Genomic DNA, 109,337 nt, shown 5'->3' on the forward strand with positions numbered 1-109,337 from the left:
TAAACCGTTTAAGGAAAGAGGCAGTACATATGGCACCGGCACTCACCACGATCGGCTTCGATGCGGATGACACATTGTGGCATAATGAACGCTACTTTGCACTGTCACATGATCGTTTTGCCGCGTTATTAGCAGAACATAGTGAACGCGGCCATTTAATGGCGCGTTTGCTAGAGGCTGAGCGGCGCAATTTGCCGCATTATGGCTATGGCATTAAAGGGTTCACCCTTTCCATGATCGAAACCGCAATTGAAGTGACTGAGGGCGAGGTTCCAGCTTCTGTCATTGCGGAGTTATTGGCAGCGGGCCGCGATATGTTGGCTCATCCTATTGAGTTGCTACCGCATGTTGAGGATGTGTTGGACGCTTTGGCAGGGCGTTTCCGTTTGTTGGTCGTCACCAAGGGCGATCTGCTGGATCAGGAGCGCAAGCTGGCGCAATCGGGGCTGCGGGGGCGTTTCGACGCGGTCGAAATCGTATCTCACAAAACCGAAGCAGCCTACCGCGAGATATTTGCCCGCCATGGTGACGGTGCGGCGCGCGGACTGATGGTGGGCAATTCCATGGCCTCGGACGTGCGTCCAATGATCAAGGCGGGGGGCTGGGGCGTTTATGTACCGCATGATCTGACCTGGGCGATGGAACAGGCAGAGCCGCCTGAAAACGCAGAGCGATTCGCTGAAATTAGCGATCTTTCGGACTTGCCGGCCTTAATCCGCGATATTGACGTGGAGTGACTCGCGCTGAAAAAACCAATTGCGGCGAAAACGCCCAGTTGTCGCCCAGCTCTTGCCACATTTACCGTCGATAGTGGGTAAGCGCGGATTAACCTCTACATATGGGAGGAGAATTTCGCCCCTTTTACCCTCCTCGTTAGATTCGCAGCCTTCCGCGATCCCCCTGATTGTGTTAGCCTATAACCAATCAACAAATGGTCAGCCGAAGAAATCGGCGATCCCGAGGCAGTAAAAGGCAGGACACTATGAAGGCTTGGCGCCATCAGCCGGCCCATTACGGGCTATCTTTCTTCGCAGCACTCTGGCTTTTGATGATTGTACCGCTCAGCGCGGTTGCAGCGCCCTATGCGGCCTATGTCATTGATGCGCGCACGGGCAAAGAGTTGCATTCCGAAAATGCCGACACCCGTTTGCATCCCGCCTCGCTGACCAAAATGATGACCCTTTATATTGCGTTTCAGGCCGTAGAGCGCGGTGAAATTTCCCTCGATACGCAGGTCACTATTTCCAAGAACGCCGCCTCTGAACCGCCAAGCAAACTCGGCATGCGCCCGGGTCAGAAAATCGCCCTGCGCTACCTCATTCGTGCCGCTGCGGTGAAGTCTGCCAATGATGCCGCCACGGCCATTGGGGAGGCCATTGAGGGTTCTGAAGCCGCTTTTGCCCGCCGGATGAACCGCACGGCCCAGCAGTTGGGCATGACGCGCACGACCTTCAAGAACATGCACGGTCTGACGGAAAACGGTCACCTGTCCACGGCGCGGGACATGACCCGTATGGGGCGGCATCTGCTCTATGATTATCCGCAGTATTACAACCTGTTCTCCCGGATTACCGCCGATGCCGGCGTGCGCAAGGTCTCCCATACCAACCGCCGCTTTCTGGGGTCCTACAAAGGTGCCGACGGGATTAAGACAGGCTACACCCGCGCGGCTGGTTTTAACCTTACGGCATCCGCCGAACGCGGTAACGAGCGTATTATCGTAACAGTCTTCGGCGGCAAATCCACCGCGTCGCGCAACGCGAAGGTTGCTGAACTAATGGATCTCGGCTTCCGCCGGGCGCCTTCGAGCGCCCCGCTGTTGAAACCCGCACCCCCGGTCTATGCTGATGTGGAAAGCACCCCCGGCACGACAGCAGGCGCGGCTGGCAAGACCATCCGCCTCGTGGGTGCCGTCACCACGTCAAAACGCCCAAATCTTCGCCCGCGGAGCGAAGAGGTTCTGGTCGCCACCGCAGTCGCACCTGAAGCAACCAGCGTCGTGTCCAACAGCGATATCACTGCCGCCCTGCGCGAAGCGGTCGCGACGGTGCCTGTCGCACCTGAAGTGAGCGCACCTGAGGTTCAAGAGCAGGAAACAATGACGCTCGCCTCGGCCAATGTATCTGTCCGCCCCGAGCCACGACCAGAGGAGGTCGAAGTGGCTGTGGCACAGGCTGTGGAACAGGAAATCGTCACCCGGATCTCCACTTCTGGCAGCCGCCATTGGGGGGTCAACGTGGGCCGCTACCCCAGCCGCTATGCCGCCGAGAAGGTGCTTTTGAAGACAGCCTTGGCCGAAATGTCGACGCTGGACGGCACATTGCGCAAAGTCGTGCGTCGCCCTCAGGGGTTTGAGGCGAACTTCCTTGGCATGTCGCGCGAGAGCGCTGATCTGGCCTGCCGCCGCCTCGCCGCGCGCAATGTCAGCTGCTTTATGATCGGGCCGAGCGAAGGCTAAAGCGCCGCGCCCCCGCGCGCCGCTCACCCTTCTTCATCCTTTAAAAATACCCGCGGGGGAATCGCGCCCTTGGCGCGATGGGGGCAGCGCCCCCGCCGTCCCCTCCCCCAATCGCGAAGCCAGCCTATCCAGCTGCCTGCAACAACGTCCGCGTGTACTCGGTCTGCGGGTTGTCATAAAGCGCATCAACATCGCCATATTCCACCACATCACCGCGTTTCATCACCATCACCTTATGCGACATCGCCCGCACGACCTTCAGGTCATGGCTGATGAAGAGATAGGCCAGCCCGTACTTCACCTGCAAACGCCGCAGCAGATCGACGATTTGCACCTGCACGGTCATATCCAGTGCCGAGGTGGGCTCGTCCAACACCAGCAGCTTAGGCCGCAGCACCATGGCGCGGGCAATTGCAATTCGCTGGCGCTGGCCGCCTGAGAACTCATGCGGGTAGCGGTCCATCGTCGCCGGGTCGAGACCAACCTCCTGCATGACTTCTGCCACCACTTCGCGCCGGTCGCGCCCCTTGTCCACCTTATGGATCGCCAGCCCTTCGGAGATGATCTGAAAGCAAGTCATACGCGGGCTGAGCGAGCCGAAGGGATCTTGGAACACAATCTGCATATCGGCGCGTAGCTTGCGCAACTGCCGGGTGGACCACTTCCGCACATCCTCGCCACGAAAGATCACCTGCCCTTCCGAGGCGATGAGCCGCATGATCGCCAGCGCCGCGGTGGTCTTCCCAGAGCCGCTTTCGCCTACGATGCCGAGCGTCTCTCCCGCGCGGATTGAAAGGCTCGTGTCATTGACAGCTTTCACATGGCCCACCGTACGGCGCAGCAGACCTTTTTGGATCGGAAACCAGACCTTAAGGTTATCGGTGCGCAACACTTCGAGCGCATCGTCGGCCACAGGCGCGGGCGCGCCGGTAGGTTCGGCGCCCAGAAGCTTTTGCGTGTAGGGATGCTGGGGATTGTCGAAAATCTCGCCCGTTGGCCCCTCTTCGACGACCACGCCCTTTTGCATCACGAAGACCCGGTCAGCGATGCGCCGGACGATCCCGAGGTCATGGGTAATGAATAGAAGCCCCATGCCCATCTCGTCCTTGAGGTCTTTGAGCAGGTCAAGGATCTGCGCCTGAATGGTCACGTCGAGCGCAGTGGTCGGCTCATCCGCGATTAGGATGTCAGGCTTGTTCGCCAGCGCCATGGCGATCATCACACGCTGCCGTTGCCCGCCTGAAAGCTGGTGCGGATAGGCACCCATGCGGCTTTCTGCTTCATTGATGCCGACCTGCTCCAACAGGCTCAACACACGGGCGCGGGCCTCGGCGCCCTGCAAACCTTGGTGAAGGGCCAGCGACTCGGCCAGCTGCTTTTCAATCGTGTGCAGCGGGTTAAGCGAGGTCATCGGCTCTTGGAAAATGAAGGAGATGTCATTGCCGCGCACCTTGTGCAGCAGTTTATCATCCGCGCCGATCATCTGCTGCCCATCATAGGTGACCGAACCGCTGACCTGCGCAGAGTCGCCCAGCAGCGACACGGTGGAGAGCGCCGAAACCGACTTGCCTGAACCGCTTTCGCCCACCAGCGCCACGGTCTCACCCCGGTTCACCGCAAAGCTCACCCCGCGCACAGCGGGGATTAACTGCCCGTCCTGCCGAAAGGAAACTTGCAGGTCTTTAACGTCCAAAAGCGCAGTCACGAAAAGGTCTTTCTAGGGTCGAATGCATCGCGGATGCCTTCAAAGATGAAGACGAGCAGCGACAGCATGATGGCAAAGGTAAAGAAGGCCGAGAAGGCCAGCCAAGGCGCTTGCAGGTTCTGTTTGGCTTGCAGCGTCAACTCCCCCAGAGACGGGGCCGAGGACGGCAGGCCGAAACCGAGGAAGTCGAGCGTCGCCAGCGTGGAGATCGTGCCAGTGATGATAAACGGCAGCATGGTGAGCGTCGCCACCATCGCATTGGGCAGCATGTGACGCAGCATGATCGTGCCGTTGCCCACACCGAGCGCACGGGCGGCGCGGACGTATTCGAGGTTACGCGCCCGCAGGAACTCGGCACGGACCACCCCCACCAGCGCGGTCCAAGAGAAGAGAACGAGTAGGATTACCAAGAGCCAGAAACTTCGCCCCAAAATGGCGAACATGATGATGATGACATAGAGCGACGGGGTTGAGGACCATATCTCAATAATCCGTTGAAAGATCAGGTCGAGCCACCCGCCAAAGAAACCCTGCACGGCGCCCGCCAGAATGCCGATAATCGACGCCGCGCCGGTGACGATCAGGGTAAAGACCACCGACAAACGGAAACCGTGGATCACCCGCGCCATGACATCGCGTTTGGTGCCATCGGTGCCGAGCCAGTTCTGTCCGTTGGGCGGCAGCGGAGCAGCACCCGGGCGGTCCACTGCGGTGTTAAAGGAATAGGGAATGACCGGCCAGATCGCCCATCCCTTGTCGATCGCTTCGCCCGCAATCTCACCATCCTCCGCATCAAGGATATAGCCTTCGGGATCGTCGAAACAGGCCTCCAGCCCGCCGGTGGCGATGAGACATTGCACCTCCGGATCACGGTAGGCGGCTTCGGTCTGGAAATCGCCACCAAAGGCGGTCTCTGGGTAGAAGTTAAAGATCGGCGTAAAATACTCACCCCGATAATTCACCAAGATCGGTTTGTCGTTGGCGACAAACTCAGCAAAGAGCGAAATGCCAAACAGGATCGCGAAAATCCACAGCGACCAATAGGCGCGGCGGTTCGCGGTGAAATTGCGCCAACGGCGTTGGTTCAGCGGGGACAGCGCCATCAGCCTTCCCTTTTCTCAAAGTCGATGCGGGGATCGACGAGCACGTACATCAGGTCCGACAGGATGCCGACGACAAGGCCGATGAGACCGAAGATAAAAAGCGTGCCGAAGACGATGGGGTAGTCCCGCGCCACAGCGGCTTCAAAGCCCAAACGCCCCAGCCCATCGAGGCTAAAGATCGTCTCGATGATGATCGACCCGCCGAAAAAGACCGAGATGAACACCGCCGGGAAGCTGGCGATCACGATTAGCATCGCGTTGCGGAAGACGTGGCCGTAAAGCACCTTCCGCTCGGACAACCCCTTGGCGCGGGCGGTGATGACGTACTGCTTTTTGATTTCGTCCAGAAAGCTGTTCTTGGTCAGCAGCGTGAGCGTGGCAAAGGCCGAAATGGTTGAGGCCAGCACCGGCAGGGTGATGTGCCAGAAGTAATCGGCCACCTTGGCCAAGGGGCTGAGGCTGTCGAAATTGTCGGACGTCAGGCCGCGCAGGGGGAATATCTGCCAGTAAGACCCACCCGCGAACAAGACCAGCAGCAGGATCGCGAAGAGAAAGCCGGGGATCGCATAGGCCGCGATGATCGCGCCGGAGGTCCAAGTGTCAAACCGGCTGCCATCCCGCACCGCTTTGCGGATACCGAGCGGGATGGAGATCAGATGGGCGATTAATGTCGACCATAACCCCAGCGTTATAGACACCGGCAGCTTTTCCTTAATCAGATCAATCACCCCGATCGAGCGGAAGTAACTCTCGCCAAAATCAAGCCGCATATAATTCCACAGCATATGAAAGAAACGCTCGACCGGCGGCTTGTCGAAGCCGAACTCCTTCTCCAACTCTTCGATCAACTCAGGCGGCAGCCCACGCGCGCCCACATAGGTGCTGTCGGACCCTCGTGCCATCGTGTCGACGCCCGCATCGTTATTGCCCCCAGCAAAGCCGCCAAAGACATCGCCACCGCCCTGAATACGCGCGATAGCCTGCTCCACCGGGCCACCGGGGACGAATTGAACCAAGGCAAAGTTCACCAGCATGATCCCGAACAAGGTCGGGATAACCAGCAACAGCCGTCTGAGAATATAGGAACCCATTTGGTCGCTTTACCGCAAGGCACCGGAGGCACGCAATTGCTCTGCGGCCTCTTCGTCGTACCACCAAAAATCGAGGTAGCCCAAGGCATAGGGCGGGATGGTCTCGGGGTGGTCGTATTGGTTGTAATAGGCAACCCAATAGCTGTCGTTGTACCACGTCGGGATCATGAAGAACTCATGCCGCAGGGCCCGGTCGAGCGCCATGAGAGCGGCGTCTTCTTCCTCGGCGGTTTCAGCGTTAAGCGATGCGTCGATGATTGCGTCGACCAGCGGGCTGGCGAGACCTGCGGGGTTGAAAAGCGAAAACTCAGCCGCCTCCGACCCGTAGCGCTGTGTCAAGCCGGTGCCGGTGCCAAGGAATGCGGCGTAGGCGTCATAGATCATGTCATAGTCGCGGTCCCGCTCGCGGGCGGTATATTGCGAACTGTCCACCTTCTCCAACCGCGCATCGATCCCGATGGCGGTCAAATTGTTCACGAAGTTCTCGATCACCGCCGAAATCGTGGGGGAGCCCGAAGAGTTCATCAGGAAGTTCAAGCGCAGCGGCTCACCCGCTTCATTGACCCGCATACCGTTTTGCACGGTCCAGCCTGCTTCTTCGAGCAGCTTGGATGCGCGGCGTGCATTGCGGCGATCGAGCAAGCGGCTCGGGTCAGAAGTATGCGGCACAACAGCAGGCGCGTTCAGCATCTCGGCAGGGACCAGATCACCAAGGCTTTCCAGCAGAGCAAGCTCCGCCCCTTCGGGCGCACCCTGCGCCATCAGCGGCGTGTCTTGAGTAAAGGAGGCGCGGTGGTTGAACAGCCCGTATTGCAGCGACTCGTTCGTCCACTCGAAATTGAACATCAGCGCCACGGCCTCGCGCACCCGGCGGTCTTGCAGCGCTTCGCGACCAAGGTTGAAGATGATACCGGAGGGTGTCGGGGGCGATCCGTCGGGCAGTTCGGCCTTTACGATATTGCCGTCGGTCACCTTGGAAAAGTCATAACCTGTCGCCCATTTCTTTGAATCGCCTTCGGCGCGGAACGTGTATTCGCCCGCTTTGAACGCCTCAAAGGCCGAGGTGTCATCGCTAAAGATCTCCAACCGGATGCGGTCAAAGTTCATGCGACCTCGGTTGATCGGCAGATCTTTACCCCAATAGTCCGGATTGCGTTTCAACACGATCCGCTTGGTCAGATCGATGCTATCGATCATATAGGCACCCGAACCGGGAGGCGGGTCCATCCAGCTGTCTTTCAACCCATTGCCGGTTTCCTCGAACCACTTCTTTGGCCAAGCGGGCACGCCACCCACGGTCTCAATCAGGCTACGGCGCGAGATCCCGTCGGCGAAGGTGAATTTGACGGTGTGATCGTCCAGCGCCTCGACTTTAGGAATACGTTTGCGCACCGCATCGGCGTAGGATTTCAGCCCCTCGTCCAGCAGCAGATTGTGCGAGAAAACAATGTCATGCGCTGTCACCGGCGTGCCATCGGAAAACCGTGCCTCAGGACGCATGTTAAAGATCACCCATGATTTGTCCTCTGGGTACTCAAGGCTTTCACAAAGCAGACAATAGCTTTCGCCATAGGCATCTGCGGGAAGCGGCTCGCCACTTGGCGCTTCGCCCAGCAGGCTCTCAAACCCAAAGATCGAAAACAGATGCGCCCGGCCCTTGCCCGAATAGGGGTTCATCGAATCGAGCGTGCCGACAAAGGGCAGCGAAATCTCACCGCCTTTGGGGGCGTCCGGGTTAACGTAATCAAAATGCTCGAAATCCGCCGGATAGGTCAGATCGCCGTAGAAGGAATAGCCATGGCTCTTGATGATTTTTTGCTCCTGAGCGGAGGCCGCCCCCGCAAGCAGAACAAGCACCGTCAGCATCATCGTCGCCATCCAAAGCGGCATGCTATGGTCCGACTGACGGGTCGCGACGCGGGTCTGGGCTCTGGGCATAGGTCACTCCTTGGCGGGGCATAGTCCGGATCATTGCGTCATGTAGGCTAACGCTGTGAAGCGCCAAGATACAAGTTGCGAATATGTTATCTAAGCAGCCTGGGCGGTGGATTGCGAAAGCGAGGTCAATGCGAAGCCGTTGACCGTTCCGATCAAGGTATTGCGCCGCCCCACAAACGCAAAAGCCGCCCCAAAGGGCGGCCTCACATACGCAATATCGCGTTCTATCAGTTCGAAACGCTTTGCAGATAAGCGATCACGTCCGCCCGGTCTTCAACCTTGCGCAGACCCGCGAAGCCCATTGTGGTGCCGGGGGCGTAGCCTTTGGGGCTTTCGAGGAAAGCGCTCAGTTCTTCCGGGGTCCAGTCGCCTTCAAGCGAGGTCAGCGCGCCGGAGTAGCCAAAGCCATCCACCGCTGCAATGTCGCGGCCAACCACACCGTCCAGATGAGGGCCGGTGGCGTCGGTGCCGTCAACTTTGTGGCAGGCGGCGCATTTGCGGAAGACTTTGGAGCCGCTGTCGGCATCGGCTTCGGCCATAATGGCAGAGAAATCCACCTCTTCAGCGGCTTCGTCACCGCCGGCATCAGCCACTTCGATCACATAGGATGGCTCGCCATGCGCGTCGGCGTGGTAAATCTCTTCACCCGCCCATTTGCCCAGCAGAAGTACCAACCAGGCGCCAAACACGCCGGCTGCGATTTTGGTCAGGGTCATTGTATCGAACATGCGTCAGGGTCCATCACTTGGTATTGGCACCATGGCCGGGCCACGGTTCTTGGCGTCGTTGCAGGCGTATCTATTGCTTTCCCTTGGCGCAGGCAAGGTGTAGTTACCGCGACCAATTGACCAATCCCGCACCGTTGCTATCAGGATGCTGCCCATGACCCGCCAGACCACCCCGCGCATCGCCTTTCAAGGAGCGCTTGGCGCCTATAGTCACGAGGCTTGCTTGCAGGCTGCGCCCGACATGGAACCGGTGCCGTGTCAGTCGTTCGAAGGGGTCATCCGCGCTGTCCGCGAAGGCCGCGCTGATCTGGCGATGCTGCCGGTAGAGAACACAACCTATGGCCGCGTGGCCGACATCCACCGGCTTTTGCCCGAAAGCGGGCTGCATATAATTGGTGAGGCTTTCGTGCGGGTCCGCATTGCCCTTATGGCGCGTCCTGGCGTTGCCCTGTCTGACATTCAGCATGTGCGCGCTCATCTGGTGTTGCTCCCACAGGCACGTAGCTTCTTGCAAAAACATGGCATTACCTCTGAACCGGCGGCTGATTCTGCGGGCGCGGCGGCGGAACTGGCTGTCTCGGACAGCCTGACAGATGGGGTCTTGGCCAGTGAGGTCGCCGCTGAGATCCATGGGCTGGACGTGTTGGCGCGCGATATCGAAGACCTTGACCACAACACCACCCGCTTTTTGTTAATGGCGCCCGAGATCGACCTGAGCCGCCGCGCAGAGCGAATGCTGACCACCTTCGTATTCGAAGTGCGTAACATTCCAGCAGCGCTTTACAAAGCGATGGGCGGCTTTGCCACGAACGGCGTAAACATGACCAAGCTGGAAAGCTACATGGTCGGCGGATCGTTCACCGCCACGCAGTTCTACGCAGATATCGAAGGCCATCCCGATGACCCGGCGGTGAAACGCGCGCTCGATGAACTGGGGTATTTCACCAATATGCTTGAGATCCTCGGCGTCTATCCCGCTCACCCTGATCGGGGGGCGTCCGGGGGGATGTAACCCGCGGGCGGAAATTCCGCCCCGCAGCGCGTTTAGGCCTGAAGCCTGCGGGCGTGGCGCTCTTCCATGCTGCGGGCATATTCCGCGACGCGCTGCTTGTATTTCTTGGTCAGATTGGTCTTGGCCAGCTTCAGCGATTGCACCCAAAGCCGCGCGGACAGGGTCAGCGGTTTGACCTCAAGCGCCACCAGAATCCGCGTACGGTTGCGCGAAAGAGCCATCAACTCAAACGACATCTGCGCCGCCATCCCGGCAGAGATACTGTCGAGCGCCATTTCATCTGGGCGGTCAAAGGTGACCATCTCGACCGTCATTTCGCGTTTCTTGCCACGCAGGGGGAAAACGGCTTTCCACGTCATGCCCACACCAGGCGTGTGCAAGCTGTCTACCCGTTGCACCTCGGCACCGCGGCGCATGGCAGAACGCTCAAAGCTCTCAAAGTCGCACAACATGGCGAAAACCGCCTCAATAGGCGCTTCGATGTCTTCCTTGGTGGAAAATTTCATGCCGCTCGGTCCAATTCTTCTGCTCTCAATCAACGATTTTCTATCGTTATGTCACGCTATGTTAAAGCAATGTATCCGCAAGCCAGTTTTCCAGCAAGAAATGTGCAATCGCGCCACTTCGGGCCGGCAGCAGGCGCGGATGCGCGCCGGCAAAGACCTCCATCATCTCTTCACGGCTGACCCAAAGCGCATCTTCGATTTCCACCGGGTCGATGGTGATCTCGTGGCTCAGCGCTTCGCCTGCGCAGCCCAACATCAGTGAGGACGGGAAGGGCCAAGGTTGGCTTGCGAGATACTGCACGGCGCCCACCTGCACCCCGGCTTCTTCAAAGACTTCGCGGCGTACGGCAGCTTCCATGGTTTCACCGGGTTCGACAAAACCGGCAAGGAGGGAATACATGCCCTCCGGCCAACCGGGAGAGCGCCCCATCAACACCGAATTGCGATGGGTGATCAGCATAATAACAACCGGATCAGTGCGCGGAAAATGGGCACCGCCGCAGGCGGGACATTGGCGCTGCCAGCCGCCTTGGGTCACGTCGGTTGCCGCCCCGCAGCGGGCGCAATGGCCGTGGGTTTCATGCCAGCCAAGGATCGCCTTGCCGCTGGCCGCCAATTCTGCATCGCGCGGCGACAGCCATGTCATCACGCGCCGCAATTCAGCAAAGACCATGTCATCGCCCAACAACGGATGCCGCTGCTCGCTCGGGTCGAGAAAAGCGCCAAGCTGACCTTGGTCCAGATGTTCGGGCGCCCAGTTGGACAGATCAACGGCAAAGCGTCCGGCCCCATCCTCCCGACCCAGCAAGATCGGCGCGGCGCGCGCCTCGGCAAGAGCGGGGTGGTCCATCGGCAGCCGCACCAGCGCCGCAGGGCGTTCGGGCTGGATGAGGGGCTTGCCGCGCCAAAAGACAATCGCCCGCGCTGCAGGATCAGCCGCAAGTGCGGCCATTGCCGCAGGATCGCCACGCAATTCTCCGGCGCGGTCCAACGCCGATCCTCCAAAGGTGACCGTTTCCGCGTGACGCATGTTTCACCGCCCTCCCGCCGTTATTTGGCTTTAGAATGAAGGCTTGTCACGACCGCTGACCCATAGCAACGCAACGCGGACGCAAATTTCTGATGGTTGCACATCGGTCAGAGGCGTCCTATATGGGGCTTGAGAGGTTGGTGCGGGCAGGCGCCTCGCCAACCCGGTCAGATCCGGAAGGAAGCAGCCGTAACGAGCCCCGCTTGGGTCGTTATCAGCCTCTCACCAACGTCGTATCGCGCAGCGATGCGACGCCCCCGGCAGTCGTTTCGAAGAAACGATGAGAGGGGCGCCCTCCAATTATTCACATAACTTTCCCCGAGATGCCCGCCCGCGGGAACCACGGGCAACGTGCTCCCTCCCCCCTGAGGCGATTTTGCAACGCTTAAGGTAAATGCATCGCTTGCTTATCCTGGGACGCAATGGCGGCTATCGACGGCAGCCTCGCCCCCCAGGGAGGGCGCCCACCTCATCCATTCATTACTCTGCCTTACAACCGATCCGCCTCAAACGTATCGCAAGCGGCGACCTGCCCTGTGTCAAACCCGCGCTCAAACCAACGCGCGCGCTGCTCGGACGTCCCATGGGTGAAAGTATGCGGCTGCGGTACCTGCCCTGCTTGACGCTGTAGATGATCATCGCCAATCATCCGCGCCGCGTTCAGCGCTTCTTGCAGATCGCCCTTCTCCATCAAGCCTTCGACATTCGACGCCCAGATTCCGGAAAAACAATCGGCCATCAACTCCAGCCGCACCGTCAGAGCGTTGGCCTCAACTTCCGACGACTGCTGCCGCATTTGGCTTACCTGCGGCAGCACGCCGATCTCATTCTGTACATGATGCGCAACTTCGTGTGCGATCACATAGGCCGCCGCGAAATCGCCCCCGGCCCCCAGCCGCTGCTCCATCGTGCGAAAGAAGGCAACGTCGAGATAGGCCATCCGGTCCGCCGGGCAGTAGAACGGCCCGGTCGCGCCAGAGGCACCGCCACAGGCGCTTTGGGTCACGCTGTCGAACACCACCAGTTTCGGCGGGGTGTAGGTCTCGCCCAATTGCTCTTGGAAAATGCGGCTCCAAACCTGCTCAGTCGTGGTCAAGACGCGAGCGGCAAAATCAACCTGCGGATCTTCATTCTCGGACAGCGGGCGCGACTGCTGAACCTGTCCGCCGCCCTGCCCGGTCAGCAGCGGGCTCACATCAATCCCGGTGAAATAACCGATCGCCATGACCGCCAGCACGCCAACAAGCCCAAGCCCCCCGGCCTTGCCCGCCCCCCCGCTGCGCCGAATGATATTCTTGCTTCGTCCGATCCCCCGCAAGCGCATGGGCAGCCTCCCGCTATGTCATAGTTTGTTGCCATATGAACGCGCAGGCCGCTAAATGGTTCAATGAGCGATAAAAATGATCTTGCCAAAGACCGCACCGATTGGGCCGAGGACCGCACGATCCTCGCCAATGAGCGCACTTTTGCAGGCTGGATGCGCACCGGCATGGCAGCCGTCGCTGTGGCAATCGGCCTGCGCGCCGTGTTTCGCGAGTTCGAACCGACATGGGTGGCCAAAGCGGTCTCGTCGGTTTTCATCGCCGCTGCGCTCTATGTCTATTGGGCCGCGCAGGCCTCCGCCGCAGAGACCCAAAAGCGGTTGAGCGACCATCATGCCAATGCCCAGCCCAACGGGCGGCTGAAGATCTTGGCCATCATCCTCGCCGTCGCCTCTGCCGGGACCGGAGTGATCCTCTGGATGCTCTGACCTCGGCAAGCCCGGTGGACGCCACGAGCCGGAACGCCTAGTTTGCAGCCTTAACCGAATCCGATCTGGGGCATCATGACAGATACATCCGCCTACCGCGTGCTGGCCCGTAAATACCGGCCCGAGACCTTTGCCGATCTTGTCGGGCAGGACGCCATGGTGCGCACGCTGAAAAACGCATTCGCTGCCGACCGGATCGCGCAGGCTTTCGTGATGACCGGCATTCGTGGCACTGGCAAGACAACCACGGCGCGGATCATCGCTAAAGGGATGAACTGTATCGGACCAGACGGCAACGGCGGGCCGACGACCGATCCCTGCGGCGTGTGTGAGCATTGCACCGCCATCATGGAAGGCCGCCATGTCGACGTGATGGAGATGGACGCCGCGTCAAACACCGGGGTCGCCAACATTCGAGAGATCATCGATTCGGTGCACTACCGTGCGGCTTCGGCCCGCTACAAAGTCTATATCATCGACGAAGTGCACATGCTCTCGACTGGCGCTTTCAACGCGCTGTTGAAAACATTGGAAGAGCCGCCGGAGCACGTCAAATTCATCTTTGCCACCACCGAGATCCGCAAAGTGCCGGTGACGGTGCTTTCGCGCTGCCAGCGCTTTGACCTGCGCCGGATCGAGCCGGAGGTGATGATCGCCTTGCTGCGCAAGATCGCCACCGCCGAGGGGGCCGAGATTACCGATGACGCGCTGGCATTGATCACCCGCGCCGCCGAAGGCTCGGCCCGTGATGCGACCTCGTTGTTGGATCAGGCGATCAGCCACGGCGCGGGCGAGACCGGGGCCGAACAGGTCCGCGCGATGCTGGGTCTGGCCGACCGGGGCAGGGTGCTGGACCTCTTCGACATGGTGCTGCGCGGCGATGCGGGGGCCGCGCTGACCGAGCTTTCGGCGCAATACGCCGACGGGGCAGACCCGATGGCGGTGCTGCGCGATTTGGCTGAGATCACGCATTGGGTCTCAGTCGTGAAAATCACGCCCGACGCCGCCGAAGACCCCACCATCGCCCCCGAAGAACGCGCCCGTGGCCAGCAAATGGCAGAGACCATCCCGATGCGCGTGCTGACCCGCCTGTGGCAGATGCTACTTAAAGCCCTGGATGAGGTCGCCGCCGCGCCCAATGCGATGATGGCAGCCGAAATGGCCGTGATCCGCCTCACGCATGTGGCCGACCTGCCCTCTCCCGAGGAACTGGTACGCAAGCTGCAAAACAGCAGCCCGCCCTCTACTCCAATCGGTGGCGGCGGCGGCAATGGAGCCGCGCAGGGCAACCCCGGCGCACAGGCGGTGCATCAGGCCCAACAGCGCATGGCGTCCAACCCCGGCCCGCAGGGGCAGACCACAGCGCTGGCGCAAGACCTCGACGCCGCCCTGGCCCGTTTCCCGACCTTCGAACATGTGGTCGAGCTGATCCGCGTGAACCGCGATGTGAAACTGCTGGTCGAGGTCGAGACCTGCGTGCAACTCGCCGCCTATCAACCGGGCCGTATCGAATTTGTCCCCACCGACGACGCGCCCCGCGATCTTGCGCAGCGGCTGGGACAAAAGCTGCAACTCTGGACCGGCAACCGCTGGGCGGTGTCGCTGGTCAACGAAGGCGGTGCGCAAACCATCGCGCAAATCCGTGATGCCCGCGAATTAGCGCTGAAAGCCAAGGCCGAAGACCACCCGATGATGCAGGCCGTGCTGGCGCAATTCCCTAAGGCCCGGATCACCGCGATCCGCACGCCCGAAGACCTCGCCGCCGCCGCCACCGCCGAAGCGCTGCCGGAGGTCGAAGACGAATGGGATCCGTTCGAGGACGGTTGATCCCTACCCCCTCACGCCACATATAAACGACAATGCAACAAGGAGACCCCAGATGCTCAAGGGATTAGGCGGCCTCGGCGATATGGCCGGGATGATGAAAAAAGCGCAGGAAATGCAGGGCAAAATGGCCGAACTGCAAGAGGAGATGCACAACATCACCGTCGAAGGTGAATCCGGTGCGGGCCTCGTCAAAGCGACCTGTAGCGCCAAGGGTGAGTTGAAGGGCCTCGATATCGACCCATCGATCTTTAACAAGGACGAGAAAGAAGTCGTCGAAGACTTGATCCTCGCCGCGATCAAAGACGCCCAGAGCAAAGCTTCGGAGCGTGCGCAGGCCGAGATGAGTAAGCTGACCGAAGGCATGGGTCTGCCCGCAGGTATGAAACTGCCTTTCTAAACGGTTGGGGCGGAAACGCCCCTTCCCCTTTCCCGAATAGGTGCCATCCTTGAGCTCTACCCGCGACATTGACGCCCTGATCGAGCTTATGGCGAAACTGCCCGGCCTCGGCCCTCGTTCGGCCCGGCGCGCGGTGCTGCACCTGATCCGCAAGCGCGCGCTGCTGCTGACGCCTTTGTCCGACCTGATGCAGACCGTCGCTGCCACGGCGCGGGAATGTCTCAACTGCGGCAATGTCGGTACCGCTGATATTTGCGACATCTGCACATCGGAAAAACGTGCCAATGGCGAGCTTTGCGTGGTTGAAGACGTCGCCGACCTCTGGGCGATGGAACGTTCGGGTGTGTTTAAGGGACGGTATCATGTGCTCGGCGGCACGCTCTCGGCGCTTGATGCGATTGGCCCGCAAGAATTGCGTATTCCGCGACTGGTGGACCGGATCGATACCGAAGGGGTGACCGAAGTGATCCTCGCTTTGAACGCCACCATCGACGGACAAACCACGGCGCATTACATCGCGGATCAGTTGGAGGGCCGGGTGCGGCTCACGTCGCTCGCGCAGGGCGTTCCGATTGGCGGTGAGTTGGACTACCTCGACGACGGCACAATCACTGCCGCTATGCAGGCCCGCAAGTCGCTTTGACCCCCTGGAATCAAAGCGGGCCGCCTGCCCCTCCCAAAGCTGGCGGCCCTTTTCCCGGCGACGCTAATCGGCTTTCAGAGCACGATCACATCAAGCGGCGGAAATCCGTTAAATCCAACCGAACTGTACGAGCTTGTGTAGGCACCGCAAGCGCGAATCATCACTTTATCGCCATCTTTTAGCGCCAAAGGCAGGTGGATCGGGCGTTTTTCATAAAGAATATCCGCTGAATCGCAGGAGGGGCCGGCCAAAACGCAGGGTCCGGTCTCTTCGCCGTCATGCGGCGTGACGATCTGATAACGAATCGCCTCGCCTTCAGTCTCAGCCAGACCCGAAAAACGCCCGATATCAAGATAGACCCAGCGGTGCAGATCATCGGCGGATTTGCGGCTGACCAGCATGACTTCGGCGGCGATATGCCCCGCCTCGGCCACCAGCCCCCGGCCCGGCTCTGCCATCACTTGCGGCACATCGCCAAAGCGAGCTTTGACGGCATCCATCACAGCCTCCGCATAAGCGCGGGGTGCCTCGATGCTTTCGCCATAGAAAGCCGGGAAGCCACCACCGAGGTTCAGCAATTGCAGGTCATGCCCATCCGCACGGGCGGCGTGCCAAAGCGGCGCCACCTGATCTAATACGGGGTTCCAGAACTCGGCCTTGCGGGTTTGCGAGCCGACGTGAAAGGACAGGCCATATGGCACGAGGCCCACCGCAACCGCATGGTTCAGCAGCGCAGGCAGCGCCGAACCGGCACAGCCGAACTTCCGGCTAAGCGGCCAGTCAGCCATGGAATTTTCGACGATCAGACGCAGGTAGACCCGCGCCCCCGGCGCATGGGTGGCGATCTTGTCCAACTCGGCTTCGCTGTCAGCCGCGAACAGGGTCACGCCTGCCGAATGGGCAAAGGCGATGTCGGAGGCGCGTTTGATGGTGTTGCCGAAAGAGATGTTCTCAGGCTTAGCCCCTTGGCTAAGGCAAAGCTCAATCTCGGCACGCGATGCCGCGTCAAAGCCGGAGCCTTTTTTGACCAGCAGACGAATGATCTCCGGGGCCGGGTTCGCCTTCACCGCATAGTGGATATGAGCCGCGCCCAGACCCTTGTGCAACGCGTTATATTGCGCGGCGACACGATCACGGCTGATGACCAGCGTGGGTTTGTCAAAGCTGTTGGCAGCGATATAGGCCGCGGCCGGATCGGAAAAGGCGGGGGATGCGGCGCGCAAGGCGCCGGGGACGGTAGCGTTCATGGTCATCTCCAAAGAGCAGGTGGGGCTGGTTCCCCGCGTGTCGTTTCAAGAGACGTTACCGTCGCTACATAAACGCGGGTCAGTCAGGGTAGGAACTGACCGGCCAGAGGCGCGTGCGTTGGCGTCTGTAAGGCGCCATGTACGCCGTTCTAGGATTCGTACAAGGGGTAAAATCGGGCTTTGCGGAAATAGTTAGTCATCTTTGTCTTCCCAGTCTTCGCCGATGGGGTCGCGATCTCTTTTGCGTTCCTCTTTGATCATATCTTTGGTCTCTTGTTCCTCTTCTGGATCGCTCTCCTCAGGGTCGCTTTCAGCGGCTTCGGTCTTGGCCAAGGCCAGCACGAACCACATGGGGAAGTGATCCGATCCAATCTTATCCAGCCGGTCCATTTCCAGCAGGCGGAACTGCGGGTCGTGGAACAGGTGGTCCAGCGGCCAGCGCATCCATGGCATTGTCGCGCTGAACGTGTTGTACATGCCGCGCCCCACGCGCGGGTCCAACAGGCCAGAGAGCCGCTGAAAACGCCGGGTCGTGGTTGACCAAGCCACATCGTTCAAATCGCCCGACACCACGGCAGGCAGCGGATCCTTTTCAGCCTCTATGCCGACCAAGGCGATCTCGCTGTCGCGTCCCTTTGTATCATGTTCGATAACAGGCGGTTCGGGATGGACCACATACAAGCGGAAATCCTCGCCCACTGGCAGATGCACCCGTGCGCGGATCGAAGGCACCTCGCGGGTCACGAGTTCGCGCACCTCCACCTCCGACAGCGGCAGTTTGGACATGACGCAAAGCCCATAGCCGTTATCAAGCGGCACATCGATGCGCTGCGCGTAATTCTTGCCCAAGCTCTCATCCAGCGCGTCGATCCAATCCTGATCCACCTCAATCGCCATGAAAATATCCGGCACCCGCGCCTCCACGAGGGCGATGAGCTTGCCGTAGTCGCGGTTGGACTTTTTCACGTTCGCGGCCAGCAGGCTAAAGTGACGGTCTGTCTCTCGACGTAGGTCTGGCGAGGCGGCGAGCGATTGCTTGCGCCAGAGCGGGGTGAATTTGGTGATATAAAGCGCCTGAAGTGCTGCAACGCCAAGCATCAGCGCGATGCCGATCATCCCAGAGGTCGTCGTCGGTCCCTGTATTGACGCAAAGGCCACGGCCAACAGCAGAGCCAGACCGAGGAATTGCTCACGTGGGAAAGCCAGCCCCCGGATCGCGCCGAAAGGCACTTTGCTCAGCGGCAGCAGGGTGCAAAGTATCAGCACCCCCGCCACTCCCCAGATCATCCAGCTCAATGCCGTTTCCAAACCATCCCCCGATGCGACACAGCTTTTCATCAAAACAAAACAGGGCGCCGGAAAAACCGACGCCCTGTCACTTTAACACATCCTTGTGGCGAAAGTTCCTTTCGCCGTAATGCCTGAAGCGGCTTAGCCTTTGTCCTTATCCTCAGCGTCGTCATCTTCATCAGAGCTGTCGGGCAGCGAGAAGAAGCTGTCGGCGTCAGAGTAATCGCCTTTTGCGTGGTCGTCTTCGTCCTCATCATCCGCGCTGTTGCCGGAGAGGGTGAAGGTTTCCAGCCCTTCGATGGCCGTGGGTATTTTCGGCTCATTATCCATGCCAAGGCTCTGCTCGGTCGACACCAGCTTGCGGCGCTCGTCGTCGTTCATCACTTCGCCCGCAGCGGCCTTTTTCGCGGCAGCCTTTTGCACGGCGGCGTCAAGCTCGGACTGTTTGCACAGGCCCAAAGCAACCGGATCAATCGGCTGGATATTGGCGATGTTCCAATGCGTGCGCTCGCGAATCGCTTGAATCGTTGGCTTGGTGGTGCCCACCAGTTTGCTGATCTGACCATCGCTGAGTTCGGGGTGGAATTTGACCAACCACAGGATCGAGGCCGGACGGTCCTGACGTTTGCTGAGCGGTGTATAGCGCGGGCCACGGCGTTTCTCTTCGCCCTCGGCGGCAGCGTTGAACTTAAGCTTCAGCTTGTGCAGCGGATTGTTTTGCGCCGCGTCAATTTCTTCTTGCGTCAACTGGTTGTTGGCAACCGGATCAAAACCCTTCACGCCCTGCGCCACATCACCATCGGCGATGCCCTGCACTTCCAACTCATGCATGCCGACGAAATCGGCGATCTGCTTGAAGCTGATGGTGGTGTTGTCCACGAGCCAGACGGCGGTGGCTTTGGCCATAATCGGTTTTGCCATGTCACTCTCCTAAAAACGCAATTTTCCCGTCGCCTGAAAGGCTGTCCTGCTTGGCAGAACGGTCTTCATTGTCGGGGAAGTTGGCGGCTGTATACTGGCTCAAACATCATAAGGAAAGACAAAATGCAGTTCCTGCGCGCCTGCCTGCTGATCCTCGGGCTGCTTGCCCCGACTGCCGCACTGACTGACGGGGAGCGCGCAGGCGTGTTTGACTACTACGTTATGTCGCTGTCGTGGTCACCCAATTGGTGCGAATTGACAGGCGATGCACGCCAATCCCCGCAATGCGATGCGGACAAAAATCACGGTTGGACCCTGCACGGCCTCTGGCCGCAGTTCACGCGTGGCTACCCGTCATACTGTCAAAGCGGACAGCGCCCGCCCAGCCGCAGCCAGACCAGCGCAATGGCTGATATCATGGGCACCGGCGGCTTGGCGTGGCACCAATGGAAGAAACACGGCTCTTGCAGCGGTCTGAACCCGGCGGACTATTTCGCCCTGTCGCGAAAGGCTTATGCTCGCATCAACCGGCCCGAGGTTTTTCGCAAACTAGACCGCACGGTTAGCCTACCGGCTTCCGTGGTCGAGGATGCGTTCTTGAAAGCGAACCCTGACCTGACTGCCCAAGGCATTACGATCACCTGCAAGCAAGGCCATATTCAAGAGACGCGTATCTGCCTGTCACGTGACCTCAATTTCATTCCCTGTGGCCCGGACGTGCAGCGCGATTGCAGCCTTGATGACGCTCTGCTCACGCCGCTGCGCTAAAGCGTTCGTGTGAAAACGGGAGAGGCGTAATTTCCTCTCCCGCAATCAATGCCTTTCGGCTCTCCAGCACGGCGACCGGCGTCCCGTTCGACCGCGCCTTAAGTTAACAAAGTGTTGGTTAACAATTCGTTACTGTCAAATTTTTATTGATCGCCCCCAGCGCCCGGCTCGCCGCCAACCTTCAACACGATTTTGCCGATATGGCCGCTGGCCTCCATCCGGCGATGCGCATCATTCGCTTGCTCATAATCATAGGTGCTGTCCATCACCGGGGCGATACGGCCAGAATCCAGCAGCGGCCAAACGTTTTGCAGCAGTTCCTCGGCGATCCGCGCTTTGGCGAGGTCGCTCTGGGGCCGCAGGGTTGAGCCTGTCATGGTCAGACGGCGGGTCATCAACGTGGCGAAATTCACCTCTTTCTTGGCTCCTTGCAGGAACGCGATTTGCACCAGCCTGCCGTCCTCGGCCAAGGCCTTGAAGTTCCGGTCAATATAGCTGCCGCCGACCATATCAAGGACGACATCCGCCCCGCCTTCGGCCTGCATGACATCCACGAAATCCGTATCCCGGTAATTGATCGCCACCTCGGCTCCGAGCTTCATACAGGCCGCGCATTTGCTGTCTGTCCCGGCGGTCACAAAGACCCGCGCGCCCAAAACGCGGGCCAGTTGGATCGCGGTTGTCCCGATGCCGGAAGAGCCGCCATGGATCAGCACCTTTTCCCCGGCCTTAAGCCCGCCTCGCATAAATAGGTTGGACCATACGGTGAAGAATGTCTCAGGCAGACAGGCCGCCTCTTTCAGCCCCATCCCACTGGGGATCGGCAGGCAATGTGCCGCGGGCGTGGCCACATATTCTGCATAGCCACCACCGGGCAGCAATGCGCAGACCAGATCACCCGGTGCGAGTGTGGTCACCCCCGGTCCGACCTCAACCACTTCGCCCGACGCCTCCAACCCAGGCAGATCGCTGGCCGTAGCGGGCGGCGCATATTTGCCGGCACGTTGCAGTGCGTCGGGACGGTTCACCCCGGCGTAGGCGACCTTGATAACGATTTGTCCGTGTTTCGCTTGGGGACGCGGGCGAGTGGTGCTTTGAAGAACATCTGGCCCGCCGGGTTCCGTGATTTCGATTGCGCGCATGGTCTCTGTCATGTCTGAAGTATCCTCGGGTCTGGTTTTGCCGCAGCCTAACGGCGCGTCTCAGAGCATGCACCCGGAATTTCCACACCCGCGACAAAGGGAGGGGCGGATGGGCGTGCAGGATAGGTTTGTATGGCACGACGCGGCGCGGCTTTTTCACGGCACGCAGGAAGTGCCTCGTGCACCAATGTCGCATGGCACGCTGTTCCGCCCCCTGCCCGCGACCCCCGCGGCTGAGGCTTTGCCAGCCCTGACTGCCGCCCTTGCGGCATGTGCGCCCTTCTGCCTGAGCGACCACGCCCTGCCCGCCAACCTCACCTGTCCCCTGGGGGGTTTCCTGACCCTCACCGGCGGCGCATCAGGCCAGCCCAAAGCGGTGCGGCGCAGTCAATCGTCGTGGATCGCCAGTTTCGACGTCAACGCCGCCCGGTTCTCCCTCCGCCCCGCTGACAGCGTTGCTGTGTTAGGTCAGCTTAGTCACTCGCTATCGCTCTATGCTGTGTTAGAGGCGCTGCACCTTGGGCTTGATGCGCATTTCTTAGCCGATCAATCCCCCCGCAGCCAGGCAGCACTTATTGCGCAAGCGGGCGCCACGATCCTCTACGCCACGCCGACGCAGTTGCGTTTGCTGGCACGCGGGGCGCGGGGGCCGCTTTCTTCGTTGCGGCTGGTGCTTTGTGGTGGCGGCGCATTGGATCCGGCGACGCGCACGGCGGTTGAAGCGCTTTGTCCGAATGCCGCACTGCATGTGTTCTATGGCGCGGCAGAGACAAGCTTTATCACCTTGGCCGATGCGCAGACCCCCGCCGGATCGGTGGGCCGCCCCTACCCCGGCGTTGCGCTGCGTCTTCTGGATGAGGCCGGAGACCCCACTTCAGGTGTCGGCGAAATTTGGGTCCGCAGCCCCTACCTTTTCAAAGGATACGCGATGGGGAGCAGCGCCGACACCCGCTGGCGCGATGGTTTTGTCAGCGTGGGTGAGATGGGCAAACTGGACGCCGAAGGCAATTTGTGGATCAGCGGGCGCCGGCAGCGCATGGTACAAATCGCCGATCAACTGGTCTTTCCCGAGGTGATTGAGGCGCTGATCGCTTCAAAGGCAAGCGTTGCCTGTGCCGTCCTACCGCGCGAGGATGCCCTGCGCGGGCATCATCTTGTGGGCGTGGTCGAAGGCACAGAAAGCGCGGCGCTCGCAGACCGGATTATCGCAGACTGTCGCGCCGCGGTTGGCAGGCTCGTCGCGCCACGGCGCGTCTATTTCACCCAAAGCCTGCCGCTGCTTCCCTCGGGCAAGATCGACCTACGCGCCCTGTCCGACTGGTTGGAGGCGCAGCCGTGAGCGGTGCTTTTGTCATCTCAGCCTGTCGCAGCGCGGTTGCCCCACGCGGGGGCGCCTTGGCGCATTTGGCGCTGCCAGACCTCGCCGCCCCCGTGCTGCGTGGTGCATTGACCCGCGCCGGTCTTGCGGTTGAGCAGGTGGACGAAGTGATCTGTAGCACCGCCATTGGCCCCGGTGGCAACCCGGCGCGGAGCATCGCCCTCGCGGCGGGACTGCCGGAACATATCGCGGGGCTCAGCATCGATCGGCAATGCGCGGGGGGCTTGGATGCGCTGGCGCTGGCCGGGCAGATGATCCTAAGCGGCGCGGCGGATGTTGTCGTGGCAGGCGGCGCTGAAAGCTATTCGCGCCAACCTTTGCGCTATAAAACCTTTGCCGATGGCCGACCGCCCGAACCCTATCGGCAAGCCCCCTTCACCCCTTGGCCCGACCGCGACCCAGATATGACCGAAGCCGCAGCGGCGCTTGCTCAGTCATTGGGGATCGACCGCGCGGCGCAGGACGCATGGGCGGTGGAGAGCCACGCAAAAGCCCGTGCACATCCGCCGCGGGACGCGGAAATCCTGCCCCTTGCGGGGCTGACGCAAGATGCATTTACACGCCGATTGACGCCCGCGCTGTGCCAACGCGCCAAGGTGCTCGCCGGAGACATCACCGCTGCCAATGCCGCTGTCGCAGCGGACGCTGCGGCCTTTTGCGTGGTGGTCTCAGAGCGTGTCGCCGCGTCCCTCCCGACGCCCAAAGTTGCCCTTTTGGCGACGGCCACGAAAGGCGGCAGACCAGAAGAGCCGGGGCTGGCGCCGCTGGTGGCAATTGAAGACGTGTTGCGGCGCGGCGCATTAACAGCGTCTGACCTCGACCTTGCAGAGATTATGGAAGCCTATGCCGTACAGGCCATCGCCTGTGTCACCGGAGCCGGGATCGTGCCGGAGATCGTGAACCTCGGTGGCGGGGCGCTGGCACGGGGGCATCCGATCGGCGCTTCGGGGGCGATCAATGCGGTCCGGCTGTGGCATGAATTGGTCGCGCGGGGCGCTGGCACCGGGCTGGCGGCAATCGCGGCAGCGGGAGGGATCGGCTCGGCCGCGTTGATGCGATTGTGAGGGCCCGCCCCGAAACAGGGCGGGCCGATAGGGTCAGGCGCGCGACAGCAGGCTCGCCGGGCGTGCCTTTGCCAAGCCGGAGGTGATGAAACCTGCCAGAACGGCTTTGATCAGATCGCCGGGGATGAAGGCCTGTACCAGCAGCGTTGCTTCGACCACGGTCTTATTCAAGGTCATCATCATCCCGAAAATGCCAAAGATATAGACCACCAGCGTGCCGCCGATCACCGAAGCGACCCCAGCGGCGAGGCCAACTGGTGCGCTGCGCCACTGGTCCATGATGAAACCGGTCACAAAAGCGCCGATTGGAAAGCCGACAAGGAAGCCCACTGTGGGCGAGGCAAAGACGCCCAAACCACCACGACCCCCGGCCAGAAGCGGCAAGCCAAGGGCCACCAGCCCAACAAACAGCAGAGCCGCCAGCCCGCCGCGCCATGCGCCCAGCACGGTGCCGCAGAGCATAACGCCCAGCGTCTGTGCGGTGATGGGTACGCCAAAGCCAAGCGTGAATTTCGGGATCAGGCCCAGAGCCGCGATAAGAGCGGCGAAAAGGGCGATCATGGTCAGGTTGCGTTCCATGGGGGGTGTCCTCGGTTTGATTTTAGCATTTGGGTAAGCCAGCCCCTCGCCCCGGTCAAGCGCTCAGAGGCCACCGCGCGCCCGCAGGGCTTCGGCCACATGTTCGGCGTCATCGATGGCCAAGACGGTGAAGGGCATGATGATCCGCCACCCCGCCCGCCGACGCGACCGCGCCCGCCACGCGAGGGACAGCATCTGCCCCTTTGACGCTAAAACCGGCGTGAAACGCACCACCAGTGCCACGGCGAGCTCAAGGCTACGGGTGCGCACGCCAAACCGGCGGAGCGGCGCTGCAAGCCAGCGCACTACACCCATCATATCGCTGAGCTTGGTCGTCATGGTAACGAGGTTCGCCAAGCCCACGGCGGTCCCCATACGCAATGCGATGACCATCCCCACCCCGAAATCGTCGGTCAGCAGGTGCCATAGCAGAATAAGCGCGACAAAGGGCCAAAGCATCCGCAGCCGCCCCAAACCGACCCGCAGAAAGGCCCGCCCCGGCAAGGCATAGAGCAGCAACATTCCGGCGCAGAAAGCGAACTGCCATGCTGGGTCCTCCACCGCGAAAAGCACAAGTGTCGCGGCACAAAGCGCGGCGAGCTTGGCACCCGCCGGCCAGTGATGGGCGCGGGTCTCAACCGGCGAGGTCAGAGAGATCATCTCGCGCCCCCAATTCCCGCATCCGCGTTTCAAAGTTGCGCAACACCGGACGGGCGGCGCCTTGTTCTGCGACCTCGCCCTGCTCCAACCACAGGATATGATCGTAATCGGCCACCGCTGCCGGATCATGGGTGATATGAACCAGCGTAAGGACCAGCCCAGCCAACACCCGCTCCAGATGCAGCCGCGTTGGAATGTCGAGCCCGGCAAAGGGCTCATCCAGCACCAGCACCCGAGGTTGCATCGCCAGTACCGCCATCAGACAGACCAACTGCCGCTGCCCTTGGGAAAGCTGGTGGATCGAAGCCTGCGCCCAATGCCGCCGGTCAAACTGATTAAGGATCGCGGTGACACCCCGCGCCGCTTCAGCCTTGGACTGGCCCATTTGGTGCAACCCAAAGGCGAGCTCCTCTTCCACAGTCGGAAAGATGATCTGATGGTCCGGGTTCTGAAATAGGATGCCAATGGCCCCAAGTGCGCGGCGGCGGTCACGCGCCACATCGACGCCGTTGATCCGCACTTGCCCTTGATCGGCAGTCACAAGCCCCGACAACACCCGCGCAAAAGAGGTCTTGCCAGAACCATTGCGCCCGACAATCCCAACCCGCGCCGCGTCGGATTGCAGGCTCACATCTCTCAGCACCGGCACGCCGCCGGGGGTGTAACTGATTTTATCAATGTCGATGAGCGGAAGGGTCGGGCTGGTCATCGCGCGCCTGTGTGAAACCAAGTGCCCTGCCCTAACATCTGCTGCGCGGACGGGAAAGCCCACCGTGTCTTTTGCTTAGCGCGGTGGGGTCCAGCGGCCCGGCAGGTCTGCATCACGCGTGGAGCGTGGTGCCTTGATATGACTCAAGAACCAATTCGGCCCTGCCATCAAACGGCTGAGCGTCGGGCTTTCGCGGACCTGCGCTTTGAGCTTTTCGATCTGCATCACATCGTCGATCCGGCGATCAAGGAAGGACCATGTGGCACCATGCCCCTCGCTGCTGTCGCCCAGCCAATAAAGCAATGTCGCGGAATAGACGCCAGCCAGTGTGGCCCGTTTGCTGTACCAATTCACATCATCCGAAGTGTCGCCCAAGGCGGTCCAAATCGCGTCACAGGTCTCCCAGATCAGCCGCGCCCCTTCGGGTGCGTGATGTGGCAGCGCAAAAAGCGTGCTGCCCCGGCGAATGATCTCGCGGTCACCCGCCTCTAGCCGCAGGCGTAGCGCTTTGGCGATCCGGTCGCGAAACCGCAAGTTAGACAGGTCTGCATCGGCCAAACCTTTTAGCATCTGGGCGTCGCCGCGCTTGTGATAGGCCACGGCAAGATCCACCGCACCGCGCGGGCAGATTGCGCGGGCCACAGCAGGGTCCAGCCCGCTGTCTTTTACCGCAGCGTTGAACGTAGCGGACGACCAGCCGTCAAACGGCACATGCATCAACGCGGCATCAAGCAATTGGTCTTTGGGGTCTGCTTTCGGCGGGGTCATGAGACGCTCCTTTCGGGGCCGTATGGGGTGGACAAACAGGATATAGCTTGCTATAGGCCCATTTCCTGCAATTCCTTGCAACTTTATCCTAGAAAGGTGGTGACAACCACATGCAGGTTAGTGTTCGCGACAACAACGTCGATCAGGCCCTTCGGGCTCTGAAGAAAAAGCTACAGCGCGAAGGCGTTTTCCGTGAAATGAAGCTCAAGCAACATTTCGAGAAACCGTCCGAGAAAAAAGCGCGCGAGAAAGCTGAAGCGATCCGCCGTGCCCGTAAGCTGGCACGCAAAAAAGCGCAACGCGAAGGTATGATGTAAATCATTCCCGCGACACGCGACAGATATAGAACCCCCGGTGCCTGACGGCAGCGGGGGTTTTGTTTATGGGGGAGAGCAGTTGGAGCCGGGCAGCGCCAGACCGCGGGGTGGCGCTCGAAACTTCAGCAATTGGGCAGTTTATGGCAGCGGCAATAGCCCTGAGACCGCGGGACGGCACTACCCTAGCAAAAGCGCCAGCTCCCCGCACCAGAGATGCGCATTCGAATGATGGCACGCCTCTGGCGTGACGGGCGGTCTGGCGCTGCCCAGCGGGCATACGCCCTTGATTCCGGGCTGATGTGCTACGGTCGGCCGATGTGCCTTCTAGCTACACCGGCAGCGCCGTGGTCTTACACACTGTCCTAAGCGCGAAACTCGATTGCATCTGCGCTACCCCTGGCAGCCGCGCCAGATGCTGACGGTGTATCCGCGCAAAATCTTCGGTGTTCTCGGCCACAATCTTCAACAGATAATCCGCTGTCCCCGCCATCAGATGGCACTCCAATACATCGGGAATCCGCGACACAGACTTCTCGAAGGCCTCCAACACCTCCTCGGCCTGCGCCTGCAGGGTAATCTCGACAAAGACCGTCGTCGGCATATCCAGCTTGCGCGGGTCCAGCAGGGCGACATAGTCACGGATATAGCCCTCCTTCTCCAACCGTTGCACACGTCGGTGGCAGGCAGAGGGCGACAAATGCACCACGTCTGACAGGTCGGAATTGGACATCCGTCCATCGCGCTGTAAGGCGCGCAAGACACGTCGATCGATCTCATCCAAGGGCATATCCGCAATACTTTCGCGTCAGACTTCAGTAATACGAAATACTATTCGAAGATAGCGCAGATTGGCGACCCTAATTTCGCAGGGATATGCAGAGATATTGTGATATTTCTGTTCCCCTACGGAGGAGGAGGAACCCCCAATGAAAATCGGATGCCCGACAGAAATCAAACCGCAGGAATTCCGCGTCGGCCTCACGCCAAACGCCGCACAGGAGGCTATCGCCCACGGGCATGACGTCTATGTGCAGGCGGGCGCCGGGGTCGGCGCGGGATTTGAAGATGCGGATTATACCGCCGCTGGCGCGACCATCATCGACACGGCAGAGGAAATCTTTGCCAAAGCCGATATGATCGTGAAGGTCAAAGAACCGCAGGCCGGAGAGCGCAAGATGCTGCGCGAAGGGCAGTTGCTCTTTACCTACCTGCACCTTGCGCCAGACCCGGACCAGACCCATGATCTGCTGGCTTCCGGCTGTACGGCCATCGCCTATGAAACTGTGACCGACCGCAATGGCGGTCTGCCTCTGCTGGCCCCGATGTCCGAAGTCGCGGGCCGCTTGGCGCCTCAGATGGGTGCCTGGACCTTACAAAAGGCCAATGGTGGCCGGGGTGTGCTGATGGGCGGTGTTCCCGGTGTTGGTCCGGCCCGCGTTATGGTGATCGGTGGCGGCGTTGTGGGCATCAACGCGGCACGTGTGGCGGCTGGCATGGGTGCTGATGTTACGGTTCTGGACCGCTCCCTGCCCCGCCTCAGCCTGCTGGACGATCTGTTTCAGGGGCGGCTCAAAACGGGCTATTCCTCTACCGGCTTGGTGGAACAACTGCTGCCAGAAGTCGATATGGTGGTCGGCGCAGTGTTGATCCCCGGAGCCGCGGCGCCCAAGCTGGTCAGCCGCAAGCAGATGGCGATGATGAAACCGGGCGCGGTGCTGGTGGACGTCGCCATTGATCAGGGCGGCTGCTTTGAGACCTCCAAAGCCACGACCCACCAAGACCCGATTTATGAGGTCGACGGCATCATGCACTATTGCGTTGCCAATATGCCCGGCGCCGTTGCCCGCACCGCCACCATGGCGCTGAGCAACGCCACCATGCCCTTCATGCTGGCGCTGGCCAACAAAGGCTGGAAACAAGCTTGCGCCGATGATCCGCATCTGAAAGCGGGCTTGAACGTCCACGCGGGCAAGCTCACCTATGCCGCCGTGGGTGAAGCGCTCAGCATCGACAGTATTTCTGCGGATGACGCCATCGCGGCCTAATACCGTCTGCGCCTAAAACCAAAAGGCCCGCCGCGAGGACGGGCCTTTTCCAGGGGTCTTTGGTGTCTGTCACCGGTTTTTCAGCGCGTCTCTGATTTCGAGCAAAACATCGACTTGCGAAGGGGCGGTTTGCACTTCGGGTGCGACCTCATCCGGCTTTTCCGCCGCAGATTTCACCTTGTTGACCATCTTGACCAAGATAAAAACGACAAAGGCGATGATGAAGAAATTGATCACCGCCATAAGAAATGAGCCATAGGCAAAGACCGATGCCCCCGCCTCCCGCGCCTGTTCGAGCGAGGCATTTGGCGGCACGTCACCCGAGAGCACTGCGTAGTTATTGGTGAAATCCACCCCGCCGGTGAACAGCCCGATGATGGGGTTAATCAAATCCGCCACAAGCGACGACACAATGGCCGTAAAGGCCGCACCGACGATAATCCCCACAGCCATGTCCATGACATTGCCCTTGGCGATGAAGTCCTTAAATTCCTGAATCATTGCTTCGTCCCTCCGATATGACGCGGACCTTTTTGGTCTTTCCGGGAAATAGTGGAGAGCGAAAGCCGTTCGGGTCAATCTTTGTTTACGCTGTGCCGCGCATTTAGGCGGGCGAACCCAGCGGTTTAGCGGGAGAAGGACACCTTCATCACCGCCCCGCCAGCCCCAAAATCGGCCTCCAACCGGCCATTCAATTGCTCAGCAGCGGAGGTCATTAGCATTTTGCCAAGACCGGTGCTGTCAGCGCCCGATACCTGCCCGCAATGACCGCCGCCGCTGTCGCGACATTCAAGCAGCCAGCAGTCTTCGCCCCGGGCACGGAGCGAGAGCGTGATCTCCCCCGCTTGATCATTGGGGAACGCATGTTTGATTGAATTGGCGACGAATTCACTGACGATCATACCGATGGCCGAAGCCTGCATGACGTCCAGTTCCCCCTCATCCGCGCTGGTCATGATAGCGACGCTCTCCGGCGCACCCGCCGCCAACAGCTTGCCCAATTGCGTGAGAAATGAAACCGTCTGCACCGTGCCTTCGCCATCGCGGGTCATCAATTCGCTGTGCAGGGAAGCCACCGCGCCGAAGCGCCGTTCAACCAGCGCCAAGACATCCTTGGCATCAGGATCGTCCACCTTGCGCGTGGCCATGCGCAGCAAAGACGCGATGGTTTGAAAGGAGTTTTTAACCCGGTGGTCCATCTCGGCCCGCAGAGCGGCTTCAAGCCGGATTTTCTTGCGCAACTCCAGTTGCATCATCACATGCCGCGAAAGAGTCTGAAGCGCCTGTTTCTGAAAATCGTTGAGATGGCGCGGCTTGGTGTCCAGCACACAGAGTGTCCCGATCACCTGCCCATTGGGCGCGACAAGGTTTGCCCCGGCATAAAACTGAACTTTGGGATCGCCAACAAAAAGCGGATTATCGACGGTGCGAGGGTCCGCGCCCATATCAGAAATTTCCGTGAATTCCGTGCTCAGGATCGCATGGGAGCAGACCGATTGATCCAAGGTCGTCTCCTGAGGCTCAAACCCGACCCGCGCCTTGAACCACTGCCGCCCCTCATCAACCAAGCTGATCAGCGAGACCGGCGTATCGCAGATTTTCGAAGCAAGCTCGACAATATCGTCGAAATCAGCCTCCGCTTCGGTGTCCAGAACATTATAGGAATGCAACGTCTTAAGACGCTCATCCTGTTTGGGGGGCGTGTCGGCTAAAATGAACCTTGTCCTTTTCGTCTTGGCGCGCTGCAATCCGCGCGCAATCGAGTGACGTCTGTAGCCGCTGATCCGACAGAGGCTCGCATAGGCATTATTTTAGTCTGCGCCTTCGCAGCGTCCAGCCCGGGATCGAGGCGATTCGCTCTGGGGGACTTGATTAATGTTAACAACCGCCCTTTTGCCAGATCATCACCCCGGCAAAGCACCAGTCAACACATAGCGCAGAATTTCTACCACCTGTGCTGGCTCGGAGGCAACAGCCAGAGCTGCCGCATCTACTTCCTTAAGCGCATGGGCGTGATCGGCGCCGTGCAGGACGATCAGCGACTTGCCAAGCGCCGCCGCATAGCCCGCGTCAAAGGCTGCGTTCCATTGCTTGTATTCATCGCCAAAGCGCACCACGACCACATCTGCCTCGGCGATCGCCTTGCGGGTGCGGATCGCATTGATTTGTGCGCCCTTGCGGTCGTGCCAGAACTTGTCATCCTCGGCCCCAAGGATCGCCACGCCGCAATCATCGCTGGCGGCGTGGTCGGTGACCGGCGCGGTGAAGGTCACGTCGAGCCCTTCGGCTCCTGTGATAATCTGTTCGCGCCAGTCGGTATGAATTTCACCAGAGAGATAGACTTTCATCGTTCCGCCCTTTCGTTCAGCCGCGCAGCACGCCGCCTGTGGCTTTGGTGACTTTTTCGACAACCTTAGCGCCAACCGCTTCGATATCGACATCTTTCAGCGTCTTGTCAGAGGGCTGCAAGCGCACTGTGATGGCAAGGGATTTCTTACCTTCGCCAAGGCTGCCGCCGATGAATTCGTCAAACACGCGGACATCTTCGATGAGATTTTTATCCGCGCCCTTGGCCGCGTTCACCAGCGTCAGTGCCTCGACATCAGCATCGACGACAAAGGCAAAGTCACGCTCGACCGCCTGAAAATCGCTGATCTGCAGGGCCGGGCGCGTGGCACCGGATTTGCGGGGCAGCGGCACTTCGGCGGGGTAAATGGTGAAAGCCATCGCCGGGCCTTTGACATCCATCGCGGCGAGCACGCGCGGGTGCACTTCGCCAAAGACACCGAGCACCTTTTTCGGGCCGAGGCAGATTTTGCCATGACGGCCCGGATGCCACCACTCCGCCGCGCCGCGCAGGATTTGCACCTTGGCGGGCGCACCGATGGCCGCAAGCACGGCTTCGGCGTCGGCTTTGGCGTCAAACACATCCACTGCCCGCGCAGCACCATGCACGTCACGTGGCCCAGTGCGGCCTACGAGCAGGCCGCTCACCATCATCTGCTCTTCGCCCGGCTCACCACCGGAGAAGGCCGGACCCACCTCAAACAGCGCCATATCGGCAAAGCCGCGTGCCCGATTGCGGGCGGCGGCCTGCAACAGGCCGGGCAGCAGATCGGGGCGCATGTGGCTCATGTCCGACGAGATCGGGTTTTCGAGGCGAGTCTCCTCTGTGCCGCCGCCAAAGAGCGCGGCAGAGGCTTGGTCGATGAAGCTGTAGGTTACACATTCGTTGTAGCCGAGCGCCGCCGCCGTGCGCCGTGCGGTCACCACGCGGCGTTGCATGGGCGAGAGTACAGGGCGCGGCACGCCTGCGGTCAGACGCGGCAGCGGCTTGCCTTCCAGCTTGGTGAGCGAGGCGATCCGCGCCACTTCCTCAACCAGATCAGCTTCACCCTGCACATCGGGCCGCCAGCTTGGCACCTGCGCCATGTCGCCGTCGAGTTGGAAACCAAGCGCGGTCAGCGTCTGGCGCTGGTCGCTTTCGGGGATCGTCATGCCGACGAGCGATTGCACCTTTGCCGCGTCCAGCTTGTAAGCGCGGCGGGTGTCCGGCACTTGGCCGGCAACCACAACCTCAGACGCCTCACCGCCCGCGTGATCCAAGATCATCCGCGTCGCGTGTTCGATGCCATAAGGCGTCCACGCCGGGTCCACACCGCGCTCGAAACGGTAACGCGCGTCCGAGTTGATCTTGAGCGCACGGCCTGCATAGGCGATCTGCACCGGGTCCCAGTAAGCGCTTTCGACAAAGACGTTCACCGTGTCTTCGGTCACGCCTGTCGCTTCGCCGCCCATGATGCCCGCGATGCTTTCGACACCATTATCATCGGAAATGACCATCTGCCCCGCTTGCAGGGTGTAGGTCTTTTCATCCAGCGCCGCGATCTCTTCGCCGCCCTTGGCACGGTGAACGCGCAGGTTGCCCTTGACCTTATCAGCGTCAAAGACATGCAGCGGGCGGTTGCGGTCAAAGGTGAAGAAGTTGGTCACATCGACGAGGAAGGAGATCGGACGCAGCCCAATCGCACGCAGACAATCCTGCAACCACTGCGGGCTGGGGCCGTTCTTCACGCCCCGGATCACGCGGCCATAGAAGACCGGGCAGCCGTCCAGCGTGTCTTCGTCAATGCTGACGTTAATGGGCGAGGCAAAGCTGCCTTCGACCGCATCACAATCACGCGGTTTCAACTTGCCCAAGCCCCGCGCCGCGAGGTCCCGCGCAATGCCCCGCACGCCGAGCGCATCGGGGCGGTTGGGGGTGATGGCGATCTCGATCACCGGGTCGACCTTCGCGGGGTCATTCTCGGCCAGCCAATCAATGAAACGGTCGCCGGGCTTGCCCGAGGGCAATTCGATGATGCCGTCGTGCTCTTCGCTGAGCTCCATCTCGCGTTCGGAGGCCATCATGCCGAAGCTCTCCACGCCGCGAATTTTGCCGACGCCGATGGTCGTGTCGATCCCCGACACATAGACGCCCGGCTTGGCCACGACGACGGTGATCCCCGCCCGCGCGTTCGGCGCGCCGCAGATGATCTGCATGACGCCTTCGTCGGTTTCCACCTGACAGACGTTCAGCCGGTCGGCATCGGGGTGTTTCTCGGCCGATTGCACATAGCCGAGGGTAAAGTCAGCCAGCTTCGCCGCCGGGTTCTCGACGCCTTCAACTTCGAGGCCGAGGTCGGTCAGGGCATAGGTGATCTCATCAATCGACGCCGTGGTGTCGAGATGGTCCTTGAGCCAGGAGAGAGTGAATTTCATGTTATCTCTTTCTTCGTCATTCGCCTTCTCGGCATTGTCTCATTTTAGTGCCTGGACGATAATATCGGATGTCAGGCCACTAATTAGGTATGGTACCGAGACCGCGCAAAAACCGGTTACTAAGCGAAAGACAACCCGCACTAGTTTTCTATCATTCCGCCAATTGTAACGATCAAACAGCATCGCGATCACGTAGTTACTTCCAGTCAAAATATACACGCCCAAGGCTATGAAGCCCGAAAGCCAAAGGAGGAGTAATAAATCTGATTCGAATTTGAACATCCCCGCTTTCAGCAAACCGAGGACAAGACCTGCTTGAATGACTGAGAACACGAAACCGAAAATCGTAGACGCTCTTTTCCACGCAATTTCGTTTGATTCTACATCTAGATTATCAGAACCAAACAACGGCCCCATTGTTCTCTTCATTTCACCTCCGCTGGGATAGGTTTGCTTACCTACTCAACCCACCATGCAAATTCGGCTGATCCAAGCTCGCGAACCCATAATGCCGCAGCCAGCGCAGGTCTGAGTCAAAGAACGCCCGCAGATCCGGAATCCCGTATTTCAGCATCGCGATCCGGTCGATCCCCATGCCGAAGGCAAAACCCTGCCACTCATTCGGGTCGATCCCGCCCGCGGCCAGCACCTTGGGATGCACCATGCCGGAGCCCAAGACTTCCAACCAGCCATCACCCTCGCCAATGCGCAACTGCCCGTCGACCCAAGAACACTGGATGTCGACTTCTGCCGAAGGCTCGGTGAAGGGGAAGTGCGACGCGCGGAAGCGGGTTTTGATACCGTCGATCTCGAAAAATGCGGCAAAGAATTCCTCAAGCGTCCACTTGAGGTTCGCCATGGAGATATCCTTGTCGATCGCCAGCCCTTCGACCTGATGGAACATCGGCGTGTGCGTCTGGTCGTAGTCGGCGCGATACACACCGCCGGGGCAGATGATGCGCAAAGGCGCGCCTTCGGCCTCCATCGTGCGGATCTGTACCGGGGAGGTGTGGGTGCGCAGCACATGCGGCGGGCGCTCGTCGCCCTCGGCGCGGTGCATGTAGAAGGTGTCCATCTCGGCCCGCGCGGGGTGGTGGCCGGGGATGTTCAGCGCATCAAAGTTGTACCAATCCGTGTCGATGCGCGGGCCTTCGGCGACGGAAAAACCCATCTCGGCAAAGATCGCGGTCAACTCCTCGGTCACTTGGCTGACCGGGTGGATGCTGCCCTGACGCTGGTGCCGGGTTGGCAAGGTCACGTCGAGCCATTCGCTGCGCAGGCGCTCGTCCAACGCAGCATCGCCCAAAGCGGCCTTCTTGGCAGCAAGGGCGGAGTTGATTTCATCCTTCAGCGCGTTCAGCGCGGGGCCAGCGACCTGCCGCTCTTCGGGGGTCATCTTGCCCAGCTCGCGCATTTTCAGCGCGACTTCGCCCTTTTTGCCCACGGCGGCCAGCCGGATGTCTTCCAGCGCGGATTCGTCGCCAGCATCGGCGATTTGGCTCAGGTACTTTTGCTTCAGATCGTCCATGACAGGCCCTTGGAATAATACCCCGTCCTGCTAGCCCCCCCGCCCCGTGAATGCAAGCCGTAGGGGTTGCGGCACTATGGCGGAACTACCACCTCTGCGAAGCGTTAGCCCGCATCCCCTGGCGCGCCCTCATTGCAGCGGCGCGCCCAAACTCCCCCGAAAGGAGAGACCTATGAAAATCCTGATGGTTCTGACGTCCCATGATGAACTGGGCGACACCGGCAACAAGACCGGCTTCTGGCTCGAAGAATTCGCGGCCCCCTATTACGTCTTCAAAGACGCCGGCGCAGATGTGACCCTCGCCTCGCCCAAAGGCGGGCAGCCGCCGCTTGACCCCAACAGCGACAGCGACGACGCGCAGACCGACGCCACGCGCCGCTTCAAAGGCGACGATGCCGCGCAGAAAGACCTCGCCTCGACCAAAGTGCTGGGCGAAGTGGATGCTGACGATTTCGATGCGATCTTCTACCCCGGCGGCCACGGCCCGCTGTGGGACTTGGCCACCGACCCCGACAGCAAGCGCCTGATTGAGACCTTCTGGGCCTCCGACCGCCCTGTCGGTGCCGTCTGTCACGCCCCGGCGGTGCTCAAAAACACGCAACACGACGGCAAGCCGCTGGTCTCCGGCAAACGCGTCACTGGCTTTACCAACACCGAGGAAGAGGGCGTTGGCCTCACCGATGTGGTGCCCTTCCTGGTTGAGGACATGCTGAAGGAAAACGGCGGCGACTACAGCAAAGGCGACGACTGGGCGTCTTATGTGCTGGTCGACGGCAAGCTGGTCACCGGCCAGAACCCCGCCTCTTCCGAGGAAGCAGCCAAAGAATTGCTGGCGCTGTTGAAATAACCGGCATGGGGCGCAATCAGCGCCCCCTTTCCCTTTTGGAACTGCGGGGCCAATCGGATCGTTTTGCTCCTGAAAGGAACCCCGATATGACTGAATATGATCGCACCACTGGCGAGCCGTGGAATGACGCTGACCTCGACCAGCTTCGCATTCTGGCAGCTGAGGATAAGGCGCTCGGCGTTATTGCTGTGCAACTGGGCCGAACTGAACGAGCCGTTTTGCACAAGGCCAAGGCGGAGGGGATCAGCCTGATGGGCGCCTAGCCCATTAGAAGCCGCGCCCCACGATCCAAATGTCGGTCGATGAGTTTCTTTTGACGGGCAAGCGGCGGGATTTCATGCACCGGAACCTCGATATCTCGGTCTCTCATCGCGGCGGGGAACAGGGTCTCAAGTTCGTCGCGCTGCGCCTTGCTCAGGCTGCGCTGTGCAGCGCTGTTGAGCAAAAAGCTCTCTGTCGGCGCGCCTTCGGCAAAGATCACCTCATGCCGCGCAAAAACGAGGTGGTAATATGTCACCTGTTCGACCCCCCGTTCGACATAGATCCCCGGCATTTCCGTCAGCCGGGCTGCGGCGACCAAGACCGACGCCGTGCCGAGCATCCTGCGCACAACGTTGGACTGGGCAACCATCCGGTGTTGGCGCGACACGCAAAGATCGCGTTTCGGCAGCCCCGCCCCCAAAGCCCCGGCGATAATCCGAACCGGATAGAGCCTCGGGTTCTTGCGCAACTCTCTCGCCCCCACGCGACGGCAGAGTACGGTGACAAGCCGTTGGTAGCCTCCGTCCTGGGTTAGCACCTGATCGCCGGGCTGCAACGCCTCTACCGGGACCTCTCCGCGCACGGTCGCGATCAGGGTGCCGCGCGTGAAACAGGTAACGCTGGCAGGCTTCAAGTCGCTCTCTTCCCGCATTGTATCAATGTCAGAATTCCACCGCAGGTCACCCAAAAGCCCGCCTTCTGGCAGGCCAGAGAAATCGATCCGCATCGTGGTATAGAGATCGCCAACCGCAGGGCTTTCCGCGAGGTTAACGACCCCCGAATAGGTGGCGGTCAGTTCGCCGGGCTTGTCCGCGTGTTCAGGCGCGACCCTGAAGGGGAACCCTTGCAAGGAGCCCGGCGTCGATGCGCCGCCGTGGTACTCGTGCGCTGTGGTCGTATCGAAAACCGAACTCGCAGGCTGGAGGTCAAGCTCCAACGAGGTCAGCAGTTTGGTCGTTTTCAGGTCATGCCACTCATAGCCATAAAACATCTCAATGTTTTCGCCCGCAGCTCCGCCGTTGGTATAGGGATCAAGCGCTTTCCAGACGAGCGTTTCTGTCGTGCCGTCGGCATAGGTGGCGGTCACAACCGCGCCTTCCAGATCGACACCCCGAGAGCTCGTGTCCTCTCGGATGCCATGCATGGACTCGTGCGGGTCTTCGTCCAGCCGGACGACGTCAATGGTGGGCATTGCGCAGACCACCAATTCCAAAAATCACTGCGTTATAAATCCGTCTCACCTGCGAATCCTGCCTGAAATGCACCCTGTTTTTCCGGCGCGTGTTCAGGCTCCATTATGCGCAGTGCTGTGCAAAGCGCGTGACCAAAACAAGGGATTGTTAAGGCAACTTCGAGACCGCAGCAGTCCGCCGTGAAAAGCAAAAAGCCCCGCCAAATGGCAGGGCTTTCGCAAATTCAAAGCAATGTCAGCTTAGGCTGCCAGTGCGTCCTGCGCCTGCTTGACGATCGCGCCAAAGGCTTCGGGCTCATGCACGGCCAGATCGGCCAGAACCTTACGGTCCACTTCGACGCCGGCCAGTGTCAGACCGTTGATGAAGCGGCTGTATGTCAGCGCTTCGTCGTGGCTGCGCACGGCGGCGTTGATCCGCTGGATCCACAGGGCGCGGAAGTTGCGCTTGCGGTTCTTACGGTCACGCGTTGCATATTGGTTGGCCTTGTCGACCGCCTGCGTGGCGACCTTGAAGACGTTCTTGCGCCGACCATAGTAGCCTTTTGCGGCTTTGATGATCTTCTTGTGACGCGCGTGGGTGACTGTACCACCTTTTACTCGGGACATCTCGGTACTCCTATATCAGCGGGCGTAGGGCATGAAGCCCTTGATGATCTTTGCATCGGGCTCGGACAAAGCTGTCGTGCCGCGTGCGTTACGGATGAACTTGTTGGTCCGCTTGATCATACCGTGCTGTTTACCAGCTTGGCTGCCGATGACCTTACCAGTCGCCGAGACCTTGAAGCGCTTTTTGGCGCTCGATTTCGTCTTCATCTTGGGCATTTCCGTCTCCGTCTTTTGAGTTCGGTATAAACACGACTCGGCATGCCACTTGAGGCCGGTCGTGCAGGCTAAGATGCGCCGTATAGGCGGGCGCGGGTGCGGATGCAAGAGGTTTCGATGCAGTTTAGGGCAGGATGTCAGCCGCCACGGAAACAAAGACATTCGGCAACTTAGCAAAGCTGTAGCCGCCCGGATTTTTCTGCAGGGCATAGAGGATCAGCCCCCCGGAGATTAGCACCGTCAATGCCGAGGCGCGCGGGGAACGCCGGTCACTCACAGCCGATAGGATAGAGGGGACGGACAGAACCGCCAAAAGGCAACCTATGACCAAGGCCAGATCGGTATCCATATCGCCCCTTCTTTCGCGTTCGGCTCAGGCTACTCCGGATCAGAGGCGTAAATCAAACGTTCATCGCAGGGGGCCACACGTAGGATATTGGTGCTGCCCGGCACGTTGAACGGCACGCCCGCCGTTACCACCACATGATCCTCCGGCCCGGCATAGCCTTCGGCCAAGGCCGCTTTGGCTGCGCTAATCACAGCGAGTTTGAACCGGTCATGCCCATCGGTGATGATGCAATTCGTCCCCCAGCTGAGCGCAAGGCGACGGGCTGTCCCCACCAGGGGCGAGAGCGCAATGATCGGCACGCGGGGCCGTTCGCGGGCGGTCAGCAGCGCGGTGGTGCCGGATTGGGTGAAACAACAGATCGCCTTGATGTCCGTCGTCTCGGCAATCTCCCGTGCGGCGGCGACGATACCATCAGCGACAGTCATCCGGTCCGCCTTGCGCGAGGATTCGATGATCTGTGTATAGGTCGGATCGGCCTCCACCTCTTGGGCGACATTGTCCATCGTGGTGACGGCTTCGATCGGATAATCCCCAGCGGCGGATTCAGCGCTGAGCATCACGGCGTCTGCCCCCTCATAGATCGCGGTGGCGACATCCGACACTTCGGCGCGGGTGGGCATCGGGCTTTCGATCATCGATTCCAGCATCTGTGTCGCCACGATCACCGGCTTCGCCGCTGCGCGGCATTTGCGCACCAGACGTTTCTGGATCGGCGGCACGTTCTGCACTGGCAGTTCGACGCCCAGATCGCCCCGCGCTACCATAATGCCATCGCTGACCTCCAGAATATCCTCAAAGCGCTTTACCGCGGCGGGCTTTTCGATCTTTGACAGGATCGCGGCTCGGCCTTTGACCAACTCACGCGCTTCCGTCACATCCTCCGCCCGCTGCACAAAGCTCAGCGCCAGCCAATCAACGCCCAACTCGCAGACGAACTCCAGATCAGCGCGGTCTTTGTCGGACAGCGCCGCCAGCGGCAGCAGCACATCTGGCACGTTCACGCCCTTGCGGTTGGAAATCACCCCGCCGGTGATCACTTCGCAATTGGCGTAATCAGCGCCGCAGTCGCGCACCTTGAGCCGGATTTTCCCATCGTTGACCAGCAGGCTCGCCCCCGGCTCCAAGGCCGCGAAAATCTCGGGATGTGGCAGGCAGACGCGGCTTGCATCGCCGGGGGTCTCATCCAAATCGAGCCGGAAATCCGCGCCTTCTTCGAGCGCTGGCCCCTCGCCCTCAAACACACCCACGCGCAGCTTCGGCCCTTGCAGGTCGGCCAAGATGCCAATCGCCCCACCGGTCTCCTCCTCTACCTCTCGGATGATCCGGTGCTTTTTGCGGATCTCCTCATGGCTGCCGTGGCTCATGTTCAGCCGAAAGACATCCGCGCCCGCTTTATGCAAAGCACCGATCATCTCGCGGGTCTCAGAGGCAGGCCCCAGCGTGGCCACGATCTTTACATTGCGCAAACGTCTCATAACTCTTCCTTCGTATCCCAAGTCGCCCTCCGGGCGATGTTACCGGTAACATCGGTTGCCTTGCGGGGTATCGACCCTATGCTTGCCTGTCAAAGGTTTCATTAGAATGACGGGCCACAGCGGCGCCGTCCAGCGCTATGAAAAGGAAAGCCCATGCCCAGCCAACAAGAGATTGAACTTCAGGCCGCCGCCTTTCGCCGGTTGCAGAAACATCTGATGGAAGATCGGACCGATGTGCAGAACATCGATTTGATGAACCTCGCCGGCTTTTGCCGCAACTGCCTGTCGCGCTGGTATCAAGAGGCCGCTAATGAGCGCGGGATTGAGATGGATAAGTCGGAAGCGCGGGAGTTGTTCTACGGGATGACGATGGATGAGTGGAAAGCCAACTATCAGACCGAGGCGAACGACAATCAGAAAGAGGCATTCAAAACCGCTTTTGCTGAAAATGTGGGGAAAGACTGACATTGCCCACCGACGGGCGGCAATGCGCCCTTTGATGGCGCAACCCCCCAAGGCAATCACAACGATGACCCCCGCGGCGGGGCGGGGGCGATCCGATCGGCAGGCGCGGCTGGCGCGGACAGCGCCCCATCCTCATCGGTCTCAACCCCGCTACCGCCGCCTGTCGTCTAAAAAAGGTAAAGCACGAGCCAATCGGCCTTCAATGCAGGACGCGGGCCGCCTTCGATCTCGACCGTGGCGGCAAAGGTGGTCATCAGATCGCCCCGCCCGCGCAGCTTGGCTTCGGTCAAGGTGAACCGGCCCCGAATTCGCTTGCCCGCATGCACCGGCGCGATAAAGCGCACCCCGTCAAACCCATAGTTCACCGAGGCCTTTGCCTCTGCCACCTTGGGCAGCGCGCCATAGGCCATGCCTGACATCATCGAAAGCGTCAGCATCCCATGCGCCACCGTGCCGCCAAAGTCGGTCTGGGCTGCGCGGATGGGGTCGACGTGGATAAACTGATGGTCCTCGGTCACATCGGCAAAAGCATCGATCCGCGCCTGATCCATCCTGAACCACGGCGAGACGCCCAGCTCACGCCACACGGCCTGTTGCATCTGCTCTTTGCTGATCTCGCTTTGCATCGCCCCTCCTGCCTAGGCCCAGCTTAGCGGGATTTACCTCTTGGCCGAAAGGGCTTTGCATCCGTCACGGCTTCTCGCATCCTGTCCCAAACAGGAACGGAGCCTTTATGAACACCCCCCTTCTCGCCCTAGTGGTAGTGGCAATCGCAGGTGGCGCAGTCGCATTGCAAACCCCGATCAATGCCGCCTTGGGCCGCAACATAGGCAGCGGCGTGGCAGCTGCGGCGGTGTCCTTTGGCGTTGGGTTTGCCATTTTGCTGGCGGTGTTGCTGTTGCGCGGCGAATTGAGCGCCTTGCCCCGTATTATCGCGACGCCACCGGTCTTGCTTTTGGGCGGCGTGCTGGGGGCGTTCTATGTCTGGGCTGTGCTCTGGGCGATTCCGACGTTGGGGGCGTTGACGGTGATTTCAGCGCTGATCCTTGGCCAGTTGAGCGCGGCACTGGTGATCGATGCGACGGGGCTTTTGGGCCTGACGGTGCAGGCGATCACCCCTACCCGCATTGCCGCCGCCGCGCTGGTGGCGGCGGGGCTGGTGTTGTCGCGGTTCTGAGGGTCAGATCGCAGTTTTGCGCATTTCCGCGATGTAAATTTCACGCAAGCGCGGCGCCAGTTTACCCGGCGTGCCGCTGCCGATCTTGGCGCCGTCAATCTCAACCACTGGCGTCACGAAAGCACTGGCGGAGGTCACAAACGCCTCATCTGCCTGCTGCGCCTCTTCAATGGTGAAGTTGCGCTCTTCCACCTGCATCTGCGCCTCACGAGCCAGTTCCAACACCGCCTTGCGGGTGATGCCGTGCAGGATGTCGTTAGAGGTTTCGCGCGTGATGATCTTGCCGTCTTTCACGATATAAGCGTTGTTCGACGTGCCTTCGGTGACGAAACCATCCTCGACCATCCAAGCGTCTTCGACACCGGCTTTCTTGGCCATCATCTTGCCCATCGAGGGGTAGAGCAGCTGCACTGTTTTGATATCGCGGCGGCCCCAGCGGATGTCTTCGATGCTGATCACACGGATACCGTCACGGGCGGCAGGGTTGTCGGCCAGCCCCGGTTTGGATTGGGTGAACAGCACCAGCGATGGCGCGGTGGTGTCGGGGTTAGGGAAAGCAAAATCGCGGTCGCCATCCGACCCACGCGTGACCTGAAGGTAAATGAGACCATCCTTGATGTCGTTCAACCGCACCAACTCGCGGTGAATTTCCAACAACTCTTCGGTGGTGGCAGGCGCGCGCATATCCAACTCGTTCATCGAGCGGGTTAGCCGTTCGGCATGGCCGTCGAAAGCGATGAGCTTGCCATCCAACACGCTCGTCACCTCATAGACCCCATCGGCCATCAGAAAACCCCGGTCAAAAATCGAGACCTTGGCCTGATCCTCGGGCAGATATTCGCCGTTTACATAGACAGTTCGCATGGTCACCCCCAAAGCGCAGCAACGGGGGGATGCACGCCCGCGCCGTCGAATTTCAAAGCATTGTCGCGGTCTTCTGCCAGAAGCAGCGGGCCGTCAAGGTCCACGACCTTTGCCCCTTGCGCGACCAGCGTCGCCGGAGCCATGGCCAACGATGAGCCGACCATGCAGCCGACCATGACGTCAAACCCTTCGGCCCGCGCCGCATCGCGCAACGCCAGCGCTTCGGTCAGCCCGCCGGTTTTGTCGAGCTTGATGTTCACCACATCGTATTTGCCCTTGAGGCCCGGCAGACTGGCCCGGTCATGGCAGCTCTCATCCGCACAGACGGGCACCGGGCGCTCCATGCCCAGCAGCGCCTCATCTTCACCTGCGGGTAGAGGTTGTTCGACCAGCGCCACACCAAGACGAACCAGATGTGGCGCAAGGTCGGCGTAGACCTCTGCCGACCAACCTTCATTGGCGTCGATGATGATGGTGGCGTCGGGCGCTCCGGCGCGGACCGCTTCAAGACGCGGCATGTCGTCGGGCGTGCCGAGCTTGATTTTCAGCAGCGGCCGCTGCGCATGTTTCGCCGCCTGTGCGCGCATTGCTTCGGGGTCGTCTAACGAGAGGGTATAGGCCGTCACCTCCGGCCCCGGCGCGGTCAACCCGGCCAGTTCCCATACCCGCTTGCCTGCGCGTTTGGCTTCCAGATCCCAAAGGGCGCAATCGACCGCATTGCGCGCGGCTCCGGCGGGCAGCAGATCGTAGAGCGCTTGCCGCGTGATATCACCGGGCAAGCCGTTGATCTCTGCCGTGACCGATTCGAGGGTTTCGTCGTAGCGAGCGTAAGGCACACACTCGCCCCAGCCGGTCACGCCGCCCTCCGTCACGCGGACGGTGAGCACCTTGGCCTCGGTCCGCGAACCGCGACTGATGGTAAAGACCTGCGCCAGTTTGAAGGTATCTGCGGTAACGTCGATCTGCATGGTCACAGCGCCGCCAATGCGTCAGCCAGTCGGGCGCCACCTTGGCGGAAGGGATCGACTGCGGGCAGGCCAAGCCGCTCTTCGACCTCGGCCAGATAGGCCTCAGCCTCGGCTTCGGACATGTGGTAGGTGTTGACCGAAATACCGACGACCTTGCAGTTGGGGTTCGGCACCTGCGCCAGCGTCAGCGCCATGTCACGCACCGCTTCCAAACTGGGCAAGGAGTATTCTGGCAGCCCGCGCATATGGGTCCGGGTCGGCTCGTGGCAGAGGATCAGCGCATCGGGCTGGCCGCCGTGGATCAGCGCCATGGTCACGCCGGAGTAGGAGACGTGGAACAGGCTGCCCTGCCCTTCGATAATGTCCCAGTGATCATCGTCATTGTCGGGCGTCAGATATTCCACCGCGCCCGCCATAAAGTCCGCAATCACCGCATCCAGCGGCACACCGTCACCAGTGATCAGAATGCCGGTCTGGCCGGTGGCGCGGAAGGTGCTCTTCATGCCCTTTTCGCGCATCGCCTCATCTAGCGCGAGCGCCGTGTACATCTTGCCGACCGAGCAATCGGTGCCTACAGCCAAGACCCGCTTGCCGCTGCGCTTCTTGCCATCGGCAATCGGGTATTCAACACTGGGCACGCGCACGTCATGTAGGGTGGTGCCATTGGCTTTGGCAGCGGCCACCAGATCGGCCTCATCACGCAGCAGGTTGTGCAGGCCAGAGGCGATGTCGAAACCCATGTTCAGCGCCTCGATCAGCACCTCTTTCCACGCCGCGCTGATCTTGCCGCCCCGATTGGCCACGCCGATGACCAATGTCTCTGCTCCGGCCTCGCGCGCTTCGGCCAATGTCATGTCCTTCAGACCGAGGTCGGCCTTGCAGCCCTCCATGCGGAACTGGCCGACGGCATTGTCAGGCCGCCAGTCTTTGATGCCTTGGGCAACCTTGGCAGAAAGGGAGTCGGGCGCGTCACCCAGAAAGAGCAGATAGGGGGTTTTGATCATGGCAGGCCTCCGGCGTTAAATTTGTGCGCATATTGCGCGTGAGAATACGCAAGTGCGTGGCGTTGTCGACGCATCAACAGGTAAATGCGCTGCAATTTTCGCGGAAAGTTACCGTCTGCGCAAAAATCGTGCGTTGGCCTTGCTCAGATCCCTCAGCGTGAAAATGCTGCAACTGCGAAATCCGCTTGCGATTGGGGACGCAATTTCCTACCAGAAAGCAGAACCCATATGAAACAATATTACCTATAGGTGCCCTATGAGCTTCCGCATTCAGCCCGCCGCCCCTGCCCGCCCGAACCGCTGCCAATTGTTCGGCCCCGGCTCCCGCCCGGCGATTTTCGAGAAGATGGCAGCCTCGGATGCCGATGTGATTAACCTTGACCTTGAGGACAGCGTTGCACCGTCCGACAAAGACAGCGCGCGTGCCAATATTATCAAGGCGATTTCGGACATCGACTGGGGCAACAAGACTCTTTCGGTGCGGATCAACGGGTTGGACACGCCCTACTGGTACCGTGATGTGGTGGAATTGCTGGAACAGGCCGGACCGCGGCTCGATCAGATTATGATTCCCAAAGTTGGCTGCGCCGCAGATGTCTATGCCGTGGATGCGCTGGTGACTGCCGTGGAGACCGCCAAGGGCCGCGAGAAGAAGATCAGCTTTGAAGTCATCATCGAATCCGCCGCCGGTATCGCCCATGTGGAAGAAATCGCCGCCTCCTCGCCGCGCTTGCAGGCGATGTCGCTCGGGGCTGCCGATTTTGCTGCGTCGATGGGCATGCAGACCACCGGCATCGGCGGCACGCAGGAAAACTATTACATGCAGCGCGGCGATCAGAAGCACTGGTCCGACCCCTGGCACTGGGCGCAGGCGGCAATCGTAGCGGCCTGCCGGACGCATGGGGTGCTGCCGGTTGACGGGCCATTCGGTGACTTCTCTGACGACGAAGGCTTCCGCGCGCAGGCGCGGCGCTCGGCGACACTGGGGATGGTAGGCAAGTGGGCGATCCACCCCAAACAGGTGGCGCTGAGCAATGAGGTATTCACCCCCTCTGAAGAAGCCGTGGCCGAAGCGCGTGAGATTCTGGCAGCGATGGAAGAGGCCAAGGCAAAGGGCGAGGGCGCGACCGTTTATAAGGGGCGTTTGGTGGATATTGCCAGTATTAAACAGGCTGAGGTGATTGTGCGGCAGTCTGAGATGATTGCCCAACGCTGAGCGCTTTTGGCAAGCCGCCGGGGGCGCTGCCCCCGGACCCCCGCGGGTATTTAAAAAAGGATGAAGGTGAAGAGGTGCTACGCGCCTTGGCCAAACCCGCGTTGCAAACCGGCGCGTTGCGCTCCATATACACAGGCAACAAGCCGGAGCATGCAATGACCCAATATCTGGATTTCGAAAAACCACTGGCCGAGATCGAAGGCAAGGCGGAAGAGCTGCGGGCGCTGGCCCGGTCCAACGAAGAGATGGACATCACCGCCGAGGCTCAGGCGCTGGACAAGAAAGCCGCCGTGATGCTGGAGGACCTTTATGGGTCGCTCACGCCTTGGCGCAAATGTCAGGTGGCGCGTCATCCGGAACGGCCGCATTGCAAAGACTATATCGAGGCGCTGTTTACCGAGTTCACGCCACTGGCGGGAGACCGGAACTTTGCCGACGACCATGCTGTTATGGGCGGCTTGGCGCGGTTCAATGACACGCCGGTGGTGGTGATTGGCCATGAGAAAGGCAATGACACCAAGAGCCGGATTGAGCGCAATTTTGGCATGGCGCGGCCTGAAGGTTATCGTAAGGCGGTGCGGTTGATGGAACTGGCGGATAAGTTCAATCTGCCGGTGGTGACCATTGTTGACACGCCCGGCGCCTACCCCGGCAAGGGGGCCGAAGAGCGCGGACAGTCCGAGGCGATTGCGCGTTCGACGGAGAAATGTTTGCAGATCGGTGTGCCGCTTATCAGCGTAATCGTTGGCGAAGGCGGGTCTGGCGGGGCGGTGGCTTTTGCCACGGCGAACCGTGTCGCGATGCTGGAACATTCGGTTTATTCGGTCATCACACCCGAGGGCTGCGCGTCGATCCTGTGGAAAGACAGCGAGAAAATGCGCGAAGCTGCTGAGCAGATGCGTTTGACGGCGGATGAGCTTAAGACGCTTGGGGTGATTGATCAGATTATTCCGGAGCCCATGGGCGGCGCGCACCGTCATGCCGATGAGACGATCAAGGCCGTAGGCAAAGCGCTTGCCGACATGCTGAAAGAGCTGGACGGCAAAGGCGGCGAAGCGCTGATCAAAGACCGTCGCACCAAGTTTCTTGAAATGGGCCGCAAGGGGCTGGCGGCTTAAGCCAGCTTTGCCTTGAAGCGCGGATCGGGTGTGATCTGATCAAAGCCAGCGCGGCGGTAAAACGTCTGCACGCGCTGGTTGCGTGGATCTGTGCCGACCGTGACATAGGTACAGCCCCGCTGCTGTGCGTGATCCAGCGCGGCCTGCACCAATGCGCGCCCCAGACCTTTGCCTCGCGCTGTGTCGCAGACGAACAAATGGTGTAGATCCATCCCGCGTGCGCCGAATTGCAATTGCATTTGCGGGGTGAGTGCCGCATAGCCGCGCAGCCCTGTAGTGCCTTCGGCCACCAGCAATGTAATCCATGGGGCGGGGCCGAGGCTGTCGCGTTCGAGTGCTGCAAGCGTGAGCGTGGCCGTGTCGCCATGGTAGGCGGCCAGCGCATGGGCGAGGTCGAGAACCATTGGTAGGTCAGATTTTTCAGCAGGGCGAATTACAGGCATGTCGTCTCTTTCTGTGATCACCACAGGGAGACAAGCAAAGCCGCGCTGTGGCGGCTTGTGGATATGGAAATGGTGCCGCGCCGGTTAGGAGCGGGGGTAATAGACTGTTGTGAAGCAGATCATTTCCATGAAGCGTAGATGCGCCTCTGCCGCGCGCCTGTCAAGCGCCGCTTTCGTGAGCGGCTGTGATTTGCAAACGGCCCCCACGGACCCGATATTTGTAGTACAGGGCGTCTGCGACACCCCTGTGCCGCCCGACTGCCCTTTTTCGTCACCGTACAAGGGAGTCTGTCATGTATAAACGTATCCTCACTGCCGCCCTGCTCTTTGGCATGGCCTGCACCGGGCCACCGGCTTGGGCACAAGCCTGCGCCCCGCGCGCGGCGCTCACCGCAAAATTGGAAGCCGCCTATGGCGAGACCCTTTCGGCGCGGGGGCTTCAAAACCCGACCGCGCTGATCGAAGTCTTTGCTTCTGCTGAAAGCGGCAGCTTCACCGTCTTGATGAGCCGGCCCGATGGCATCAGTTGCATCCTATCCACTGGCACGCATTGGATGGTCGAACCGGCCCCACCGCGCAAGAAGGGCGCGGCAAGTTGAGCTTGGGATCGGCTGTTAACTCGCCAGCATCCGCAGGCCTTGGGTGACATCGGAGCGCACGGCCAGCCGCAGACCGGGCTCGTCCCCGGCGCGGAGGGCCGCGATAATCAGCCGGTGGAAATGCGGTGGCTCCGTCCGCCGCAGGCGACCATAGAGCGCGCGCATCGTTGGCCCCATCTGAAGCCAAACTGTTTCAGCCATAGCCAGCATCGCGGGTGCCTGAGCGCGCAGGTAGAGCGTGCGGTGAAATTCGAGGTTGGTGCGGATGTAGCTAACCGCATCGCGATGTGCGACCGCTTCGGCGATATTGGTGTTGATTGTCTGCATCCGTTCGATCAGCGCCATATGGGCGCGCGGCAGGGCGCGTGAGGCCAATTCGACTTCTAACAGAGCCCGCAGCGCCGCCAATTCCTCAATCCGTTCGTTGCTTAACTCAGGCGTGGAGATGCGGCCTGAGGTCGACATGGTCAGCGCGCCTTCGGCTGCCAGACGCCGCACCGCTTCGCGGGCGGGGGTCATCGACACGTCGTATTCTCGCCCCACGCCGCGCAGGGTAAGCGCGTGGCCGGGGGGCAGATCGCCGTGCATGATACGCGAGCGCAACCCGCGATAAACGCGGTCATGGGCCAGCGGCGTGGCCTCAACGGGGCGGGGGCTTAGGTTCATAGGAGGGTTGTGATCACAAGCCGCTCCAAGGTCAAGCGCGGGGTTTTAGGCGACGGGCGAAACAGCCGTTGCCCTACGCCGCGCTGCGCTCTATCGGGGGGCCAAATCGTTATAGGAGCCGCACCGTGAGCCAACGAAACTTCATTCGCCATGTGGTCTTTTTCTCTGCCAAGGACCCGAAAGACATTCCTGCGATCGTAGCGGGGCTTTGGAAACTCGCCGATATCCCTTATTCGACGACCTTCGAGATTTGCGAAAACACCCGCGTCGACGCGCTTTCAGGCGATGTGGATGTGGTGGTCTATGCCGAGTTCCCCGATGCCGAGGCGCTCGCCGCATATAAGGCGCATCCGATTTACCAAGAGGCCATCGATATCGTGCGGCCTTTGCGCGATATGCGTGTGCCTGCGGATTTTTAAGTCGCGCTATGGCTGGCCATTGCGTTCTTTTTGACACTGGCCCGCTGGGGCGTGGCACGGGATTTCGCGCGCCACAGCGGATCATCAGCGCAGCAACCCCGGCGGAGGTGCCGGCAGCCTTTGCGGCGCTTGAGGCGGCGCAGGCGAGTGGTGCTTGGCTGGCGGGGTATGCGAGTTATGAGTTGGGCTACCTCGGCTCTCGTAAGCTGTGCGATCTAATGCCTGCTGAACGTGGCCTACCCTTGCTGCATTTCGGGGTGTTTGATGCCCCTCAAGCGCATCGTTTCGAGGACGCAGCGGGGGATGCAAGCCTGTCTGACCTTACCCCGGATTGGGATTTCGCCCAATATGAAGCCGCCTTTGCGCAGGTGCAGGATTTCATCACGGCCGGTGACATTTATCAGGCCAATCTGACCTTTGGGATGGAGGGCCGCCATACCGGCACGCCCGCCGCGCTTTACGCCCGGTTGCGCCAGCGTCAGAAGGTGGAACATGGCGCCTTTGTTGATTTGGGCGGCCCAGTGCTACTCTCGCGCTCGCCTGAGTTGTTCTTTGCGCTGTCGGCCGACGGACATCTAACCGCGCGCCCGATGAAAGGCACGGCACGGCGCGGGCTGGATGCTGTCGAAGATGCCGAACTGCGTGCCGAACTCGCTGCCTCGGAAAAGAACATGGCCGAGAACCTGATGATCGTGGATCTGCTGCGCAACGACATCAGCCGGATCGCTGAACTTGGCAGTGTTAAAGTGCCGGAGCTTTTCGAGATCGAAACCTATGAGACGCTGCATCAAATGACCTCGCGCGTCACGGCGCAGATCTTGCCGGGCAAGCGTCTGGCCGACATCTTTCATGCGCTTTTCCCCTGTGGGTCGATCACCGGTGCGCCCAAAATCCGCGCCATGCAGATTCTGCGCGCGCTAGAGCTCGCCCCACGCGATGCCTATTGCGGCGCGGTGGGCTGGATTGCGCCCTCTGGTGCGATGCAGTTCAACGTGGCGATCCGCACGGCGACCTGCCATGCCGATGGGCGGCTGCGGCTAAATGTTGGTGGTGGCGTGGTGCATGACAGCACAGCTGAGGATGAATATGCTGAAGCGCTGCTGAAAGCACGTTTCGCAACCCTGCCTCAAAACCGATAGCGGTGCAGCCCGCCACCGTGGTCACGCAGCCATTGGCGGGGGGCTTGATAATCACCGTAAATCCGCGTGACTTCGGCCCAGAAGGCAGGCGAGTGGTTCATCTGCGCCAGATGCGCGACCTCATGTGCGGCAACGTAATTGAGCACCTCCGGTGGGGTCATGATCAGCCGCCAAGAGAACATCAGCCCGCCGTCGCTGGTGCAAGACCCCCAGCGAGACCGCGTGTCGCGCAGGGTGAGGCGGTGGTAGGGGCGGCCCAGCCGTTCGGCATAGTCATCACAAGCCCCCGCGAGCCTGTCTCGGGCCACTTCCCGCAGATGCGCGGCCAAACGTTTGCCGATGCTCTCTTCAGCCCCCGGCACAGTGATTTCGGCCTCCCCGATCCGCACGCCGCGCCCCTGCCCTGCGGTAACACGCAGCATCTTACCGCCGACCGGAATCTCCGCACCGGGGGCGACGACGACATCCGCGCCGCGGGCGGCAAGATGCTGGCGAATCCAGTCTTCCTTAGCTTCGGCAAAGTCCAAAGCCTCGCGCTTGGCCAGCCGTTTGGGCATGGTCAGCGTGACCCGTCCGTCCAACTGCGAGATTCGCAACGAGATGCGCCGCGCACGCGCTGAACGGCGCAGAGTGAGGGGAATCGGCGGGTTGCCGGGCAGCACATGGTCTTTCATTACCGGGGCAACGTCCCTAGATAGAGGCCAAAGCCTTTGACAGTGCCCCCCTCATATGGCACTTGGCCGGAATCATCTACACGCAACAGCAATATTATAAAGGGGTGTTTCATGCCCAACGAAGAATGGGGAACCAAGCGCCTGTGCCCCACTACGGGCAAGCGCTTCTATGACCTCAACAAAAATCCGATCATCAGCCCCTACACGGGCGAAGAGGTCGAGGTCGACAACGCCAAGTCGCGCATGATTGCGGCGGATGCCGAGGATGCGGTCACAGCAAAAGCCAAGAAGGGCGACAAAGTTGACGACGAGTCGCTCGTCGATGACGATGATGCCGTAGACGTTGATCTGGACGATGATCTGCTGGACGACGATGACGACGACACGGATACTGTCCCGCTCGACGATCTGGCCGAAGTCGCCACAGACGACGAAGATTAATTAATCGGCGGCGGGGTCAATTTTCCGCTTGATCCCGCCTCCACCAGCGCCTAGACAGCGGCGCATGACGACCCGGATCGCACGATCCACGATGGGGCCTTAGCTCAGCTGGGAGAGCGCCTGCATGGCATGCAGGAGGTCAGCGGTTCGATCCCGCTAGGCTCCACCATCACCACTCCTTCGCAAATTCAGATATGGCTCGCCCGTTAATGGGGCTGACTGACGCGCATCCGCTTCGCGGCTACTCTGAGTCAGCGGTTCGATCCCGCTAGGCTCCACCCAACGCCTTACTAGCTTTAACGGTCGGCAACCGCGTTGAAAAAGCGGTGAGGGAGGCAGCGCCCCACAATCGGCTCAACGCTATCTGGTGGCTACAAAGACGCCTTGCGCCTGCAATCAAGGTCCGGTGCCTAAGGCCTGATTCCCGATCTTTAAAACACCGCCCGGCGAATCAAGTTCAGTCCCGCGACCAGCAGCACCACCAAGGTCATCTTTCGAAACAGCACCGGATCGACCCGGTCCATCACCTTGCCGCCGAGCCACACCCCAAGCATCACCGGGGCGAGCAGCAGCGCAGAGAACGGCCATGTTTGCGCATTGAGCACCCCCGACCCCACATGCGCGCCGAGCAGCGCCACAGCACCCAACCCGTAGATCACCCCCTGTATGCGCATTTGGTCGTGCTTATCTGTGCCGAGCGCGGTCAGATAGGCCACTGTTGGCGGCCCCCAGACACCCGACATACCGCCAATCGCTCCGGCAAAACTGCCCACTGCGGCCTCCACCCGCGCGGAGCGGCGGGGCAGGTGGAATTTGTATTTCGACAGTTGCAGCAAGGTGAAAAACACCACCGGGCCACCGATCAGCAAGAGCAGGGTCGATTGCGGCACTGATTGCACCAGCTGCGCTGTGATCGTCATAGCGACCGCGCCGAACAGCAGGAAAATCCAGAACAAGCGAATGGTCCGCAGCGCCGCCTTTGGCCCCTGCCGCAACGCTTGAAACGCATTTGCCAAGACAGTGGGCAGGATCAAACCAGCAAGCGCCAGTTCCGGCGCCATAAAGGTGGTCAGCCCGGAAATTAAGATAAGCGGCAACGCAAAGCCGACCACGCCTTTAACGAATCCGGCACAGAGCCCAATGACCAATGCGGCGTAAAACTCGAACGGGGTGAGAAAGGGGAAAATACTGTCCATGCCGCTACATAGCAGGCTATTTCGCCGCTGCACGACGAAAATCACCACGCAAGAATAGAACAAAACGCCGCAGCGAAACGTATCTTTGTTGTGCTGCAACTGCGAAGGCGCTATGTCTGCCTGCAAGCAAGAAAGGACAGCCCATGGCACATGACGGTCAGGACATGATGATGCAAAGCGTAATTCTCGACGATCTGACGGGGCTGACCGGCGCAGCCCTTCCGCCGCTAGACCGGCTGCTCGATACCGCCATCGCCGCCGTGCGCGCTCAGGTGAGCGATGGCGACCGCGTATCGGCCAAGTTAATTGAGGCTAACCAAACAGCAGCGCATGGCCTTGCCTGGCTCGCCACCTATGTGCAGGCGCTGCGCCAGATGCAGCTTTGGGCCGAACGCTTGCAGGAGGACGGACGCTTTGGCGAAGTGGAGCAATTGCTGCACCAGATCGCTTTTGGCGAATACCTCTGCCAGATCAGCGGCGGCATTCAGATGAACCAAGGCGAAATGCTGCGCCTGCAAGATTTGGGGTTGAGCGCCGAAGATAGCGCTGCGCTGGATAACCCAGCCATCACTACCCTGACCCGCTCTGGCAACACGCAGGCCGCGCGCAGCCGTTTGGTCGAACTGATGCAGGAACGCAATGCCGACGTCACCTTTGGCGTCAGTGGTCTGGATGAAGAGCTTGAGATGATCCGCGACCAATTCCGCCGCTACGCGGTGGAGAAGGTCGAACCCTACGCCCATGACTGGCACCTTAAGGATGAATTGATCCCGATGGAGGTGATCGAGGAACTGGCCGAAATGGGTGTCTTCGGCCTGACCATCCCCGAGGAATACGGCGGGCTGGGCCTGACCAAAGCCTCAATGTGCGTGGTCAGCGAGGAACTGTCGCGCGGCTATATCGGGGTCGGCTCGCTCGGCACCCGGTCTGAGATCGCGGCGGAACTGATCCTCTGTGGCGGCACCGACGCCCAGAAAGAGAAATGGCTCCCCCGCATCGCCAGCGCCGAAACCTTGCCCACGGCGGTCTTTACCGAGCCGAACACTGGCTCTGACCTTGGCAGCCTGCGCACACGCGCGGTGAAGGACGGGGACGATTACAAGGTGACTGGCAACAAGACATGGATCACCCATGCCGCCCGCACCCATGTGATGACCCTGCTGGCGCGCACCGACCCTGAGACCACCGACCACCGGGGCCTGTCGATGTTTCTGGCCGAAAAGACCCCCGGCGACAACGCCACCCCCTTCCCCACCCCCGGCATGACCGGCGGGGAGATCGAGGTTCTGGGCTATCGCGGCATGAAGGAATATGAGCTTGGTTTCGATGGCTTCGAGGTGAAAGGTGAGAACCTTCTGGGCGGCGAAGAGGGGCGCGGCTTTAAACAGTTGATGGAGACATTCGAGTCCGCCCGCATCCAGACCGCCGCCCGCGCCATCGGCGTGGCGCAATCGGCGCTGGATATCTCGATGCAATACGCACAAGACCGCAAGCAATTCGGCAAAGCGCTCATCAACTTCCCCCGCGTGTCGGGCAAGCTGGCGATGATGGCGGTGGAACTGATGGTAGCGCGGCAGCTGACCTACTACAGCGCCTTTGAGAAAGACGCCGGACGCCGCTGCGACGTAGAAGCGGGCATGGCGAAACTGCTCGGTGCGCGGGTCGCTTGGGCGGCGGCGGATAATGGCCTACAAATCCACGGCGGCAACGGCTTTGCGCTGGAGTATAAGATCAGCCGGGTGCTTTGCGATGCCCGAATTCTCAACATCTTTGAGGGCGCAGCGGAGATCCAAGCGCAGGTCATCGCGCGGCGTTTGCTTGGCTAAGCGCAGCGGGGGTTGAACCTGCCGCCGCTGTCAGGGACATAGGCGGCAGTTCACCTGAAAGGATGCCCAATGCGCATGTTTCTGATCCTCGCCAGCCTTGTCGTTCTGCCCCAATGCCAAAGCGACAGCACGCCTGACGTCTATGGCGATGGCAGCACGACTTGGCAGCTTACGACGCTGAATGGCAATCCGGTCACTGCCCGTGCCACGCTGATGTTCCCCGAGGCAGGTCAGATCGCTGGCAAAGCGCCCTGCAACAACTACAGCGGACCAATGACAGCCGAATTCCCGGCGTTTGAGACAGGCCCGATCGCCGCCACCCGCATGGCATGCCCGGATTTGGCGGTGGAAACCGAATTCCTGAACGCACTGGATCAAGCCACGACCGCCACGGTCGACGATGGCATGTTGACGCTATCAAACGGTAACGCTGCGACGCTGGTGTTCAGAGCCGCCGACTAAAGGCATCGATAAAGCGCGCGCGGGCTTCTGGCAGCGGTTTACCGCCCAGATCCCGCGCCAGATGGGCGGAGAGGAAGTGGCCGGTGGTGGTCAACCCCTGCGCCACTTCAGCGTCACTCCCCGCCCCGCCGCGCAGCACCGGGGGCAGCGGCAGCAGACGGTCGGCCCAATCGCCTGCGCCCTTGGCTGAGACTGCCCTGCCGGATTTGGGCGAGACATAGATCAGCCCTTCATGCGCCCCGGTGACCGCGCAGGTGTCGAGGTCGAGCGCATAGCCCATTTCTTCGAGCAGCCGCAGTTCCCATTTGAGATAGGCCAGCGGCCAGATCTCGCCCTGCCCCAGCATGTCCAAGAGCGCTTCAGTGCGTTGGTAAAGCGCGGGGTGCGGCTCGCGTTCGGGCAGGCAAAAGGACAGCAGCGCCGTTACTGCGTTCAACCCCGCCAGCGCCAGTCGGTCTTGCATTGCTACAGCGGCACGGCTGCGCAGCGGTTCCACGGTAAAGGCGCCAATATGGTCCTCCAACCGCGCCCGCCACGCCAAATCAAGCTGGGCGCCGGGCTGGAGGCTGGGCGCGATCTTGCGGCTGGTGCCGCCACGCACAACGCCCGCATGGCGGCCCTGTTCGGGGGTGAAGACTTCGATAATCGCAGAGGTTTCGCCATGTCGCCGCGCGCTGAGCAAGATGCCTTGATCGCGCCACTCCATCAACTGAACCCCGGCTCGTCCAACAGGTGGCGACCCTGACGGTCCTCCACCTCAATCACCCAAAGGTCCGGATCAAAACTGCGCTGGCGGGTGACGGTGGCATCGACTTCAGGCTCCGCGCCGGAGGCCAGTTCAATCCACTTCCGATCTCCGGTCATCAGATCAAAGGAGCGCTGGAACAGCACCGCGTTGCCATCCAGCGTGGCCAGTTTCACCAGCACCGCGCCACCGGTGTCATCGCCATGGGCTACCACGAAAGCGGGGATATCCTGCAACCGCAGCCGGGTCAGATAGGCATCCACCCAGAAGCGCGCGGTCAGACGGGGCATGTTCGGTTCTTAGTCGTTGCCATCTTTGAAATCCAAGCCCATCTCGGAATAACGCTCGGCCTCTTCCAGCCAGTTGGCGCGGACCTTGACCTGCAAGAACAGATGCACCTTGCGGCCAAGGAACTCTTCAAGCTCCTCCCGCGCGGCCTTGCCCACGGCCTTGATCGTCTCACCCTTGTTGCCCAGCACAATGCCCTTGTGACCGTCGCGCACGACATAGACCAACTGGTCGATCCGGGCGGAGCCGTCTTTGCGCTCTTCCCAATTCTCGGTCTCGACCGTGAGCTGATAAGGCAATTCCTGATGCAGACGCAGGGTCAGCTTTTCGCGGGTGATCTCGGCCGCGATATTGCGCATTGGCAGGTCAGCGATCTGGTCTTCGGGGTAGAGCCACGGCCCTTCCGGCACCTCGCCCGCCAGCCATTCGCGCAGCGTGTCGACGCCATGGCCGCGCTCGGCAGAGATCATAAAGGTCTCGGTAAAGTCGAAAGCCGCGTTCATCTTCTCAGTGAGGCCCAGCAGGACCGGCGCCTCGACGCGGTCAATCTTGTTGATCGCCAGCGCCACACGACGTCCCTTGGCGATGTTGCCAAGCTCTTCGAGGATGCGTTCCACGCCCTCGGTCATGCCGCGATGCGCTTCGATCAGCAGGACGATCACATCCGCATCCGCAGCCCCGCCCCAAGCGGCGGCAACCATCGCGCGGTCCAAACGGCGGCGCGGCTGGAACAGTCCGGGCGTATCGACGAAGACAAGTTGCGAGTCACCCTCCATCGCGACGCCGCGGATGCGGGCGCGGGTGGTCTGAACCTTATGGGTCACGATCGAGACCTTGGCTCCCACCATGCGGTTCAGCAGCGTGGATTTGCCCGCGTTGGGCTCTCCGATCAGGGCGACGAATCCGGCGCGGGTGGTCATGAGTTACTCTCCAATTGCCGCAGCAGCGTGGTGGCGGCGGCCTGTTCAGCGGCGCGTTTCGAAGGCGCGGTGGCAGCGGCTTCGGCACCATTGTCGAGCCGCGCTGTAATGGTAAAGACCGGCGCGTGGTCTGGCCCGCTGCGCCCGGTCTGGACATAGCGCGGCGGATTGAACCCGCGCGCTTGCGCCCATTCCTGCAAGGCGGTCTTGGCGTCGCGGGCGTCTTCCTTGACGGTCTTGAGGCGATCACCCCAAAGCCGCAGCACCAAATCCTTGGCCGCGTCAAAGCCGGCATCAAGATAGACCGCTGCGATCACCGCTTCAATTGCATCGCCCAAAAGCGCCTGCTTGCGCCGCCCGCCCGAAATCATCTCAGAGCGACCCAGCTTAAGCACCTTGCCCAGATCAATTTCACGCGCCACATCGGCGCAGGTTTCTTTGCGCACCAATGCGTTGAAACGCGGGGCCAACTGGCCCTCGGTGGCACCGGGATCCAGCGCCAGCAACGCTTCGGCCATGACAAGGCCCAAGACCCGGTCGCCCAGAAACTCCAACCGCTGGTTGTCGTCCCGGTTGGCCGAGGACATCGACGCGTGGGTCACCGCTCGGCCCAGCAGTTCCGGCTTGCCAAAGCTGTGACCGATCCGCGCCTCGAAGGCTTTAAGATCCCCGCTCAGCTTCATCTGACCGCTTCAAAGAAACGGTCGCCGCGCCATGTCCAGAAGAACAGCATCGAGCGGCCCGCAGAGCTGAACATGATCCGGTCCGCACGGCCAATGAGGTTCTCAAACGGCACGAAGCCCACGCCCCCCGCCCGCTGCGCCAGACGGCTGTCGGCAGAGTTGTCGCGGTTGTCGCCCATGAAGAAGTAATGCCCCTCGGGCACGGTATAGACACCGGTGTTGTCCGACTGCTGGTCGCCGATGTTCAGCACCGGATAAGAGACGCCATTGGGCAGGGTTTCGATCTGGCGGCTCTTTTTGCACACGCCGCCTTGGCCCACGGGACCATTTTCGCAGCGCGGGCGCAGGCGTTGTGGACCCTGCGGGGCCATAACCTCTTCAAACACGCCATCGTCTTCATGCTTAACCGGGGTGCCATTCAGGCTGATCACGCCATTGCGGATCTGCACCTTATCGCCGGGCAGGCCAATCAGACGTTTAATATAGTCGCGCCCCGACACCGGGTGACGGAAAACGACCACATCGCCGCGCTCAGGTTCCGATCCAAAGAGCCGCTCGTTGTCCCCATCAAAGACCCCGCAAACATCCTTGGCGTCGATCTCAATCCCCATGCCGGGCAGCATCAGGCTGGGGCAGGAAGCATAGGAGTAGCCATAGGCCATCTTGTTCACAAAGAGGAAATCACCAATCAGCAGGGTCTCTTTCATCGAGCCGGACGGAATCCAAAAGGGCTGGAAAAAGAGCGTCCGAAAGACACCGGCGATCAGCAGCGCCCAGAAGATGGTCTTGATGGTTTCGACAAAGGCGTTGCCGGTTTTTTCCTTGGCGGCCATGCGGCGCTCCTGACATATCGGTTTGGCGTTACATGCTTGGCGCTGTCGGGCAAGTCAAGAGAAGCGGCAAGCCTCAGCCACCGGGGGCCGGGAATTGGCCGATAACGCGGCGTTCAGGACCGGGGCCGCGCCTCAATCACCACGAATGCCTGCGCCCAAGGGTGATCGTCGGTCAGGGTGACATGGATGATGGCCTCATGGCCCGGCGGCGTCATCTCGGCCAAACGCTCAGCGGCCCAGCCTGTTACCTCCATCACCGGCTGCCCGGTGCGCAGGTTGCTGACAGCCATGTCGCGCCATGCGATCCCCATGCGCAGCCCGGTGCCGAGCGCTTTGGAACAGGCCTCTTTCGCGGCCCAGCGTTTGGCATAGGTGCCAGCGACATCGCGGCGACGCTCAGCCTTGCGCTGTTCGACTTCGGTGAACACGCGGTTGCGAAAACGGTCACCGAAACGGTCTAGCGTGCCTTGGATACGGTCGATATTTGCCAAGTCGGTGCCGATGCCAAGGATCATTGCGTGCCAATCTCTTCTGCGGGGTTCCGGCCAATAGACCATGGCCTGCGCTCAAGGAAAAGCCGAATGCGGCGCGGGATCTGTGCGTGGGAACGCAAAACGCCGCCCCGAAAGGAGCGGCGTTCACTGTAGTCAAATTCGGTTCGCTTTATGCGGCAGCGTGGCGGGCCTTCTCGGCCTTTGCCTCATCAATCGCACGCTGCACATCGGCACGTTGCTGGGTCAGGAACTCGTAGCCCGGACGACCAGCAGTAGCTTTGATCGCGTCATCATAGTTTTCGATCAAAGCGGATTCACCGTTGATGATCTCGTCATAGACCGCTTCGTCGTCACCGGTCACGGCATCGCGCAGCTTGAGCCAACCACGGTGTGCGGTTGCGGCAGCGGAGCCTTCTTCGGACACGTCGACGCCTTCAACGCCCAACTGGCGGTGCAGCTCGGTGTGGAATTTCTCACGCTCAGCAATGCGCTTGTCGAAAAAGCCAACAAAGCTCGCCTCATCCGAGACCTGTTTGCGGGATTCACGGTAGCCATCGCGGCTGTCGATCAGGCGGGTGTGCAGTTTCTTCAATGTGTCGATATGGTCGCTCATTATTGCCTCCTAGCTATGTTACCAGTCTGCCGTCCCAACGCGGCAGCGCGGCAATAGGTCCATAGCATTCGCAGCAATGAGTGGTTTTTCGCCGCGCCCCGATCAGCCCTCTCGCGCTTTGTCCATCAGACGGCGCATCTCGGCAATCGCAGGTTCCAGCCCGAGGAAGATCGCCTCACCGATCAGAAAATGTCCGATGTTCAACTCGCGCACCTCTGGGAATGCCGCGACGGGGGTGACGGTGTCATAGGTCAGTCCGTGGCCCGCATGAACCTCTAGCCCCAGCGAGGCGGCGAAAACCGACATATCGCGCAGTTTGGACAGTTCGGCATCCGCTTCCTCCCAACGGCCCTCGGCATAGGCATCGCAATAGGCGCCGGTGTGCAGTTCAATCACCTCGGCCCCGATCCGGTTTGCGGCTTCGATCTGCGCGCGCTCGGCGGCGATAAAGATCGACACGCGGCTGCCCGCTTCGCGCAGAGGGGCGATGAAATGGGCGAGTTTGTTCTCTTCCCGCGCAACCTCCAGCCCCCCTTCGGTGGTGCGTTCCTCGCGCTTTTCGGGGACGATGCACACGGCGTGGGGCTTATGACGCAAGGCGATCTGCTGCATCTCATCGGTGGCCGCCATCTCGAAGTTCAGCGGCACCGAAAGCACATCCATCAGCCCTTCAATGTCAGCGTCCGAGATATGGCGCCGGTCTTCGCGTAGATGGGCGGTAATCCCATCAGCGCCGGCTTTCTCGGCAATCTTGGCAGCGCGCAGCGGGTCCGGATAGGCCCCACCCCGCGCGTTGCGCACGGTTGCCACATGGTCGATGTTCACGCCCAATCTCAGCTTTGGTTGGTCAGCCATGGTCGTCCCTTTCGCATTTCTTGAGCCGACCATAGGTCGGAATTTTGGGCAACCCCATAGGCAGATCGCGAATTTTCAAAAATTTGTCGGCATCGGGCGACAAGGGCCGCTTTCGGGCAGCGTTGCGCCTGAGGGCCGGACTAATCCGCGTGGCGCTTAGCGTCGGCCTTTTGCGCGGCCTTATGCTTAAGTGCCTCAAACTTAGCCTTAATCATCCCACGCCGCCGCTTTTGATAGGCGCGCAGCACCGGGACCGATACGTAATAGGCAATAGAGGCGCAGATCATCCCCGGCAGCACGCCCCCGATCAGATAGGGGTAGAACACCTGGTGGAAGAAAACGGTCAAACCGCTCCAATCCATCGTGGCATCAGTAAAAATCGCCACGAAGTTTTCCTGCAAGTCCCGCCCGGCGTCGAGAAATTTGCCCCCAAAAGAGCGGTGTTCGGTCGCAGAGACAGGCGCACCCAGAAGCCAGTGACCAGTTTGCAAAGCCGCGATGCCAATCGGCACGTAGGTCAACGGGTTGCCAAAGAAGGTCGCCATCAGCGCCGCCAGCATGTTGCCGCGCATCAGCCGTGAGATCAGGGCCGCGACGACGAAATGCATCCCGTAAAAAGGGGTGAAGGTGGTGAACACCCCTGCCCAAATCCCCCGCGCAATGCGTTCAGGACTGTCCGGCAGGCGGCGCATCCGATGTTTGACATAGTGAAACGCACGCGTCCAACCACCGCGCGGCCACAGAAACTCGGCCAGCGCGCGCAGGGTCGGTTTCGGGTCGCGGCGTTTGAAAATCAAATCTTTCGTCCAGTCTCGGCGTTACGTTTGCCCGGATCAGGCGGGTTCTTCAGCACTCTTCCCCGCGCTCATGTTACGGTGTCTACTGACATCGGCAACTTCGCTCTCGGCTTCAAGGGTGGACATCAGCGAATGTAGATGCGTCACGTCCCGCAGGTCCACATAGATCAGCAAACGGTAAAAGTCAGGTTTGCGTTCTACGAACTCAAGATTGGAGATATTGGCCGAGGCCTCCCCAATCAAGGTGCAAACCCGGCCCAACACCCCTGCCCCATTGCCAATCGTGATGTCGAGCCCGCTGGTATAGACCGCCGGATGGCTGCCATCATGCCAGCGCAGGTCAAGCCAACGGTCCGGCTGGTCTTCGTATTCCGACAGGCGGTCACAGTCGATGGCGTGAACGGTCACCCCTTTGCCGCGAAAGGTGATGCCAACGATCCGCTCACCGGGCAGCGGCGTGCAGCAGGGGGCGCGGTCAAAGCTCTGGCCCGGCTCCAGCCCCACCACCGCGCGGCGCACATCAATCTGATCGCCTTTCTGCGGGGCAAGGTCAGGATAAACAGATTCGACCACTTCACGCCCGGTCAGTTCAGAACTGCCCAACCGCGCCAAGACTTCGTCCGGACCATTCAGCCGCATGTTTTTGGCCACTGTGCGCAGCACCTTGTCTGTCGCCGTCTTGCCGACCTGGCTAAAGGCAGAACGCGCCAACTCACGGCCCAGTTTGACGAAACGCTCCCGATCGACTTCGCGCAGCGAGCGTCGGATCGCGGATTTGGCCTTGCCGGTGGTGGCAATGTCGAGCCATGTCGCCTGCGGGGTCTGGCCCTGCGCGGTGGTGATCTCAATCGACTGGCCGTTCTTGATCCGGGTCCAAAGCGGCACGCGCATCCCGTCGATCTTGGCCCCGACGCAGGCATTGCCGATCCGCGTGTGGATCGCATAGGCGAAATCAATCGGCGTCGCCCCGCGCGGCAGTTTCACCACATCGCCCTTGGGCGTGAAGCAGAACACTTGGTCGGCGTACATCTCAAGCTTTACGGCTTCGAGGAAATCCTGATGGTCGGTCTCTGCGTCGAATTGTTCGGTAAGCTGGCTGATCCACTTCGCGGGATCGACAGCAAAGGGGTTCCGGCTGCGCACACCATCGCGATAAGACCAATGCGCGGCAACGCCGGTCTCGGCCACGTCATTCATCTGCCGCGTGCGAATTTGCACCTCAACCCGCTTGCCATCACGGCCCGACACGGTGGTGTGGATTGAGCGGTAGCCGTTGGTCTTGGGCTGGCTGATGTAATCCTTGAACCGCCCCGGCACGGCCCGCCAGCGACGGTGGATCGTGCCAAGGGTGCGGTAGCAATCCTCCTCAGACGCCGTGATCACGCGAAAGCCGTAGATGTCGGACAGGCGCGAAAAGCTCTGCTCCTTTTCCTCCATCTTGCGCCAAATCGAATAGGGCTTTTTGGCGCGGCCAAAGACCTCGGCTTCAATCCCGGCCTTCTCCAACTCGACCCGCATATCGCCGGTGATCCGCTGGATCACGTCGCCGGTATCGCGTTGCAAGGTGATGAAACGGCGGATGATCGACGCGCGGGCATCAGGGTTGAGCACGCGAAAGGCGAGGTCTTCAAGCTCTTCGCGCATCCACTGCATACCCATACGGCCCGCCAGCGGCGCGTAAATATCCATCGTCTCGCGGGCTTTTTTAATCTGCTTATCCGGGCGCATCGACTTGATCGTGCGCATATTATGCAGACGGTCTGCGAGTTTGACCAAGATCACCCGCAGGTCCTTGGACATCGCCATAAACAGCTTGCGGAAGTTCTCCGCCTGTTTGGTCTCGGTCGAGTTGAGCTGAAGATTGGTCAGCTTGGTGACACCATCGACCAGCTCGGCCACTTCACCGCCAAAGAGGCTCTGCACCTCGGCATAAGACGCCTTGGTGTCTTCAATCGTGTCGTGCAGCAGAGCGGTGATGATCGTTGCGTCATCCAACTGTTGCTCGGTCAGGATCGCGGCAACGGCAACAGGATGGGTAAAATAGGCCTCGCCAGAATGGCGGAACTGGCCATCGTGCATCTGCGCGCCGTAGTCAAACGCCGCGCGGATCAATGCTTCATTGGTTCGGGGATTGTAGCCCTGAACGAGGGCGATCAAGTCGTCGGCAGTGATGTCGGCGCTGTTCATGCCATCTGCCTCTCGGCCCCGGCTGGGGCGCGGGGGTTAACCCTGCCCTTGCGCGGCCATCAACTGGCGCAGCAACATTTCTTCGGACATGCTGTCTTCTTCTGGCTTGTCCTGCTCGGCACCCATCAGAAGCGCCATGGCGTCGTCTTCAGGCTCATCAACCTCGATCTGGCTCTGGTTGCTCTCGATCAGACGCTCGCGCAGATCGTCGGCGGACTGCGTTTCTTCAGCAATTTCGCGCAGGGACACGACAGGGTTCTTGTCGTTGTCGCGGTCAACGGTGAGCGGCGATCCGGCAGAAATCTCGCGGGCGCGGTGCGCGGCCAGCATAACGAGTTCGAAACGGTTCGGAACCTTATCCACACAATCTTCGACGGTGACGCGGGCCATGAAGCCTCCAATATCTCATTTGCTGCCAGAAGTGCGTTATTTAGGCCTCTTCTGGCAGATTTACAAGTCACTATTACATGCGGCGCACAGCAGCCCTATCGCGCTCCGGCAGGGCGTCGAGCATCGCGCGCACCGGCATTTTCAGCAGCGGATGCACCCAATCGGGCGCGACGTCTGCGAGCGGCACCAAGACAAAGGCGCGGTCCTGAAGCCGGGGATGCGGCAAGATAAGTTGATCCGGCGTCCGGCCAATCTGTGCCTCAAGCGGCAGATCACGCCATATCTTGTGTGTGTTACGGTCTGGCATCACGATACCATCAACCGCCAGCAAATCCAGATCCAGCGTGCGCTGCCCCCAACGCTGGGTCCGCTCGCGGCCAAACTTAGCCTCGATACGGTGTAACACGGCCAAGGCCTGCGCCGGGGTCCAAGGCGCCTCAATCCGCACGGCGCCATTCACATAATCCGGACCAGCACCTGCGGGAAAGGCCGGAGTGTGGTAGAATGGGCTTATGGCGCGAATCACTGCGCCAGATGTTTGCATAAATTTCAACGCGGCCGTTAGTGTTTCCCGAGGCGTCCCTACGGAAGATGTAAGGTTTCCGCCAAGCGCTATAAGCATGCTGCGCACAGGAATGTGCGTATTATTGCCGAGTTCTCCGCTTGTTAACCCTTGCGACATGTCGTGAAAACCTTAGTTAGGAAAAACGCCTGCGTTTAGCTGTGGTTATCTGACTTGTGTCAAACAGTGGCAAGCAGTGATAATATTGGGAAGTGCGGCGACGTGAGCCGAAAGGATAATTGAATGTTCTACAAAGATGAGCGTCTGGCGCTGTTTATTGATGGCTCCAACCTCTACGCCGCGGCAAAATCGTTAGGTTTTGACATTGATTATAAACTACTGCGACAAGAGTTTATGCGACGTGGAAAGCTCTTAAGGGCGTTTTATTACACCGCACTTCTTGAAAACGACGAATATTCCCCGATTCGCCCGCTCGTCGACTGGCTGAACTACAACGGCTTTAGCATGGTCACCAAACCAGCCAAAGAATACACCGACAGCATGGGCCGCCGAAAGGTGAAGGGCGACATGGACATCGAACTGGCCGTGGACGCCATGGAACTGGCCCCCCGCGTTGATCATATCGTCATCTTTTCCGGCGATGGGGACTTCCGCCCCTTAGTCGAAAGCCTGCAACGCCAGGGTGTGCGCGTGTCGGTTGTGTCGACCATCCGCAGCCAACCCCCCATGATCTCGGATGATCTGCGCCGCCAAGCGGACAACTTCATCGATCTAGACGACCTGCGCGATGTCATTGGCCGCCCGCCACGCGAACCAATGGAACCCGCCGCCAGCTGATTTTACAGCGCACGATCGCTTTCGTTCAAAGATCTAAAATCGCTTCGCCGGGGCCGCGACCCGAACAACAATCCGCCGACTGACCTGCAAATAACAGGTCAGCGACGCTAGGCGTCCCTGACCTGTGAAATGATTCAAATACCCCAGGGAAGATACAATACAGCACATGTTCCCATGCGTTCCCCTTGATTTGAATATAGCATATCTGCCTAATGGCAGGCGACCCCCCGATAAAGGGGGGCCAAAGGAGCCCCAATGCTGGTCGACGCCGCTGTAAAGCTTGAGCAGATAGAGGATATCGACAGACTCTGGCAGGGATTGGTTGCCACCTTGCGAGATTTGGGCTTTGCCCATGCTGTTCATATCAGCGTCGATGCGAATTTTAGCGCGCCCCAGTTGCGCTGCACGATTCCCGATCTCTACAGCCAATTGCCACCGGAACAGGACCCGTTTTTGCACCATCTGTGCAACCGCTATGAGGTCCTGACGATCGGCAATGCCTTCGTTCATCACTACCCTGAGGTGACAGAAGCAGAACATAAATTCATCACGCATGCCGCCCACCATGGGTTGAATGCCGCCTTTGCCGTGCCGATGCGCCTGCAAGGGTCAGAGCGTTTTGGCGGATTTATTATCGGCAATGACATGGATGCGGAGACCTTTGAGCAGAGCTTTCATGACATGGCCGAGGAATTGCGTCTGTTCTGCCTGCTGATGCACCGGCGGATCGAAGACCTCACCAACACCTTCCCGCTGCCTCTGCCGGTTCGCCCTGCTGCCTTTGACAGCCTCAGCCCCCGCGAAGCGGAGGTGGTGAACTTGCTCGCCCATGGCTACAGCCGACAGGAAACCGCTGATCTGTGCGGCCTGTCGGTGCATACGGTTTCTGATTATGCGAAATCAGGTTACCGCAAGCTGGGCATCCGCAACCGCGCCCAAGCGGCAGCGCTTGTGCATAGCGCACCGCAGAAAGGCGCTGGCGCCCCGTCAGACGGGTAGACGAACAGCCCTCAAGCCCTTACCTCTGCGCCAAGCCACCCGGAGACCTGCCATGACCAAGCCGCCGCTAACCCTTTACCTCGCTGCCCCGCGCGGTTTCTGCGCAGGCGTGGACCGGGCGATCAAGATCGTTGAGATGGCGCTCGAAAAATGGGGGGCGCCGGTCTATGTGCGCCATGAGATCGTTCACAACAAGTTCGTCGTGGACGGGCTGCGCGACAAGGGTGCGATCTTTGTCGAAGAACTGACCGAATGTCCCGATGACCGTCCGGTAATTTTCTCGGCCCATGGCGTGCCGAAATCGGTGCCTAGCGCGGCGCAGGCACGCAATATGATTTATGTCGATGCCACCTGCCCCTTGGTTAGCAAAGTGCATATCGAAGCGCAGCGCCACGCCGATGCCGGCCTGCAAATCATCATGATCGGCCATGCGGGTCACCCCGAGACGATCGGCACCATGGGGCAGTTGCCCGAAGGCGATGTCCTTCTGGTCGAAACTCCGGAAGATGTCGCAACGGTTAACGTACGCGACGAGACACGCCTCGCCTATGTCACCCAGACCACGCTGAGCGTCGATGACACCGCGGATATCGTGGCCGCGCTGCAAGCCCGCTTTCCCGCCATCATCGGCCCCCACAAGGAAGACATCTGCTACGCCACCACCAACCGCCAAGAAGCGGTCAAAGCGATGGCGCCCAAATGCGATGCCATGCTGGTGGTGGGCGCGCCGAATTCGTCAAACTCCAAACGTCTGGTCGAGGTCGGCGCCCGTGCAGGCTGCGCCTATGCGCAACTGGTGCAGCGGGCTGACGACATCGACTGGCGCGCACTCGAAGGCATCAGCAGCATCGGCATCACCGCAGGTGCCTCGGCCCCCGAAGTGTTGATTAACGAGGTGATCGACGCCTTCAAAACCCGCTATGACGTGACCAGTGAACTGATTGAGACCGCGCAGGAAAACGTTGAATTCAAAGTACCTCGCGTCCTGCGCCAGCCCGCCTGATTGACCCGCGCGCCCGCCGCGCCTAAACCGCATCGAAACCGCGACGGGAGCCGACATGCCAGACCTTTATGCCTACACAGACGGAGCCTGCTCCGGCAATCCCGGCCCCGGCGGCTGGGGGGTGTTGATGCGCGCCATGGAGGGCGACAAGGTCGTCAAAGAGCGTGAGCTAAAGGGCGGCGAGGCGCAGACCACCAACAACCGCATGGAACTGATGGCCGCGATCTCGGCGCTGGAATCGCTCAGCCGCCCGACCGAGATCACGCTGGTGACCGACAGCAACTACGTCAAGAACGGCATCACCGGCTGGATTTACGGCTGGAAGAAAAACGGCTGGAAGAATGCGGCAAAAAAGCCTGTTAAAAACGCCGAGCTTTGGCAGCGGCTCGACGCGGCCAATGCGCGGCACAATGTGACCTGGAAATGGGTCAAGGGCCATGCCGGCCACCCCGAGAACGAGCGTGCGGATGAGCTGGCCCGCGCGGGCATGGCGCCTTTCAAACCGGGCGCGCGCAAGTGACGCTGCTGGCCCTGCTCGACTATGCCGCCGTCTTGGTCTTTGCCATCACCGGCGCATTGGTCGCGAGCCGGGCGCAACTTGATATCGTGGGCTTTGCCTTTATCGCCTCCCTCACTGCCGTGGGCGGTGGCACGATCCGCGACCTCCTGCTCAACCGCAACACGATTTTCTGGATCGAAACCCCCAGCATGCTCGGCGTCGCCATCCTCGCCGCGCTGGTGGTCTTTTTCACCGCCCACCTACTTGAAAGCCGTTATCGTGCATTGATCTGGCTTGATAGTTTCGCGCTTGCCGTCGCCGTGGCCGCGGGGGTGGGCGTTGCCATGTCCCAAGACCAATCCGCAGCGATCATCATCGTCATGGGCATGATCACCGGCTGCATGGGTGGCCTGATGCGCGATGTGGTCGTTGGCCAACTGCCGCTGGTTTTGACCCAAGGCGAACTCTACGCCTCCGCCGCCCTTTCGGGTGCCGCTATGGCCGTGCTGCTCGCGCCTCATACCGATGGGACGCTCTACCCGCTCCTCGCCTGCGCCATCACCACATGGGTCCTCCGCGCCGGCTCACTCTATTTTGGATGGCACCTTCCGGTGTATAAAAGCACCCCGCCCAAAAGCTAGACCCTCTCTTTTAGGCTCAAAATACTTCCGCCGAAGGCAACGCGTCCCCTTGAGGATGCGATAAAGACTCCGGCCTAAGCCTCTCCCAAACGCGCCCCAACCGGGATCTGCGCACCGCGCTGAAACACATCCGCCTTCTGCGCGCCCTTACCCGCTTTCTGCAAATGTGTCAGCCGCACCGCTCCAGCGCCACAGGCCACCCGCAAATCTTCTGACAGCACTTCACCCGGCGCGCCCTCTCCCTCATCCAGCACCGAACCCAGCACCTTCACCCGTTGGCCGTCGATCTCAAACCACGCGCCGGGAAAGGGCGACAGGCCCCGGATCAGTCGATCAACTTCGACCGCTGGACGGGTCCAGTCGATCCGCGCTTCAGCCTTGTCGATCTTGGCGGCATAGGTCACGCCCTCCTCCGGCTGCGGCTTTGGGGTAAGGTCCGCCAACTGCGCCAGCGCCTTGTTGATCGCCAGCGCCCCCATGCCGCTGAGCCGATCGTGCAGTTCGGCTGTGGTCTCCGCCGCGCCGATCTCTGTCTCTTCGCAAAGCAGCACCGGCCCGGTGTCGAGCCCCGCTTCCATCTGCATGATGCATACGCCGGTCTTCTCATCCCCCGCCATGATCGACCGATGGATCGGCGCGGCCCCCCGCCAGCGTGGCAAAAGGCTGGCATGAATGTTCAAACAGCCATGTTTCGGCGCATCCAAAATCGCTTGCGGCAGGATCAGCCCATAAGCGACCACCACTGCCGCCTCGGCCTCAAGCTCGGCGAATTCTTCTTGGGTGTCTGGATGTTTGAGCGAAATTGGATGCCGCACCAACAGGCCCAGAGCCTCCGCCCGCTGCTGGACCGGGCTGGGGCGGGGTTTCTTGCCGCGCCCTGCCGGACGTGGTGGCTGGCAATAGACGGCGCTAATGTCGTGCCCGGCCTGCACCAGCGCATCCAGAACCGGCACCGAGAACTCCGGCGTACCCATAAAGATCAGTCGCATCGCGTTCCTCCTGACGGTCCGGCCCCTGCGGGCGGTCAGCCGTTTGCCTTGCGGGCCTTGCGCAACAGCATGTCGCGCTTTGTTTTGCTGAGGTTGTCGAAATACATCTTGCCCGCCAGATGGTCGATCTGGTGCTGCACGCTCACGGCTTCAAGCCCAACAAAATCACGCTCGACCTCCGCGCCCGTCTCATCAAGGAACCGCACCTTCACCCCACGTGGGCGACGGATCACAGCACTAAATCCGGGCAGGTTGGGGCTGGCTTCTTCGTAAGGGTGCAGCACGGCAGAGGCGTCGACGATGACCGGGTTCGCCAGCCGGATGCGCTTGTTGCGCGCCTTGGAAGCATCAACCACGGCGACCTGCAACATCACGCCAATCTGCGGCGCGGCAAGGCCGACGCCGGGCATCGCGTCCATCGTTTCGATCATGTCATCCCAAAGGGTGCGGATTTCGTCCGTCACCGCCTCAATGGGTGCTGCGGGGCTGCGCAAGCGTTTGTCGGGCCAAGGGACATAGCGGCGTAGGGTCATTGGGCGTTAAACTCCGCAATCTTGGCGGCGCGGGTGTCCGCGTCCAGATGATCGAAGGTCACCACGCCATCAAGGTGATCCATCTCATGCTGCGCGATCAGCGCGGCGGCACCCTCAAGGCTTTGCACATAACGGCCGCCGTTTACCCCGGTCCAGACCATCTGCACCTGCGACGGGCGCGAAATGTCGGTGCTGATACCGGGGATGCTGAGGCAGCCTTCGGTATTGGTGACGCGCTCTTCGCCGATCTCCTGAAACATCGGGTTGATACAGACCAGCGGGTCGGACTTACCCTCTTTCCAGCTCGCGTCCATCACGAAAATCCGCAACATCGCCCCGACCTGCGGCCCGGCGAGACCTCGGCCCGGCGCGGCATACATGGTTTCCAGCATCTCAGCAGCAAGCTGCTTAATCTTTGGCGTGATCTCTTCAATCGGCGCACAGATCTCAGCCAGACGCGGATCGGGCCAACGGACGATCTCCAGAACGCTCATCCTCGGGCCAACTCGCGTTTCAGCTTCACCATTTTGCGGGTGATCATCTGACGTTTCAGCGGTTTGAGGTAGTCGATAAAGAGCTTCCCATCGAGGTGGTCGATCTCATGCTGAACACAGGTCGCCCAAAGCCCATCAAAGGCCTCCTGCTGCTCGTTCCCATCCCGGTCCAGCCAGCGGACTTCAACTTCCGCCGGGCGGGTCACATCGGCGAATTGCTCGGGGATGCTCAGGCAGCCTTCCTCATAGGTGTTCAGCTCCTCCGATGCGGCCACGATCTCGGGGTTGAACATCAAGAGCGGGCGCGGTGCCTCGCGCTCTTCCTTGACACAATCCAGCACAATCACGCGGCTCAGCACACCGACCTGCGGCGCGGCAAGGCCGATGCCCGGCGCGTCATACATGGTGGCCAGCATGTCATCGCCCAACACGCGCAACTCGTCGCTGAGGTCAGCGACAGGGGCTGCGGTTTTCTTGAGCCGTGGGTCGGGGTGCAAAAGGATTGGGCGTTTCATCCCGATCATTTAGGCCATGCCCGTGCATCGCGCAACCGGGGGCTTGCAGCGCCTGCGGCAGCCGTTAGCTTGGCTGCAACATCAGGAGTGATCAGCATGAGTTTTGACGAGATCGAAGCGACCAGCACGAGTTTTGACGAGATCATCGAGCGGCGCGGGACGCATTGCGCGAAATGGGACAAGATGGAAGCGGTCTATGGCGTGCCTGCGGATAAGGGCATCGCCATGTGGGTGGCCGATATGGATTTCCGCCCGCCGCAGGTGGTGCAAGACGCGCTTCAAGCGCAGATCGACCATGGCGTTCACGGCTATTTCGGCGACGACAGCAAATACCTCGCGGCGATCCAGTGGTGGATGGAGCACCGTCACGGCTGGAAGGTCGAGGCGGATGCGATTTTTACCACCAATGGTTTGGTGAACGGCACCGCGATGTGTGTCGACGCCTTTACCGCGCCGGGGGACGGCGTGGTGCTGTTTACCCCTGTCTATCACGCCTTTGCCCGCGTGATTAACGCCGCCAAGCGGCGCGTGGTGGAATGTCCCCTGACCAATGTGTCGGGCCGCTATGAGATGGATTTCGACGCCTATGACGCGATGATGTCGGGCGATGAGAAAATGGTCATCCTCTGTTCTCCGCATAACCCCGGCGGTCGGGTCTGGACCCGCGAAGAGTTGCAAGGCGTGGCGGATTTCGCAAAGCGGCATGATCTGGTGCTGGTGTCGGATGAAATTCACCATGATCTGGTGATGCCGAACAACACGCATATCCCCATGGCCCATATCGACGGGATCGAAGACCGCTTGGTCATGATGTCCGCCACGACCAAGACCTTCAATATGGCGGGTGGCCATGTGGGCAACGTTATCATCCACGACCCCGAACTGCGCGCGCGATTTGCACAGCGTATGGCAGCATTGGGCAATTCGCCCAACTCATACGGGTTGATTATGGCGACGGCGGCCTATTCCCCCGAAGGGGCGGCTTGGCTGGACGCGCTGATAGACTACCTCGACGGGAACCGCAGGCTCTTTGACGCGCAGGTGAACGCGATCCCCGGGCTTAAATCCATGCCGCTAGAGGCTACCTATCTCGCTTGGGTGGACTTCTCGGGCACTGGGATGGAACCGACAGAGTTTATCGACCGGGTCGAGAAAACAGCGGCCATCGCGGCCAATCACGGGGATACCTTTGGCACAGGGGGCGAGAGCTTCTTGCGCTTTAACCTCGCCACGCCCCGCGCGCGGGTGGAGGAAGCCTGCAACCGGCTCACCCAAGCCTTTGGCGATTTACAGTAGAGAAAAGTCGCGCAGGGCAAAACATCAAGCCCTGCGCGATGTCATCAGGCCTGACGGCCATCCTCGATCAACGCGGTCGGCGCATCAGAGGCGAGTTCAAAGTCCAGCGCCGCCCGGTCAGCCACAGCGGTGGCGCGTTTGAACTCATAGCGCATTTCGCCATCTTCCTCTTCGCCCGCGACGATCAAACACTGAAACAGATGCACACCCCCGTCATAGAGGTCTACCAAACCGCGCAGGTGCGGCGCATCTTCGGCAGCGATCGAAAACCCGGTCTTCCACAGTGCCAGCACGCGATACACATCGCCATCAACCTCAAGCCGCAAACGCGAGGCTTTGCGCAGGCTCGCCCGCCGCGCCGCTGCAAGTCCGGCTTGTATTTCTTTGGACAGAAATTCTTCCATGAGTAGCCCCCCAATGATGCCTATAGGCTGACACTAACGGTGGGATTTTCAAGTTAATATTAGATGACATGGCGGCACCCTGCATCTGCGCAGGGGCCCTGCGCGCCGGTGAAGATTGGCGGCTCTAGCGCAACGCCCTAGATTTACCGTCAAACGTGAAAAGGAGAACAACATGGGCCTTCTGGTCGACGGAAAATGGCAGGACAAATGGTATGACACCGAGTCCACAGGCGGCAAATTCGAACGCAGCGAAGCGCAGTTTCGCAACTGGGTGACCGCCGATGGCAGCGCCGGACCCAGCGGCAAGGACGGTTTCAAAGCAGAATCAGGCCGCTATCACCTCTATGTCAGCCTCGCTTGCCCATGGGCGCACCGCGCCCTGATCTTCCGCCGGTTGAAGGGCTTGGCGGATCACATTGACGTGTCGGTTGTGCATCCTGACATGATGGGTGAAGGCTGGACCTTTGACGCAGATTTCCCCGCCGCCACAGGTGACCGGCTTTTCAGCCTGCCCTATGCCCGCGACATCTACACCCGCGCCGATCCAAAGTTTACCGGCCGCGTCACTGTTCCCATCCTGTGGGACAAAGAGCGCGAGACCATCGTCAGCAACGAGAGCGCCGAGATCATCCGCATGTTCAACAGCGCCTTTAACGAGGTGACCGGCAATACCGACGATTATTATCCCGCCGAGTTGTATGACCGGATCGAAGAGATCAACGCCCGCGTCTATGACGAAATCAACAATGGCGTTTACAAAGCCGGTTTCGCCACCTCGCAAGAGGCCTATGACGCCGCTGTCCATCCGCTTTTTGACGCGCTGGACTGGGTCGAAGACATCCTGTCGCAGAACCGCTATCTCGCAGGCGATAGGATGACCGAAGCCGACTGGCGGCTTTTCACCACGCTTGTGCGTTTCGACAAAGTCTATCACCTGCATTTCAAATGTAACCGAAAGCGGATCGTGGAATACCCGAACATCTGGGCCTATACGCGGGAGCTTTATCAGGTGCCGGGCGTGGCCGAGACGGTGAACTTTGACCACATCGTGCGCCACTACCACTACAGCCACGCCACCATTAATCCGAACCGGATCATCCCGATCAACCCGGTGCTGGATTTCGACGCCCCGCACGGGCGCGGCTAATCCACTCCCCCTGCTGTCTTGCTGCTTGATTGCGCTGGCCTTTTGCGCTTTCACCGCAGCAAGAATGGCAGGGGGATGATAATGCAACAGCCAGACCAGCGCGACCACGGCGGCGGTGTCGATGCGGCGGCGGCGCGTTTTGGCGGGCAGCGGGCGGATTGGATTGACCTATCCACCGGGATCAATCCGCAGCCCTATCCCACCCCCGATCTGCCAGCGGATGCGTGGAGCGCCCTTCCCGATGCCGGTGCGCAAACGGCGCTTGAAGAGGCTGCCCGCGCCTTTTGGCAGGTGCCTGCCGGGGCTGCGCTCCTCGCGGTGCCGGGCGCGTCCGCAGCCATCGCCCGAATCCCGGCGCTGGCACCACGCGGCACCGTGCGCATTCCCGGTCCGACCTATAACGAACATGCCGCCAGTTTCGCGGAAAGCGGTTGGCAGGTGGTCAAAGGCGGCAAGACAGAGGCCACCGTCCATGTCCACCCCAACAACCCCGACGGGCGGCTTTGGCCAGCAGCAGAAACCATCGCCCCCCTTAGCATTATTGACGAAAGCTTTTGCGACATCACTCCTGATGCCACCCTTATGGCTGAAGCCACGCGGCCCGGCACGCTGATCCTGAAAAGCTTTGGCAAATTCTGGGGGCTGGCCGGGCTGCGGCTGGGGTTTGTCATCGGTGATCCGGCTTTGGTGGCCGAGCTTCGGCGGATGCTCGGCCCATGGCCGGTGAGCGGCCCGGCGCTGCATATCGGCGCGGCAGCGCTGCGGGATAGGGATTGGGCCCACGTCACACGAATCCGGCTCGCCGCAGATGCGGACCGCATCGACAAGCTGATGACCGGCGCGAGCGCGCAAATTGTCGGCGGCACGCCGCTTTTCCGGCTCTATGAAGTCAACGACGCGCAGGCTTGGCAAACCCGCCTCGCCCAGAACCACATCTGGACCCGCATCTTCCCCTACAACCCGCGCTGGCTGCGGCTCGGCCTGCCCCCGACAAGGGGTTGGGCGCGGCTGGAGCAGGCGCTAGCATGAGCACCGCTGCGATCCTCGTCCTCGCCATGCTGCTCGACGCGGCCTTTGGTGAACCGGATTGGCTCTGGCGGCGCCTGCCGCACCCGGCGGTGCTGATGGGGCGGCTGATCGGCTGGGGGGATCGGCGGTTCAACAATGGCCAAGCCCGTCGCGCCAAAGGCGTGGCGTTGCTGCTGGCGCTCATGACCGGAATGGCGTGCCTCGGTTGGGCGCTGAGCCTCTTCGGCCCAATCATTGAGATCATCATCGCCGCGATTCTGCTCGCGCAACGCTCGCTCGTCGAACATCTGCGGGCGGTGGCGGACGGCCTGCGTCAATCGCTGCCCGCAGGCCGTCGCGCGGTGGCGATGATCGTCAGCCGCGACACTGCCGAGATGACCGAAGACGCCGTGGCGCGCTCTGCCATCGAAAGCGGTGCGGAAAACCTTAGCGACGGGATCATTGCACCTGCCCTGTGGTTCCTGCTGGCTGGGCTGCCGGGGCTGCTGGTCTATAAAATCGTCAATACCGCCGACAGTATGATCGGCTACCGCACCCCGCGCTATGCGGATTTCGGCTGGGCCGCGGCGCGGATGGACGACCTGCTCAACCTCATCCCTGCTCGGCTGACCGCGCTGCTCATCGCCCTGCCCGGCGGGGTGCTGCACAGCTTGCGCGACATCCGAGCAGATGCGGCGCTGCACCGTTCGCCCAACGCCGGTTGGCCGGAAGCCGCCATGGCGCGGGCCATCGGTGTGGCACTCGCAGGTCCACGCGCCTATGATGGGCAATTGCAGCAGTTCGCTTGGGTTCACGGCGCGGGGGCGCGCGTCATCGGACCACGGGCGATCGATGCGGCCATCACCCGCCTCTGGCAGGCATGGTTGGTGATGTGGGCAATCGCCCTAGTTCTGGCCTGTCTGTGACCAAGAGGATATCCATGCGCCCCTATTTTCTAGCCGCCGCCTTTGCGGCCCTCACCCTCCCCGCCACCGCCTATGCCGAAACCGCTTGTGGCGGCGACTTCTCCAGCTTTCTTGCGGATGCCAAGGCCGAAGCCGTGGCCAATGGCGCGGACCCTGCTAAGGCTGACCGCTTCTTTTCCGGCCTGCGCCAAGACCCCGCCGTGCTGCGCGCCGATCAAGCGCAAGGGGTGTTCCAAAAGCCCTTCATCGAATTCTCGCGCCACCTGATTTCCAACGACCGGATCAACCGCGGTCGCGCCATGGCCGAGAAATACGACGCAATCTTTGACCGGGTTGAATCCGAATACGGCGTAAGCCGCGGCGTGCTGCTGGCCTTTTGGGCCTTCGAGACGGACTACGGCGCGATCCAAGGTGATTTTAACACCGCCAACGCGCTGGCCACGCTGGCTCATGACTGCCGCCGCCCCGAATTGTTCCGCCCGCAGCTTTTCGCAGCTCTGGAGCTTTTCGAGCGCGGCGAATTTGACCCCGCCACCACCACCGGCGCTTGGGCCGGAGAGATCGGCATGGTGCAAATGCTACCGCGCGACATCATCGAAAACGGTGTCGACGGCGATGGCGACGGCGAAGTCTCGCTGAAAACATCTGCGCCCGATGCGCTGCTCTCGGGCGCCAAAATGCTGCAAAGCCTCGGCTGGCGCGCGGGGGAGCCTTGGTTGGCCGAAGTCACCCTGCCGGAGGATTTCGATTGGTCGCAAACCGGGTTGGAGACCAGCAAACCCATCAGCGAATGGCAGGCAATGGGCGTGACCCCGCGCAACGGTCCACTGGCCGAAGGGCTGACCGCCTCCGTCCTGCTCCCGCAAGGGCGCGGCGGACCGGCCTTTATCGCCTATCCGAACTTCCGTGTTTATTTTGAGTGGAACCAGAGCTTTACCTACGTCATGACCGCCGCCTATTTCGCCACACGGCTGGAAGGCGCGCAGATCTTTGACGCGGGCAACCCGGCGCCGGGGCTGGGCGGCGAGGCGATGAAGTCCTTGCAAAGAAAACTGGAATCCAAGGGCTATGATGTGGGCGATGTGGATGGCATCCTCGGCTCTGGCACCCGCGCTGCTGTGCGTGCCGAACAAGCCCGTCTTGGCATCCCCGTCGATGGCTGGCCCACGCCTGACCTGTTGAACCAATTGTAAGGAGAAGACCCGATGGCCCTCAAGAAAACCGCCGCGCAAATGGTCGCAGACGCACGCGCCCGGATCGAAGAGATCGACAGCGCTGAGGCCATCGCCATGTTGGACGACAGGAATGTGCAATTCGTCGACCTGCGTGATCCCCGCGAACGGGAGCGCACCGGGTTCATCCCCGGTGCCTTTCACTGCCCACGCGGCATGTTGGAGTTTTGGGTCGACCCCGACAGCCCCTATTTCAAAGAGGTCTTCGCCCAAGACAAAAAGTTCGTCTTTCACTGCGCCTCGGGCTGGCGCTCGGCCATATCCGTGGCGACGTTGCAAGACATGGGCTTTGACGCGGCCCACCTGAAGGACGGTTTCAGCGGTTGGGAAAAAGCGGGTGGCCCGGTCGAGAAGACTTGATGCGCAGGCTTTGATCTGGCCTCCCCTCTGCAAAGCTGCCACAACCTGTGCGACGTCAAAGGAGAGACAGAATGACCGAGATCAAACGCCACCACACCAACACCCGCATGAGCCAGATCGTCGAACATGGCGAGGTGATTTACCTTGCCGGGCAGGTTGGCACCGCAGGCGCGGATGTGGCCAAGCAAACGCAAGACTGCCTTGATAAGGTCGACGCCCTGCTGGCCGAAGTCGGCAGCGACAAGACCCGCATCCTGCAAAGCACCATCTGGCTGGCCGACATGGCAGACTTCGCCGCGATGAACGCCGTTTGGGACGCATGGGTGCCCGAGGGCCACGCCCCCGCCCGCGCTTGCGGCGAATCCAAACTGGCCACGCCGGAATATCTGGTCGAAGTGCTGGTGATCGCGGCCAAGGCCTAAGCCATGCCCCCGCGCTCAGTCATGGGCGCGGGGCTTTGCCGGAACCCCAGATGACCCCCTACACCCTCACCGCTCTGTCGGACCTCGCAACGCTCAACGTCGATACGATCATCGACGTACGCGCGCCCATGGAGTTTGCCGAGGATCATCTGCCCGGTGCGATCAACCTCCCGGTCCTGTCGGATGATGAGCGTGCTGAGGTCGGCACGATCTACAAACAGACAAGCCCCTTTGACGCCCGCAAGATCGGCGGCGCGCTGGTGGCGCAGAACACAGCGCGACATTTGCAGACGGCACTGGCGGATAAAGACGGCAGTTGGCAACCGCTGGTCTATTGCTGGCGCGGCGGGCAGCGGTCGGGAGCGTTTTCGACGATCCTCGATCAGGTCGGCTGGCGTGTGCAACTCCTGAGCGGCGGCTATCGCAGCTACCGGCGCTTGGTGGTCTCTACCCTCTACGACACGCCTCTACCGCAGCGGCTGATGCTGATTGAAGGCGGCACCGGCACCGCCAAAACGCGGCTGCTGCACCATCTTGCCGAAACAGGCGCGCAGGTGTTGGACCTTGAGGGATTGGCGCAGCATCGCGGCTCCCTCTTTGGCGCAGTGCATGGCGGCCAACCGCATCAAAAGATGTTTGAGTCGCGTCTGGCCCAAGCACTCACCCCGCTCGACCCGACGCGGGTAACTTGGGTCGAAGCTGAAAGCAGCAAGATTGGTGACATCACTCTGCCCCCCGCGCTCTGGGCCGCGATGCTCGCCGCACCTCGGGTCGAGATCGCCGCACCCTTGGCCGCGCGGGCGGACTTCCTCTGTCGCGCCTATGACGACCTGACGGCGGACGTGGTCTTGCTCGAAGACCGTATCGACAAGCTGCGGCCCTATCACAGCACAGAGACAATCGCCGCATGGCAAACCCAGGCGCAGGCGGGCGATTGGGCCACTCTTGCCGAAGATCTGATCGGCCAGCATTACGACCCGCGCTATGCCAAAGCCGCCAGCCGCAATCCCGCGCCGGTAGAACGGTTGGTGCTGGACCGGCTTGATGACACCACCTTGGCCGAGACCGCAATCGCCTTGAGCCGCCGCTTCAGCGCAGGCGTATAGACGGGGCACCAGCCTCTAGGTGTCCGATGATGTGGCCTTCGAGCCCTTCGGTTTCTAACCGTGCTTGCGCCACTTTCGCCGCTGTTTCTGGCAAAGCCGCCAGCAGCCCTCCGGCGGTCTGTGGATCGTGGAAAAGCGGGTTCACCGAACCTTTGGCCTCTATCGGAGCATCCGCTTGATTGACCGACAAGAGCGACGAAGCCACCCCCTGATCCGACAGCGCCTGCGCACCGGGGTAGATCGGCACCGCCTCCCCCCAAAGCTCCGCCGCCAACCCCGAGGCGCGGCAGATCGCTTGCACATGCCCGGCAAGGCCGAAGCCCGTCACATCCGTCATCGCATGGGCCTGACCCAAAATCACCGCCTCCCGCGCCTGCGGTGTGGCCATGACGCCAAGCGCCTCGGCCACCACCCGCCCCTGCGCACTGCCTGCCATATGCCCCGCTAGGATCACGCCAGAGCCAATGGGCCGGGTGAGCATCAGCACATCCCCCGGCTGCGCACCCCCAACGCCGATCGGCATCTCCTCCCGCGTGCCGGTGACGGTGAACCCGATGGTTAGTTCCGCGCCTATGGTGGTGTGACCGCCTACGATCTGCGCGCCAGCGCTCGCCATCACGTCCTGCGCGGCAGCTGCAATCTCTCGCAGGGTCCGAGCCTGCAACTCACGCGACATGCGCGGGATAATGACCGAACTCAGCGCCACCTGCGGTTTCGCCCCCATCGCCCAGACGTCGCCCAAGGCATGAACCGCCGCGATCCGCGTCATCAGCGCCGGGTCTTCGATAAAGCCGCGCAGGTGATCCGTGCTCATCACCTGAAAGCCGCCGCCGGGCTGGCGCAGCACTGCCGCATCGTCACCCGCCCCGGTGACGACATCGCCGGAAACTGATGGCGACACCTGAGCCAAAAGATCGCCCAGCACCGCGCCGCCCACCTTGGCCCCGCAGCCGCCGCAGAGCGGCTTGCCCGCCAACGCCTCCGGCAGACCGGACGCCGTCGGACCCGTCAGCGCTTCGTCCTTCATCTCAGGCAGGTCATCAAGCCGGTCCATGAACTTCCGGTCGATCCGGTCCTTCCACTGCCACAGCAACGCGCCGCCAAGGGCCAGCCCGTTCCGCTCGGCTACGGCGGACTTCCCGCCCAGCGAAATCAGCTTGAGATAATGTTTCTGCGGCTTGAACGCCTGCCGCGTACCACCGCTCAGCGCCGCGCGTAGGTTATCATGCAGCACCGGCGCCGCCCGCACGGCAAAGACCCCGGCCTTGGGGCGCGGCGTGGCCTCCATATGCGCGCAATCGCCCACGGCGAAGAGTGCGTCATCATCCACCACGCCCAGATCGGCCCCAACTCGAATGAACCCCTCATGCAGCGGCAGATCAGTCTGCGCCAACCAGCCATGCGGCACCGCCCCCGCCGCGCCCACGCAAAGCGCGGCAGGGATCGGAGTGGCTCCGTCCAAGATAACCGCCCCCTCAATGATCCGCGTCACTTTGGCATTAAGGGTGAGACCTACCCCCAACTCCGCCATACGCCGCCGCACCATTGCCGCCGTCCGGGGGGCCATACCCGACAACTTCGCCCCATGTTCCACCACCGTCACCGCTGGCTGCACACCCGCTTGGCGTAGGGCAAAGGCCATCGCCAGGGCAAGCTCACAGCCCGCCACGCCGCCGCCGATCACCGCCACTTCGGGCGGCTGGTCGCCCGCGTTCACCGCAGCCAAGAACTCTCGCCAGCGTGCGGCATAGACATCAAGCGGCTTGGCCCCGACAACGTGTTGGGCAAAGCCCGGCAAATCCATCTTGGCCGTGATGCCCACGTCAATCGACGCGACGTCATAGGCCACGGCCCCATGCCCTTCGACCGTGATCTCACGTGCCGCCCGATCAATCCCCGTGGCCGCTCCAAGGATCAACCGCGCCCCGGCGTGGCCGCACAGGCGCATCAAGTCGATCTCTAGCTCATCCCGCCCGTAATGCCCGGCGATATGGCCCGGCAGCATCCCGGTATAGGGCGCAGTAGGGCCGGGGTTGATGACCGTCAGCCGTGCGCCGGGCAGCGGGTCCATCCCCCATTTGCGCAGCACAAGCGCGTGGGCATGTCCGCCCCCCACCAGCACCAGATCCCGTGTCAGGGGCAGATTGCCTTGCACTAGATTACCTCTTTCGCCCTACTTACCTGTTAATATTGCTACCCAACCACGCCCCCGCAGGCCATCGGCATGACCGGGATGTGAAGCGATTGTGCAAGAGTTCAAACGGCATTTCCCCGCCCATTCAGGCCAGCAAAGCCACCAAACCCGTAAAAAGGGTGACATTCCACCGCAAAACCCCCATGTACATTCCAACCCCGACCCTCTACCGACGGTCGGATTCCTTTGCCGTGGCTGGTAGCACCCCACGTGCCCGCCCCCCGCACAAACGTTCAAGACAGGACAACCTTCGTGATCCAGACTATTGCCGATGCCCTTGCCCAACAGGGTTATGAAACACTTACCGCCGTACAAGAAGCCGTAACCGACCCCGCCCTTAATGACGCTGACCTTCTGGTTTCGGCCCAAACCGGTTCGGGCAAGACGGTGGGCTTTGGCCTCGCCATCGCGCCGACACTGTTGGGTGACGACACCCATTTCGGCCAAGCGGGCGCACCGCTGGCCCTGATTATCGCCCCGACGCGCGAATTGGCCATGCAGGTCAGCCGCGAGCTCACATGGCTCTATGGCAAAGCGGGGGCGGTGGTGACCACCTGCGTCGGCGGTATGGACACCCGCACCGAGCGCCGCGCGCTGGACCGCGGCGCGCATATCGTCGTCGCCACGCCGGGCCGCCTGTGTGACCACATCAAACGCAACAACATCAACCTTGACGCGATCCGCGCCGTGGTGCTGGACGAAGCGGATGAGATGCTCGACCTCGGCTTTCGCGAAGACCTTGAGTTCATCCTCTCCGAATCCCCCGAAGAGCGCCGCACTTTGCTGTTCTCGGCCACAGTGCCTGCCGCGATTGCCAAACTGGCGAAATCCTACCAGCGCGACGCGCAGCGCATCACCACCGTGGGCGAGACCAAACAGCACAGCGACATCGAATACCGCGCGCTGAACGTGCACCCGCGCGACACTGAGAACGCAATCATTAACGTGTTGCGTTTCTATGAAGCCAAAAACGCCATCGTCTTCTGCAACACCCGCGCTGCTGTGGCGCGTCTGACCACGCGGTTCACCAACCGCGGCTTCTCGGTCGTGGCACTGTCGGGTGAGCTGACGCAATCCGAACGCACCAACGCCTTGCAAGCGCTGCGCGACGGGCGTGCGCGGGTCTGTATCGCTACGGATGTCGCCGCACGTGGCATCGACCTGCCGAACCTCGAACTGGTGATCCATGCCGATCTGCCCAGCAACTCCGACACGCTGCTCCACCGCTCGGGCCGCACGGGCCGTGCCGGGCGCAAGGGTGTCTCTGCTCTGATCGTGCCTGCGAAACTGCGCAGCAAAGCAAACCGTCTGATTGGTGGCGCAAAGCTGAAAGTGGAATGGGCCGCACCGCCCTCCGCTGCAGAAGTGAACGCCGCTGATGAAGCGCGTCTGCTGGCCGATCCAGCGTGGTCCGACCCGATTCCCGAAGACGCCGAAGGCTTTGTCGCCAGTCTGGTTGAGCAGTTCTCGGCTGAACAACTCGCCACCGCCTTCGTGAACCTCTATCGCGCCCGCCAATCGGCGCCGGAAGAACTGGCCGAACCCAGTGCGCCCGGCGACGACAAGCCACGCCCGGCCTTTGGCAAATCGGTCTGGTTCTCGATCTCGACCGGTCGCAATGACGGGGCCGAGCCGCGCACGTTGCTGCCGATGCTTTGCCGTCGGGGCGATCTGACCAAAGACGACATCGGCGCGATCCGCGTGCAGGGCAGCCATAGCTTTGTCGAAGTGCTGGAGACCTCGGTCCCCGGTCTGCTTGCGGCACTTGGCGGTGACATGAAGCTTGAAGACGGCGCAGTCCTCACGCAACTTGACCGCGCGCCGGATCTGGCCCGTGGCCCGAAACCTGCCGGCAAACGTGGCCCCAAACCCGGTGGCGGCTACAAAGGCGACCGCGATCGTGGCCCGCGCCCGCCGCGCGACAACTACGACCCAGATGCCGCCCCTGCCCCGCGCAAACCCCGCGCTAAAGCGGCGGATGGTCCCGGTGCTGCGTCTTTTGACAAGCCCAAGTTCGACAAGCCGCGCGCGCCCAAGGGTGAGCGTCCGCCAAAGTCGCATAAGACCGAGCGCAGCCCGATGAAACCCGGCGCGACACCGAAGCCCAAGTCGGGCGGAGAGACCTCTGGCAAGCCCAAGGCGAAAGCCGTGTGGAAAAAGGAAAAGCCAGCAGGCGATGCACCCCGCAAAGGCAAGGGCAAGCCGACCACTTCGGCCACCACGCCGGGCGGCGAGAAGTCTTACAAACGCGCGTCCGACCCCTCCAAACGCTTCACCCCGCCGAATAAGATCGGCAAACAGGGTGGCAAGGGCGGCTCGAAATCGAAGTAAAGGAAAACGCCGGGGCATCCCCCCGGCGTTTCTGCACGCGCCCCCGGACTTTTCAATTCACTCTTTTCGAATCGGACTTTTCAAAAAAGTCCGACCTGATTTCTTTAAAAGAAATCAGCACCTCCGGCTGGCCTTAATAACCAATTCAAACTGGCACTACTTGCGGCGCGGCATTTGCGGTGATGTGATAGCTGCACACCCCGCGCTGGCGCGGGCTTCATTCGTGGGTTCGCCCACCCGCATAGAAAGGTCTGCCCCATGGATGGCAATTTCAACGAGAATGACATCTCCCGCGTTGTCGAAGCCGACCGCGCGCATATCTGGCACCACCTGAGCCAGCACAAACCCTATGAAACCACCGATCCGCGCATCATCGTCGAAGGCAAAGGCATTCGGGTCTGGGACCAGAATGGCAAGGAACACCTCGACGCAGTCTCTGGCGGTGTCTGGACGGTCAACGTCGGCTATGGCCGCGAAAGCATCGCCAATGCGGTCCGCGACCAGCTGATCAAGCTGAACTATTTCGCAGGCTCCGCAGGGTCGATCCCCGGTTCGCATTTCGCTGAGAAACTGCTCGACAAGATGCCCGGGCTCGACCGTGTTTACTACTGCAACTCCGGCTCCGAGGCGAATGAGAAAGCCTTCAAGATGGTCCGCCAAATCGCCCATAAGCGCTACGGCGGTAAGAAACACAAAATCCTCTACCGCGACCGTGATTATCACGGCACAACCATCGGCTGCCTGTCGGCAGGCGGCCAGGAGGAGCGCAACGCGCAATACGGCCCCTTCACACCGGGTTTCGTGCGCGTGCCGCATTGCTTGGAATACCGCAGCTTTGAGCAGGACGGTGCGCCGCAGGAGAACTACGGTGTCTGGGCAGCTGACCAAATCGAAAAGGTGATCTTGGCCGAAGGGCCGGAAACCGTCGGCGCGCTCTGCCTTGAGCCCGTGACCGCAGGCGGCGGCGTGATCTGCCCGCCTGATGGCTATTGGGAGCGCGTGCAGGAGATTTGCCGCAAATACGACATCTTGCTGCATATTGATGAGGTCGTCTGCGGCGTTGGGCGCACCGGCACATGGTTCGGCTATCAGCACTACGGCATCCAGCCCGATATGGTGACCATGGCCAAGGGCGTCGCCTCTGGCTATGCCGCCATCGCTTGTCTGGTCACCACCGACGCGGTGTTTGACATGTTCAAAGATGATGCCAGCGATCCGCTGAACTACTTCCGCGACATCTCGACCTTTGGTGGCTGCACCGCCGGGCCAACGGCGGGGATCGAAAACATGCGCATCATCGAAGATGAGGGGCTGCTGGAGAACACCACCAACATGGGCAACTACATGCTAGAACAGTTGCACGCACTGGCCGACAAGCATGAGATCATCGGTGATGTACGCGGCAAGGGCTTGTTCCTCGGCGCGGAACTGGTGACAGACCGCGACAGCCGCAACCCGGTGGAGGAAAAGCGCATTCAAGCTGTTGTGGGCGACTGTATGGCGCAGGGTGTCATCATCGGGGCGACCAACCGCTCGCTGCCGGGCAAGAACAACACGCTGTGTTTCTCACCCGCGCTCATTGCCACCCGCGATGACATTGACGAAATCATCACGGCAGTGGACAGGGCGCTCGGCCGGGTCTTTACCTCGGCGTAAAACCGCAGGCCCGTTGAAGAAAAGGTCGCATCGGTTGACCCGCTGCGGCCTTCGGCTATCTAACCCCCTGTCTTGCCCGAACATGACACCACGCGCGAAAATGGCCCTCTGAGCTAACGGAGAAAAATTTTCTGAAAATCTAACGCCTTCGCGGGAACCTCTTCCTTTTCCCCTGCGTTGGCAATTGAGTAACTTGGGAGAAAGACATGAAGAAGTTTCTTATCGCAATTCCGATGATCGCTGGTCTGGCCGCTTGTGATGGCACCACTGCAAACCAGGGTGCTTTGACAGGCGCAGCCTTGGGCGCCGCGACAGGCGCTGCCGTATCCGGTGGTGACGACAAGGTGCAAGGCGCAATCATCGGCGGTCTCGCCGGTGCAGCCGCTGGCAACTACATCGGTCAGACCCAGTCTGGCAAATGCGTATATCAGAACTCTGCCGGTCAGCGTTACTACGCAGCCTGCCCATAAGCAGCTGAGTTAACGCGACATCGCGTATCAGGCCTCGACCTTTCGGTCGGGGCCTTTTTCTTTTCCGCGCCCCATCTTGGCAGTCTCAACCTTTGCCCCTAACAGGGGCGCAAGCGTCACCATTGGCGCGGCGAGGGGGATCAATGACGGGCATGGCTTTTACAGATATTATCGTTCTATTGCTGGCGGCTTTTGGCGCGGGCGTGTTGAACACGATTGCAGGCGGCGGGACATTCCTGACCTTCCCGGCGCTTGTGTTTACCGGCATTCCCCCGGTGGCCGCAAATGCGACCAGTGCAGTTGCTGTCTTTCCCGGCTATCTCGCCGGTGCGCTCGGCTTTCGGCGGGAGCTTGGCGTTTTTGACCGGGGGCGGCTGATCCGGATTTGCCTGATCACACTTGCAGGCGGGGCCACTGGTTCGGGTCTGTTACTGATATCCTCCAACGATGCTTTCGCTGCGGTGGTGCCGTTCTTGCTGCTCGCCGCGACGCTCGCTTTCCTATTGGGCGAGCGTATCCGCAACTTTGCCGCCGCCCATGCCCGCGCCGTGACCCCCGAAGGGGCGCTCGGGCTGTTCGCGGTCAGCGTCTATGGCGGCTATTTTAACGGTGGTCTGGGGATCGTCCTGCTGGCGCTTTTTGCGCTTTGGGGGATGACCGATCTGCTCAGCATGAACGGGTTGAAGAACGGGTTGAGCTTTGCGCTTTCGGCCATCTCTGTGGCGATCTTTGCTTTGGCCGGGTTGGTGGCTTGGCCACAAGCGCTCTTGATGATGCTGGCAGCCACGGTGGGCGGGTATGTCGGCGCCCCATTGGCGCGGGCGCTGCCCAAAGAGGCGGTGCGCTGGCTGATTGCGGCCATCGGCTTTGGCATGAGTGGCATCTTCTTTTGGCGGCTGATCTCTGGCTAGCGCAACTCTGTCGCCGTGCCGGTCTCGGGATTGTAGTGCAGCAGCACTTCCGAGGTCTCAATCCTGCCCAACCCGCTTTTCTCGCGCAGCAAAGCCACCGGCCCCGATGTTGCCATGGCCAGAGCCTGCGCAAGCGGTACGGAGGTCGAGTGCAGCAGGGTCCGCACCGCGTGGCCCATTTCCAGATCCGCCCCTGCCAATGTCCCATCAGCCAAGGTCAGCTGCCCCGCGCTGCGATACACATCGCGTCCATTGAGCGAAAAGCTTTGAATATCCGACCCGGCGGTCGCCATAGCGTCACTGACGAGGAATATCCCCGCGCCTTTTGCTGCCAGTGCATTGCGCATGGAAGCCGGATGCACATGGATACTGTCCGCAATCAGCCCGGCGTGTACGTCCCCTCGATCAAGCGCTGCGCCCACCAGTCCGGGCGCACGGTTGCCCATCTGGCTCATCGCGTTGAACAAATGCGTCACGCAGCGCGCCCCGGCGTCAAAAGCCGCGATGCAGGTCTCATAGTCGGCGTCACTATGGCCTAATGATACGATCACCCCTGCCCGCGCCATGGTGCTGATTTGGGCGCATGTCACCGTTTCCGGCGCGACCGTGACCATGAGATTGGGCAAACGGTCCGCTGTTTGCAGGATTAAATCAAGGTCCGCTTGCTCCATCGGGCGGATCAGCGCAGCGTCATGCGCCCCTTTGCGCGCGACGGACAGATGCGGCCCTTCAAGATGTAGTCCGATGATGCCCGGCACCGCTTCGGCAATCGCCTGCGCGACAGCATCAATCGCCGCGGCGGTGACGTGAGGCCGGTCGGTGATCAATGTCGGCAGAAAGCCCGCCACCCCGGTGGCACGATGGGCCTTTGCCATACGGCGCAGAGTGGCCACATTCGGTGCGGCGTTCAGCATCACCCCGCCGCCGCCGTTGACCTGAAGATCAACGAAACCGGGCGTCAACACCCCGCCGTTAAGGTGTTCCGTCGCGCAGTCCCGAGGCAGTTGATCGGGCGCGAGGATACGGCGGCGGCCATTTTGCAACAGCGCCAGCGCGGCTCCTTCATGCAGCTTTTGCCCATCGTGGACGTCCGCACCGGTGAACAGTTTGACGATCTCACTCATAGAACCGCCTCTTGGGCCACCGCATGGCGAGCCGATTCAAATGCCCCGTCAAGTGCGGTGCCTTGGCTCGCGACCCGGCCTGACAGATGGTCCTCCGGCAAGAAGCTGGCGTAATGCGGCCCGATACCGCCAAGCAGGCAGAGCCGATCACCCGGCGTGAACCCCAAAGCTTTCAGCCCGCGAGCATAATAGGCCGCACCCTCTTGCATCAAGGCGGTAGCCAAAGGGTCTGACTGCGCGGCGGCCATTAAAACATCTGGCGCGAGGGCCGCGTAATCCCCCGGCTGGGCGGTCAGGCTGAAGGCGGTGATGGCAAAAGGATCATCGCCGAAATGGCGCAGCAGGCCGCGGGTCAGATCAGTATGCGGCAACAACCCGTCATAGCATTGCAACGCCCGGTCCAACGCCGCCCGCCCCAGCCATGCGCCAGAGCCCTGATCCGCCAGATGAAACCCCCAGCCGCCCACATAGCGGCAGGTCGCTCCATCGGTGGCTGCAATAATCGTACCTGTTCCAATCGCCAGAACCCAGCCTGCCACCCCCGTGCCCAAAGCCCCAAGCACGCAGGCCGGGCGGTCGTCATCGGCGATGATCCGGCGATAGGGAAGCGCGTTGCGCAGTTTGGCAGCATCCCGCGCGACATTCATGCCCGCCAAACCGACATAGGCCGTCGCATGGCCAAGCGCGTTCAGCGGCAGGCCCGCATCAACGGCGGCGCCCTCAATCGCGGCGCGCACATGGATCAGCGACTGCTCGGGGGCGTTGCCGATATTCGCCCGCCCGCCCTCGGCCCGGCCTAAGATGCCTGCCGCAACAGTCCCCACGGCGGCGCGGCACCCGGTGCCACCCCCATCGACGGCGATCAGAATATCTTGCGCTGCTATGCTCATGCAGCACTTCTAAGCGAGCCGCCGGAGGAACGAAAGTACGCAGCGCTCCGCCATCGATAATGCCAGATTGCGCTCTTGCTAAGTCCAACCTAGGCTTCATCCTATGGCGCTCCCTGTTGAAACCTTCTTTTTGCGCCCCGATGCGCAGGGCACTCTGCAACAGCAGATTCAGCAGATGATCGCCCAAGGCATCCTTGCAGGTCGCTATCAGCGGGGCGAGAAACTGCCCTCGACCCGCAAACTCGCTGCGCATCTGGGCGTCAGCCGCATCACCGTGACCATCGCCTATACCGAGCTTTTGGCGAATGACTACCTTACCTCTCGCGGGCGCTCGGGGTATTTCGTCTCGGACAACGCCCCGGCACCGCCTGCCTTTGCCCCCAAGGATCACGCAGAGGACGCCATCGACTGGACCCGCGCCATCGGCCAGCGGTTCAGCAGCAACGCCCAACCGCCCAAGCCGCAAAACTGGGCCAGCTATCGCTACCCATTCATCTACGGGCAGGCTGATCCGACATTGTTTGACCATACGAATTGGCGGCTCTGCGCCTTGCAAGCGCTTGGGCAACGCGACTTCACCTCGATGACCACGGACTACTACGACCAAGACGACCCGCAATTGGTCGAGTTCATCGCCCGCCACATCCTGCCCCGACGCGGGATCTCGGCGCGGCCTGAGCAAATCCTGATCACCATGGGCGCACAGAACGCGCTGTGGCTGACGGCGCAGGTGCTGCTGACCCAACGCCGCCGCGCCGTGCTGGAAGACCCATGTTACCCGGCCCTCAGCGGCATCCTCAGCCAATCGCGCTGCCATATCAGCCCTGTGGCTGTGGACCACGATGGCCTCCCGCCCGAGGCGATCCCGCCGGATACGGATGTGATCTTTACCACGCCCAGCCATCAATGCCCGACGAACGCGACCATGCCGATGGCGCGCCGCCGCAGCTTGCTGGCCCGCGCGCAGGAGTTGGGGGCTTTGATCGTTGAGGACGACTATGAATTCGAGATGTCCTTCCTCAAGCCGCCCTCTCCGGCGTTGAAATCGCTCGATGACGAGGGGCGGGTGATCTATGTCGGCAGCTTTTCAAAATCGCTCTTTCCCGGTCTGCGGTTAGGTTATCTGGTCGGGTCTGAGCCGTTCATCCGCGAGACCCGTGCGCTGCGCACCAGCGTGTTGCGCCACGCGCCCGGACATATCCAGCGCACAGCGGCCTATTTCCTGTCGCTTGGTCATTACGATGCATTGGTGCGCCGCATGGGGATCGCGCTGCACGAACGCCGCCGTGTCGTCGAGCAGGCGCTGGAGACCCATGGATTGACGGTGTCGGGGCGCGGGGCTTATGGCGGTTCATCCTTTTGGATGCGCGCGCCCGAGACGGTGGACACCGCCGATCTGGCCGAAAACCTACGGGCACAAGATGTGCTGATCGAACCCGGCCATGCCTTTTTCGCCGGGGCGGACCGGGCCACGAACTACTACCGGCTGGCCTATTCCTCCATCCCGAGCCCCCGGATCGCCGAAGGGGTCGGATTAATCGCTGATGAGATCGCCAAATTGACCTAGCCTCTCCTATGCTAGGGCCAAACGGACCTTCTGCGCCAATAGGATTTGATGATGAGGGAAAAGGTTCTTGCAAACCTAAGCGGGGCGGGAAATATTCCCAACGGGATCACTCCCCACCGCCAAAGAAAAACACATCGCGCGCCGACCGCGCCCTGCTGAAAGACCCCGCCCGCCCATGACGCATTCCCAGCCGCCGCTTGATCTGTCGCCAAAGGTCTCGGACGAGGTCCGCAAGACCACCTGCTACATGTGCGCCTGCCGCTGTGGCATCAATGTGCATATGAAAAAGGGCAAGGTCGCCTATATCGAAGGCAACCGCGATCATCCGGTCAACCAAGGTGTGCTCTGCGCCAAGGGCTCTGCGGGGATCATGCAGCACAACTCCCCCGCGCGGCTGCGCAACCCGATGAAACGGGTCGGCCCGCGCGGCTCGGGCGCGTTCGAAAGCATCAGTTGGAACGAAGCGCTCCAAATCGCCACCGACTGGCTGGAACCGCTGCGCCGCGAAGCGCCTGAGAAGCTCGCCTTTTTCACCGGGCGGGATCAGTCGCAGAGCTTTACCTCTCTTTGGGCGCAGGCCTTCGGCACGCCGAACTACGCGGCCCACGGCGGCTTCTGCTCGGTCAATATGGCGACAGCGGGTATTTACACGATGGGCGGTGCCTTTTGGGAGTTTGGCCAGCCCGATTGGGACCATACCAAGCTGTTCATGCTTTTTGGTGTCGCCGAGGACCATGACAGCAACCCGATCAAGATGGGTCTGGGCAAGCTTAAGAAACGCGGTGCGCGGGTCATCGGGGTGAACCCGATCCGCACCGGGTATAACGCCATTGCCGACGATTGGGTCGGCATCACGCCCGGCACCGATGGGCTGTTTATCCTGTCGCTGATCCACTGTCTGATGAAAGCCGGACGCATCGATCTGGACTACCTCGCCCGCTATACTGACGCCCCGGTGCTGCTGAACAGCGACCCCAAATCGCCCGAGTACGGGCTGCAACTGCGAGACGAAAACGGCAAAGCGCTGGTGATCGACCGCAAGACCCGCAAGCTCACGCCCTTTGACCAACCCGGCGTGCGCCCTGACCTAGCCGCCACCTACCGCTCGGGCGGGATCACGCACCGCCCGGTGTTCCATCAGATGGCTGAGCAATACCTTGGTGAGGACTACAGCCCCGAAGCCGTGGCCGAGCGCTGCGGCATCCCCGCGCCGCGCATCCGCGCCATCGCCAGCGAACTGGCCCGCGTCGCCTTTGACGAAGCCTTTGAGCTAGACCACGAATGGACCGATTTCCGGGGCGAACACCATAAGACGATGACGGGCCGCCCGGTCTCCTTCCACGCCATGCGCGGCATCTCTGCCCATGCCAACGGCTTCCAGACCTGCCGCGCGCTGCATGTGTTGCAGATCATCCTCGGCACCGTCGAAGTGCCGGGCGGCTTTCGCTTTAAACCGCCCTACCCCAAACCTGCCACCGCGCACCCCAAACCGCATTGCAAGGCCACCCCCGATGCACCGCTCGACGGGCCGCATCTGGGGTTCGTGCATGGCCCCGACGATCTGGCGCTGAAAGCCGATGGCAGCCCGGCGCGGATCGACAAGGCGTTTACATGGGAAAACCCGATGTCGGCCCATGGGCTGATGCATATGGTGATCTCCAATGCCCATGCGGGCGATCCCTATAAGATCGACACGCTGTTTCTCTATATGGCCAATATGTCGTGGAACTCCTCCATGAACCCCGGCGGGGTGATGGAGATGCTGACCGATACGGACGAGAACGGCGACTACGTCATCCCGCGCATCATCTATTCCGACGCCTATTCTTCGGAAATGGTCGCCTATGCCGATCTGATCCTGCCGGACACGACCTATCTGGAGCGGCACGACTGTATCTCGCTTCTCGACCGTCCGATTAGCGAAGCCGATGCCGCTGCGGACGCGATCCGCTGGCCGGTGGTAGAGCCCAACCGCGATGTGCGGGGCTTTCAGTCTGCGCTCTGTGATCTGGGGGCCAAGCTGGGGCTGCCGGGGTTCGTGAACGAAGACGGCAGCCAGAAATACAAAGACTACGCCGATTACATCACCCGTCACGAACGCCGACCGGGCATCGGCCCTCTGGCCGGGTTCCGGGGCGAGGATGGTAAAGATGTCGGGCGCGGGGCGCCGAACCCCGAGCAAATTGACCGCTACATTGAGAACGGCGGCTTCTTTGTTAACCACATCCCGGAGGGCGCGACCTACTATAAACCGTGGAACGCCGCCTATCAGGATTGGGCTGTGGGCATGGGCATCTATGACGCGCCGCAGCCCTATCTATTTTCGCTCTACGTCGAGCCGCTGCGGCGTTTCCAACTGGCTGCCGAAGGCCACGGCGACCGCCAACCGCCGGACCATCTGCGCGACCGCATTAAGCAGACCATGTCGCCCCTGCCAATCTGGTATGAAAGCGACCCCGAAGGCACGCAGGGCTATGACGTCCACGCGCTGACCCAACGCCCGATGGCGATGTACCACTCTTGGGGCAGCCAAAACGCTTGGCTGCGGCAATTGCACGGGCACAACCCGCTCTACCTGCCCACCGCGATCATGCGCGAGAAAGGCCTGCGCGACGGAGACTGGGCGCGTGTCACGTCCCCCCATGGGGGGATCACCGTGCCAGTGATGGAGATGGCCGCGCTCAACCCCAAGACGGTCTGGACATGGAACGCCATCGGCAAACGCAAAGGCGCATGGGCGCTGGACAAGGACGCGCCGGAGGCAACCAAGGGTTTCTTACTCAACCACCTGATCCACGAGTTGCTGCCGCCCAAGGGGGACGGTTTGCGGTGGTCGAATTCCGATCCGATCACCGGGCAGGCCGCGTGGTTCGACCTGAAGGTGCATATCGAAAAGACCAACGCCCCCGCCGAGGCGCAGCCGGAAATCCCGCCGCAACGCTCCCCCGTCCCGCCCGCGCCGCGCGACGTTGCATGGAAGGTTGGAAAATGACTCTCTCGCTCTTTTTGACCTTAAATACTTTCGGGGGACTGGGGGCTGACCCCCAGCCAACCCTCGCAACGCAGGACCGCCACCGATGACGACCCTTCCACAACAGACCGACCGCAAACTCGGCCTTGTGATCGACCTCGATACCTGTGTCGGCTGCCATGCCTGCGTGATCTCCTGCAAAGGCTGGAACACCGAGAACTACGGCGCGCCGCTGTCAGATCAAGACGCCTATGGCAGCGATCCGTCAGGCACCTTCCTCAACCGCGTGCACAGCTACGAAGTGCAGCCAGAAGCGGGCGCTGCGCAACTCGTCCACTTCCCGAAATCCTGCCTGCACTGCGATGACGCGCCTTGCGTCACCGTCTGCCCCACTGGGGCGAGCTACAAACGCGTCGAAGACGGGATCGTGCTGGTGAATGAAAGCGATTGCATCGGTTGTGGCCTCTGCGCTTGGGCCTGCCCCTACGGCGCGCGTGAGATGGATCAGGCCGCAGGTGTGATGAAGAAATGCACCCTTTGTGTTGACCGCATCTACAACGAAAACCTGCCCGAAGAAGACCGCCAGCCCGCCTGCGTGCGCACCTGCCCTGCGGGCGCACGACACTTTGGCGATCTCAGTGACCCCGACAGCGCGGTGAGCCAACTGGTTGCCGAGCGCGGCGGGGTGGACCTGATGCCCGAACAAGGCACCAAACCGGTCAACAAATACCTGCCGCCCCGCCCCCGCGACCAACTACAGACGCCAGACGACAGCGGCGAGATCGACGTGCTGGCGCCCTTTCTTGAGCCGATCGACAATGGGCCAAAGGGGTTCCTCGGCTGGCTCGACCGCACATTGGAGAAACTCTGATGCATCCCGCGCCGTCTGTGATTCTTTTCAGCAGCCTGTCAGGGCTTGGTTTCGGCCTGCTTGTCTGGCTCGGCATTGGCCTGCCTGCGGTCACTGGCTGGGTCGCTTTTGTTTTCTTCGCGCTGGCTTATCTTCTGGCGGTGGGGGGGCTAATTGCCTCTATGTTCCACCTTGGTCATCCAGAGCGCGCGCTTAAAGCGTTTACGCAATGGCGCAGCAGTTGGCTCAGTCGCGAGGCTTGGGCTTCGGTCACTGCCTTGTTGGTCATGGCGGCCTATGGCGCGGGGCTGGTGTTTTTCGACACGCGCTGGTGGCCGCTTGGGCTGATCGGCGCAGCGCTGTCTCTGTTGACGGTCCTGACCACCTCGATGATCTACACCCAGATGAAAACCGTGCCGCGGTGGCACAGCCTGTCGACCCCCGCAAACTTTCTGTCGCTTAGCATCGCGGGCGGCGCGCTACTGGCCGGGCAAGTGACCGAGGCGATGGTGCTCATCGCGCTGGCCGGAGCGGTGCAGATTGTGACTTGGTGGCAGGGGGACAAAGCGCTGGCGACCTCTGGTACCGACCTTAGCACAGCCACGCGGTTGGGTGAGATCGGCAACCCCCGCGCCTTTGAGCCGCCGCATACGGGCAGCAATTACCTGCTGCGGGAGTTCGTCTATGTGCTGGGACGCAAACATGCGGCGAAGCTGCGGATCATTGCGATTGTCTTGATGATGGTCTTGCCGCTGTTGCTGCTGCTCTCACCGGTCTGGCATCACCTTGCAGCCGCGCTGGCGGTGCTGAGCCATGCGGCCGGTGTGCTGACAGCCCGCTGGCTGTTCTTTGCGCAGGCAGAGCATGTGGTCGGGATTTACTACGGCAAAAGGTGACCGACGGCACTGCCGGAACGAGGGGGTGTGACCCCCTCGCTACCGTTGCAGGCATTTCGGTCTGTCAAAAATAGTGGCTTAGTTCATCAGCCCAGCGTGGCGCAGAGCGTCGTCGACCAGCTTTTTCGTGGGATCGGTCAGCGCTGTCAGCGGCAGGCGCACCTCATCTGAACACAGGTCGAGCTGCGCCATCGCGTATTTTACGCCCACAAGGCCCGGCTCGGCAAAGATCGCCTTGTGCAGCGGCATCAGGCGGTCTTGCAGTTCCAACGCTTTGGCATAGTCGCCTTCCGCACAGGCGGCTTGCATATCGGCCAACATGCGCGGCGCGACATTGGCGGTAACAGAGATGCAGCCGACCCCGCCTTGGGCGTTGAACCCATGGGCCGTCGCATCTTCACCCGACAGTTGGACAAAGTCCTTCCCGCAGGTGATCCGCTGGTCGCTGACACGTGCCAGATCGCCTGTGGCATCCTTAACGCCGACAATGCGTGGCAGCTTGGCCAACTCGCCCATGGTCTCGGGCAGCATATCCACGACCGAGCGGCCGGGGATGTTGTAGATAATGATCGGCAGGTCGCAGCAGTCATGAACCGCGGTAAAATGCGCGATCAGCCCGGTTTGGGTTGGTTTGTTGTAATAGGGCGTGACCAACAAAATACCGTCCGCACCGACCTTTTCCGCATGACGGGCGAGCCGGATGCTTTCAACCGTGTTGTTCGACCCGGCCCCGGCAATAACAGGAATACGGCCACGGGCGGCTTTGACGACCTCCTCGACAACCGTTTCATGCTCGGCGTGGCTAAGCGTGGGGGATTCGCCGGTGGTGCCAACAGGAACCAAACCGCTCGACCCTTCGCCAATGTGCCATTCGACAAGTTTCTTCAGCGTATCCAGATCCAGCGCGCCGTTGCGAAACGGCGTGACGAGGGCAGGCAGAGAGCCTTTGAACATATGCACGCTCCTTTTTGTGCTGGCCGGCAAAAAACCGGACTGGATGAAGGCCTTGTCAGCAGGACGGGTTTGATAAACGCTGCCAACGCCATATGTTGCAAGGCTCTAGCCCCGGAGTTGTATGAAATGCAAGTGATGACGCGCGTCTTCGCGATCCTGACGATTGTTTTTGCCATGACCGTGCCCGCCGAAGCGCAACGTCCCCGCCCCTTGGGGTGGGCGATGGATGCAGTCCGTGCGGGCGATTGGGACGCTGCCGCGCGACTGGCAGAGCGCGATGGCCCTGTGGCCGCGGATGTGGTGGAGTGGCACCGCCTGCGCGCAGGACGGGGCAGCTTTGCCGAGGCGCAGGAATTCCTTAGCCGCCGCCCCGACTGGCCGGGCGAGGCCTATCTGCGCAAGCAAACTGAGGAGGCGGTGATCGGTCGGCCCGCTGCTGACGTTCTGGCGTTCTTTGAAAAAATGGCCCCACAGACGCCGCGCGGTGTGCTGGCCCATGCAGCGGCATTGATCAACAATGGTCAACTGGGCGAGGCGCAGGCGAATCTCGTGCTGGCATGGCGCACGATGCCGATGAGCGAGACCAGTCAGAACCTCTTTACCAAAGCGCATGGCAAGCTTTTGGTCCCGCATCACGCGGCCCGGCTAGAGGAAATGCTCTGGCAGCGCGAACACGCCGAAGCGCGGCAGATGTTTGGTCTGGTCACCAAGGCGGAGCGCGATCTTGCCGAGACGCGTATCGCCCTGCAAAAGCTCGACAGCGATGTGAACGTCAAGATCGATGCGCTGCCAGCTTCGAAAAAGGACGATCCCGGACTGGCTCATGATCGGTTCGAGTGGCGTATGCGCAAGGGACTGCGCGACAGTGCCAAAGAGTTGATGCTGGCGCGGTCGGCCTCGGCTGAGGCTTTGGGTCAGCCCCCCAAATGGGCCAACCGTCGTCGCGCCTTGGCGCGGGATGAGATGCGCAATGGGGATGCGAAAACCGCCTATCGCATCGCCTCGCAGCATTTTTTGATGGAAGGGTCCAATTATGCGGACCTTGAATGGCTGTCGGGCTATATCGCCCTGCGGTTTCTTGACGATCCCAAGACCGCGCTGACGCATTTTCAGAACCATGACAGGGCTGTTGAATCCCCCATCAGCCAAGGCCGTGCTGGCTATTGGCAGGGCCGCGCATTGGAAGCGATGGGCGATGCCGAAGGGGCCAAGAAAGCCTATGCGATGGGCGCCAAGTATCAGACGTCCTTCTATGGTTTGCTCGCTGCAGAGCGGGGCGGCATTGCATTTGATGCCAAGCTGAAGGGCGCTGCTCCCTCGCAGGATTGGCGCAGTTCGCCGCTCGCCCGCGCCCCGTTGTTTGAGGCAGGATTGCTCTTGCAGGCCTCGGGTGAAGTAAGCTTGGCCGAACGGTTCTGGACCCATCTAGCAGAGCAGTTGGTGCCAGAAGATATCGCACTTTTGGGACAAGCCGCGATTGATGTGCAGCAGCCGCATCTCGCGGTGATGATCGGCAAACGTGCCGCTCAGCGGGGATTAGAAATCGCTGCCCCCTATTACCCGTTGCACAGACTTGTGCAGATGGACCTGCCAATGGCGCCCGAAATGACCCTCGCCATCGCGCGGCGCGAGAGTGAATTTGACCCATGGGTGCAAAGTGGCGTCGGTGCGCGCGGTCTGATGCAGATCATGCCGGCGACTGCCCGCGATGTGGCGCGTGATCTGGGGCTGTCGCAGTTGCACACCACCGATCGTTTGAACGCGGACCCGGACTACAACGCGCGGTTGGGGGCGACCTATCTCTCGCAGATGGCGGGGATGTTTGACGGCAATGTTGCGATGATGTCGGCGGCTTATAATGCTGGCCCCAGCCGCCCGCGCCGCTGGATGAACACCTATGGCGACCCCCGCAAAGGCGAGATCGACATCGTGGATTGGGTCGAGATGATCCCCTTCCGCGAAACGCAGAACTACGTCATGCGGGTGACAGAAAGCCTGCCCGTTTACCGGGCGCGACTGGGTAAAGACCCGTTGCCGATCCCCTTTAGTGAAGAGTTAATCGGGTCGACGCTGAAGGCGTTCGCGCCATAGGGTAAAGAGCCCCGCCGCCACGATCACGCCCGCGCCAATCACCACATTGGCGCGGAGCGTTTCGCCAAAGATTGACAGTCCAATAATGACGGTAAAGATCAACTGGGTATAGGCAAAGGGCTGCACGGCGCTGGCCTCGGCGACCTCATAGCAGCGGATCAGCAGCCAATGCCCCGTCACCCCGGTGATGCAAAGGGTGCCCATCAATAGCCAATTCGCAGTCGTCATCGGCTCCCAAAACCAGACCCCCACAGCAGTCATTACCACCGCCCCGGTGACACCCGTCCAGAAAAAGCTCGTCGCCGTATTATCGCGCCGCGCGACATAGCGGGTCAGCAAGCCGTAAACCGCAAACATCGCCGCCCCCAGCAGCGGGATTGCGGCGGCAGGATCGACCACCCGGTATCCCGGTTGCAGGATGATCAGAACGCCAATGAAGCCCACGCCAATCGCAGCCCAGCGCCGCCAGCCGACCTTCTCTCCCAAGATCGGGCCAGAAAGCGCGGCCACCAACAGCGGATAGCAGGTAAAAACGGCATGGCTTTCCACCAACCCAAGGATCGTGAAGCCCAGAACCATCGTGCAAATCTGCGCTGACAGCAGCACGCCGCGCAGGATTTGCACAGCAGGTTGCGTGGTCGCCGCCGCTTTGCGTATGCCGCCCGCCTTGCGCAGCGCAAGGGTGATGACGAAAGCGGCAAAGAACCAATAGCGGATCATCACCACCATCAGCACATTGTAGTTCTCGGCCAAATGGCGCGACAGACCATCTTGGACCGCGAAGACCATCGTCGTGGCAACCATGAGCATGATGCCCAAGGGAATGTTGTTAGACTGGGGGGCGGGTGTCGCGCTCATAGCGGCATCTGGGCGCGGGTCATATGGCGTTTGCGGCCATAACCGGGGATGCGGGTGACATCAAAACCGCCCTCTGCCAGCGCACGGCGGACAAAGCCGGCGGCGGTATAGGTCGCGGCTGTCCCGCCGGGAGCCGTATGGCGTGCGACGTCGGCCATCAAAGCATCCCCCCAAAGCTCAGGGTTTTTCGCGGGGGAGAATCCGTCGAGAAACCATGCATCCGCCTGACCCTGCCACGCGGGCAAACTCTCTCGCGCATCGCCGATGATGATCTCAGCCCGCAGGCCGGGAAGCTCAATCACACCGCCTGCCCCCTCCCAAGCCTCGGTCAGCGCGTCGCGCCGCCCGTCGAGGTCTGCGAAAGCACTATGGGCCTGGGCCATATCGTCAGGGCGCATTGGGTAGGCTTCAAAGCTGGTGAAATGCAAAGGGCCGTCTATGCCTGCCCGCATCCACGCATCCCATGCCAGCAGCAGGTTCAACCCGGTGCCAAACCCCAGTTCAGCGATGTGAAATTTGGGGCGGAAACGCTGCGGCAGATCATTGCCCGCCAGAAAGACATAGGCCGTTTCCGCAGCACCATCTTCAAGGCTGAAATAGGGATCATCGAACTGGGTTGAGACCGGCACATGGCCCTCTCGCCAGCTGATCTGGGCATTCTGGTCTGACACGCTGCGTCCTGCTAGAGGGGTTAGGAATTTGCGCCGACACTGCGCAAGCTGGCAGGGAATGGCAATGGTAGATGTGACCGTAAGAGGGGCCGGGATTTTCGGGCTATCCGTGGCTTGGGCCTGTGTTCAACGGGGTGCGCGGGTGCAGGTGGTCGACCCCGCCGGCCCCGCTGCCGGTGCTTCGGGCGGGATTGTCGGCGCGCTGGCCCCGCATGTGCCAGAGAACTGGAACACTAAGAAAGCCTTCCAACTCGACAGCCTGCTTAGCGCCGAGGCTTTTTGGGCCGAGGTCGCATCAGTTGGTGGTGCCGCACCGGGTTATATCCGCAGCGGGCGTGTGCAGCCGGTGGCGGATGAGGCGGCGCTTGCATTGGCACGGCAACGTGAGCAGTCGGCAGCCGCGCTTTGGCAAGACCATGCGCGGTGGGAGGTGATCCGCGATGAAGGCAGCGATTGGTCGCCCAGAAGCCCCAGCGGCTGGCTGATCCGCGATACGTTAAGCGCTTTGATCCATCCGCGTCAGGCCTGCGGCGCGCTGGTGGCGGCGCTGGCGGCGAAGGGGGTGCAGGTCATGGCAGAAGCACCTGATCGGGGCAAAGTTCTCTGGGCCACCGGGGTCGCTGGGTTAGAGGCGCTCAACACCGAACATCCGCGACTGGTGGGCGCCGGAATCAAGGGGCAAGCGGCGTTGTTGCGGCTGGACCGAGGCGGCACGGCGCAGCTTTTTGCCGATGGCGTGCATGTAATCCCGCATCTGGATGGCACGGTGGCGGTCGGTGGCACGACCGAGCGGGCGTTCGACAACCCCGAGAGCACCGACAGACAGCTCGACGCCGTGATCGCCAAGGCCCGCGCCGCCGTGCCAGCATTGGCCGATGCACCGGTGATCCAACGCTGGGCCGGGTTGCGCCCGCGCAGCCGAAGCCGTGCGCCGATGTTGGGGGAATGGCCGGGCAGGCCGGGTCATTTCATCGCCAATGGCGGGTTCAAGATCGGCTTTGGCATGGCCCCAAAAGTGTCAGAGGTGATGGCCGATCTACTGCTAGAAGAGCGCGATGTGATCCCAGAGGGTTTCCGGGTGGAAGATAACCTGTAGCGCCAAAGAAAAACCCCGACCATTGGCCGGGGTTTAATTTTCTTAAAACGACGCGGTTTAGCGTGCGTTGGGCAGGATAACGATCTCAACCCGGCGGTTTTGCGCCTTGCCAGCAGCGCTCAGGTTGCTTGCGATGGGCTGGCTTTCGCCGCGACCGAATGTCTGCAAACGCGACTGCGGCACGCCATTGGCCATCAGGATGCTGCCAACTGCACGCGCCCGACGCTCGGAAAGCTGCTGGTTATAAGCCGCTTCGCCGTCGCTGTCGGTGTGGCCGATAACCTGCAAGGTCGAGTTCTTGTAGATGTTCACGTTCTGCGCCAGCGCGGCAAGGTCGTCACGCAGAGCGGGGGCAACGCTTGTGCTGTCCGTCGCGAACAGAATGTCCTGCGGCAGGGTTACGATCAGGCGGTCGCCGGTGTTGGTGATAACCACACGGCTGTCCATTGCAGCGCGCAGTTCGGCTTCTTGCTTGTCGAGCGAATAGCCAACGCCTGCGCCGATGGTCCCACCGATCAAGGCGCCTTTCAGCGCACCTTTGCCGTCACCTTCGGAAATCGCACCAGCAAGGGCCCCGACGCCCGCGCCGATCAATGCGCCGCTTTTCGTCCGTTGGTTCGGATCGCCGTTACCCGGCTGCATGGGCTGCGTACAAGCACCCAGTGTCATCGCGCCGGCAAGAGCGGCGGCCAAAGTCATCTTCGAAGAAATCATGTCTACTGCCTTCATATTTCACGGACCCCGTTCGGGCGGGGCATCTAAACGTGAACGTAATATAGGCACTTCAGGTTCCCGCGAACATTAAACTTTTCCGCAGATCAGCGACATCTCGCCAAACTAAGCCGGATTATGCCTCTGCGCGGGCGGATTCAAAGGCCAGCATGGCGCGTTTGACCGGCAGCCCCCAATGATAGCCGCCAAGCGCTCCGCTCTTGCGTAGGGCGCGGTGACAGGGGATCAACCAACTCACCGGATTACGCCCTACCGCCGTGCCAACAGCGCGGACCGCGCGGGGGCTGCCGATGGCCTCGGCAATCTCGGAATAGGTGGTGACATGGCCTGAAGGGATGCGCAGCAGGGCCTCCCAGACCTTAATCTGAAAAGGCGCACCAATGAGGTAGAGCGGCGCTTTTGCTTTCGGATCACCCTGCATGCCAAAGGCGGTCATGACCCAGGGGCGCAGCTTGTCCGGGTTCTCCACAAAATCAGCAAGTGGCCAGCGACTGGTGAGATCCTCCATCGCGGCCGCCTCCCCCACCTCAGCGGAAAGCGCCAATCCGCAGAGCCCTTTGTCGGTTCCCATGACCAAGGTCGGGCCAAAGGGGCTGTCAAACCATCCCCAATAGATCGTGAGCCCCGCCCCCTTGCGGGCGAACTCACCGGGGCTCATCGCCTCCCACCGCAGAAAGAGGTCATGCAACCGCCCGCTGCCTGACAGGCCCAACTCATGCGCGGCGCGTAGTGTGGTGAACCGTTCGCGCAGCATGACTTTGGCCTGATCGAGCATCAGATATTGCTGGTAACGCTTGGGGGATACACCCACCCAACGTGAAAACAGTCGTTGGAAATGTGCCGGGGACATGCCCATCTCGCCCGCGATCCGGTCCAGCTGCATCGGGTCTTCGGCCTCATCAATCAGCGCAATGGCGCGGCGCATCACTTGGTAGTGGTAGCCTTGATCTTCGGGCGCGGGGGATATGTGGGCGATCTCTGTCATGGCTTAAGATTAGCCGCACCCCTGCCCCCAAGCGACCCGAATCTTGCGCCTTCTCCTTTGCTTGCCCTGCCGCGCCATTCATCGCATACCCGATGCCATGGCACGCCAACTTGATTACCACACGATCCGCGAGATTTTCGCCCGCTTTCAGGAGGCCGAGCCTGAGCCGAAAGGCGAGCTTGAGCATGTCAACGTCTATACGCTGGTGGTCGCCGTGGCGCTGAGCGCGCAATCGACGGATGCGGGTGTGAACAAAGCCACGCGCGAGCTGTTCAAGATCGCGGATACGCCGCAGAAAATGCTCGATCTGGGCATCGACGGGCTGATTGAACATATCAAAACCATCGGCCTTTACCGCCAGAAGGCCAAAAATGTCATCAAGTTGAGCCAAATCCTTGTTGATGACTATGGCGGCGAAGTACCGAACTCCCGCGCCGCGTTGCAATCGCTGCCCGGGGTGGGGCGCAAAACAGCGAATGTCGTGCTGAATATGTGGTGGCAACAGCCGGCGCAGGCGGTCGACACCCATATCTTCCGCGTTGGCAACCGCACCGGCATCGCGCCCGGCAAGACGGTGGACGCAGTCGAACGCGCCATCGAGGACAACATCCCCGCCGATTTCCAGCGCCATGCTCACCATTGGCTGATCCTGCATGGCCGCTACCATTGCAAAGCGCGCAAACCATTGTGCCGCACCTGTATCATCCGTGACCTGTGCCAATACGAGGACAAGACAGAATGACCCAATACGAAGTGGTTGGCATCGGCAACGCCGTCGTCGACGTGATTTCTCATGCCGATGACGCTTTCCTTGCCGAGAATGGCATCGAAAAAGGCATCATGCAGCTGATCGAACGTGACCGCGCCGAAGAGCTTTACGGCAAGATGCAAGACCGTCTGCAAACGCCCGGCGGCTCGGTGGCCAATACGGTTGCGGGCGCGGGGGCGCTTGGGATGAAAACCGCCTTTATCGGCCGCGTGCATGACGACGAACTGGGGCGCTTCTATGCGAAGGCGATGACCGACATCGGCATTGATTTCGTTAACGATCCGGTGCCGGGCGGGGAGACGCCAACCTCGCGTTGCATGATCTTTGTCACCCCGGATGGAGAGCGGTCGCTGAACACCTATCTCGGCATTTCCACCGGCCTTACGTCGGATGACGTGTCGCAAGCGGTGACGTCAAAGGCCAAGCTCATGTTCCTTGAGGGCTATCTCTTTGACCACGACGCCGGCAAAACCGCCTTTCGCGAGGCCGCACGTGCGGCGACGGCGGGCGGCGGTATGGCGGGCATTGCGATTTCCGATCCCTTCTGTGTCGAACGCCACCGCGCTGATTTTCTGGACCTGATCGAGAACGATCTGGGCTATGTCATCGGCAACGAAGCCGAAATCCGCGCCCTGTGGGAGACAGACGATACCGAGACCGCCATCGCCAAAACCGCCGAGATTTGCCCGCTGGTGGTCTGCACCCGCTCGGGCGATGGGGTCACGCTGATCCGTGGCGACGAACGCGTCGATGTGCCGGTCAAAAAGGTTGTGCCGGTCGATGCCACAGGTGCAGGCGATCAATTTGCGGCTGGGTTCCTCTATGGGCTGGCCAATGGCCGCGATCTGGAGACTTGCGGGCGCATGGGCAACATCTGCGCGGGGGAAGTGATCTCGCACATCGGGCCACGGCCCGAGACGGACATCATGGCGCTTTTTAAGGCCGAAGGATTGGTCTGATCATGCCAGACAACGGGTTTCACGACATTCCTGCAGGCAAGTTTGCAGTGGTGGTAACACATCTCGAAATGCGCAGCCCACCGCCTGCCCGCGCGGTCAACGTGCCAGAGGGTGTGATCTTTCGCCAAGTGTTGCCAAAGTTGGATTGGTACCGCGATATCTTTCGACGGGTCGGGGCGGAGTGGCTCTGGTTCGGGCGGCTCAAGCTGGATGACGCAGCACTGGCGGCAATGCTGCAAGACCCGGCACGACAGTTCTACACCCTAACGCGCGACGGGACGGATGAGGCGCTGTTAGAGCTTTATTTCAAACCGGATGGCGATTGCGAATTGGCCTATTTCGGCCTCACCGCCAAGCTGATCGGCAGCGGTGCGGGGCGGTATCTGATGAACCAAGCGATCCGGCTTGCTTGGGAAAAACCGATCAATCGGCTGCATCTGAACACCTGCACCCATGACAGCCCGCAGGCGCTTGAGTTCTACAAGCGCTCAGGTTTCACACCCTATGCGCGACAGATTGAGGTGGATGACGATCCGCGCTTGACCGGGCTGCTACCCCGCGATGCCGCGCCCCGGATACCTTTGCTCACCTAGCTCAGCGCGTGGGCGTACAGGCCCCGCCCGCAAAGCAGCTTTGCACCTGATCGATCATTGCCGGTTTCGGCGCTGTGAACAGATCACCCCCGCAGGGGTTGCTCTCTAACACATATCCGTCTTGCGGCGTCCGCTCGACAAAGGTGAGCACATCGCCTTCCTCAGCCGAGCCGCACCAAGGGCCGTAGCAGGCCACCTCAAGGGTCAAGGGCTGCTCAAAGGGGACGTCAAAACCACCTTTGGACAGGGCCATGCCGCTGATCTTTGCTGGTACACGGGTGAGTTTAGGCGGGCTTTGCGTGCCATTCCCGTTGTCGGGCAGCGCCTTGGCGTCGAACGTCAGCCGCCCCTGCACAACCACATAGCTTTCCTCTGCCTTATTGGCGCGTTGATAGGTGGCTTCAACCGAATGTGGCAGGCAGGTGAGGGCCATAGCCGGAAGCGGCGCGAGCGCGGCGAGAGTGAAGGCGATGAAACGTATCATAACTTCTCCTCGAATTCCTCCAGAACGGCCGCGTAGACCGCACGCTTGAATGGCACGATCCCGGCGACAAGATGGTCGGCAGGCAACCAGCGCCATTCAGAGAACTCAGGCTCAGCCGTCTGGATGTTGACTTGATCGTCCTGCCCCAGAAAACGCATGAGGAACCACTTCTGTTCCTGCCCGCGAAAGCGGCCTTTCCAGATGTTCGGCACCAATTCCTGTGGCAGATCATAGGGCAACCAGCCTTCAGTTTCCGCCTCGATCTTGACCAGATCGCGGGGGATGCCGGTCTCTTCCTCCAACTCCCGCAGCGCCGCTTCTCGCGGGGTCTCGCCCGGATCGATCCCGCCTTGAGGCATCTGCCAAGCCTCCTGATCCCGGTCGCGCCGCTGGCCGACAAAGACATGGCCCTCAGCATTGACCAGCATCACACCGACACAAGCGCGGTAGGGCAGTTTGGCGATCTCTTCGGGTGTCATGTCAGCGTTTTCTCCATTTCAAAGCGGTCCAGAATGGCCCCGGCCCGCGCCACGCGCTCTGCTGCGATAACATGAAAGCCCATGGCCTCAAAGGCGGGCCGGGCCATCAGGCTGGCGTGGACACGCAGCGCGGTCAGCCCCGCCGCGCGGGCCTCGGCCTCGACCCTGCCATAAAGCGCCCGAAATACCCCTTGCCGCTGGGCCGAGGCGGCAACAAAGGCCAGATCGATATAGCCGCCAGCCCATGCCATGAAACCAAGCATCTGACCTGCCCGCTCTGCCAAGATCACATCTTGCGGCGCCAGCTTCGCGGCCCATCTCTCGCCCTCTGGCGGGGTGGGCAACCACGCTACCCGTTGCGCGGTGTCATAGGCGCCTGGCCCATTATGGATCGCATCGAACATCACCACGCCCAGCCGATCATAATCCGCCGCAGTCGCCCGGCGTAGCGTCGCTTCCTCTTCGCTCACTCTGCCCCTCCTGCTTTGACGTTTCGGCATCTGCAGCGTTGACGCGGCGTTTTGCGTGACTTGTCCTGCCGTTTGCGATGGTGTCACAGTGACCCCGCCCGACCAGAAAGGTAAAGCCATGTCCGATTACCCCCATCTCCTCGCTCCGCTCGACCTTGGTTTCACCACGCTGAAGAACCGCCTGCTGATGGGGTCGATGCACACTGGGCTGGAGGAAACTGGCGATTGGAACCGCGTGGCGGAGTTCTATGCCACCCGCGCACGCGGCGAGGTCGGGCTGATGGTGACGGGTGGCATCGGGCCGAACCGCGAAGGTGCAGTGGCGCATGGGGCGGCGATGATGGTCAGCCAGAAGGACGTCGACAACCACAGCATCATCACCCAGCGGGTGCATGAGGCGGGCGGCAAGATTGCGATGCAGATCCTGCACGCCGGGCGCTATGCCTTTACCCCCGAATGTGTGGCCCCGAGCGCGATCAAATCCCCAATCTCCATGTTCGCGCCTAAGGAGTTGGATGAAGAAGGCATCGAGAAACAGATCAGCGACATCGCCGCCTGTGCTTTGCGTGCACGTGAAGCGGGCTATGACGGGGTCGAGATCATGGGGTCAGAGGGCTATTTCCTGAACCAGTTCCTTGTCACCCATACCAACAAACGCGAGGACCGCTGGGGCGGCTCTTACGAGAACCGCATGCGCCTGCCCATCGAAGTGGTGCGCCGCGTGCGCGAGACGGTGGGCGAGGATTTTATCCTGATTTACCGCCTGTCGATGATCGACCTCATTCCCAATGGCTCGACGTTTGATGAAGTCGTGCAACTGGCGCAGGAGATCGAAAAAGCGGGTGCGAATATCATCAACACCGGCATTGGCTGGCACGAGGCGCGCATCCCAACGATTGCCACCTCCGTCCCGCGTGCGGCTTTTGCGTGGGTCACCAAAAAGCTAATGGGCAAGGTGGGCGTCCCGCTGATCACCTCGAACCGCATCAACACGCCCGAAGTGGCCGAAGAGGTGCTGGCCGAAGGCTGCGCCGATATGGTCAGCCTTGCCCGCCCGATGCTGGCGGATGCCGATTTCCTCGCCAAGGCCAAAGCGGGCAAGTCCGATCAGATCGCACCTTGCATCGCCTGCAACCAAGCCTGTCTGGACCACACTTTCGGCGGCAAGATTTCCACCTGCCTCGTGAACCCCCGCGCTTGTTATGAGACCGAGTTGCCGATTGAACCGGTGGCCGCCGCGAAATCCGTCGCGGTCGTTGGTGCTGGCCCTGCGGGGTTGTCTGCTGCGATCACGGCCGCCGAGCGGGGGCATAATGTCACCCTGATGGACCGCGCCAGCGAAATCGGGGGACAGCTGAACCTTGCCAAACAGGTGGCGGGGAAAGAGGAGTTTTGGGGGCTGGTCGATTGGTATCGCACCATGCTCAAGGCCCATAATGTGACCGTGCAGCTAGAGACCGAAGCCACCGCCGATGCGCTCAGTGGCTTTGACGAGGTCATCATCGCCACCGGCGTCGTCCCGCGCGATCCGCAAATTCCGGGGCAGGACGGCGGCAATGTCGTTAGCTACATCGACGTGCTGAACGGCACGGCAAAGGTCGGCCAGCGTGTCGCTGTGATCGGCGCAGGCGGCATTGGCTTTGATGTGTCTGAGCATCTTGTCCATGACGGTGAGAGCAGCACCCTGAACCTCCCCGAATGGATGCGCGAATGGGGTGTCACCGACCCCGGCGAGCATCGCAGCGGTCTGGCGCCCGAAGGGCCGCAGCCGCCCGCGCCTGCACGGCAGATCACCATGCTGCAACGCAAGACCAGCAAACCCGGTAAGGGTTTGGGCAAGACCACAGGCTGGATTCACCGCGCCTCGCTCACCATGCGCAACGTCAAGATGATCGCGGGGGTGAACTACGAGAAAATCGACGATCAAGGGCTTCACATCACCTTTGGCGAAGCCCGCGAGAACCCGACGCTGATCGAGGCCGACACCATCGTGCTCTGCGCCGGGCAGCTTTCCGACCGCAGCTTGGCCGACACGCTGGAGGCCCGCGGCGTGACCTGCCATGTTATCGGCGGCGCGGATGTGGCGGCGGAGTTGGATGCCAAGCGAGCAATCAACCAAGGCACCCGGCTGGCCGCAGCGCTTTGACCGCAAAGGGCGGCGCTGGCTGCCCTTGCACCCGGCCCTAGATAGCCGCAGGATTGCTGAAACAGCCCTAAGGTCGCCATGCCCCTCTGCGTTTTCGATATTTACGAAGACGGCACCGCTCAGGTGCCGGATGATGACCATCTCACCGGGCCGGGGCGCTACCGTTGGTGGCATTATGATCTGGCCGACCCGACGCTCGCGCCGTGGTTGGCGACCCATCTGCCTGACATCCCAGCGGGCGCATTGCTGCAACCCGAAACGCGGCCCCGCTGTGATGAATATGACGACGGGCTGATCCTGAACCTGCGCGGCATTAACCTCAACGAAGGGCAGCAGACCGATCAGATGGTCTCGGTCCGGATGTGGGTCACGGATGCGGTGGTGGTTACGGTGCGGATGCGCCGGATCTTTGCGATTGATGAGTTGCGCGAATTGGCCAGCCAGAACGCCGCGCCTCCCCGGCCCTCGACATTCCTCGAAGCGCTGGTGTCGCGGCTGACCGCAAGGGTGCAGATCGAAGTGGCACGGTTGGCAGAGCGCACGGCTTTCTATGAGAGCGACCTCGAAGACCTCAGCACACCGCCGCCCAAGGAACTGCCCGTCACCCGGCGTAGCACGATCAAACTGGAACGCTACCTTGCCCCGCAGCGCAGCGCTTTAGAACGGCTGGCGGAACTGGACCTGCCGCTGGTGCCGGATGTCGATTCGATGAAGCTGCGCGAATTGGCCAACCGCACCGCCATCGTGGTGGAGGAGTTGGACGCGCTGCAAGAACGCATCGTCACCGTGCAGGACGAACACGACAACCAAGTCGCCCAACGCCAAGCCCGACACGGCTATGTGCTGTCATTGGCCGCTGCCGTCTTCCTGCCGCTAAGCTTTCTGACCGGTCTTTTTGGCGTGAATGTGGGCGGGATGCCGGGGGTGGACGACCCCCGCGCTTTTGCCATCCTCTGTCTCGCGATGGTGGGCCTTGCCGCGATCATGCTGGCGATCCTGAGGTGGTTTCGCTGGCTGTGACCGCCGGGAAACGCATTGTTGCCGCGTTTCCATGCCATGAACGATCCTCGCAAAGACCACGGGACTGTCTTGTCCCTGCCCCGTTCCTGCCCGAATTGCCCGTCATGTCTCCTTGCAAGGTTATTTAAGCGAAGGGACAGGCAATGGACCGCCTTACGGAAATGGAAGCGTTTGCCACAGTGGTGGATCAGGGTGGTTTTACCGATGCTGCCAAGAAGATGGGGATTTCAAAATCCGCTGTCTCAAAGCATGTGTCATCGCTGGAGGCCCGCCTTGGCGCGCGGTTGCTGAACCGCACCACGCGGCGTGTCAGCCCGACCGAGATCGGCCTTGCCTATTACGACCGCGCCCGCCGGGTGCTGAATGACGCAGGCGAAGCCGATGCGTTGGTCACGTCAATGCAATCTGCGCCCTCCGGCCTGCTGCGCATTTCGGTGGCGACG

General features: G+C 61.2%; 117 protein-coding genes, 1 tRNA gene and 1 other RNA gene (1 of these 119 running past the window's edge). 55 read left to right on the plus strand and 64 right to left on the minus strand.

The window, feature by feature from the left end; genetic code table 11:
- The first annotated feature begins 29 nt into the window (after window positions 1-29).
- Window positions 30-737 (plus strand): HAD family hydrolase, encoded by a 708-nt coding sequence (locus HTT03_RS15030; protein WP_174860598.1) that lies wholly within the window; start codon window positions 30-32, stop codon window positions 735-737.
- A 245-nt stretch (window positions 738-982) separates the two neighbouring features.
- Window positions 983-2,458, plus strand: a complete 1,476-nt coding sequence (locus tag HTT03_RS15035; protein ID WP_174860599.1) for a D-alanyl-D-alanine carboxypeptidase family protein — start codon at window positions 983-985, stop codon at window positions 2,456-2,458.
- Window positions 2,459-2,582: 124 nt separating this feature from the next.
- Here HTT03_RS15035 and HTT03_RS15040 read toward each other — a convergent pair whose 3' ends face one another.
- From HTT03_RS15040 to HTT03_RS15060, 5 genes are all read right to left on the minus strand, one after another.
- Window positions 2,583-4,163, minus strand: coding sequence for a dipeptide ABC transporter ATP-binding protein (locus HTT03_RS15040; protein ID WP_174860600.1), 1,581 nt, complete (start codon window positions 4,161-4,163; stop codon window positions 2,583-2,585).
- Window positions 4,160-5,266: an ABC transporter permease gene (locus HTT03_RS15045; protein ID WP_174860601.1), complete on the minus strand. Its 1,107-nt coding sequence runs from the start codon at window positions 5,264-5,266 to the stop codon at window positions 4,160-4,162. The genes HTT03_RS15040 and HTT03_RS15045 overlap by 4 nt, the downstream gene beginning before the upstream one ends.
- Window positions 5,266-6,357, minus strand: coding sequence for a microcin C ABC transporter permease YejB (locus HTT03_RS15050; protein WP_174860602.1), 1,092 nt, complete (start codon window positions 6,355-6,357; stop codon window positions 5,266-5,268). Before HTT03_RS15050 ends, HTT03_RS15045 begins: the two co-directional genes overlap by 1 nt.
- A 9-nt stretch (window positions 6,358-6,366) precedes the next feature.
- The gene (locus HTT03_RS15055; protein WP_174860603.1) at window positions 6,367-8,295 is read right to left on the minus strand and encodes an extracellular solute-binding protein; all 1,929 of its coding nucleotides are present in this window, start codon (window positions 8,293-8,295) and stop codon (window positions 6,367-6,369) included.
- A 227-nt stretch (window positions 8,296-8,522) separates the two neighbouring features.
- On the minus strand, window positions 8,523-9,023 hold the full coding sequence (locus tag HTT03_RS15060) for a c-type cytochrome (protein ID WP_174860604.1): 501 nt from the start codon (window positions 9,021-9,023) through the stop codon (window positions 8,523-8,525).
- Between the two features lie 154 nt (window positions 9,024-9,177).
- On the opposite strand from HTT03_RS15060, the gene HTT03_RS15065 reads away from it, so the two are divergent.
- A complete protein-coding gene (locus tag HTT03_RS15065; protein ID WP_174860605.1) occupies window positions 9,178-10,035 on the plus strand; it encodes a prephenate dehydratase in 858 nt (285 codons plus the stop codon).
- Between the two features lie 32 nt (window positions 10,036-10,067).
- Here the strand turns inward: HTT03_RS15065 and HTT03_RS15070 are convergent, their stop codons facing one another.
- Together HTT03_RS15070 and nudC are read right to left on the minus strand one after the other, a co-directional pair.
- Window positions 10,068-10,541, minus strand: coding sequence for an SRPBCC family protein (locus HTT03_RS15070; protein WP_174860606.1), 474 nt, complete (start codon window positions 10,539-10,541; stop codon window positions 10,068-10,070).
- 61 nt (window positions 10,542-10,602) lie between these two features.
- Window positions 10,603-11,571 carry an NAD(+) diphosphatase gene (gene nudC, locus HTT03_RS15075; RefSeq protein WP_174860607.1) on the minus strand — a complete coding sequence of 323 codons (969 nt, stop codon included), beginning with the start codon at window positions 11,569-11,571 and terminating at the stop codon, window positions 10,603-10,605.
- Window positions 11,572-11,701: 130 nt separating this feature from the next.
- Here nudC and ffs point away from each other — a divergent pair.
- Window positions 11,702-11,799, plus strand: an RNA gene (ffs, locus tag HTT03_RS15080) — signal recognition particle sRNA small type.
- 262 nt (window positions 11,800-12,061) lie between these two features.
- Here the strand turns inward: ffs and ypfJ are convergent.
- Entirely contained in the window at window positions 12,062-12,895 is an 834-nt protein-coding gene (ypfJ, locus tag HTT03_RS15085) for a KPN_02809 family neutral zinc metallopeptidase (RefSeq protein ID WP_174860608.1), read from the minus strand.
- Between the two features lie 63 nt (window positions 12,896-12,958).
- Between ypfJ and HTT03_RS15090 the strand changes: the two genes are divergently transcribed.
- The 4 genes from HTT03_RS15090 to recR all read left to right on the plus strand — a co-directional run bounded on the left by HTT03_RS15090 (window position 12,959) and on the right by recR (window position 16,188).
- Complete coding sequence (locus HTT03_RS15090; protein ID WP_174860609.1) at window positions 12,959-13,321, plus strand: YidH family protein; 363 nt, start codon at window positions 12,959-12,961, stop codon at window positions 13,319-13,321.
- A gap of 75 nt (window positions 13,322-13,396) precedes the next feature.
- On the plus strand, window positions 13,397-15,148 hold the full coding sequence (locus tag HTT03_RS15095) for a DNA polymerase III subunit gamma/tau (protein WP_174860610.1): 1,752 nt from the start codon (window positions 13,397-13,399) through the stop codon (window positions 15,146-15,148).
- Window positions 15,149-15,200: 52 nt separating this feature from the next.
- The gene (locus HTT03_RS15100; RefSeq protein WP_007118099.1) at window positions 15,201-15,545 is read left to right on the plus strand and encodes a YbaB/EbfC family nucleoid-associated protein; all 345 of its coding nucleotides are present in this window, start codon (window positions 15,201-15,203) and stop codon (window positions 15,543-15,545) included.
- Window positions 15,546-15,594: 49 nt separating this feature from the next.
- Entirely contained in the window at window positions 15,595-16,188 is a 594-nt protein-coding gene (gene recR, locus HTT03_RS15105; RefSeq protein WP_174860611.1) for a recombination mediator RecR, read from the plus strand.
- Window positions 16,189-16,262: 74 nt separating this feature from the next.
- Here the strand turns inward: recR and HTT03_RS15110 are convergent, their stop codons facing one another.
- From HTT03_RS15110 to HTT03_RS15120, 3 genes are all read right to left on the minus strand, one after another.
- Window positions 16,263-17,441 (minus strand): type III PLP-dependent enzyme, encoded by a 1,179-nt coding sequence (locus HTT03_RS15110; protein WP_174860612.1) that lies wholly within the window; start codon window positions 17,439-17,441, stop codon window positions 16,263-16,265.
- A gap of 186 nt (window positions 17,442-17,627) precedes the next feature.
- Entirely contained in the window at window positions 17,628-18,722 is a 1,095-nt protein-coding gene (locus HTT03_RS15115; protein WP_246253612.1) for an endonuclease/exonuclease/phosphatase family protein, read from the minus strand.
- A 144-nt stretch (window positions 18,723-18,866) separates the two neighbouring features.
- Window positions 18,867-19,646, minus strand: coding sequence for a DUF1013 domain-containing protein (locus HTT03_RS15120; RefSeq protein WP_174860614.1), 780 nt, complete (start codon window positions 19,644-19,646; stop codon window positions 18,867-18,869).
- A 123-nt stretch (window positions 19,647-19,769) separates the two neighbouring features.
- Between HTT03_RS15120 and HTT03_RS15125 the strand changes: the two genes are divergently transcribed.
- Window positions 19,770-20,414 (plus strand): ribonuclease T2 family protein, encoded by a 645-nt coding sequence (locus HTT03_RS15125; protein WP_174860615.1) that lies wholly within the window; start codon window positions 19,770-19,772, stop codon window positions 20,412-20,414.
- A 143-nt stretch (window positions 20,415-20,557) separates the two neighbouring features.
- Here HTT03_RS15125 and HTT03_RS15130 read toward each other — a convergent pair whose 3' ends face one another.
- Entirely contained in the window at window positions 20,558-21,568 is a 1,011-nt protein-coding gene (locus HTT03_RS15130; RefSeq protein ID WP_174860616.1) for an NAD(P)H-quinone oxidoreductase, read from the minus strand.
- A gap of 103 nt (window positions 21,569-21,671) precedes the next feature.
- Here HTT03_RS15130 and HTT03_RS15135 point away from each other — a divergent pair, with 103 nt between their 5' ends.
- Window positions 21,672-22,895, plus strand: a complete 1,224-nt coding sequence (locus HTT03_RS15135) for an AMP-binding protein (RefSeq protein WP_174860617.1) — start codon at window positions 21,672-21,674, stop codon at window positions 22,893-22,895.
- The gene (locus tag HTT03_RS15140; RefSeq protein ID WP_174860618.1) at window positions 22,892-23,998 is read left to right on the plus strand and encodes an acetyl-CoA C-acyltransferase; all 1,107 of its coding nucleotides are present in this window, start codon (window positions 22,892-22,894) and stop codon (window positions 23,996-23,998) included. The genes HTT03_RS15135 and HTT03_RS15140 overlap by 4 nt, the downstream gene beginning before the upstream one ends.
- 33 nt (window positions 23,999-24,031) lie before the next feature.
- Here the strand turns inward: HTT03_RS15140 and HTT03_RS15145 are convergent, their stop codons facing one another.
- The 4 genes from HTT03_RS15145 to HTT03_RS15160 form a co-directional block, all read right to left on the minus strand.
- Window positions 24,032-24,577 carry a biotin transporter BioY gene (locus tag HTT03_RS15145; protein WP_174860619.1) on the minus strand — a complete coding sequence of 182 codons (546 nt, stop codon included), beginning with the start codon at window positions 24,575-24,577 and terminating at the stop codon, window positions 24,032-24,034.
- A 63-nt stretch (window positions 24,578-24,640) separates the two neighbouring features.
- Window positions 24,641-25,237, minus strand: a complete 597-nt coding sequence (locus tag HTT03_RS15150; protein ID WP_174860620.1) for an energy-coupling factor transporter transmembrane component T family protein — start codon at window positions 25,235-25,237, stop codon at window positions 24,641-24,643.
- Window positions 25,212-25,946, minus strand: coding sequence for an energy-coupling factor ABC transporter ATP-binding protein (locus HTT03_RS15155; RefSeq protein WP_174860621.1), 735 nt, complete (start codon window positions 25,944-25,946; stop codon window positions 25,212-25,214). The genes HTT03_RS15150 and HTT03_RS15155 overlap by 26 nt, the downstream gene beginning before the upstream one ends.
- A gap of 75 nt (window positions 25,947-26,021) precedes the next feature.
- A complete protein-coding gene (locus HTT03_RS15160) occupies window positions 26,022-26,714 on the minus strand; it encodes a COQ9 family protein (protein ID WP_174860622.1) in 693 nt (230 codons plus the stop codon).
- 110 nt (window positions 26,715-26,824) lie between these two features.
- On the opposite strand from HTT03_RS15160, the gene rpsU reads away from it, so the two are divergent.
- Entirely contained in the window at window positions 26,825-27,031 is a 207-nt protein-coding gene (rpsU, locus tag HTT03_RS15165) for a 30S ribosomal protein S21 (RefSeq protein ID WP_007118112.1), read from the plus strand.
- Window positions 27,032-27,359: 328 nt separating this feature from the next.
- On the opposite strand, the gene HTT03_RS15170 is transcribed toward rpsU, so the two are convergent.
- A complete protein-coding gene (locus tag HTT03_RS15170; RefSeq protein WP_174860623.1) occupies window positions 27,360-27,818 on the minus strand; it encodes an Lrp/AsnC family transcriptional regulator in 459 nt (152 codons plus the stop codon).
- 139 nt (window positions 27,819-27,957) lie between these two features.
- Here HTT03_RS15170 and ald point away from each other — a divergent pair, with 139 nt between their 5' ends.
- Window positions 27,958-29,076: an alanine dehydrogenase gene (gene ald, locus HTT03_RS15175; protein ID WP_174860624.1), complete on the plus strand. Its 1,119-nt coding sequence runs from the start codon at window positions 27,958-27,960 to the stop codon at window positions 29,074-29,076.
- A 69-nt stretch (window positions 29,077-29,145) separates the two neighbouring features.
- Here ald and mscL read toward each other — a convergent pair whose 3' ends face one another.
- The 6 genes from mscL to pheS form a co-directional block, all read right to left on the minus strand.
- Entirely contained in the window at window positions 29,146-29,577 is a 432-nt protein-coding gene (gene mscL, locus HTT03_RS15180) for a large conductance mechanosensitive channel protein MscL (protein WP_174860625.1), read from the minus strand.
- Between the two features lie 125 nt (window positions 29,578-29,702).
- Entirely contained in the window at window positions 29,703-30,746 is a 1,044-nt protein-coding gene (locus HTT03_RS15185) for a histidine kinase dimerization/phosphoacceptor domain -containing protein (RefSeq protein ID WP_174860626.1), read from the minus strand.
- Between the two features lie 234 nt (window positions 30,747-30,980).
- Window positions 30,981-31,424 (minus strand): YtoQ family protein, encoded by a 444-nt coding sequence (locus HTT03_RS15190; RefSeq protein WP_174860627.1) that lies wholly within the window; start codon window positions 31,422-31,424, stop codon window positions 30,981-30,983.
- Between the two features lie 16 nt (window positions 31,425-31,440).
- Window positions 31,441-33,837, minus strand: a complete 2,397-nt coding sequence (pheT, locus tag HTT03_RS15195) for a phenylalanine--tRNA ligase subunit beta (protein WP_174860628.1) — start codon at window positions 33,835-33,837, stop codon at window positions 31,441-31,443.
- A 39-nt stretch (window positions 33,838-33,876) separates the two neighbouring features.
- On the minus strand, window positions 33,877-34,266 hold the full coding sequence (locus tag HTT03_RS15200) for a hypothetical protein (protein ID WP_174860629.1): 390 nt from the start codon (window positions 34,264-34,266) through the stop codon (window positions 33,877-33,879).
- A 25-nt stretch (window positions 34,267-34,291) separates the two neighbouring features.
- Window positions 34,292-35,365 carry a phenylalanine--tRNA ligase subunit alpha gene (gene pheS, locus HTT03_RS15205; protein ID WP_174860630.1) on the minus strand — a complete coding sequence of 358 codons (1,074 nt, stop codon included), beginning with the start codon at window positions 35,363-35,365 and terminating at the stop codon, window positions 34,292-34,294.
- A 172-nt stretch (window positions 35,366-35,537) separates the two neighbouring features.
- Between pheS and HTT03_RS15210 the strand changes: the two genes are divergently transcribed.
- Together HTT03_RS15210 and HTT03_RS15215 are read left to right on the plus strand one after the other, a co-directional pair.
- Entirely contained in the window at window positions 35,538-36,212 is a 675-nt protein-coding gene (locus HTT03_RS15210; RefSeq protein WP_174860631.1) for a type 1 glutamine amidotransferase domain-containing protein, read from the plus strand.
- A gap of 86 nt (window positions 36,213-36,298) precedes the next feature.
- Window positions 36,299-36,475 (plus strand): hypothetical protein, encoded by a 177-nt coding sequence (locus HTT03_RS15215; protein ID WP_174860632.1) that lies wholly within the window; start codon window positions 36,299-36,301, stop codon window positions 36,473-36,475.
- Here the strand turns inward: HTT03_RS15215 and HTT03_RS15220 are convergent.
- From HTT03_RS15220 to pyk, 5 genes are all read right to left on the minus strand, one after another.
- Window positions 36,472-37,665 (minus strand): Hint domain-containing protein, encoded by a 1,194-nt coding sequence (locus HTT03_RS15220; RefSeq protein WP_174860633.1) that lies wholly within the window; start codon window positions 37,663-37,665, stop codon window positions 36,472-36,474. The two genes, HTT03_RS15215 and HTT03_RS15220, sit on opposite strands and share 4 nt — an antisense overlap.
- Before the next feature lie 240 nt (window positions 37,666-37,905).
- On the minus strand, window positions 37,906-38,271 hold the full coding sequence (rplT, locus tag HTT03_RS15225; protein ID WP_174860634.1) for a 50S ribosomal protein L20: 366 nt from the start codon (window positions 38,269-38,271) through the stop codon (window positions 37,906-37,908).
- 15 nt (window positions 38,272-38,286) lie between these two features.
- The gene (gene rpmI, locus HTT03_RS15230; RefSeq protein ID WP_067624805.1) at window positions 38,287-38,487 is read right to left on the minus strand and encodes a 50S ribosomal protein L35; all 201 of its coding nucleotides are present in this window, start codon (window positions 38,485-38,487) and stop codon (window positions 38,287-38,289) included.
- Between the two features lie 124 nt (window positions 38,488-38,611).
- Window positions 38,612-38,836: a hypothetical protein gene (locus HTT03_RS15235; RefSeq protein ID WP_174860635.1), complete on the minus strand. Its 225-nt coding sequence runs from the start codon at window positions 38,834-38,836 to the stop codon at window positions 38,612-38,614.
- A 29-nt stretch (window positions 38,837-38,865) separates the two neighbouring features.
- Window positions 38,866-40,311, minus strand: coding sequence for a pyruvate kinase (gene pyk, locus HTT03_RS15240; RefSeq protein ID WP_174860636.1), 1,446 nt, complete (start codon window positions 40,309-40,311; stop codon window positions 38,866-38,868).
- Window positions 40,312-40,464: 153 nt separating this feature from the next.
- On the opposite strand from pyk, the gene HTT03_RS15245 reads away from it, so the two are divergent.
- Entirely contained in the window at window positions 40,465-40,776 is a 312-nt protein-coding gene (locus HTT03_RS15245; RefSeq protein ID WP_174860637.1) for a DUF1244 domain-containing protein, read from the plus strand.
- Window positions 40,777-40,943: 167 nt separating this feature from the next.
- Here the strand turns inward: HTT03_RS15245 and HTT03_RS15250 are convergent, their stop codons facing one another.
- Complete coding sequence (locus tag HTT03_RS15250; RefSeq protein ID WP_174860638.1) at window positions 40,944-41,402, minus strand: MaoC family dehydratase; 459 nt, start codon at window positions 41,400-41,402, stop codon at window positions 40,944-40,946.
- A 107-nt stretch (window positions 41,403-41,509) separates the two neighbouring features.
- Here HTT03_RS15250 and HTT03_RS15255 point away from each other — a divergent pair, with 107 nt between their 5' ends.
- On the plus strand, window positions 41,510-41,953 hold the full coding sequence (locus HTT03_RS15255) for a DMT family transporter (RefSeq protein WP_174860639.1): 444 nt from the start codon (window positions 41,510-41,512) through the stop codon (window positions 41,951-41,953).
- Between the two features lie 3 nt (window positions 41,954-41,956).
- On the opposite strand, the gene HTT03_RS15260 is transcribed toward HTT03_RS15255, so the two are convergent.
- From HTT03_RS15260 to dgcN, 3 genes are read right to left on the minus strand one after another with little or no spacing between them, the layout of a single operon-like run.
- Window positions 41,957-42,817, minus strand: a complete 861-nt coding sequence (locus HTT03_RS15260; RefSeq protein WP_174860640.1) for a D-amino-acid transaminase — start codon at window positions 42,815-42,817, stop codon at window positions 41,957-41,959.
- Window positions 42,818-42,819: 2 nt separating this feature from the next.
- A complete protein-coding gene (dgcA, locus tag HTT03_RS15265; RefSeq protein WP_174860641.1) occupies window positions 42,820-43,785 on the minus strand; it encodes an N-acetyl-D-Glu racemase DgcA in 966 nt (321 codons plus the stop codon).
- 2 nt (window positions 43,786-43,787) lie between these two features.
- Window positions 43,788-44,789, minus strand: a complete 1,002-nt coding sequence (gene dgcN, locus HTT03_RS15270) for an N-acetyltransferase DgcN (protein WP_174860642.1) — start codon at window positions 44,787-44,789, stop codon at window positions 43,788-43,790.
- 256 nt (window positions 44,790-45,045) lie between these two features.
- On the opposite strand from dgcN, the gene HTT03_RS15275 reads away from it, so the two are divergent.
- Both HTT03_RS15275 and HTT03_RS15280 read left to right on the plus strand, forming a co-directional pair.
- Complete coding sequence (locus tag HTT03_RS15275; RefSeq protein ID WP_174860643.1) at window positions 45,046-46,005, plus strand: L-malyl-CoA/beta-methylmalyl-CoA lyase; 960 nt, start codon at window positions 45,046-45,048, stop codon at window positions 46,003-46,005.
- Between the two features lie 155 nt (window positions 46,006-46,160).
- Window positions 46,161-47,123, plus strand: a complete 963-nt coding sequence (locus tag HTT03_RS15280; RefSeq protein ID WP_174860644.1) for an acetyl-CoA carboxylase carboxyltransferase subunit alpha — start codon at window positions 46,161-46,163, stop codon at window positions 47,121-47,123.
- On the opposite strand, the gene HTT03_RS15285 is transcribed toward HTT03_RS15280, so the two are convergent.
- Window positions 47,120-47,566: a GNAT family N-acetyltransferase gene (locus HTT03_RS15285; protein ID WP_174860645.1), complete on the minus strand. Its 447-nt coding sequence runs from the start codon at window positions 47,564-47,566 to the stop codon at window positions 47,120-47,122. The two genes, HTT03_RS15280 and HTT03_RS15285, sit on opposite strands and share 4 nt — an antisense overlap.
- Before the next feature lie 293 nt (window positions 47,567-47,859).
- Here HTT03_RS15285 and HTT03_RS15290 point away from each other — a divergent pair, with 293 nt between their 5' ends.
- Window positions 47,860-48,165, plus strand: coding sequence for a hypothetical protein (locus HTT03_RS15290; RefSeq protein WP_174860646.1), 306 nt, complete (start codon window positions 47,860-47,862; stop codon window positions 48,163-48,165).
- Between the two features lie 15 nt (window positions 48,166-48,180).
- On the opposite strand, the gene HTT03_RS15295 is transcribed toward HTT03_RS15290, so the two are convergent.
- Window positions 48,181-48,831: a GntR family transcriptional regulator gene (locus tag HTT03_RS15295; protein WP_174860647.1), complete on the minus strand. Its 651-nt coding sequence runs from the start codon at window positions 48,829-48,831 to the stop codon at window positions 48,181-48,183.
- Window positions 48,832-48,956: 125 nt separating this feature from the next.
- Between HTT03_RS15295 and HTT03_RS15300 the strand changes: the two genes are divergently transcribed.
- Together HTT03_RS15300 and HTT03_RS15305 are read left to right on the plus strand one after the other, a co-directional pair.
- Complete coding sequence (locus tag HTT03_RS15300) at window positions 48,957-49,250, plus strand: Dabb family protein (protein WP_174860648.1); 294 nt, start codon at window positions 48,957-48,959, stop codon at window positions 49,248-49,250.
- Window positions 49,251-49,258: 8 nt separating this feature from the next.
- Window positions 49,259-50,389, plus strand: coding sequence for an aminodeoxychorismate synthase component I (locus tag HTT03_RS15305; protein ID WP_174860649.1), 1,131 nt, complete (start codon window positions 49,259-49,261; stop codon window positions 50,387-50,389).
- Here the strand turns inward: HTT03_RS15305 and HTT03_RS15310 are convergent.
- Window positions 50,377-51,063: a M48 family metallopeptidase gene (locus HTT03_RS15310; RefSeq protein WP_174860650.1), complete on the minus strand. Its 687-nt coding sequence runs from the start codon at window positions 51,061-51,063 to the stop codon at window positions 50,377-50,379. The genes HTT03_RS15305 and HTT03_RS15310 overlap by 13 nt on opposite strands.
- 111 nt (window positions 51,064-51,174) lie before the next feature.
- Here HTT03_RS15310 and HTT03_RS15315 point away from each other — a divergent pair, with 111 nt between their 5' ends.
- Both HTT03_RS15315 and HTT03_RS15320 read left to right on the plus strand, forming a co-directional pair.
- Window positions 51,175-51,504, plus strand: a complete 330-nt coding sequence (locus tag HTT03_RS15315) for a TIGR02300 family protein (RefSeq protein WP_174860651.1) — start codon at window positions 51,175-51,177, stop codon at window positions 51,502-51,504.
- Between the two features lie 93 nt (window positions 51,505-51,597).
- A tRNA-Ala gene (locus tag HTT03_RS15320) sits at window positions 51,598-51,673 on the plus strand.
- A gap of 262 nt (window positions 51,674-51,935) precedes the next feature.
- Here HTT03_RS15320 and HTT03_RS15325 read toward each other — a convergent pair.
- Window positions 51,936-52,700, minus strand: coding sequence for a sulfite exporter TauE/SafE family protein (locus HTT03_RS15325; protein WP_174860652.1), 765 nt, complete (start codon window positions 52,698-52,700; stop codon window positions 51,936-51,938).
- Window positions 52,701-52,843: 143 nt separating this feature from the next.
- On the opposite strand from HTT03_RS15325, the gene HTT03_RS15330 reads away from it, so the two are divergent.
- Together HTT03_RS15330 and HTT03_RS15335 are read left to right on the plus strand one after the other, a co-directional pair.
- On the plus strand, window positions 52,844-54,526 hold the full coding sequence (locus HTT03_RS15330) for an acyl-CoA dehydrogenase family protein (RefSeq protein ID WP_174860653.1): 1,683 nt from the start codon (window positions 52,844-52,846) through the stop codon (window positions 54,524-54,526).
- Between the two features lie 69 nt (window positions 54,527-54,595).
- Window positions 54,596-54,988: an META domain-containing protein gene (locus tag HTT03_RS15335; protein ID WP_174860654.1), complete on the plus strand. Its 393-nt coding sequence runs from the start codon at window positions 54,596-54,598 to the stop codon at window positions 54,986-54,988.
- Here HTT03_RS15335 and recO read toward each other — a convergent pair.
- The 12 genes from recO to folK all read right to left on the minus strand — a co-directional run bounded on the left by recO (window position 54,972) and on the right by folK (window position 64,475).
- Window positions 54,972-55,694, minus strand: a complete 723-nt coding sequence (recO, locus tag HTT03_RS15340; RefSeq protein WP_174860655.1) for a DNA repair protein RecO — start codon at window positions 55,692-55,694, stop codon at window positions 54,972-54,974. The two genes, HTT03_RS15335 and recO, sit on opposite strands and share 17 nt — an antisense overlap.
- A complete protein-coding gene (locus tag HTT03_RS15345) occupies window positions 55,694-56,023 on the minus strand; it encodes a DUF1491 family protein (protein WP_174860656.1) in 330 nt (109 codons plus the stop codon). Before HTT03_RS15345 ends, recO begins: the two co-directional genes overlap by 1 nt.
- Before the next feature lie 9 nt (window positions 56,024-56,032).
- Complete coding sequence (gene era / locus HTT03_RS15350) at window positions 56,033-56,941, minus strand: GTPase Era (RefSeq protein ID WP_174860657.1); 909 nt, start codon at window positions 56,939-56,941, stop codon at window positions 56,033-56,035.
- Window positions 56,938-57,624, minus strand: coding sequence for a ribonuclease III (rnc, locus tag HTT03_RS15355; RefSeq protein ID WP_174860658.1), 687 nt, complete (start codon window positions 57,622-57,624; stop codon window positions 56,938-56,940). The genes era and rnc overlap by 4 nt, the downstream gene beginning before the upstream one ends.
- Entirely contained in the window at window positions 57,621-58,457 is an 837-nt protein-coding gene (lepB, locus tag HTT03_RS15360; protein ID WP_174860659.1) for a signal peptidase I, read from the minus strand. Before lepB ends, rnc begins: the two co-directional genes overlap by 4 nt.
- A gap of 113 nt (window positions 58,458-58,570) precedes the next feature.
- Complete coding sequence (gene acpS / locus HTT03_RS15365; RefSeq protein WP_174860660.1) at window positions 58,571-58,972, minus strand: holo-ACP synthase; 402 nt, start codon at window positions 58,970-58,972, stop codon at window positions 58,571-58,573.
- Between the two features lie 148 nt (window positions 58,973-59,120).
- Window positions 59,121-59,564, minus strand: coding sequence for a PA2169 family four-helix-bundle protein (locus tag HTT03_RS15370; RefSeq protein WP_174860661.1), 444 nt, complete (start codon window positions 59,562-59,564; stop codon window positions 59,121-59,123).
- Window positions 59,565-59,666: 102 nt separating this feature from the next.
- Complete coding sequence (locus HTT03_RS15375) at window positions 59,667-60,419, minus strand: pyridoxine 5'-phosphate synthase (RefSeq protein WP_174860662.1); 753 nt, start codon at window positions 60,417-60,419, stop codon at window positions 59,667-59,669.
- A gap of 140 nt (window positions 60,420-60,559) precedes the next feature.
- Window positions 60,560-61,216, minus strand: coding sequence for a DUF2062 domain-containing protein (locus HTT03_RS15380; RefSeq protein ID WP_174860663.1), 657 nt, complete (start codon window positions 61,214-61,216; stop codon window positions 60,560-60,562).
- Window positions 61,217-61,252: 36 nt separating this feature from the next.
- Complete coding sequence (locus HTT03_RS15385) at window positions 61,253-63,403, minus strand: RelA/SpoT family protein (protein WP_174860664.1); 2,151 nt, start codon at window positions 63,401-63,403, stop codon at window positions 61,253-61,255.
- 36 nt (window positions 63,404-63,439) lie between these two features.
- Window positions 63,440-63,793, minus strand: coding sequence for a DNA-directed RNA polymerase subunit omega (rpoZ, locus tag HTT03_RS15390; RefSeq protein ID WP_174860665.1), 354 nt, complete (start codon window positions 63,791-63,793; stop codon window positions 63,440-63,442).
- Between the two features lie 73 nt (window positions 63,794-63,866).
- Complete coding sequence (gene folK, locus HTT03_RS15395; protein ID WP_343035862.1) at window positions 63,867-64,475, minus strand: 2-amino-4-hydroxy-6-hydroxymethyldihydropteridine diphosphokinase; 609 nt, start codon at window positions 64,473-64,475, stop codon at window positions 63,867-63,869.
- A gap of 123 nt (window positions 64,476-64,598) precedes the next feature.
- Here folK and HTT03_RS15400 point away from each other — a divergent pair, with 123 nt between their 5' ends.
- The 5 genes from HTT03_RS15400 to HTT03_RS15420 all read left to right on the plus strand — a co-directional run bounded on the left by HTT03_RS15400 (window position 64,599) and on the right by HTT03_RS15420 (window position 68,295).
- The gene (locus HTT03_RS15400; RefSeq protein WP_174860667.1) at window positions 64,599-65,153 is read left to right on the plus strand and encodes a LabA-like NYN domain-containing protein; all 555 of its coding nucleotides are present in this window, start codon (window positions 64,599-64,601) and stop codon (window positions 65,151-65,153) included.
- 255 nt (window positions 65,154-65,408) lie between these two features.
- Window positions 65,409-66,152, plus strand: coding sequence for a helix-turn-helix transcriptional regulator (locus HTT03_RS15405; protein ID WP_174860668.1), 744 nt, complete (start codon window positions 65,409-65,411; stop codon window positions 66,150-66,152).
- Between the two features lie 52 nt (window positions 66,153-66,204).
- Complete coding sequence (gene ispH, locus HTT03_RS15410; RefSeq protein ID WP_174860669.1) at window positions 66,205-67,155, plus strand: 4-hydroxy-3-methylbut-2-enyl diphosphate reductase; 951 nt, start codon at window positions 66,205-66,207, stop codon at window positions 67,153-67,155.
- 55 nt (window positions 67,156-67,210) lie between these two features.
- Window positions 67,211-67,675, plus strand: a complete 465-nt coding sequence (gene rnhA, locus HTT03_RS15415; protein WP_174860670.1) for a ribonuclease HI — start codon at window positions 67,211-67,213, stop codon at window positions 67,673-67,675.
- Window positions 67,672-68,295, plus strand: coding sequence for a TRIC cation channel family protein (locus HTT03_RS15420; RefSeq protein WP_174860671.1), 624 nt, complete (start codon window positions 67,672-67,674; stop codon window positions 68,293-68,295). Before rnhA ends, HTT03_RS15420 begins: the two co-directional genes overlap by 4 nt.
- A gap of 74 nt (window positions 68,296-68,369) precedes the next feature.
- Here HTT03_RS15420 and fmt read toward each other — a convergent pair whose 3' ends face one another.
- Genes fmt through def (HTT03_RS15440) form a run of 4 tightly spaced genes read right to left on the minus strand, consistent with a single transcriptional unit; the run spans window position 68,370 to window position 70,826 of the window.
- Window positions 68,370-69,284 (minus strand): methionyl-tRNA formyltransferase, encoded by a 915-nt coding sequence (gene fmt / locus HTT03_RS15425; RefSeq protein ID WP_174860672.1) that lies wholly within the window; start codon window positions 69,282-69,284, stop codon window positions 68,370-68,372.
- 35 nt (window positions 69,285-69,319) lie between these two features.
- A complete protein-coding gene (gene def, locus HTT03_RS15430; protein ID WP_174860673.1) occupies window positions 69,320-69,817 on the minus strand; it encodes a peptide deformylase in 498 nt (165 codons plus the stop codon).
- Window positions 69,814-70,311, minus strand: a complete 498-nt coding sequence (gene def / locus HTT03_RS15435) for a peptide deformylase (protein WP_174860674.1) — start codon at window positions 70,309-70,311, stop codon at window positions 69,814-69,816. The genes def (HTT03_RS15430) and def (HTT03_RS15435) overlap by 4 nt, the downstream gene beginning before the upstream one ends.
- Complete coding sequence (gene def, locus HTT03_RS15440; protein ID WP_174860675.1) at window positions 70,308-70,826, minus strand: peptide deformylase; 519 nt, start codon at window positions 70,824-70,826, stop codon at window positions 70,308-70,310. The genes def (HTT03_RS15435) and def (HTT03_RS15440) overlap by 4 nt, the downstream gene beginning before the upstream one ends.
- 96 nt (window positions 70,827-70,922) lie before the next feature.
- Here def (HTT03_RS15440) and HTT03_RS15445 point away from each other — a divergent pair, with 96 nt between their 5' ends.
- Window positions 70,923-72,122, plus strand: coding sequence for a MalY/PatB family protein (locus tag HTT03_RS15445; protein WP_174860676.1), 1,200 nt, complete (start codon window positions 70,923-70,925; stop codon window positions 72,120-72,122).
- A 44-nt stretch (window positions 72,123-72,166) separates the two neighbouring features.
- On the opposite strand, the gene HTT03_RS15450 is transcribed toward HTT03_RS15445, so the two are convergent.
- A complete protein-coding gene (locus HTT03_RS15450; RefSeq protein WP_174860677.1) occupies window positions 72,167-72,526 on the minus strand; it encodes a hypothetical protein in 360 nt (119 codons plus the stop codon).
- Window positions 72,527-72,698: 172 nt separating this feature from the next.
- Between HTT03_RS15450 and HTT03_RS15455 the strand changes: the two genes are divergently transcribed.
- From HTT03_RS15455 to mnmH, 7 genes are all read left to right on the plus strand, one after another.
- Window positions 72,699-73,673, plus strand: a complete 975-nt coding sequence (locus HTT03_RS15455; RefSeq protein WP_174860678.1) for a glutathione S-transferase family protein — start codon at window positions 72,699-72,701, stop codon at window positions 73,671-73,673.
- An 81-nt stretch (window positions 73,674-73,754) separates the two neighbouring features.
- Window positions 73,755-74,702 carry a threonine-phosphate decarboxylase CobD gene (gene cobD / locus HTT03_RS15460; RefSeq protein WP_174860679.1) on the plus strand — a complete coding sequence of 316 codons (948 nt, stop codon included), beginning with the start codon at window positions 73,755-73,757 and terminating at the stop codon, window positions 74,700-74,702.
- Window positions 74,699-75,607: an adenosylcobinamide-phosphate synthase CbiB gene (cbiB, locus tag HTT03_RS15465; protein WP_174860680.1), complete on the plus strand. Its 909-nt coding sequence runs from the start codon at window positions 74,699-74,701 to the stop codon at window positions 75,605-75,607. The genes cobD and cbiB overlap by 4 nt, the downstream gene beginning before the upstream one ends.
- Before the next feature lie 14 nt (window positions 75,608-75,621).
- A complete protein-coding gene (locus HTT03_RS15470; protein ID WP_174860681.1) occupies window positions 75,622-76,800 on the plus strand; it encodes a lytic murein transglycosylase in 1,179 nt (392 codons plus the stop codon).
- Between the two features lie 12 nt (window positions 76,801-76,812).
- Window positions 76,813-77,199, plus strand: coding sequence for a rhodanese-like domain-containing protein (locus HTT03_RS15475; RefSeq protein ID WP_174860682.1), 387 nt, complete (start codon window positions 76,813-76,815; stop codon window positions 77,197-77,199).
- A gap of 71 nt (window positions 77,200-77,270) precedes the next feature.
- Window positions 77,271-77,621 carry a RidA family protein gene (locus tag HTT03_RS15480; protein ID WP_174860683.1) on the plus strand — a complete coding sequence of 117 codons (351 nt, stop codon included), beginning with the start codon at window positions 77,271-77,273 and terminating at the stop codon, window positions 77,619-77,621.
- A 50-nt stretch (window positions 77,622-77,671) separates the two neighbouring features.
- Window positions 77,672-78,727, plus strand: coding sequence for a tRNA 2-selenouridine(34) synthase MnmH (gene mnmH, locus HTT03_RS15485; protein WP_174860684.1), 1,056 nt, complete (start codon window positions 77,672-77,674; stop codon window positions 78,725-78,727).
- Here the strand turns inward: mnmH and selD are convergent.
- A complete protein-coding gene (selD, locus tag HTT03_RS15490; protein ID WP_174860685.1) occupies window positions 78,711-80,882 on the minus strand; it encodes a selenide, water dikinase SelD in 2,172 nt (723 codons plus the stop codon). The genes mnmH and selD overlap by 17 nt on opposite strands.
- Before the next feature lie 291 nt (window positions 80,883-81,173).
- Here selD and HTT03_RS15495 point away from each other — a divergent pair, with 291 nt between their 5' ends.
- From HTT03_RS15495 to HTT03_RS15510, 4 genes are all read left to right on the plus strand, one after another.
- A complete protein-coding gene (locus HTT03_RS15495) occupies window positions 81,174-83,252 on the plus strand; it encodes a DEAD/DEAH box helicase (protein WP_174860686.1) in 2,079 nt (692 codons plus the stop codon).
- 258 nt (window positions 83,253-83,510) lie between these two features.
- Window positions 83,511-84,908, plus strand: coding sequence for an aminotransferase family protein (locus tag HTT03_RS15500; protein WP_174860687.1), 1,398 nt, complete (start codon window positions 83,511-83,513; stop codon window positions 84,906-84,908).
- Window positions 84,909-85,114: 206 nt separating this feature from the next.
- Window positions 85,115-85,378 carry a glycine zipper 2TM domain-containing protein gene (locus tag HTT03_RS15505; protein ID WP_174860688.1) on the plus strand — a complete coding sequence of 88 codons (264 nt, stop codon included), beginning with the start codon at window positions 85,115-85,117 and terminating at the stop codon, window positions 85,376-85,378.
- 152 nt (window positions 85,379-85,530) lie between these two features.
- Window positions 85,531-86,289, plus strand: coding sequence for a sulfite exporter TauE/SafE family protein (locus HTT03_RS15510; RefSeq protein WP_174860689.1), 759 nt, complete (start codon window positions 85,531-85,533; stop codon window positions 86,287-86,289).
- Here HTT03_RS15510 and nagA read toward each other — a convergent pair.
- Complete coding sequence (gene nagA / locus HTT03_RS15515) at window positions 86,286-87,413, minus strand: N-acetylglucosamine-6-phosphate deacetylase (protein WP_174860690.1); 1,128 nt, start codon at window positions 87,411-87,413, stop codon at window positions 86,286-86,288. The two genes, HTT03_RS15510 and nagA, sit on opposite strands and share 4 nt — an antisense overlap.
- On the minus strand, window positions 87,410-88,303 hold the full coding sequence (locus tag HTT03_RS15520) for a glucosamine kinase nucleotide-binding domain-containing protein (RefSeq protein WP_174860691.1): 894 nt from the start codon (window positions 88,301-88,303) through the stop codon (window positions 87,410-87,412). The genes nagA and HTT03_RS15520 overlap by 4 nt, the downstream gene beginning before the upstream one ends.
- Before the next feature lie 103 nt (window positions 88,304-88,406).
- Here HTT03_RS15520 and pdxR point away from each other — a divergent pair, with 103 nt between their 5' ends.
- The 4 genes from pdxR (at window position 88,407) to HTT03_RS15540 (ending at window position 94,587) form a co-directional block, all read left to right on the plus strand.
- Window positions 88,407-89,870 carry a MocR-like pyridoxine biosynthesis transcription factor PdxR gene (gene pdxR / locus HTT03_RS15525; RefSeq protein WP_174860692.1) on the plus strand — a complete coding sequence of 488 codons (1,464 nt, stop codon included), beginning with the start codon at window positions 88,407-88,409 and terminating at the stop codon, window positions 89,868-89,870.
- Between the two features lie 175 nt (window positions 89,871-90,045).
- Window positions 90,046-92,862, plus strand: coding sequence for a molybdopterin oxidoreductase family protein (locus HTT03_RS15530; protein WP_174860693.1), 2,817 nt, complete (start codon window positions 90,046-90,048; stop codon window positions 92,860-92,862).
- Between the two features lie 85 nt (window positions 92,863-92,947).
- Window positions 92,948-93,712 (plus strand): 4Fe-4S dicluster domain-containing protein, encoded by a 765-nt coding sequence (locus HTT03_RS15535; RefSeq protein WP_174860694.1) that lies wholly within the window; start codon window positions 92,948-92,950, stop codon window positions 93,710-93,712.
- Window positions 93,712-94,587, plus strand: coding sequence for a dimethyl sulfoxide reductase anchor subunit family protein (locus HTT03_RS15540; protein WP_174860695.1), 876 nt, complete (start codon window positions 93,712-93,714; stop codon window positions 94,585-94,587). Before HTT03_RS15535 ends, HTT03_RS15540 begins: the two co-directional genes overlap by 1 nt.
- A 78-nt stretch (window positions 94,588-94,665) precedes the next feature.
- On the opposite strand, the gene dapA is transcribed toward HTT03_RS15540, so the two are convergent.
- Window positions 94,666-95,541 carry a 4-hydroxy-tetrahydrodipicolinate synthase gene (gene dapA, locus HTT03_RS15545; protein WP_174860696.1) on the minus strand — a complete coding sequence of 292 codons (876 nt, stop codon included), beginning with the start codon at window positions 95,539-95,541 and terminating at the stop codon, window positions 94,666-94,668.
- A 126-nt stretch (window positions 95,542-95,667) separates the two neighbouring features.
- Between dapA and HTT03_RS15550 the strand changes: the two genes are divergently transcribed.
- Window positions 95,668-97,632: a lytic transglycosylase domain-containing protein gene (locus HTT03_RS15550; protein ID WP_174860697.1), complete on the plus strand. Its 1,965-nt coding sequence runs from the start codon at window positions 95,668-95,670 to the stop codon at window positions 97,630-97,632.
- On the opposite strand, the gene HTT03_RS15555 is transcribed toward HTT03_RS15550, so the two are convergent.
- Together HTT03_RS15555 and mnmC2 are read right to left on the minus strand one after the other, a co-directional pair.
- On the minus strand, window positions 97,597-98,490 hold the full coding sequence (locus HTT03_RS15555) for a DMT family transporter (RefSeq protein WP_174860698.1): 894 nt from the start codon (window positions 98,488-98,490) through the stop codon (window positions 97,597-97,599). The two genes, HTT03_RS15550 and HTT03_RS15555, sit on opposite strands and share 36 nt — an antisense overlap.
- Window positions 98,487-99,161, minus strand: coding sequence for a tRNA (5-methylaminomethyl-2-thiouridine)(34)-methyltransferase MnmC2 (mnmC2, locus tag HTT03_RS15560; RefSeq protein ID WP_174860699.1), 675 nt, complete (start codon window positions 99,159-99,161; stop codon window positions 98,487-98,489). Before mnmC2 ends, HTT03_RS15555 begins: the two co-directional genes overlap by 4 nt.
- A gap of 58 nt (window positions 99,162-99,219) precedes the next feature.
- Here mnmC2 and HTT03_RS15565 point away from each other — a divergent pair, with 58 nt between their 5' ends.
- A complete protein-coding gene (locus tag HTT03_RS15565) occupies window positions 99,220-100,257 on the plus strand; it encodes an NAD(P)/FAD-dependent oxidoreductase (RefSeq protein WP_174860700.1) in 1,038 nt (345 codons plus the stop codon).
- Window positions 100,258-100,314: 57 nt separating this feature from the next.
- Here HTT03_RS15565 and HTT03_RS15570 read toward each other — a convergent pair whose 3' ends face one another.
- Together HTT03_RS15570 and HTT03_RS15575 are read right to left on the minus strand one after the other, a co-directional pair.
- On the minus strand, window positions 100,315-100,971 hold the full coding sequence (locus HTT03_RS15570) for a YiaD family glycine zipper/OmpA-like lipoprotein (RefSeq protein ID WP_174860701.1): 657 nt from the start codon (window positions 100,969-100,971) through the stop codon (window positions 100,315-100,317).
- A 133-nt stretch (window positions 100,972-101,104) separates the two neighbouring features.
- Window positions 101,105-101,974, minus strand: a complete 870-nt coding sequence (locus HTT03_RS15575; RefSeq protein ID WP_174860702.1) for a methylated-DNA--[protein]-cysteine S-methyltransferase — start codon at window positions 101,972-101,974, stop codon at window positions 101,105-101,107.
- A 97-nt stretch (window positions 101,975-102,071) separates the two neighbouring features.
- Here HTT03_RS15575 and nth point away from each other — a divergent pair, with 97 nt between their 5' ends.
- Genes nth through HTT03_RS15590 form a run of 3 tightly spaced genes read left to right on the plus strand, consistent with a single transcriptional unit; the run spans window position 102,072 to window position 104,295 of the window.
- Window positions 102,072-102,716, plus strand: coding sequence for an endonuclease III (gene nth, locus HTT03_RS15580; RefSeq protein ID WP_174860703.1), 645 nt, complete (start codon window positions 102,072-102,074; stop codon window positions 102,714-102,716).
- Window positions 102,713-103,702, plus strand: coding sequence for an adenosine kinase (locus tag HTT03_RS15585; RefSeq protein ID WP_174860704.1), 990 nt, complete (start codon window positions 102,713-102,715; stop codon window positions 103,700-103,702). The genes nth and HTT03_RS15585 overlap by 4 nt, the downstream gene beginning before the upstream one ends.
- Window positions 103,703-103,704: 2 nt before the next feature.
- On the plus strand, window positions 103,705-104,295 hold the full coding sequence (locus HTT03_RS15590) for a GNAT family N-acetyltransferase (RefSeq protein ID WP_174860705.1): 591 nt from the start codon (window positions 103,705-103,707) through the stop codon (window positions 104,293-104,295).
- A 1-nt stretch (window position 104,296) separates the two neighbouring features.
- Here the strand turns inward: HTT03_RS15590 and HTT03_RS15595 are convergent, their stop codons facing one another.
- The 3 genes from HTT03_RS15595 to HTT03_RS18860 are packed head-to-tail and all read right to left on the minus strand — an operon-like array spanning window position 104,297 to window position 105,728.
- Window positions 104,297-104,779, minus strand: coding sequence for a hypothetical protein (locus HTT03_RS15595; protein ID WP_174860706.1), 483 nt, complete (start codon window positions 104,777-104,779; stop codon window positions 104,297-104,299).
- On the minus strand, window positions 104,776-105,258 hold the full coding sequence (locus HTT03_RS15600; protein WP_174860707.1) for an RNA pyrophosphohydrolase: 483 nt from the start codon (window positions 105,256-105,258) through the stop codon (window positions 104,776-104,778). The genes HTT03_RS15595 and HTT03_RS15600 overlap by 4 nt, the downstream gene beginning before the upstream one ends.
- The gene (locus tag HTT03_RS18860; protein ID WP_174860708.1) at window positions 105,255-105,728 is read right to left on the minus strand and encodes a GNAT family N-acetyltransferase; all 474 of its coding nucleotides are present in this window, start codon (window positions 105,726-105,728) and stop codon (window positions 105,255-105,257) included. Before HTT03_RS18860 ends, HTT03_RS15600 begins: the two co-directional genes overlap by 4 nt.
- Window positions 105,729-105,846: 118 nt before the next feature.
- Between HTT03_RS18860 and HTT03_RS15610 the strand changes: the two genes are divergently transcribed.
- From HTT03_RS15610 to HTT03_RS15620, 3 genes are all read left to right on the plus strand, one after another.
- A complete protein-coding gene (locus HTT03_RS15610) occupies window positions 105,847-107,874 on the plus strand; it encodes an NADPH-dependent 2,4-dienoyl-CoA reductase (protein WP_174860709.1) in 2,028 nt (675 codons plus the stop codon).
- Between the two features lie 78 nt (window positions 107,875-107,952).
- Window positions 107,953-108,894 (plus strand): zinc transporter ZntB, encoded by a 942-nt coding sequence (locus HTT03_RS15615; RefSeq protein WP_174860710.1) that lies wholly within the window; start codon window positions 107,953-107,955, stop codon window positions 108,892-108,894.
- Between the two features lie 143 nt (window positions 108,895-109,037).
- On the plus strand, window positions 109,038-109,337 hold the beginning of the coding sequence (locus HTT03_RS15620) for a LysR family transcriptional regulator (RefSeq protein ID WP_174860711.1). 606 nt of this gene lie beyond the right edge of the window; only the first 300 of its 906 coding nucleotides appear in the window; the start codon lies at window positions 109,038-109,040; its stop codon lies beyond the right edge, outside the window.

The sequence above is a fragment of the Sulfitobacter maritimus genome (assembly GCF_013346665.1).
Lineage (GTDB): Bacteria > Pseudomonadota > Alphaproteobacteria > Rhodobacterales > Rhodobacteraceae > Sulfitobacter > Sulfitobacter maritimus.

Excerpts from the sequence above, each read along its gene's own strand:
- HTT03_RS15145 (WP_174860619.1), bottom strand. The coding sequence starts at position 24,577 with ATGGAACGCAACCTGACCATGATCGCCCTTTTCGCCGCTCTTATCGCG.
- HTT03_RS15510 (WP_174860689.1), top strand. The coding sequence starts at position 85,531 with ATGGCTTTTACAGATATTATCGTTCTATTGCTGGCGGCTTTTGGCGCG.
- HTT03_RS15290 (WP_174860646.1), top strand. The coding sequence starts at position 47,860 with ATGTATAAACGTATCCTCACTGCCGCCCTGCTCTTTGGCATGGCCTGC.
- HTT03_RS15120 (WP_174860614.1), bottom strand. The coding sequence starts at position 19,646 with ATGGCAAAACCGATTATGGCCAAAGCCACCGCCGTCTGGCTCGTGGAC.
- HTT03_RS15255 (WP_174860639.1), top strand. The coding sequence starts at position 41,510 with ATGAACACCCCCCTTCTCGCCCTAGTGGTAGTGGCAATCGCAGGTGGC.
- HTT03_RS15570 (WP_174860701.1), bottom strand. The coding sequence starts at position 100,971 with ATGATTTCTTCGAAGATGACTTTGGCCGCCGCTCTTGCCGGCGCGATG.
- HTT03_RS15100 (WP_007118099.1), top strand. The coding sequence starts at position 15,201 with ATGCTCAAGGGATTAGGCGGCCTCGGCGATATGGCCGGGATGATGAAA.
- HTT03_RS15610 (WP_174860709.1), top strand. The coding sequence starts at position 105,847 with ATGTCCGATTACCCCCATCTCCTCGCTCCGCTCGACCTTGGTTTCACC.
- HTT03_RS15370 (WP_174860661.1), bottom strand. The coding sequence starts at position 59,564 with ATGAGCGACCATATCGACACATTGAAGAAACTGCACACCCGCCTGATC.
- fmt (WP_174860672.1), bottom strand. The coding sequence starts at position 69,284 with ATGCGACTGATCTTTATGGGTACGCCGGAGTTCTCGGTGCCGGTTCTG.
- ald (WP_174860624.1), top strand. The coding sequence starts at position 27,958 with ATGAAAATCGGATGCCCGACAGAAATCAAACCGCAGGAATTCCGCGTC.
- rnhA (WP_174860670.1), top strand. The coding sequence starts at position 67,211 with ATGCCAGACCTTTATGCCTACACAGACGGAGCCTGCTCCGGCAATCCC.
- HTT03_RS15550 (WP_174860697.1), top strand. The coding sequence starts at position 95,668 with ATGCAAGTGATGACGCGCGTCTTCGCGATCCTGACGATTGTTTTTGCC.
- HTT03_RS15295 (WP_174860647.1), bottom strand. The coding sequence starts at position 48,831 with ATGAACCTAAGCCCCCGCCCCGTTGAGGCCACGCCGCTGGCCCATGAC.
- HTT03_RS15220 (WP_174860633.1), bottom strand. The coding sequence starts at position 37,665 with ATGCCCACCATTGACGTCGTCCGGCTGGACGAAGACCCGCACGAGTCC.
- nth (WP_174860703.1), top strand. The coding sequence starts at position 102,072 with ATGGCACGCCAACTTGATTACCACACGATCCGCGAGATTTTCGCCCGC.
- HTT03_RS15275 (WP_174860643.1), top strand. The coding sequence starts at position 45,046 with ATGAGCTTCCGCATTCAGCCCGCCGCCCCTGCCCGCCCGAACCGCTGC.
- HTT03_RS15575 (WP_174860702.1), bottom strand. The coding sequence starts at position 101,974 with ATGACAGAGATCGCCCACATATCCCCCGCGCCCGAAGATCAAGGCTAC.
- HTT03_RS15200 (WP_174860629.1), bottom strand. The coding sequence starts at position 34,266 with ATGAAGAGAACAATGGGGCCGTTGTTTGGTTCTGATAATCTAGATGTA.
- HTT03_RS15450 (WP_174860677.1), bottom strand. The coding sequence starts at position 72,526 with ATGGAAGAATTTCTGTCCAAAGAAATACAAGCCGGACTTGCAGCGGCG.
- def (WP_174860675.1), bottom strand. The coding sequence starts at position 70,826 with ATGAAACGCCCAATCCTTTTGCACCCCGACCCACGGCTCAAGAAAACC.
- acpS (WP_174860660.1), bottom strand. The coding sequence starts at position 58,972 with ATGATCCTTGGCATCGGCACCGACTTGGCAAATATCGACCGTATCCAA.
- HTT03_RS15480 (WP_174860683.1), top strand. The coding sequence starts at position 77,271 with ATGACCGAGATCAAACGCCACCACACCAACACCCGCATGAGCCAGATC.
- HTT03_RS15385 (WP_174860664.1), bottom strand. The coding sequence starts at position 63,403 with ATGAACAGCGCCGACATCACTGCCGACGACTTGATCGCCCTCGTTCAG.
- era (WP_174860657.1), bottom strand. The coding sequence starts at position 56,941 with ATGACCACCCGCGCCGGATTCGTCGCCCTGATCGGAGAGCCCAACGCG.
- HTT03_RS15305 (WP_174860649.1), top strand. The coding sequence starts at position 49,259 with ATGGCTGGCCATTGCGTTCTTTTTGACACTGGCCCGCTGGGGCGTGGC.
- rnc (WP_174860658.1), bottom strand. The coding sequence starts at position 57,624 with ATGAAGCTGAGCGGGGATCTTAAAGCCTTCGAGGCGCGGATCGGTCAC.
- HTT03_RS15150 (WP_174860620.1), bottom strand. The coding sequence starts at position 25,237 with ATGATCTCTCTGACCTCGCCGGTTGAGACCCGCGCCCATCACTGGCCG.
- dgcN (WP_174860642.1), bottom strand. The coding sequence starts at position 44,789 with ATGATCAAAACCCCCTATCTGCTCTTTCTGGGTGACGCGCCCGACTCC.
- HTT03_RS15500 (WP_174860687.1), top strand. The coding sequence starts at position 83,511 with ATGGATGGCAATTTCAACGAGAATGACATCTCCCGCGTTGTCGAAGCC.
- HTT03_RS15095 (WP_174860610.1), top strand. The coding sequence starts at position 13,397 with ATGACAGATACATCCGCCTACCGCGTGCTGGCCCGTAAATACCGGCCC.
- rpsU (WP_007118112.1), top strand. The coding sequence starts at position 26,825 with ATGCAGGTTAGTGTTCGCGACAACAACGTCGATCAGGCCCTTCGGGCT.
- mnmH (WP_174860684.1), top strand. The coding sequence starts at position 77,672 with ATGACCCCCTACACCCTCACCGCTCTGTCGGACCTCGCAACGCTCAAC.
- HTT03_RS15110 (WP_174860612.1), bottom strand. The coding sequence starts at position 17,441 with ATGACCATGAACGCTACCGTCCCCGGCGCCTTGCGCGCCGCATCCCCC.
- HTT03_RS15540 (WP_174860695.1), top strand. The coding sequence starts at position 93,712 with ATGCATCCCGCGCCGTCTGTGATTCTTTTCAGCAGCCTGTCAGGGCTT.
- ispH (WP_174860669.1), top strand. The coding sequence starts at position 66,205 with ATGACCAAGCCGCCGCTAACCCTTTACCTCGCTGCCCCGCGCGGTTTC.
- HTT03_RS15030 (WP_174860598.1), top strand. The coding sequence starts at position 30 with ATGGCACCGGCACTCACCACGATCGGCTTCGATGCGGATGACACATTG.
- HTT03_RS15330 (WP_174860653.1), top strand. The coding sequence starts at position 52,844 with ATGGCACATGACGGTCAGGACATGATGATGCAAAGCGTAATTCTCGAC.
- HTT03_RS15055 (WP_174860603.1), bottom strand. The coding sequence starts at position 8,295 with ATGCCCAGAGCCCAGACCCGCGTCGCGACCCGTCAGTCGGACCATAGC.
- nudC (WP_174860607.1), bottom strand. The coding sequence starts at position 11,571 with ATGCGTCACGCGGAAACGGTCACCTTTGGAGGATCGGCGTTGGACCGC.
- HTT03_RS15170 (WP_174860623.1), bottom strand. The coding sequence starts at position 27,818 with ATGCCCTTGGATGAGATCGATCGACGTGTCTTGCGCGCCTTACAGCGC.
- HTT03_RS15335 (WP_174860654.1), top strand. The coding sequence starts at position 54,596 with ATGCGCATGTTTCTGATCCTCGCCAGCCTTGTCGTTCTGCCCCAATGC.
- HTT03_RS15035 (WP_174860599.1), top strand. The coding sequence starts at position 983 with ATGAAGGCTTGGCGCCATCAGCCGGCCCATTACGGGCTATCTTTCTTC.
- HTT03_RS15600 (WP_174860707.1), bottom strand. The coding sequence starts at position 105,258 with ATGACACCCGAAGAGATCGCCAAACTGCCCTACCGCGCTTGTGTCGGT.
- HTT03_RS15260 (WP_174860640.1), bottom strand. The coding sequence starts at position 42,817 with ATGCGAACTGTCTATGTAAACGGCGAATATCTGCCCGAGGATCAGGCC.
- HTT03_RS15310 (WP_174860650.1), bottom strand. The coding sequence starts at position 51,063 with ATGAAAGACCATGTGCTGCCCGGCAACCCGCCGATTCCCCTCACTCTG.
- dgcA (WP_174860641.1), bottom strand. The coding sequence starts at position 43,785 with ATGCAGATCGACGTTACCGCAGATACCTTCAAACTGGCGCAGGTCTTT.
- pyk (WP_174860636.1), bottom strand. The coding sequence starts at position 40,311 with ATGAGACGTTTGCGCAATGTAAAGATCGTGGCCACGCTGGGGCCTGCC.
- HTT03_RS15455 (WP_174860678.1), top strand. The coding sequence starts at position 72,699 with ATGGGCCTTCTGGTCGACGGAAAATGGCAGGACAAATGGTATGACACC.
- HTT03_RS15285 (WP_174860645.1), bottom strand. The coding sequence starts at position 47,566 with ATGCCTGTAATTCGCCCTGCTGAAAAATCTGACCTACCAATGGTTCTC.
- folK (WP_343035862.1), bottom strand. The coding sequence starts at position 64,475 with ATGTCGCAAGGGTTAACAAGCGGAGAACTCGGCAATAATACGCACATT.
- cbiB (WP_174860680.1), top strand. The coding sequence starts at position 74,699 with ATGAGCACCGCTGCGATCCTCGTCCTCGCCATGCTGCTCGACGCGGCC.
- HTT03_RS15475 (WP_174860682.1), top strand. The coding sequence starts at position 76,813 with ATGGCCCTCAAGAAAACCGCCGCGCAAATGGTCGCAGACGCACGCGCC.
- HTT03_RS15115 (WP_246253612.1), bottom strand. The coding sequence starts at position 18,722 with ATGATCTGGGGAGTGGCGGGGGTGCTGATACTTTGCACCCTGCTGCCG.
- HTT03_RS15565 (WP_174860700.1), top strand. The coding sequence starts at position 99,220 with ATGGCAATGGTAGATGTGACCGTAAGAGGGGCCGGGATTTTCGGGCTA.
- HTT03_RS15045 (WP_174860601.1), bottom strand. The coding sequence starts at position 5,266 with ATGGCGCTGTCCCCGCTGAACCAACGCCGTTGGCGCAATTTCACCGCG.
- HTT03_RS15595 (WP_174860706.1), bottom strand. The coding sequence starts at position 104,779 with ATGATACGTTTCATCGCCTTCACTCTCGCCGCGCTCGCGCCGCTTCCG.
- pdxR (WP_174860692.1), top strand. The coding sequence starts at position 88,407 with ATGGCGCTCCCTGTTGAAACCTTCTTTTTGCGCCCCGATGCGCAGGGC.
- def (WP_174860673.1), bottom strand. The coding sequence starts at position 69,817 with ATGACCCTACGCCGCTATGTCCCTTGGCCCGACAAACGCTTGCGCAGC.
- HTT03_RS15065 (WP_174860605.1), top strand. The coding sequence starts at position 9,178 with ATGACCCGCCAGACCACCCCGCGCATCGCCTTTCAAGGAGCGCTTGGC.
- HTT03_RS15520 (WP_174860691.1), bottom strand. The coding sequence starts at position 88,303 with ATGAGCATAGCAGCGCAAGATATTCTGATCGCCGTCGATGGGGGTGGC.
- HTT03_RS15505 (WP_174860688.1), top strand. The coding sequence starts at position 85,115 with ATGAAGAAGTTTCTTATCGCAATTCCGATGATCGCTGGTCTGGCCGCT.
- HTT03_RS15155 (WP_174860621.1), bottom strand. The coding sequence starts at position 25,946 with ATGACCAGCCCGACCCTTCCGCTCATCGACATTGATAAAATCAGTTAC.
- HTT03_RS15235 (WP_174860635.1), bottom strand. The coding sequence starts at position 38,836 with ATGGATACCGATCTGGCCTTGGTCATAGGTTGCCTTTTGGCGGTTCTG.
- HTT03_RS15250 (WP_174860638.1), bottom strand. The coding sequence starts at position 41,402 with ATGCAAAGCGAGATCAGCAAAGAGCAGATGCAACAGGCCGTGTGGCGT.
- HTT03_RS15060 (WP_174860604.1), bottom strand. The coding sequence starts at position 9,023 with ATGTTCGATACAATGACCCTGACCAAAATCGCAGCCGGCGTGTTTGGC.
- HTT03_RS15470 (WP_174860681.1), top strand. The coding sequence starts at position 75,622 with ATGCGCCCCTATTTTCTAGCCGCCGCCTTTGCGGCCCTCACCCTCCCC.
- rplT (WP_174860634.1), bottom strand. The coding sequence starts at position 38,271 with ATGTCCCGAGTAAAAGGTGGTACAGTCACCCACGCGCGTCACAAGAAG.
- HTT03_RS15210 (WP_174860631.1), top strand. The coding sequence starts at position 35,538 with ATGAAAATCCTGATGGTTCTGACGTCCCATGATGAACTGGGCGACACC.
- def (WP_174860674.1), bottom strand. The coding sequence starts at position 70,311 with ATGAGCGTTCTGGAGATCGTCCGTTGGCCCGATCCGCGTCTGGCTGAG.
- HTT03_RS15590 (WP_174860705.1), top strand. The coding sequence starts at position 103,705 with ATGCCAGACAACGGGTTTCACGACATTCCTGCAGGCAAGTTTGCAGTG.
- HTT03_RS15090 (WP_174860609.1), top strand. The coding sequence starts at position 12,959 with ATGAGCGATAAAAATGATCTTGCCAAAGACCGCACCGATTGGGCCGAG.
- HTT03_RS15585 (WP_174860704.1), top strand. The coding sequence starts at position 102,713 with ATGACCCAATACGAAGTGGTTGGCATCGGCAACGCCGTCGTCGACGTG.
- HTT03_RS15070 (WP_174860606.1), bottom strand. The coding sequence starts at position 10,541 with ATGAAATTTTCCACCAAGGAAGACATCGAAGCGCCTATTGAGGCGGTT.
- HTT03_RS15400 (WP_174860667.1), top strand. The coding sequence starts at position 64,599 with ATGTTCTACAAAGATGAGCGTCTGGCGCTGTTTATTGATGGCTCCAAC.
- recO (WP_174860655.1), bottom strand. The coding sequence starts at position 55,694 with ATGGAGTGGCGCGATCAAGGCATCTTGCTCAGCGCGCGGCGACATGGC.
- HTT03_RS15190 (WP_174860627.1), bottom strand. The coding sequence starts at position 31,424 with ATGAAAGTCTATCTCTCTGGTGAAATTCATACCGACTGGCGCGAACAG.
- rpoZ (WP_174860665.1), bottom strand. The coding sequence starts at position 63,793 with ATGGCCCGCGTCACCGTCGAAGATTGTGTGGATAAGGTTCCGAACCGT.
- HTT03_RS15445 (WP_174860676.1), top strand. The coding sequence starts at position 70,923 with ATGAGTTTTGACGAGATCGAAGCGACCAGCACGAGTTTTGACGAGATC.
- mscL (WP_174860625.1), bottom strand. The coding sequence starts at position 29,577 with ATGATTCAGGAATTTAAGGACTTCATCGCCAAGGGCAATGTCATGGAC.
- pheS (WP_174860630.1), bottom strand. The coding sequence starts at position 35,365 with ATGGACGATCTGAAGCAAAAGTACCTGAGCCAAATCGCCGATGCTGGC.
- HTT03_RS15555 (WP_174860698.1), bottom strand. The coding sequence starts at position 98,490 with ATGAGCGCGACACCCGCCCCCCAGTCTAACAACATTCCCTTGGGCATC.
- HTT03_RS15050 (WP_174860602.1), bottom strand. The coding sequence starts at position 6,357 with ATGGGTTCCTATATTCTCAGACGGCTGTTGCTGGTTATCCCGACCTTG.
- lepB (WP_174860659.1), bottom strand. The coding sequence starts at position 58,457 with ATGGCCGCCAAGGAAAAAACCGGCAACGCCTTTGTCGAAACCATCAAG.
- nagA (WP_174860690.1), bottom strand. The coding sequence starts at position 87,413 with ATGAGTGAGATCGTCAAACTGTTCACCGGTGCGGACGTCCACGATGGG.
- rpmI (WP_067624805.1), bottom strand. The coding sequence starts at position 38,487 with ATGCCCAAGATGAAGACGAAATCGAGCGCCAAAAAGCGCTTCAAGGTC.
- HTT03_RS15405 (WP_174860668.1), top strand. The coding sequence starts at position 65,409 with ATGCTGGTCGACGCCGCTGTAAAGCTTGAGCAGATAGAGGATATCGAC.
- HTT03_RS15375 (WP_174860662.1), bottom strand. The coding sequence starts at position 60,419 with ATGGCTGACCAACCAAAGCTGAGATTGGGCGTGAACATCGACCATGTG.
- HTT03_RS15130 (WP_174860616.1), bottom strand. The coding sequence starts at position 21,568 with ATGACAGAGACCATGCGCGCAATCGAAATCACGGAACCCGGCGGGCCA.
- HTT03_RS15125 (WP_174860615.1), top strand. The coding sequence starts at position 19,770 with ATGCAGTTCCTGCGCGCCTGCCTGCTGATCCTCGGGCTGCTTGCCCCG.
- HTT03_RS15160 (WP_174860622.1), bottom strand. The coding sequence starts at position 26,714 with ATGACCCCGCCGAAAGCAGACCCCAAAGACCAATTGCTTGATGCCGCG.
- HTT03_RS15530 (WP_174860693.1), top strand. The coding sequence starts at position 90,046 with ATGACGCATTCCCAGCCGCCGCTTGATCTGTCGCCAAAGGTCTCGGAC.
- cobD (WP_174860679.1), top strand. The coding sequence starts at position 73,755 with ATGCAACAGCCAGACCAGCGCGACCACGGCGGCGGTGTCGATGCGGCG.
- HTT03_RS15245 (WP_174860637.1), top strand. The coding sequence starts at position 40,465 with ATGCCCAGCCAACAAGAGATTGAACTTCAGGCCGCCGCCTTTCGCCGG.
- HTT03_RS15215 (WP_174860632.1), top strand. The coding sequence starts at position 36,299 with ATGACTGAATATGATCGCACCACTGGCGAGCCGTGGAATGACGCTGAC.
- pheT (WP_174860628.1), bottom strand. The coding sequence starts at position 33,837 with ATGAAATTCACTCTCTCCTGGCTCAAGGACCATCTCGACACCACGGCG.
- HTT03_RS15280 (WP_174860644.1), top strand. The coding sequence starts at position 46,161 with ATGACCCAATATCTGGATTTCGAAAAACCACTGGCCGAGATCGAAGGC.
- dapA (WP_174860696.1), bottom strand. The coding sequence starts at position 95,541 with ATGTTCAAAGGCTCTCTGCCTGCCCTCGTCACGCCGTTTCGCAACGGC.
- ypfJ (WP_174860608.1), bottom strand. The coding sequence starts at position 12,895 with ATGCGCTTGCGGGGGATCGGACGAAGCAAGAATATCATTCGGCGCAGC.
- HTT03_RS15345 (WP_174860656.1), bottom strand. The coding sequence starts at position 56,023 with ATGCCCCGTCTGACCGCGCGCTTCTGGGTGGATGCCTATCTGACCCGG.
- HTT03_RS15325 (WP_174860652.1), bottom strand. The coding sequence starts at position 52,700 with ATGGACAGTATTTTCCCCTTTCTCACCCCGTTCGAGTTTTACGCCGCA.
- HTT03_RS15315 (WP_174860651.1), top strand. The coding sequence starts at position 51,175 with ATGCCCAACGAAGAATGGGGAACCAAGCGCCTGTGCCCCACTACGGGC.
- HTT03_RS15615 (WP_174860710.1), top strand. The coding sequence starts at position 107,953 with ATGCCCCTCTGCGTTTTCGATATTTACGAAGACGGCACCGCTCAGGTG.
- HTT03_RS15535 (WP_174860694.1), top strand. The coding sequence starts at position 92,948 with ATGACGACCCTTCCACAACAGACCGACCGCAAACTCGGCCTTGTGATC.